The sequence below is a fragment of the Pseudomonas sp. MF4836 genome (assembly GCF_002018875.1).
In the GTDB taxonomy this organism is placed as follows: Bacteria; Pseudomonadota; Gammaproteobacteria; order Pseudomonadales; family Pseudomonadaceae; genus Aquipseudomonas.
The window spans coordinates 226995-342337 of the sequence record NZ_MVOL01000006.1 but is presented as its reverse complement, the minus strand read 5'-3'; the positions used below and the strand labels follow the sequence as shown (position 1 = coordinate 342337).

103 protein-coding genes and 1 tRNA gene (1 of these 104 only partly in view) are annotated in these 115343 nt (G+C 62.0%); 37 read left to right on the top strand and 67 right to left on the bottom strand.

Features of this window, described 5'->3' with window-relative positions:
* The 4 genes from ligA to MF4836_RS16650 form a co-directional block, all read right to left on the bottom strand.
* On the bottom strand, positions 1-1158 hold the start of the coding sequence (gene ligA, locus MF4836_RS16665; protein ID WP_078471167.1) for an NAD-dependent DNA ligase LigA. The gene continues 1209 nt to the left of window position 1, outside the view; 1158 of the gene's 2367 nt are visible here — the first part of the coding sequence; the start codon lies at positions 1156-1158; its stop codon lies beyond the left edge, outside the window.
* Positions 1159-1298: 140 nt separating this feature from the next.
* Complete coding sequence (gene zipA, locus MF4836_RS16660) at positions 1299-2141, bottom strand: cell division protein ZipA (RefSeq protein ID WP_020300378.1); 843 nt, start codon at positions 2139-2141, stop codon at positions 1299-1301.
* Positions 2142-2399: 258 nt separating this feature from the next.
* Positions 2400-5888 carry a chromosome segregation protein SMC gene (gene smc / locus MF4836_RS16655; RefSeq protein ID WP_078471166.1) on the bottom strand — a complete coding sequence of 1163 codons (3489 nt, stop codon included), beginning with the start codon at positions 5886-5888 and terminating at the stop codon, positions 2400-2402.
* A 2-nt stretch (positions 5889-5890) separates the two neighbouring features.
* Positions 5891-6550, bottom strand: coding sequence for a GntR family transcriptional regulator (locus MF4836_RS16650; protein WP_078471165.1), 660 nt, complete (start codon positions 6548-6550; stop codon positions 5891-5893).
* Positions 6551-6919: 369 nt separating this feature from the next.
* Here MF4836_RS16650 and xdhA point away from each other — a divergent pair, with 369 nt between their 5' ends.
* From xdhA to guaD, 4 genes are read left to right on the top strand one after another with little or no spacing between them, the layout of a single operon-like run.
* A complete protein-coding gene (gene xdhA, locus MF4836_RS16645; protein WP_078471164.1) occupies positions 6920-8374 on the top strand; it encodes a xanthine dehydrogenase small subunit in 1455 nt (484 codons plus the stop codon).
* Positions 8367-10766, top strand: a complete 2400-nt coding sequence (gene xdhB / locus MF4836_RS16640; protein ID WP_078471163.1) for a xanthine dehydrogenase molybdopterin binding subunit — start codon at positions 8367-8369, stop codon at positions 10764-10766. The genes xdhA and xdhB overlap by 8 nt, the downstream gene beginning before the upstream one ends.
* 7 nt (positions 10767-10773) lie before the next feature.
* Positions 10774-11616 carry a xanthine dehydrogenase accessory protein XdhC gene (xdhC, locus tag MF4836_RS16635; protein WP_078471162.1) on the top strand — a complete coding sequence of 281 codons (843 nt, stop codon included), beginning with the start codon at positions 10774-10776 and terminating at the stop codon, positions 11614-11616.
* A 24-nt stretch (positions 11617-11640) separates the two neighbouring features.
* Complete coding sequence (guaD, locus tag MF4836_RS16630) at positions 11641-12945, top strand: guanine deaminase (protein ID WP_078471161.1); 1305 nt, start codon at positions 11641-11643, stop codon at positions 12943-12945.
* A gap of 95 nt (positions 12946-13040) precedes the next feature.
* On the opposite strand, the gene MF4836_RS16625 is transcribed toward guaD, so the two are convergent.
* Positions 13041-13874: a nucleoside-binding protein gene (locus MF4836_RS16625; RefSeq protein ID WP_078471160.1), complete on the bottom strand. Its 834-nt coding sequence runs from the start codon at positions 13872-13874 to the stop codon at positions 13041-13043.
* A 346-nt stretch (positions 13875-14220) separates the two neighbouring features.
* A complete protein-coding gene (locus MF4836_RS16620) occupies positions 14221-14985 on the bottom strand; it encodes a GntR family transcriptional regulator (RefSeq protein ID WP_020300370.1) in 765 nt (254 codons plus the stop codon).
* 320 nt (positions 14986-15305) lie between these two features.
* On the opposite strand from MF4836_RS16620, the gene MF4836_RS16615 reads away from it, so the two are divergent.
* Positions 15306-16496: a benzoate/H(+) symporter BenE family transporter gene (locus tag MF4836_RS16615; RefSeq protein ID WP_078471159.1), complete on the top strand. Its 1191-nt coding sequence runs from the start codon at positions 15306-15308 to the stop codon at positions 16494-16496.
* 174 nt (positions 16497-16670) lie between these two features.
* Here MF4836_RS16615 and MF4836_RS16610 read toward each other — a convergent pair whose 3' ends face one another.
* The gene (locus MF4836_RS16610) at positions 16671-17015 is read right to left on the bottom strand and encodes a YggL family protein (RefSeq protein ID WP_020300368.1); all 345 of its coding nucleotides are present in this window, start codon (positions 17013-17015) and stop codon (positions 16671-16673) included.
* Positions 17016-17248: 233 nt separating this feature from the next.
* Here MF4836_RS16610 and dacB point away from each other — a divergent pair, with 233 nt between their 5' ends.
* Positions 17249-18709 carry a D-alanyl-D-alanine carboxypeptidase/D-alanyl-D-alanine endopeptidase gene (gene dacB, locus MF4836_RS16605; protein ID WP_078471158.1) on the top strand — a complete coding sequence of 487 codons (1461 nt, stop codon included), beginning with the start codon at positions 17249-17251 and terminating at the stop codon, positions 18707-18709.
* Between the two features lie 45 nt (positions 18710-18754).
* Here dacB and MF4836_RS16600 read toward each other — a convergent pair whose 3' ends face one another.
* Both MF4836_RS16600 and rlmKL read right to left on the bottom strand, forming a co-directional pair.
* Entirely contained in the window at positions 18755-21154 is a 2400-nt protein-coding gene (locus MF4836_RS16600; protein ID WP_078471157.1) for a sensor domain-containing diguanylate cyclase, read from the bottom strand.
* Positions 21155-21291: 137 nt separating this feature from the next.
* Positions 21292-23562 carry a bifunctional 23S rRNA (guanine(2069)-N(7))-methyltransferase RlmK/23S rRNA (guanine(2445)-N(2))-methyltransferase RlmL gene (rlmKL, locus tag MF4836_RS16595; protein ID WP_078471156.1) on the bottom strand — a complete coding sequence of 757 codons (2271 nt, stop codon included), beginning with the start codon at positions 23560-23562 and terminating at the stop codon, positions 21292-21294.
* Positions 23563-24107: 545 nt separating this feature from the next.
* Between rlmKL and rmf the strand changes: the two genes are divergently transcribed.
* Complete coding sequence (rmf, locus tag MF4836_RS16585) at positions 24108-24323, top strand: ribosome modulation factor (protein WP_020300364.1); 216 nt, start codon at positions 24108-24110, stop codon at positions 24321-24323.
* A 190-nt stretch (positions 24324-24513) separates the two neighbouring features.
* Here rmf and MF4836_RS16580 read toward each other — a convergent pair whose 3' ends face one another.
* A complete protein-coding gene (locus tag MF4836_RS16580; protein ID WP_078471155.1) occupies positions 24514-25545 on the bottom strand; it encodes a quinone-dependent dihydroorotate dehydrogenase in 1032 nt (343 codons plus the stop codon).
* Positions 25546-25786: 241 nt separating this feature from the next.
* On the opposite strand from MF4836_RS16580, the gene MF4836_RS16575 reads away from it, so the two are divergent.
* The 8 genes from MF4836_RS16575 (at position 25787) to cobA (ending at position 37262) form a co-directional block, all read left to right on the top strand.
* Entirely contained in the window at positions 25787-26998 is a 1212-nt protein-coding gene (locus tag MF4836_RS16575) for a CmpA/NrtA family ABC transporter substrate-binding protein (protein WP_078471154.1), read from the top strand.
* A gap of 14 nt (positions 26999-27012) precedes the next feature.
* Positions 27013-27588 (top strand): ANTAR domain-containing response regulator, encoded by a 576-nt coding sequence (locus tag MF4836_RS16570; protein ID WP_020300361.1) that lies wholly within the window; start codon positions 27013-27015, stop codon positions 27586-27588.
* Positions 27589-27820: 232 nt separating this feature from the next.
* Positions 27821-29032, top strand: coding sequence for a nitrate/nitrite transporter (locus MF4836_RS16565; RefSeq protein ID WP_078471153.1), 1212 nt, complete (start codon positions 27821-27823; stop codon positions 29030-29032).
* Positions 29033-29039: 7 nt separating this feature from the next.
* A complete protein-coding gene (locus MF4836_RS16560; protein WP_078471152.1) occupies positions 29040-30707 on the top strand; it encodes a bifunctional protein-serine/threonine kinase/phosphatase in 1668 nt (555 codons plus the stop codon).
* A gap of 307 nt (positions 30708-31014) precedes the next feature.
* The gene (gene nirB / locus MF4836_RS16555; protein WP_078471151.1) at positions 31015-33468 is read left to right on the top strand and encodes a nitrite reductase large subunit NirB; all 2454 of its coding nucleotides are present in this window, start codon (positions 31015-31017) and stop codon (positions 33466-33468) included.
* Positions 33465-33782, top strand: a complete 318-nt coding sequence (nirD, locus tag MF4836_RS16550) for a nitrite reductase small subunit NirD (protein WP_078471150.1) — start codon at positions 33465-33467, stop codon at positions 33780-33782. The genes nirB and nirD overlap by 4 nt, the downstream gene beginning before the upstream one ends.
* Positions 33782-36499: a nitrate reductase gene (locus tag MF4836_RS16545; protein ID WP_078471149.1), complete on the top strand. Its 2718-nt coding sequence runs from the start codon at positions 33782-33784 to the stop codon at positions 36497-36499. Before nirD ends, MF4836_RS16545 begins: the two co-directional genes overlap by 1 nt.
* Positions 36500-36509: 10 nt before the next feature.
* On the top strand, positions 36510-37262 hold the full coding sequence (gene cobA, locus MF4836_RS16540) for a uroporphyrinogen-III C-methyltransferase (protein WP_078471148.1): 753 nt from the start codon (positions 36510-36512) through the stop codon (positions 37260-37262).
* Between the two features lie 97 nt (positions 37263-37359).
* On the opposite strand, the gene MF4836_RS16535 is transcribed toward cobA, so the two are convergent.
* From MF4836_RS16535 to ppsA, 8 genes are all read right to left on the bottom strand, one after another.
* Positions 37360-38340 (bottom strand): OmpA family protein, encoded by a 981-nt coding sequence (locus tag MF4836_RS16535; protein WP_078471147.1) that lies wholly within the window; start codon positions 38338-38340, stop codon positions 37360-37362.
* Positions 38341-38447: 107 nt separating this feature from the next.
* The gene (gene sigX / locus MF4836_RS16530; RefSeq protein ID WP_102047916.1) at positions 38448-39038 is read right to left on the bottom strand and encodes an RNA polymerase sigma factor SigX; all 591 of its coding nucleotides are present in this window, start codon (positions 39036-39038) and stop codon (positions 38448-38450) included.
* An 87-nt stretch (positions 39039-39125) separates the two neighbouring features.
* A complete protein-coding gene (locus tag MF4836_RS16525) occupies positions 39126-39950 on the bottom strand; it encodes a mechanosensitive ion channel family protein (protein ID WP_016964357.1) in 825 nt (274 codons plus the stop codon).
* Positions 39951-39952: 2 nt separating this feature from the next.
* Entirely contained in the window at positions 39953-40198 is a 246-nt protein-coding gene (locus MF4836_RS16520) for a hypothetical protein (protein ID WP_020300352.1), read from the bottom strand.
* 64 nt (positions 40199-40262) lie between these two features.
* Positions 40263-41258: a zinc transporter ZntB gene (locus tag MF4836_RS16515; protein WP_020300351.1), complete on the bottom strand. Its 996-nt coding sequence runs from the start codon at positions 41256-41258 to the stop codon at positions 40263-40265.
* A 25-nt stretch (positions 41259-41283) separates the two neighbouring features.
* Positions 41284-41775, bottom strand: coding sequence for a ribonuclease E activity regulator RraA (gene rraA, locus MF4836_RS16510; protein ID WP_078471146.1), 492 nt, complete (start codon positions 41773-41775; stop codon positions 41284-41286).
* A gap of 264 nt (positions 41776-42039) precedes the next feature.
* The gene (locus MF4836_RS16505; protein WP_078471145.1) at positions 42040-43029 is read right to left on the bottom strand and encodes an alpha/beta fold hydrolase; all 990 of its coding nucleotides are present in this window, start codon (positions 43027-43029) and stop codon (positions 42040-42042) included.
* Positions 43030-43130: 101 nt separating this feature from the next.
* Positions 43131-45506 carry a phosphoenolpyruvate synthase gene (ppsA, locus tag MF4836_RS16500; protein ID WP_020300348.1) on the bottom strand — a complete coding sequence of 792 codons (2376 nt, stop codon included), beginning with the start codon at positions 45504-45506 and terminating at the stop codon, positions 43131-43133.
* Positions 45507-45680: 174 nt separating this feature from the next.
* Here ppsA and ppsR point away from each other — a divergent pair, with 174 nt between their 5' ends.
* Positions 45681-46499, top strand: coding sequence for a posphoenolpyruvate synthetase regulatory kinase/phosphorylase PpsR (gene ppsR, locus MF4836_RS16495; protein WP_020300346.1), 819 nt, complete (start codon positions 45681-45683; stop codon positions 46497-46499).
* A 45-nt stretch (positions 46500-46544) separates the two neighbouring features.
* Here the strand turns inward: ppsR and MF4836_RS16490 are convergent, their stop codons facing one another.
* The gene (locus MF4836_RS16490) at positions 46545-47969 is read right to left on the bottom strand and encodes an aminotransferase-like domain-containing protein (RefSeq protein WP_078471278.1); all 1425 of its coding nucleotides are present in this window, start codon (positions 47967-47969) and stop codon (positions 46545-46547) included.
* 144 nt (positions 47970-48113) lie between these two features.
* Here MF4836_RS16490 and MF4836_RS16485 point away from each other — a divergent pair, with 144 nt between their 5' ends.
* On the top strand, positions 48114-49016 hold the full coding sequence (locus tag MF4836_RS16485) for a DMT family transporter (RefSeq protein WP_161955748.1): 903 nt from the start codon (positions 48114-48116) through the stop codon (positions 49014-49016).
* 138 nt (positions 49017-49154) lie between these two features.
* Here MF4836_RS16485 and prpD read toward each other — a convergent pair whose 3' ends face one another.
* The 6 genes from prpD to MF4836_RS16455 form a co-directional block, all read right to left on the bottom strand.
* Entirely contained in the window at positions 49155-50639 is a 1485-nt protein-coding gene (gene prpD, locus MF4836_RS16480) for a 2-methylcitrate dehydratase (RefSeq protein ID WP_078471143.1), read from the bottom strand.
* Between the two features lie 288 nt (positions 50640-50927).
* A complete protein-coding gene (gene prpF / locus MF4836_RS16475) occupies positions 50928-52118 on the bottom strand; it encodes a 2-methylaconitate cis-trans isomerase PrpF (RefSeq protein ID WP_078471142.1) in 1191 nt (396 codons plus the stop codon).
* 61 nt (positions 52119-52179) lie between these two features.
* A complete protein-coding gene (gene acnD / locus MF4836_RS16470; protein WP_078471141.1) occupies positions 52180-54771 on the bottom strand; it encodes a Fe/S-dependent 2-methylisocitrate dehydratase AcnD in 2592 nt (863 codons plus the stop codon).
* A gap of 113 nt (positions 54772-54884) precedes the next feature.
* Complete coding sequence (prpC, locus tag MF4836_RS16465; protein WP_078471140.1) at positions 54885-56012, bottom strand: bifunctional 2-methylcitrate synthase/citrate synthase; 1128 nt, start codon at positions 56010-56012, stop codon at positions 54885-54887.
* Between the two features lie 69 nt (positions 56013-56081).
* On the bottom strand, positions 56082-56978 hold the full coding sequence (gene prpB / locus MF4836_RS16460; RefSeq protein WP_078471139.1) for a methylisocitrate lyase: 897 nt from the start codon (positions 56976-56978) through the stop codon (positions 56082-56084).
* 11 nt (positions 56979-56989) lie between these two features.
* Positions 56990-57685 (bottom strand): GntR family transcriptional regulator, encoded by a 696-nt coding sequence (locus MF4836_RS16455; RefSeq protein ID WP_078471138.1) that lies wholly within the window; start codon positions 57683-57685, stop codon positions 56990-56992.
* A gap of 270 nt (positions 57686-57955) precedes the next feature.
* On the opposite strand from MF4836_RS16455, the gene rloA reads away from it, so the two are divergent.
* The 4 genes from rloA to pabB all read left to right on the top strand — a co-directional run bounded on the left by rloA (position 57956) and on the right by pabB (position 62577).
* Positions 57956-58492 carry a retropepsin-like aspartic peptidase RloA gene (gene rloA, locus MF4836_RS16450; RefSeq protein ID WP_020300337.1) on the top strand — a complete coding sequence of 179 codons (537 nt, stop codon included), beginning with the start codon at positions 57956-57958 and terminating at the stop codon, positions 58490-58492.
* A gap of 5 nt (positions 58493-58497) precedes the next feature.
* Complete coding sequence (gene rloB / locus MF4836_RS16445; protein ID WP_020300336.1) at positions 58498-60030, top strand: osmotic stress tolerance membrane protein RloB; 1533 nt, start codon at positions 58498-58500, stop codon at positions 60028-60030.
* Positions 60030-61016, top strand: a complete 987-nt coding sequence (locus tag MF4836_RS16440) for an alpha-L-glutamate ligase-like protein (RefSeq protein WP_020300335.1) — start codon at positions 60030-60032, stop codon at positions 61014-61016. Before rloB ends, MF4836_RS16440 begins: the two co-directional genes overlap by 1 nt.
* A 217-nt stretch (positions 61017-61233) precedes the next feature.
* Positions 61234-62577: an aminodeoxychorismate synthase component I gene (gene pabB / locus MF4836_RS16435; protein ID WP_078471137.1), complete on the top strand. Its 1344-nt coding sequence runs from the start codon at positions 61234-61236 to the stop codon at positions 62575-62577.
* Positions 62578-62722: 145 nt separating this feature from the next.
* On the opposite strand, the gene thrH is transcribed toward pabB, so the two are convergent.
* On the bottom strand, positions 62723-63340 hold the full coding sequence (gene thrH, locus MF4836_RS16430; RefSeq protein ID WP_020300333.1) for a bifunctional phosphoserine phosphatase/homoserine phosphotransferase ThrH: 618 nt from the start codon (positions 63338-63340) through the stop codon (positions 62723-62725).
* A gap of 174 nt (positions 63341-63514) precedes the next feature.
* On the opposite strand from thrH, the gene MF4836_RS16425 reads away from it, so the two are divergent.
* From MF4836_RS16425 to MF4836_RS16415, 3 genes are all read left to right on the top strand, one after another.
* Positions 63515-64249, top strand: a complete 735-nt coding sequence (locus MF4836_RS16425) for a phosphoadenylyl-sulfate reductase (protein ID WP_020300332.1) — start codon at positions 63515-63517, stop codon at positions 64247-64249.
* Between the two features lie 577 nt (positions 64250-64826).
* On the top strand, positions 64827-66362 hold the full coding sequence (locus MF4836_RS16420; RefSeq protein WP_078471136.1) for an NCS1 family nucleobase:cation symporter-1: 1536 nt from the start codon (positions 64827-64829) through the stop codon (positions 66360-66362).
* Between the two features lie 54 nt (positions 66363-66416).
* Positions 66417-67145 carry an aspartate/glutamate racemase family protein gene (locus MF4836_RS16415; RefSeq protein ID WP_078471135.1) on the top strand — a complete coding sequence of 243 codons (729 nt, stop codon included), beginning with the start codon at positions 66417-66419 and terminating at the stop codon, positions 67143-67145.
* A gap of 42 nt (positions 67146-67187) precedes the next feature.
* Here the strand turns inward: MF4836_RS16415 and MF4836_RS16410 are convergent, their stop codons facing one another.
* Positions 67188-68111, bottom strand: coding sequence for a LysR family transcriptional regulator (locus tag MF4836_RS16410; protein WP_078471134.1), 924 nt, complete (start codon positions 68109-68111; stop codon positions 67188-67190).
* 125 nt (positions 68112-68236) lie between these two features.
* Between MF4836_RS16410 and MF4836_RS16405 the strand changes: the two genes are divergently transcribed.
* Positions 68237-68983: a 3-oxoacyl-ACP reductase family protein gene (locus MF4836_RS16405; RefSeq protein WP_078471133.1), complete on the top strand. Its 747-nt coding sequence runs from the start codon at positions 68237-68239 to the stop codon at positions 68981-68983.
* 88 nt (positions 68984-69071) lie between these two features.
* Here MF4836_RS16405 and MF4836_RS16400 read toward each other — a convergent pair whose 3' ends face one another.
* The 6 genes from MF4836_RS16400 to MF4836_RS16380 form a co-directional block, all read right to left on the bottom strand.
* A complete protein-coding gene (locus tag MF4836_RS16400) occupies positions 69072-69767 on the bottom strand; it encodes an HAD-IA family hydrolase (RefSeq protein ID WP_078471132.1) in 696 nt (231 codons plus the stop codon).
* 192 nt (positions 69768-69959) lie between these two features.
* Positions 69960-70133, bottom strand: a complete 174-nt coding sequence (locus MF4836_RS35540) for a hypothetical protein (protein ID WP_178102954.1) — start codon at positions 70131-70133, stop codon at positions 69960-69962.
* Between the two features lie 110 nt (positions 70134-70243).
* Positions 70244-70621 carry a hypothetical protein gene (locus MF4836_RS16395; protein WP_043230875.1) on the bottom strand — a complete coding sequence of 126 codons (378 nt, stop codon included), beginning with the start codon at positions 70619-70621 and terminating at the stop codon, positions 70244-70246.
* Positions 70622-70942: 321 nt separating this feature from the next.
* A complete protein-coding gene (locus tag MF4836_RS16390) occupies positions 70943-71137 on the bottom strand; it encodes a hypothetical protein (protein WP_078471131.1) in 195 nt (64 codons plus the stop codon).
* A gap of 161 nt (positions 71138-71298) precedes the next feature.
* Positions 71299-71838 carry an adenylate kinase gene (locus tag MF4836_RS16385; RefSeq protein WP_078471277.1) on the bottom strand — a complete coding sequence of 180 codons (540 nt, stop codon included), beginning with the start codon at positions 71836-71838 and terminating at the stop codon, positions 71299-71301.
* Positions 71839-71978: 140 nt separating this feature from the next.
* A tRNA-Ser gene (locus MF4836_RS16380) sits at positions 71979-72068 on the bottom strand.
* Positions 72069-72387: 319 nt separating this feature from the next.
* Between MF4836_RS16380 and MF4836_RS16375 the strand changes: the two genes are divergently transcribed.
* The 3 genes from MF4836_RS16375 to MF4836_RS16365 all read left to right on the top strand — a co-directional run bounded on the left by MF4836_RS16375 (position 72388) and on the right by MF4836_RS16365 (position 75143).
* Positions 72388-73077: a crotonase/enoyl-CoA hydratase family protein gene (locus MF4836_RS16375; protein WP_078471130.1), complete on the top strand. Its 690-nt coding sequence runs from the start codon at positions 72388-72390 to the stop codon at positions 73075-73077.
* A 214-nt stretch (positions 73078-73291) separates the two neighbouring features.
* Positions 73292-74014, top strand: coding sequence for a 1-acylglycerol-3-phosphate O-acyltransferase (locus MF4836_RS16370; protein ID WP_078471129.1), 723 nt, complete (start codon positions 73292-73294; stop codon positions 74012-74014).
* 157 nt (positions 74015-74171) lie between these two features.
* Positions 74172-75143, top strand: coding sequence for a magnesium and cobalt transport protein CorA (locus MF4836_RS16365; RefSeq protein ID WP_020300321.1), 972 nt, complete (start codon positions 74172-74174; stop codon positions 75141-75143).
* Between the two features lie 36 nt (positions 75144-75179).
* On the opposite strand, the gene MF4836_RS16360 is transcribed toward MF4836_RS16365, so the two are convergent.
* From MF4836_RS16360 to MF4836_RS16350, 3 genes are all read right to left on the bottom strand, one after another.
* On the bottom strand, positions 75180-75908 hold the full coding sequence (locus MF4836_RS16360) for an amidotransferase (protein ID WP_078471128.1): 729 nt from the start codon (positions 75906-75908) through the stop codon (positions 75180-75182).
* Between the two features lie 105 nt (positions 75909-76013).
* Positions 76014-78158, bottom strand: a complete 2145-nt coding sequence (locus tag MF4836_RS16355) for a 3-hydroxyacyl-CoA dehydrogenase NAD-binding domain-containing protein (RefSeq protein WP_078471127.1) — start codon at positions 78156-78158, stop codon at positions 76014-76016.
* Positions 78159-78183: 25 nt separating this feature from the next.
* On the bottom strand, positions 78184-79389 hold the full coding sequence (locus MF4836_RS16350; RefSeq protein WP_078471126.1) for an acetyl-CoA C-acetyltransferase: 1206 nt from the start codon (positions 79387-79389) through the stop codon (positions 78184-78186).
* 694 nt (positions 79390-80083) lie between these two features.
* Here MF4836_RS16350 and MF4836_RS16345 point away from each other — a divergent pair.
* Positions 80084-80890: a c-type cytochrome gene (locus tag MF4836_RS16345; protein WP_078471125.1), complete on the top strand. Its 807-nt coding sequence runs from the start codon at positions 80084-80086 to the stop codon at positions 80888-80890.
* 55 nt (positions 80891-80945) lie between these two features.
* On the opposite strand, the gene MF4836_RS16340 is transcribed toward MF4836_RS16345, so the two are convergent.
* The 15 genes from MF4836_RS16340 to MF4836_RS35535 form a co-directional block, all read right to left on the bottom strand.
* Entirely contained in the window at positions 80946-81752 is an 807-nt protein-coding gene (locus MF4836_RS16340) for a transglutaminase family protein (RefSeq protein ID WP_078471124.1), read from the bottom strand.
* The gene (locus MF4836_RS16335) at positions 81749-82699 is read right to left on the bottom strand and encodes an alpha-E domain-containing protein (RefSeq protein ID WP_078471123.1); all 951 of its coding nucleotides are present in this window, start codon (positions 82697-82699) and stop codon (positions 81749-81751) included. Before MF4836_RS16335 ends, MF4836_RS16340 begins: the two co-directional genes overlap by 4 nt.
* Before the next feature lie 11 nt (positions 82700-82710).
* Positions 82711-84120 carry a circularly permuted type 2 ATP-grasp protein gene (locus MF4836_RS16330; protein WP_078471122.1) on the bottom strand — a complete coding sequence of 470 codons (1410 nt, stop codon included), beginning with the start codon at positions 84118-84120 and terminating at the stop codon, positions 82711-82713.
* Positions 84121-84561: 441 nt separating this feature from the next.
* Positions 84562-84903: a ribonuclease E inhibitor RraB gene (locus tag MF4836_RS16325; RefSeq protein ID WP_020300312.1), complete on the bottom strand. Its 342-nt coding sequence runs from the start codon at positions 84901-84903 to the stop codon at positions 84562-84564.
* Between the two features lie 210 nt (positions 84904-85113).
* Complete coding sequence (locus MF4836_RS16320; RefSeq protein WP_078471121.1) at positions 85114-85347, bottom strand: hypothetical protein; 234 nt, start codon at positions 85345-85347, stop codon at positions 85114-85116.
* A gap of 132 nt (positions 85348-85479) precedes the next feature.
* Entirely contained in the window at positions 85480-86088 is a 609-nt protein-coding gene (locus MF4836_RS16315; protein WP_078471120.1) for an START domain-containing protein, read from the bottom strand.
* Between the two features lie 42 nt (positions 86089-86130).
* Positions 86131-86385 carry a YkgJ family cysteine cluster protein gene (locus tag MF4836_RS16310; RefSeq protein ID WP_020300309.1) on the bottom strand — a complete coding sequence of 85 codons (255 nt, stop codon included), beginning with the start codon at positions 86383-86385 and terminating at the stop codon, positions 86131-86133.
* Between the two features lie 170 nt (positions 86386-86555).
* Positions 86556-87068, bottom strand: a complete 513-nt coding sequence (locus MF4836_RS16305; RefSeq protein ID WP_078471119.1) for a translation initiation factor 2 — start codon at positions 87066-87068, stop codon at positions 86556-86558.
* 79 nt (positions 87069-87147) lie between these two features.
* Positions 87148-88587 carry an aminotransferase-like domain-containing protein gene (locus MF4836_RS16300; protein ID WP_020300307.1) on the bottom strand — a complete coding sequence of 480 codons (1440 nt, stop codon included), beginning with the start codon at positions 88585-88587 and terminating at the stop codon, positions 87148-87150.
* A gap of 202 nt (positions 88588-88789) precedes the next feature.
* Positions 88790-89602 carry an OmpA family protein gene (locus MF4836_RS16295; protein ID WP_078471118.1) on the bottom strand — a complete coding sequence of 271 codons (813 nt, stop codon included), beginning with the start codon at positions 89600-89602 and terminating at the stop codon, positions 88790-88792.
* The gene (locus tag MF4836_RS16290) at positions 89599-89955 is read right to left on the bottom strand and encodes a DUF4398 domain-containing protein (RefSeq protein ID WP_078471117.1); all 357 of its coding nucleotides are present in this window, start codon (positions 89953-89955) and stop codon (positions 89599-89601) included. Before MF4836_RS16290 ends, MF4836_RS16295 begins: the two co-directional genes overlap by 4 nt.
* Positions 89956-89964: 9 nt before the next feature.
* Entirely contained in the window at positions 89965-90789 is an 825-nt protein-coding gene (locus MF4836_RS16285) for a substrate-binding periplasmic protein (protein ID WP_078471116.1), read from the bottom strand.
* 81 nt (positions 90790-90870) lie between these two features.
* Positions 90871-91800 carry an electron transfer flavoprotein subunit alpha/FixB family protein gene (locus MF4836_RS16280; RefSeq protein WP_020300302.1) on the bottom strand — a complete coding sequence of 310 codons (930 nt, stop codon included), beginning with the start codon at positions 91798-91800 and terminating at the stop codon, positions 90871-90873.
* Positions 91801-91802: 2 nt separating this feature from the next.
* A complete protein-coding gene (locus MF4836_RS16275) occupies positions 91803-92552 on the bottom strand; it encodes an electron transfer flavoprotein subunit beta/FixA family protein (protein ID WP_020300301.1) in 750 nt (249 codons plus the stop codon).
* Positions 92553-92808: 256 nt separating this feature from the next.
* Entirely contained in the window at positions 92809-93000 is a 192-nt protein-coding gene (locus tag MF4836_RS35535) for a hypothetical protein (RefSeq protein WP_102047915.1), read from the bottom strand.
* 98 nt (positions 93001-93098) lie between these two features.
* Here MF4836_RS35535 and MF4836_RS16270 point away from each other — a divergent pair, with 98 nt between their 5' ends.
* Positions 93099-94763, top strand: coding sequence for an electron transfer flavoprotein-ubiquinone oxidoreductase (locus MF4836_RS16270; RefSeq protein ID WP_078471115.1), 1665 nt, complete (start codon positions 93099-93101; stop codon positions 94761-94763).
* An 82-nt stretch (positions 94764-94845) separates the two neighbouring features.
* Here MF4836_RS16270 and MF4836_RS16265 read toward each other — a convergent pair whose 3' ends face one another.
* The gene (locus MF4836_RS16265; protein WP_078471114.1) at positions 94846-95736 is read right to left on the bottom strand and encodes an AraC family transcriptional regulator; all 891 of its coding nucleotides are present in this window, start codon (positions 95734-95736) and stop codon (positions 94846-94848) included.
* Positions 95737-95957: 221 nt separating this feature from the next.
* Between MF4836_RS16265 and MF4836_RS16260 the strand changes: the two genes are divergently transcribed.
* Positions 95958-97010, top strand: a complete 1053-nt coding sequence (locus tag MF4836_RS16260; RefSeq protein WP_078471113.1) for an NAD(P)-dependent alcohol dehydrogenase — start codon at positions 95958-95960, stop codon at positions 97008-97010.
* 1 nt (position 97011) lies between these two features.
* Here MF4836_RS16260 and MF4836_RS16255 read toward each other — a convergent pair whose 3' ends face one another.
* The 4 genes from MF4836_RS16255 to MF4836_RS16240 all read right to left on the bottom strand — a co-directional run bounded on the left by MF4836_RS16255 (position 97012) and on the right by MF4836_RS16240 (position 100747).
* Positions 97012-97815 (bottom strand): IclR family transcriptional regulator, encoded by an 804-nt coding sequence (locus MF4836_RS16255; RefSeq protein ID WP_078471112.1) that lies wholly within the window; start codon positions 97813-97815, stop codon positions 97012-97014.
* A gap of 112 nt (positions 97816-97927) precedes the next feature.
* Complete coding sequence (dgoD, locus tag MF4836_RS16250) at positions 97928-99076, bottom strand: galactonate dehydratase (RefSeq protein ID WP_078471111.1); 1149 nt, start codon at positions 99074-99076, stop codon at positions 97928-97930.
* Positions 99077-99124: 48 nt separating this feature from the next.
* Positions 99125-99745 (bottom strand): 2-dehydro-3-deoxy-6-phosphogalactonate aldolase, encoded by a 621-nt coding sequence (locus tag MF4836_RS16245; RefSeq protein WP_078471110.1) that lies wholly within the window; start codon positions 99743-99745, stop codon positions 99125-99127.
* Positions 99746-99757: 12 nt separating this feature from the next.
* Positions 99758-100747 (bottom strand): 2-dehydro-3-deoxygalactonokinase, encoded by a 990-nt coding sequence (locus tag MF4836_RS16240; protein ID WP_078471109.1) that lies wholly within the window; start codon positions 100745-100747, stop codon positions 99758-99760.
* 190 nt (positions 100748-100937) lie between these two features.
* On the opposite strand from MF4836_RS16240, the gene MF4836_RS16235 reads away from it, so the two are divergent.
* Positions 100938-101381, top strand: a complete 444-nt coding sequence (locus MF4836_RS16235; protein ID WP_078471108.1) for a hypothetical protein — start codon at positions 100938-100940, stop codon at positions 101379-101381.
* Positions 101382-101630: 249 nt separating this feature from the next.
* Here MF4836_RS16235 and MF4836_RS16230 read toward each other — a convergent pair whose 3' ends face one another.
* Positions 101631-102110 (bottom strand): GNAT family N-acetyltransferase, encoded by a 480-nt coding sequence (locus MF4836_RS16230; protein WP_078471107.1) that lies wholly within the window; start codon positions 102108-102110, stop codon positions 101631-101633.
* A 149-nt stretch (positions 102111-102259) separates the two neighbouring features.
* Between MF4836_RS16230 and MF4836_RS16225 the strand changes: the two genes are divergently transcribed.
* The 5 genes from MF4836_RS16225 to MF4836_RS16205 all read left to right on the top strand — a co-directional run bounded on the left by MF4836_RS16225 (position 102260) and on the right by MF4836_RS16205 (position 105405).
* Positions 102260-102910 (top strand): HD domain-containing protein, encoded by a 651-nt coding sequence (locus MF4836_RS16225; RefSeq protein WP_078471106.1) that lies wholly within the window; start codon positions 102260-102262, stop codon positions 102908-102910.
* 142 nt (positions 102911-103052) lie between these two features.
* Positions 103053-104243, top strand: coding sequence for an MFS transporter (locus tag MF4836_RS16220; protein ID WP_178102953.1), 1191 nt, complete (start codon positions 103053-103055; stop codon positions 104241-104243).
* Between the two features lie 86 nt (positions 104244-104329).
* The gene (locus MF4836_RS16215; protein WP_078471104.1) at positions 104330-104656 is read left to right on the top strand and encodes a hypothetical protein; all 327 of its coding nucleotides are present in this window, start codon (positions 104330-104332) and stop codon (positions 104654-104656) included.
* A 47-nt stretch (positions 104657-104703) separates the two neighbouring features.
* Positions 104704-104970 (top strand): hypothetical protein, encoded by a 267-nt coding sequence (locus MF4836_RS16210; RefSeq protein ID WP_078471103.1) that lies wholly within the window; start codon positions 104704-104706, stop codon positions 104968-104970.
* A gap of 54 nt (positions 104971-105024) precedes the next feature.
* Positions 105025-105405: a Rho termination factor N-terminal domain-containing protein gene (locus tag MF4836_RS16205; protein ID WP_078471102.1), complete on the top strand. Its 381-nt coding sequence runs from the start codon at positions 105025-105027 to the stop codon at positions 105403-105405.
* Positions 105406-105471: 66 nt separating this feature from the next.
* On the opposite strand, the gene araH is transcribed toward MF4836_RS16205, so the two are convergent.
* The 10 genes from araH to MF4836_RS16155 form a co-directional block, all read right to left on the bottom strand.
* Positions 105472-106440, bottom strand: coding sequence for an L-arabinose ABC transporter permease AraH (araH, locus tag MF4836_RS16200; protein WP_078471101.1), 969 nt, complete (start codon positions 106438-106440; stop codon positions 105472-105474).
* Complete coding sequence (araG, locus tag MF4836_RS16195) at positions 106437-107996, bottom strand: L-arabinose ABC transporter ATP-binding protein AraG (RefSeq protein ID WP_078471100.1); 1560 nt, start codon at positions 107994-107996, stop codon at positions 106437-106439. The genes araH and araG overlap by 4 nt, the downstream gene beginning before the upstream one ends.
* Positions 107997-108092: 96 nt before the next feature.
* Positions 108093-109097, bottom strand: a complete 1005-nt coding sequence (locus tag MF4836_RS16190) for a substrate-binding domain-containing protein (protein ID WP_078471099.1) — start codon at positions 109095-109097, stop codon at positions 108093-108095.
* A 170-nt stretch (positions 109098-109267) separates the two neighbouring features.
* Positions 109268-110086 carry an SDR family oxidoreductase gene (locus MF4836_RS16185; RefSeq protein ID WP_078471276.1) on the bottom strand — a complete coding sequence of 273 codons (819 nt, stop codon included), beginning with the start codon at positions 110084-110086 and terminating at the stop codon, positions 109268-109270.
* A gap of 272 nt (positions 110087-110358) precedes the next feature.
* Positions 110359-111234 carry an SMP-30/gluconolactonase/LRE family protein gene (locus MF4836_RS16180; RefSeq protein WP_078471098.1) on the bottom strand — a complete coding sequence of 292 codons (876 nt, stop codon included), beginning with the start codon at positions 111232-111234 and terminating at the stop codon, positions 110359-110361.
* A gap of 33 nt (positions 111235-111267) precedes the next feature.
* Entirely contained in the window at positions 111268-111996 is a 729-nt protein-coding gene (locus MF4836_RS16175) for a FadR/GntR family transcriptional regulator (protein WP_078471097.1), read from the bottom strand.
* Positions 111997-112144: 148 nt separating this feature from the next.
* Positions 112145-112708, bottom strand: coding sequence for a DUF1285 domain-containing protein (locus tag MF4836_RS16170; RefSeq protein WP_078471096.1), 564 nt, complete (start codon positions 112706-112708; stop codon positions 112145-112147).
* Positions 112709-112730: 22 nt separating this feature from the next.
* A complete protein-coding gene (locus tag MF4836_RS16165; RefSeq protein WP_020300280.1) occupies positions 112731-113333 on the bottom strand; it encodes a DUF4823 domain-containing protein in 603 nt (200 codons plus the stop codon).
* A gap of 100 nt (positions 113334-113433) precedes the next feature.
* Positions 113434-114402, bottom strand: coding sequence for a GTP 3',8-cyclase MoaA (locus tag MF4836_RS16160; protein ID WP_078471095.1), 969 nt, complete (start codon positions 114400-114402; stop codon positions 113434-113436).
* 139 nt (positions 114403-114541) lie between these two features.
* Positions 114542-115180, bottom strand: a complete 639-nt coding sequence (locus MF4836_RS16155; RefSeq protein WP_020300278.1) for a TetR/AcrR family transcriptional regulator — start codon at positions 115178-115180, stop codon at positions 114542-114544.
* Positions 115181-115343 lie beyond the last annotated feature (163 nt).

The following is a 115343-nucleotide window of genomic DNA, read 5'->3' as shown; positions in this document are numbered from 1 at the left end:
CCGACGAATGATCACGGTATCGCCGATCATCAGCCCCAGGCGCGCCACTTCGTCCATGTTGTGCAAGGTGGCGTTGGACACGGTGACTCCGGCGACCTTGACCGGCTTCAAACGCGCCACCGGCGTGACTGCCCCGGTACGGCCGACCTGGAATTCCACATCGAGCAGTTCGGTGAGCTCTTCCATGGCAGGGAATTTATGGGCAATCGCCCAGCGCGGCTCGCGGGTTCGGAAACCCAACTCGCGCTGCGCGGCAATGCTGTTGACCTTGAACACCACGCCATCGATCTCATAGGGCAACGCGTTGCGGCGCTCACCGATATCGCGGTAGTAGTCCAGGCACTCGTCGATGCCCTTGGCCAGTTTCAGCTCGCGGCTGATCGGCATGCCCCACTGCTTCAGTTGCTGCAGGTTGCCGATATGGCTGTCGGCAATGTCGGCCGTGACCTGGCCGATACCGTAGCAGCAGAACTCCAGCGGGCGGCTGGCGGTGATTTTCGAATCCAGCTGACGCAAGCTGCCTGCCGCCGCGTTACGCGGGTTGGCGAAGGTCTTGCCGCCGATTTCCAACTGCGTGGCATTCAGGCGCTCGAAGCCGGCCTTGGACATAAAGACCTCACCGCGCACCTCCAGGGTCGGCGGCCAGCCACTGCCCTGCAACTTGAGCGGGATATTGCGCACCGTGCGCACATTGACGCTGATGTCTTCGCCGGTGGTGCCGTCGCCGCGTGTCGCGCCGCGTACCAGCACGCCATCCTGATACAGCAGGCTGACCGCCAGGCCATCGAGTTTGGGCTCACAGCTGTACTCAACCGCCGCCCCGGCGCCGAACAGATCGCCTACCGGCAGATCCAGGCCTTCGGTGACCCGACGATCGAACTCGCGCATGTCGACTTCTTCGAAGGCGTTGCCGAGGCTGAGCATGGGGATTTCATGGCGCACCTGGGTGAACGCCGAGAGCGCCGCGCTGCCGACACGCTGGGTCGGTGAATCGCTGGTCACCAGTTCAGGATGCTCGGCTTCCAGGGCCTTGAGCTCGTGGAACAACCGATCGTACTCAGCGTCCGGGATGCTCGGCTCGTCGAGTACGTGGTAGCGATAATTGTGCTGATCCAGCTCAGCGCGCAGCTCAAGAATGCGGGTTTCGGCGGCGGTCATGATGTTCTCTCACAAAGCAAAAGAGCAGCCTAGGCTGCTCGATCTGAAGATGGTTCCAGAAGCATCGCCGGGCAACCGGTGCCTGCGCGATCCTGATCGATCGGCGGCAACCGGCAGGCCGGCGAGCAAGCGCTTAGCGCTTAGCGCTTTTGAGTCAGGGCGCGACGTTCGAATTCGACGATGCGTTGACGGTAGTGTTCGATCGTCTGGGCGGTCAGCACGCTGCGCTGGTCGTCCTTGAGTTCGCCATTGAGTTCCTGGGACAGCTTGCGCGCCGCCGCCACCATCACGTCGAAGGCTTGCTTCGGGTGACGCGGGCCTGGCAAACCGAGGAAGAAACTCACGGCCGGCGTACTGAAGTGGTCGATATCGTCGAGATCGAATACACCAGGCTTGACCGCGTTGGCCATGGAGAACAGTACTTCGCCGTTACCGGCCATGCTTTCGTGGCGGTGGAAAATATCCATCTCGCCAAAGCGCAGGCCACTTTCCAGAATGTTCTGCAACAGGGCCGGCCCCTTGAAGCCCACGGAGTCGCGGCAGATCACACTGATCACCAGTACTTCTTCGGCCTGTGGCTGGTCCTTGTCGACGTGGCTGGAAACTTTGTTTTCGTCCGGGAAATCATCGTCACGGCTGCTGAAGCTCGGACCGCTGTCCAGGTCCAGGTTGAGGTCACCCTGATGCGGCTCGTTGCCACGCTTGCCGCGCTTGGAACCCGACTCGCGGGGCTCACGGGCAGGCATGCTCACCGACGGCAAGTCATGCTCGTCGAGTTGCGGTTCCTTATGGGTATCCAGCACCCGTGGCGGGCCCAACAGTTCGGCACTGGTGTCCTCGTCCGGCAGGTTGGACAGGCTTCGATCCAGACGGAACTTCAACTTTCCCTTGCCGCCGCGCATACGGCGCCAGCCATCGAAAAGAATACCGGCAATGACAATAATGCCGATGACGATCAGCCACTCGCGCAGACCGATTTCCATGTAATCCCGTGCCTCTATAAAAAATGCTGAAAAATAAGGGGTTTAGCAAACTGCAAACCGCTTTAAAACGTGGCGCCAACTCTATGTTCTGAATGGCGTTTTGCCCACGCATACGAAAAATTGACATTAAACTAGCACGACCAAAGATAACTTTACACCGTCTGTCGCAATGGCTAGCGCCATTATGTTGATTGGCCAGCAGTATGAGTGGCTAAAACGCTGTTACTTGCAGCCCCAACTGCCCGGGTCAATCACGACTCAGGCGTCCACCATCGCCATCGCCTCCTCGACATCCACTGCTACCAGGCGCGAACAACCGGGCTCGTGCATCGTTACCCCCATTAATTGATCGGCCATTTCCATGGCGATCTTATTGTGGGTGATATAGATGAATTGCACCGTCTGCGACATCTCCTTGACCAAGCGTGCATAGCGTCCAACGTTAGCGTCATCCAGCGGCGCGTCAACTTCGTCGAGCATGCAGAACGGCGCCGGATTCAACTTGAAGATGGCAAATACGAGGGCCAGTGCGGTCAACGCCTTTTCACCACCGGAGAGCAAATGAATGGTGCTGTTCTTCTTGCCCGGCGGACGCGCCATGATCGTTACCCCTGTATCGAGTAGATCTTCGCCCGTCAGTTCCAAATATGCGCTGCCACCGCCGAAAACTTTTGGAAAGAGTGCCTGTAAACCCGAGTTAATCTGATCAAAGGTATCTTTGAAGCGGTTACGGGTTTCTTTGTCGATCTTGCGAATCACGTTTTCCAGAGTGTCGAGCGCTTCCACCAGATCGGCGTTCTGGGCATCCAGATAACGTTTACGCTCGGACTGTTGCTGGTATTCATCAATGGCCGCGAGGTTGATGGCGCCCAGGCGCTGGATCCGCGCGGCAATGCGTTCAAGTTCTTCTTCGGCGTCTTTCTCGTTGGCCTCACCGGTCAGGGTGGCCAACACGCCTTGCAGGTCGTAGCCATCTTCCAGCAACTGGTCCTGCAGTGTCTTGCGGCGCACGGTCAGGGCTTGCCATTCCATGCGCTGCTGTTCGAGCTGCCCGCGGATCAACTGGGATTGCTGTTCGGCCTGGGTGCGGCGCTTCTCGGCGTCACGCAGCTCGCGATCGGCGTCTTCCAGGGCGATCTGCGCGGTCTTGAGCTCGACGTCCACCGTCATGCGCTTTTCCAGCAACTCTTCGAGTTTCAGGCGCAGCTCTTCCAGTGGCGCTTCGCCCTCTTCCAGGTTGAGGTTCAGTTGCTCGCGCTTTTCGGTGAGGCGCTCGGATTGCAGCTCCAGGCGCTCCAACGCCTGGCGCGTGGAGTCGTGCTGGGCCTTGAGCGAGCCCAGGCGCACTGCCAGTTGATGGGCGTGATCCTTATGTTGACGGGCCTCCTGGCGCACCCGATCGAGGCGCTCGCGCAAGCTGTCACGCTGGGCCAGCAGCAGTTCACGCTGCTCGGTATCCAGGGCCATGCTGTCGAGGGCTTCCTGCAATTGCAGGCGGGCCTCGCCCACTTGTTCGTGCTCCAGGGCGCGCTGCTCGCCCAGCTCGCTCACTTCCTCGTCGAGGCGGGTGCGGCGCAGGGCCAACTGTTCGACCTTGGCCTTGCCGGCGGAGAGCTTGGCTTTCAACTCGCCCTGCTGGCGGGCTTCGTCCTGCAGCAAACGGCGCAGGTGCTCGCGGCCGTTTTCCTGCTGGCGTTGCTGGGCCCGCAAGTTCAATAACTGGCTTTCCAGGGCCTCGACCGCGGCTTCACGCTCATCGCGCTCAAGGCCCAACTGCTGGATTTCCTGGTTGCGCGCGAGCATCCCGCTTTCCGCTTCGCTGGCCCGGCGCACCCGTAAAAAGTGCCGCCCAACCCAGAAGCCATCGCGACTGATCAGGCTTTCTCCGGCTGCCAGCTGGCCACGCAAGGCCAGGGCCTGCTCCAGGCTTTCCACCGGCTTGACCTGCCCCAACCAGGGCGACAGATCGACCTGTGCCTCCACCTTGTCCAGCAGACTGCCGGCAATCCGCACACCATCGCCCGCCAGTTGCAGCAGGCGCAGATCGCCCTGATGAAAGCCCGCCAGATCGAAGCCGGCAAAGTCATCCACCAGCACCGCTTGCAGGTCAGCACCCAGCACGGTTTCCACCGCCAGCTCCCAACCTGGGTCGACCTTCAGGCCCTCGGCCAGGCGCGGGCGCTCGGCCAGGTTTTGCTCGCGCAGCCATTGCGCGGTGCCGGTGCCCGGATCCAGGGCGGCCTGTTGCAGCGCCTCCAGGGAAGCCAGACGACCGTTGAGACGCTGCAATTCACCCTGGGCCTGCTGCTGGGCCTGGGTCGCTTGCTGCAACTCCTGGCGTAACTGCTCCAGGCGCTCGACCTGGGACTCTTCGCTGGCCTGCAGGTCTTCCAGGGTCGCCTCGCTGGCGGCGAGTTCTTCATTCAATTCGAGGATCGCAGCGTCTTCCGGGTCGGCGGCGAGCAATGCCCGCTCCTCGACCAGACGCCGCTGCCGTTCGGCCAGGCGCTCCATGCTGCCTTCGAGCTGCTGGATACGCGATTGCTGAACCTCGGCCTGGCGCTGCGGCTCGGCAGAGCTCAGGTTGAAGCTGTCCCACTGCTCTTGCCAGCCGTGCATGGTGGTTTCGGCGTCTTCCAGGGCCGCGGCGGCTTCTTCGGCGGCGGCGCTGGTGACTTCCTGCTCGGGCTCGAGCATGTCCAGCTCTTCGCCCAACGTCGCGAGCAAGGTGCGGTCATGGCCAAGGTGCGATTCGGTTTCCAGGCGCGCGCGCTCGGCCTCGCGCAAATCATCCTGCAACTGGCGCAGCCGCTGCTGACCATGCTGGATGCTCTGCTCGACCCGGGCGATATCGCCGCCGACTGAATAGAAGCGCCCCTGCACCAGATTGAAGCGCTCGGATAGATCATGGTGCCCGTCGCGCAGGCGTTCGATGGCCGCATCGGCATTGCGCTGTTCCGCCACCAGGGCTTCGAAGCTGATTTCCTGGTTGCCGATGATCGACTCGCGCTGGGCCACCTGCTCATGCAAGGCCTGCCAGCGCAACGCCGAAAGCTGGGCCTTGAGCTGACGCTCCTCACCCTTGTATTCCTGGTACTTTTCCGCCGCCTGGGCCTGGCGATGCAAGCGTTCGAGCTGGCGTTCGAGCTCTTCGCGCAGGTCGGTCAGGCGCGCCAGGTTTTCGTGGGTGCGGCGGATGCGATTCTCGGTCTCGCGCCGGCGCTCCTTGTACTTGGAGATGCCGGCCGCTTCTTCGATAAAATTGCGCAGGTCCTCGGGCTTGGCTTCGATCAGCTTGGAGATCATGCCCTGCTCGATGATCGAGTAGCTGCGCGGCCCCAGGCCGGTGCCGAGGAAAATATCGGTGATGTCACGGCGCCGGCATTTGGTGCCGTTGAGGAAATAGCTGTTCTGGCTGTCGCGGGTCACTTTGCGACGAATGGAGATTTCCGCATAGGCCGCGTACTCGCCGACCAGGGTGCCGTCGGAGTTGTCGAACACCAGCTCGATACTCGCCTGGCTCACCGGTTTACGGCTGGTGGAGCCGTTGAAGATGACGTCGGTCATCGACTCGCCGCGCAAATTCTTGGCCGAGCTTTCGCCCATCACCCAGCGTACGGCGTCGATGATGTTCGACTTGCCGCAGCCATTGGGCCCGACTACCGCCGCCATGTTACTGGGGAAGTTGACGGTCGTCGGGTCGACGAAGGACTTGAACCCGGCCAGCTTGATGCACTTGAGCCGCACGTTTAGGCGACCGTCAACGCAGAAATCACCAGGTCGCAACTGCGCTGGGCGTAGGCCGTCAGCACCAGGCGGATTTGCGGCAGGTCACGGGCCATCACCGCCGCCAGCAGCTGCTCGAACAACGCCAGGAACTCGCTCATTTCCGCCTTGCGCTGCTCCAGCGCCAGGAAGTAGGCACGGCTCATGGCCGGCTGCAGGTTCTCGACGGTTTCCTGCAGGTACGGGTTGTTGGCAAAGGGATAGGCCGCGCGCATCACATTGAAGCTTTCTTCAACGAAGGTGCGGATGTCCTGGCGCTCGTAGGCGGCGATCAGGCGCTGCTGGATCTGCAGAAACGGCGCCATGTCAACCTGGACCGTCCAGCCGCTGGCCACCGAGTTGCCGAGCAGGATGTACAGCTCGCTCATCAGGGTGCACAGGCTCTGCACCTTGTGCGCGGTGAGTTCGGTGACATGGGCCCCACGTCGCGGCAGGATCGCGATCAGGTGACGACGTTCGAGGATCAGCAAGGCTTCGCGGACCGAACCGCGACTGACATTGAGTGCCAGCGTGACCTTCTGCTCCTGAATGCGCTCCCCAGGCTTGAGATCGCCGCGAATGATACGTTCGGCGAGGTGGTGAGCAATTTGCTCGGCGAGGCTGTCCGGCGCCTTGAACGTCATGGTTTTCCTTCAAAAATCTTCGATCAGTACAGGCGGCGCAGTGTAGCGCAATTGACACGTCATGGCGGAGTGCCCAAACAGCACAATTGGCATGAAATAAGCACATTTACTCATTCAAGCCACCCCGATCGGGGCGATTGCCTGATGCCGCGAGCCACTGCGAAGGATTGATGGCAAGCGCATGCACAGCGCGCCTTTGAGCAGCGCTGACCGCTCTGCAAGGCGGCCTCGGGGATCTTGGCCATACTTGAATTGTTGATCGCTTAAAATTCCTGACCCACAGGTCAGAAATTCATTGACCGAAAAGTCAGATCTGACTAAATTCGGCCCACAGCGATTAACAACAATAATGAGTCTGCGAGGCCTTCCGTGATCCAGTTTTTACTTAACCAGGAACTGTGCAGTGAGCACGTCCTGGACCCGAACCTGACCGTGCTCAATTACCTGCGCGAACACTTGGGTAAACCCGGCACCAAAGAAGGCTGCGCCAGTGGCGACTGCGGCGCCTGCACCGTGGTGGTCGGCGAATTGCAGACGGACGCCACAGGCGTCGAGCGAATCCGCTATCGCAGCCTCAACTCGTGCCTGACCTTTGTCTCGTCGCTGCATGGCAAACAATTGATCAGCGTTGAAGACCTCAAGCATCAAGGCCAGTTGCACAGCGTGCAGAAGGCCATGGTCGAGTGCCATGGCTCGCAGTGTGGCTTCTGCACCCCGGGCTTTGTCATGTCGCTGTTTGCCCTGCAAAAGAACAGCGACCAGCCAGACGCCCACAAGGCCCACGAAGCCCTGGCCGGCAACCTGTGCCGCTGCACCGGCTATCGGCCGATCCTGGCCGCTGCCGCGCAAGCCTGCTGCGGCGAGCAGCCGGACCAGTTCGACGCTCGCGAAAGCGAGACCATTGCCCGCCTCAAGGCCATTGCCCCCAGTGACACCGGCGAACTCAACAGTGGCGACAAACGCTGCCTGGTGCCGCTGACCGTCGCCGACCTGGCCGACCTCTACGATGCCTACCCCCAGGCCCGGTTGCTGGCCGGAGGCACCGACCTGGCGCTGGAGGTCACCCAGTTCCACCGCACCTTGCCGGTGATGATCTATGTCGGCAACGTCGCAGAAATGAAGCGCATCGAACACTTCGACGACCGCCTGGAAATCGGCGCCGCCACCGCCCTCACCGACTGCTACGAGGCGCTGAACGCCGAGTACCCGGACTTCGGCGAACTGCTGCAGCGCTTCGCGTCCCTGCAGATCCGCAACCAGGGCACCCTGGGCGGCAACATCGGCAACGCCTCGCCCATTGGTGACTCGCCGCCGCTGCTGATCGCCCTCGGTGCGCAGATCGTGCTGTGCAAAGGCAACACCCGCCGCACCCTGGCCCTGGAGGACTATTTCATCGATTACCGGGTGACCGCGCGCCAGGAAAGCGAGTTCATCGAGAAGATCATCGTGCCCCGCGCCAGCGCCGAGCAGCTGTTTCGCGCATACAAGGTCTCCAAGCGCCTGGATGACGATATTTCCGCGGTCTGCGCGGCCTTCAACTTGCGCCTGGAAAACGGCACGGTGGTCGACGCCCGCGTGGCCTTCGGCGGCATGGCCGCCATCCCCAAGCGCGCCAAGCACTGCGAAGCCGTGCTGCGCGGCGCACCCTGGAACAATCACACCGTGGAGCGCGCCTGCGCGGCCCTGGCCGAAGACTTCACCCCGCTCTCGGACTTTCGCGCCAGCAAGGAATACCGCCTGCTCAGCGCCCAGAACCTGCTGCGCAAATACTTTATCGAGCTGCAAACACCGCACATCGAGACTCGGGTGACCGCTTATGTCTAATCATCACAAGGTCGAGAAGACCCAAGCCGAACTCGCCGCCCTGTTCCAGCAGGACCTCACCACCGGCGTCGGGCGTAGCGTCAAGCACGACAGCGCCGACAAGCACGTGTCCGGCGAAGCGCAGTACATCGACGACCGGCTGGAGTTTCCCAACCAACTGCATGTGTACGCCCGGCTCTCGGACCGCGCCCACGCGAAAATCCTCAGCATCGACACCGCTCCCTGCTACGCCTTTGCCGGTGTACGTATTGTCATCACCCATCAGGACATTCCCGGGCTCAAGGACATCGGCCCGCTGCTCCCGGGCGATCCGCTGCTGGCCATCGATGATGTGCAGTTCGTCGGCCAGCCGGTGCTGGCCGTCGCCGCCAGGGACCTGGACACCGCACGCCAGGCCGCCATGGCCGCGATCATCGAATACCAGGACCTGGAACCGGTGCTGGACGTGGTCGAGGCCCTGCGCAAGCGCCACTTCGTGCTCGACAGCCACACCCACCAGCGCGGCGACTCGGCCAACGCGCTGGCAACCGCCGAACACCGGATCCAGGGTTCGCTGCACATCGGCGGCCAGGAGCATTTCTACCTCGAGACCCAGATTTCCTCGGTGATGCCCACCGAAGACGGCGGGATGATCGTCTACTGCTCCACGCAAAACCCCACCGAAGTGCAGAAACTGGTGGCCGAAGTGCTGGACGTGTCGATGAACAAGATCGTGGTCGACATGCGGCGCATGGGCGGCGGTTTCGGCGGCAAGGAAACCCAGGCCGCCAGCCCGGCCTGCCTGTGCGCGGTGATTGCGCACCTCACCGGCCAGCCGACCAAGATGCGCCTGCCGCGGGTCGAAGACATGCTGATGACCGGCAAGCGCCACCCGTTCTACATCGAGTACGACGTCGGCTTCGACAGCAACGGCCGGCTGCACGGGATCCAGCTGGAACTGGCTGGCAACTGCGGCTGTTCGCCGGACCTCTCGGCGTCGATTGTCGACCGCGCCATGTTCCATGCCGACAACTCGTACTACCTGGGCGATGCCACCATCAACGGCCATCGCTGCAAGACCAACACCGCGTCCAACACCGCCTACCGGGGCTTCGGCGGCCCGCAAGGCATGGTCGCCATCGAAGAAGTCATGGATGCCATCGCCCGCCACCTGGCGCTGGACCCGCTGGCGGTGCGCAAGGCGAACTACTACGGCAAGACCGAGCGCAACGTCACCCACTACTACCAGACCGTCGAGCACAACATGCTCGAGGAAATGACCGCAGACCTGGAAGCCAGCAGCCAGTATGCCGAGCGCCGTGAAGCGATCCGCCGCTACAACGCCAACAGCCCGATCCTGAAAAAAGGCCTGGCGCTGACCCCGGTCAAATTCGGCATCTCCTTTACCGCCAGCTTCCTCAACCAGGCCGGCGCGCTGATCCACATCTACACCGACGGCAGCATTCACCTGAACCACGGCGGCACCGAAATGGGCCAAGGCCTGAACACCAAGGTCGCGCAGGTGGTGTCGGAAGTGTTCCAGGTGGAAATGGACCGGGTGCAGATCACCGCCACCAACACTGACAAGGTGCCCAACACCTCGCCGACCGCCGCCTCCAGCGGTGCCGACCTGAACGGCAAGGCGGCGCAGAACGCGGCCGAGATCATCAAGCAGCGCCTGGTGGAGTTTGCCGCGCGGCAGTACAAGGTCAGCGAAGAAGACGTGGAGTTCCACAATGGCCACGTGCGGGTGCGCGACCACATCCTGACCTTTGAAGCCCTGATCCAGCAGGCGTATTTCAATCAGGTCTCGTTGTCGAGCACGGGCTTCTACAAGACCCCGAAAATCTATTACGACCGCAGCCAGGCCCGCGGCCGGCCATTCTATTACTTTGCCTTCGGCGCGGCCTGCGCCGAGGTGATCGTCGACACCCTGACCGGCGAATACAAAATGCTGCGCACCGACATCCTGCACGACGTCGGCGCCTCCCTGAACCCGGCCATCGATATCGGCCAGGTCGAGGGCGGGTTTATCCAGGGCATGGGCTGGCTGACCATGGAAGAGCTGGTGTGGAACGCCAAGGGCAAGCTGATGACCAATGGCCCTGCCAGCTACAAGATCCCGGCCGTGGCCGACATGCCCCTGGACCTGCGGGTCAAGCTGGTGGAAAACCGCAAGAACCCGGAAGACACGGTGTTCCATTCCAAGGCCGTGGGCGAGCCACCGTTCATGCTGGGCATCGCCGCCTGGTGTGCGATCAAGGATGCCGTGGCCAGCCTCGGCGACTACCGCCATCAGCCGAAGATTGACGCCCCGGCGACGCCGGAGCGGGTGTTGTGGGGCTGCGAGCAGATGCGCCAACTGAACGCTGCAAAAGCGCTGGTACCCGAAACCGAGCTGGCTTCGCTCTGAGGTGATTATGAACAACTGGATCAGCGCCCTCGCCGACCTGCAGAACCAGGGAGAACCCTGCGTGCTGGTGACCATCATCGAAGATCTCGGCTCCACGCCGCGCAATGCCGGCTCGAAGATGGTCATCAGCGCGGCGCATAGCTTCGACACCATCGGCGGCGGCCACCTGGAATACAAAGCCATGCAGATCGCCCGGGACATGCTCCTGCGCGGCCAGCAGAACACTCACCTGGAGCGCTTCAGCCTCGGCGCCAGCCTTGGCCAGTGCTGTGGTGGCGTTACCGTGCTGCTGTTCGAGCCCATGGGCCAGGTGCAGGCGCAGATCGCGGTGTTCGGCGCCGGCCACGTCGGCCGCGCCCTGGTGCCGCTGCTGGCGAGCCTGCCATGCCGGGTGCGCTGGATCGACTCAAGGGAGCAGGAGTTCCCGCAACAGATCCCCCACGGCGTGCGCAAAATCGTCAGCGAAGAGCCCGTTGACGAAATTGCCGAGTTACCGATGGGCAGCTATTGCATCGTCATGACTCATAATCACCAGCTCGACCTGGAACTGACCGCCGCGATCCTCAAGCGCAACGACTTTGCCTACTTCGGCCTGATCGGTTCGAAGACCAAACGCGTCAAGTTCGAACACCGCCTGCGCGACCGCGGTTTCGACAGCGGCGTGCTGCAACGCATGCGCTGCCCGATGGGCCTGGGCGAGGTCAAAGGCAAGTTGCCGGTGGAGATTGCCATCTCCATCGCCGGCGAAATCATCGCCACCTATAACGCCAATTTCGGCCAGCACAGCGCCAGCGCCGAACCCATTGCCAAACTGCTGCCGGCTTCGCGCCGCAGCCAGGCTTCAAACTGAAAAACCACTGATTGAGAAATCTCCATGCCTCTGACACGTAAAGCCTACCGGGCCGCCATCCTGCACAGCATTGCCGATCCCGCCGTGGTCGGTATCGAAGCCTCGTACGAGTACTTCGAAGACGGTCTGCTGGTGGTCGAAAACGGCCAGATCAGCGCCCTGGGCCACGCCAGCGAACTGCTCGCCAGCCTGCCTGCCGATATCGAAATCAACCACTATCAGGATGCCCTGATCACCCCGGGTTTTATCGACACCCATATCCACCTGCCGCAAACCGGCATGGTCGGTGCGTACGGCGAGCAACTGCTGGACTGGCTCAACACCTACACTTTCCCCTGCGAAAGCCAGTTCGCCGACCAGGCCCATGCCGATGAAGTGGCCGATATTTTCATCAAGGAACTGCTGCGCAACGGCACCACCACGGCCCTGGTATTCGGCAGCGTGCACCCGCAGTCGGTGAATGCTTTCTTTGAGGCGGCGCACAAGCTCGACCTGCGGATGATCGCCGGCAAGGTGATGATGGACCGCAACGCCCCGGACTACCTGACCGACACTGCCGAATCCGGTTACCAGGAAAGCAAGACGCTGATCGAACGCTGGCACGGCAAGGGCCGCCTGCACTATGCGGTGACCCCACGCTTCGCCCCCACCAGCACCCCGGAACAACTGACCCTGGCCGGCCAGTTGCTGACCGAGTATCCCGACCTCTACATGCAGACCCACATCAGTGAAAACCTGCAGGAGATCGAGTGGGTCAAGGAGCTGTTTCCGGAGCGCAAGGGCTACCTGGACGTGTACGACCATTACCAACTGCTCGGCGAGCGCTCGGTGTTCGCCCACGGCGTGCACCTGTGCGACGACGAATGCGCACGCCTGGCTGAAACCGGCTCGGCCGTGGCCTTTTGCCCGACCTCGAACTTCTTCCTCGGCAGCGGCCTGTTCAACCTGCCGATGGCGGAAAAACACAACCTCAATGTCGGCCTGGGCACCGACGTCGGTGGCGGCACCAGCTTCTCGCTTCTGCAAACCCTCAACGAAGCCTACAAGGTCATGCAACTGCAAGGCGCGCGCCTGAGCCCCTTCAAGTCGCTGTACCTGGCCACCCTCGGCGGCGCCCGGGCGTTGCGCCTGGAAGACCGGATCGGCACCTTGCAACCGGGCACCGATGCCGACTTCCTGGTGCTCGACTACCACGCCACACCGCTGCTCAGCTATCGCCTGAAGCAGGCCAGGAGCATCGCCGAAACCCTGTTCGTGCTGATGACCCTGGGCGATGACCGCACCGTGTCCCAGACCTACGCCGCCGGCCAGTTGGTCCACCAGCGCTAGGGGCAAACGCAAAATCCCCCGTCCGGGATCAACCGGGCGGGGGATTTTTTTTCATGCCTGCTCAGAGGCGCAGGGCGACCTGTGCGGGCAGTGGATCAGAAGGTCACTTCCAGGTTCAGGGTCGGGGTCGAGGTGCGGGTTCCGCGTCCGCCGTCGACACCAAACTTGTTGTGCCAATACTCGTAGCCCACGCCCAGGTAGAGGTTGGGCTTGACGTTTTTACCCGGCAACACCGCCACCATCAGCGCCGTGCGTACCAGGGTTTCCGGCGCGGTGTCGCGGTAGTTGTAATCGTGGCCCTTCTCCCCGGTGTAGTTGATGAAACCCTGGAACTTGGCGCCATGGCTGCCCAGCTCGAACGGGCGCATCCAGGCCAGGTTCAGCAAGTAGGTGTCATCAAAGGTGTGATCCGGATCCTTGGCCCCGGGGATCCCGGAATGGTTGTTTTCCTTGTAGTACAACAGGCTCAGGTCAAGCACACCGACGGTGTTGAACTTCAGGGTCGGGCCGAACACCAGGGCGCGTTTTTTCGCCGAACCCAGGTTGTTGTTGCGGCTGGCGTCAAAGCCCAGGGTCAGCGCGTAATCCTTGATCGCGCCAGTGCCCAATGGCGTATCGAAGACCCGTGAAGCGAAGAGCTGGTGCCGATAGACGCCATAGACTTCGCTGCTGCCTTCGCGAGTGCCCTTGCGTGGGTCGTCATTGTCGGAAAGCAGCACGTCCAGGTGCAGGTAATTGCTGCCGTACTGGTAGCCGCTGGCGTGGGTGAAGCTGTAGATGCGCTTGCTGATGTAGTGCGGGTTGTTGGGGTTGGTGAACTCTTTGCCGTAACGAAACCCGACGCTGTTGTTCATCCATTCCACAGCCACCGCTTCCCCGGCGCCAATGATGCTCATCAGCAGGGTTGCGCCTTGAAGTGCCTTTCTCATTTTTATTATGTCCTGTGCCTGATACAGGCCCGGCCGGCTGCCGGGCAGTGCATATCGAGCCCTGAACCTCCAGGAAATAGAGGCGCGGCACCTTGGCCCTGCCGCTACCGCCTGATCGGGACTCGACGCAAAAACTGTATACAAACAGTGACAAAATTGCACAAACAATTGATCACAACATTTCAAATAGTTTGCTGGCCGCGTTGAGATCCGTGGCTGACCGTAATTAAAACAAGGCGTTGAACGCAGCCGTCACTGCTGCAAAAACGTGCACAGTGCTTTTCACCCGGCCAAAAAAATCCCCCGTCCCGGGGAACCCGGGCGGGGGATGTTCATTTCAGGTCAATCAGAGCTTGGCAGCAGCTCGACCCGGCTTTTTGGTTTGCAGCAGGTGCGAGAACACTGCGTGCAGGTCGTCCGAAGCGCTTTCTTCGTCGAGGTTGAGTTTGCTGTCGATGTGATCCATGTGATGCATCATCAGGTTCACCGCCAACTCGCCGTCACGGGCTTCGATGGCATCGATCAACTGGGTGTGCTCATCGTAGGAACAGTGGGAACGGTTGCCACTTTCATACTGGGCGATGATCAGCGAAGTCTGGGACACCAGACTACGTTGGAAGCTGATGAGCGGTGCATTTTTGGCCGCTTCCGCCAACTTCAAGTGGAACTCGCCGGAAAGACGAATACCGGCGCCGCGATCACCGCGCGAGAAGCTGTCACGCTCGTCGTTGACCATCTGCCGCAACTCGGCCAACTGCTCGGCCGTGGCATGCTCCACCGCCAACTCGGTAATCGCTCGCTCCACCAGGCGCCGTGCAAGAAACACCTGCCGCGCTTCCTCGACACTGGGGCTCGCCACCACCGCGCCACGGTTGGGGCGCAGCAGCACCACGCCTTCATGGGCCAGGCGCGATAAGGCGCGACGAATGATGGTCCGACTGACTCCGAAAATTTCCCCCAGCGCTTCTTCGCTCAACTTGGTACCGGGCGCCAGGCGCTGTTCGAGGATGGCCTCGAAGATATGTGCGTAGACAATATCGTCCTGGGTTCCGCTGCGACCGGCCTTGCCGGCTCGCGGTTGTTTCTTGAGGGGTTGCAACTGTTCGTTCATGGGCACTCGGGTCGGAAGGACTGCGGCGATTTGACGGTGACTGTAATACGGCACAGTGGGTCGCTGGCAAGTATCGCGTTAAAACAATGGCACATTGTACACAACCCATGGGGATCATTCGCAATAAGAGTTAAAAGCCGACCGCCAGGGCCTGACTGTACGGCTGTTTACGGTCGCGGCTGTATTGCAATGTCCGGTTACTTTTAAGTTTAGGCTTGAACTTCGGGTACCGGAACAGTGTTGTTGGTACTTCCGGCACCCTGGCTGCAACGGCCCGTTGTCTGCTTCTGCTCTTATCAAGAACAAGGAATTGCACCCCCATGTCCGACGCCTCCACCGCGCCCTTGCGCCCGCTGGCCGACACTTCGCCTTCGGCCATCGTCGCCGGCTTCATCGCCATGATGACCGGCTATACCAGCTCCCTGGTGCTGATGTTCCAGGCCGGCCAGGCCGCCGGCCTGAGCAGCGGGCAGATTTCCTCGTGGATTTGGGCCATCTCCATCGGCATGGCGGTGTGCAGCATTGGCCTGTCGTTGCGCTATCGCACGCCCGTCACCATCGCCTGGTCGACCCCGGGTGCGGCGTTGCTGATCACCAGCTTGTCCGGGGTGACCTACGGCGAGGCCATCGGCGCGTACATCACCTGCGCGGTACTGGTGACCATTTGCGGACTGACCGGCAGCTTCGAGCGCCTGGTCAAGCGCATTCCGGCGTCCCTGGCGGCGGCGTTGCTGGCGGGAATCCTGTTCAAGATCGGCAGCGAAATCTTCGTCGCCGCCCAGCACCGGACCGGCCTGGTGCTGGGGATGTTCTTCACCTATCTGGTGGTCAAGCGCCTGTCGCCACGCTATGCCGTGCTCGCGGCGCTGCTGCTCGGCACCCTGCTCTCGGGCCTGATGGGCTTGCTGGACTTCAGCGGCTTCCACCTGGAAGTGGCGACCCCGGTCTGGACCACACCGCACTTCTCCCTGGCGGCGACCATCAGCATCGGCATCCCGCTGTTCGTGGTGGCCATGACCTCGCAGAACATGCCGGGCATCGCCGTCCTGCGCGCCGACGGCTACAACGTACCGGCCTCGCCGCTGATTACCGCCACCGGCATCGCCTCGTTGCTGCTGGCACCGTTCGGCTCCCACGGCATCAACCTGGCCGCCATCAGCGCGGCCATCTGCACCGGCCCCCACGCCCACGAAGACCGCAACAAACGCTACACCGCAGCGGTCTGGTGCGGGATCTTCTACGGCATCGCCGGGGTCTTCGGCGCCACCCTCGCGGCCTTGTTCGCCGCGCTGCCCAAGGAACTGGTGCTGTCGATTGCCGCCCTGGCGCTGTTCGGCTCGATCATCAACGGCCTGAGCATCGCCATGAGTGAAGTCAAGGAGCGCGAAGCGGCGCTGATCACCTTTATGGTCACCGCTTCGGGGCTGACGCTGTTCTCCATCGGTTCGGCTTTCTGGGGGATTGTCGCCGGGGTCCTGACCCTGGCGATCCTCAACTGGCGCAAGGCCTGAGGCACTGGCGCACGCGGCGGTCCAACCCAATCCGGGCCGCCATGACCTTGATCAACGCCCACGGCACATCCCGGGATACAGGCCCGAGGCATTGACAGGATCAGTGGGGAAATCGAGACGCCGCCCAGGGGCAGCAACGAGTCAGCGGCCCGGACGGGCCGCCGACTCATGACATCAGGCTACCGGATTGATTGGCTTTTCCGGGTACCAGACGTCCAACAGCGGGCTGACTTCAACGCTGGTCAGCTCGGTGCGGGCCTTGAGCCAGGCTTCAACCTTGGCGCGTTGCTCTTCGCTGACCGAACCGCGTTTACTCAGGCAAACCAGGCCGAAGTCATCACCACCAACGTAGCCGAGGCCGTTGGCTTCCATCGCTTCTTTCAGAAAGGCTTCGAGGAAAGCGTCGATAGCCTCTTCACCCAGATCTTCTTTGAAATCCAGGTTCAGTTCGAAACCCAGCTCTTGAAATTCATCGACGCACAGTTTTTTGCGCAGACGCTGGGAACGGTTAGTAGCCATGGAACAATCCTCTTAAGTAATAACGGGCGGCACTTTAGCAGTTTAAGCAAGTGATTGCCTGACTCTATAGACGTGCGAGCGGGCCATTGGGAAAAAAATAGCGGATTAGCCGCCCGCCGCACGGCACAAGGCGCTATACCTTGGGGCATAATGCCGACACTTTCATGACCACCGAGGGAAGTTATCTTCATGCCCTCTTCTTTTTCCCCCTCGCCTGCAGGGTTTTATTTCAGATGATCAAATCTTTGCGTCCATTGCTTCTCGCCAGTTTTATCTTGCCCCTGGCCTTCACCGTCTCCGCAGCTCCCGTCAACACCACTCTGTCCCCCAAGGTTCAACAAGCCCTCAAAGCCAGCAAGCTGCAGGACAACGCCCTGTCGCTGGTGATGATCCCGCTCAACGGCCCCGGCACCCCGACTGTTTTCAACGCCGACGTCTCGGTCAACCCGGCCTCGACCATGAAGCTGGTCACCACCTACGCTGCGCTGGAAATGCTCGGCCCCAACCATCAGTGGAAGACCGAGTTCTACACCGATGGCACCCTCAGCGGCGGCATCCTCAACGGCAACCTGTACCTCAAGGGCGGTGGCGACCCGAAGCTGAACATGGAGAAACTCTGGCTGCTGATGCGTGACCTGCGAGCCAACGGCGTGCAGCAAGTCACCGGCGACCTGGTGCTGGACCGCAACTTCTTCGTGCAACCGCAACTGCCGGAATTCAATGACGACGGCAATGACGAAAACAAGCCGTTCCTGGTCAAGCCCGACTCGCTGATGGTCAACCTCAAGGCCCTGCGTTTTGTCGCACGCAACGACTCGGGCAGGGTGCTGGTGTCGGTTGAACCGCCGATCGCCAAGATCCGCATCGACAACCAGGTCAAGGCCGCGCCCGGCAAGCAATGCACCGGCGATGTGCGCTACAACCCGGTCGCCCAGGCGGACGGCAGCGTCACAGTCACCGTCAACGGCCAGTTGGGCGATGGCTGCAGCTCCCAGACCTACTTGTCGCTGCTCGACCATGCCACCTACACCGCCGGCGCCGTACGGGCGATCTGGCAGGAACTGGGTGGCAGCATCCAGGGCAAAGACCGCCTGGCCGCGGTGCCCAAAGACGCCAAGGTCCTGGCCCGGGCCTTCTCCCCGGACCTGGCGGAGATCATCCGCGACATCAATAAATACAGTAACAACACCATGGCCCAGCAGCTGTTCCTGAGCCTGGGCGCGCAATACCGCAACGACGCCGATGGCGACGATGCCAAGGCCGCGCAGCGCGTGGTGCGCCAGTGGCTGGCGAAGAAAGGCATCACCGCGCCGCACCTGGTGATGGAAAACGGCTCCGGCCTGTCCCGCGCCGAGCGGGTCAGCGCACGGGAAATGGCCGGCCTGCTGCAAGCCGCCTGGAGAAGCCCGTACGCCGCCGAGTTCATCAGTTCGATGCCGATTGCCGGCATGGACGGCACCATGCGCAAGCGCCTGAAACGCACCGCCATGTCCGGCGAAGCGCACATCAAGACCGGCACCCTGAACACCGTGCGCGCCATCGCCGGCTACAGCCGTGACAGCAACGGCAATACCTGGGCGGTGGTGGCGATTCTCAACGATCCGAAACCTTTCGGCGCCTCGTCGGTGCTGGACCAGGTGCTACTGGACCTGTATCGCCAGCCAAAACTGGCCACTGCCGCTTCGGACCTGTAAGCCGCTGCACCTGATGGGCCGAGGCCAGCACTCAGCCCATCAGGTTCAGGGTATCTCGCGCTCGACCCTGTCGCGCCCGGCCTGCTTGGCCGCGTAGACCCCCGCGTCGGCACGCAGCAACAACGCATCGGCGCCCTCGCCCTCACGCCAGCTGGCAATGCCGAAACTGGCGGTAACCACACCCACGCTGTCGATCGGCGAGCTGCGCAGGCTCTGCCATAACTCCTGAGCCAGGGCATATGCCTTGCCCCCATCGGTGCCGGGGCACAGCACCATGAACTCTTCGCCACCCAGGCGGCAGAACACGTCACTGCGCCGCAGGCGATAGCGAATGCGCTCGCAGACGCACTTGAGTACCCGGTCACCGGCCCCGTGCCCAAATTGATCGTTGATGCGTTTGAAGTGGTCGATATCCAGCATGATCACCGCCAGATCACCCGCCCCCCGGGTGACCCGTTCCATTTCGGCCTGCAGGCGCTCGTGAAAGTACCGGCGATTGTGGATACCGGTCAGCGAGTCGGTGACCGACAGTGCCCGCAGCTCCTCCTCCACGCGTTTGAGATCGGAAATGTCCGAGATGTAGCCGTGCCATACCACGCCCCCGCCGGGCAGGTTCTCCGGGGTCGCCGCGCCGCGCACCCAGCGCAGGCCGCGCCGGGGCAGGAGCACGCGGTATTCCTCCTGCCAGGGGCTGAGGTCCGTGGCCGAGGCCCGGATCGAGGCCCGCACCCGCGCCAGATCCTCGGGGTGGATCCGATCGAACACCACGGCTGCATCCTGCTGCAGCAAATGGGGCTCGATCTCGTAGATCTCACGGATACCGTCACTGGCGTAGCTGAAGCTGGCGTGCCCCGCGACTTCCATCTTGAACTGGTAGATCCCGCCCGGGACGTGGGCCGTGAGCTTTTTCAGCAACTGATCGCGGGCGGCCAGTGCCTCGTGGACCCGCTTGCGTTCAGTGATATCAATGCAGATCGCCAGGTGACCGACCCACAGGCCATGCTCATCGAGCACCGGGGTGGCGAGCATGTTCACCGCCAGCTGGCTACCGTCACGCCGCACCAGCGTCCACTCGCGGGCGGCGTGGATACCCTCCTCCTCGGCACCGGCCAGCATCGCCTGAGCCAGCGAGATGTGCTTGCCGTAATGCCGGCTGAACTGGCGCGCGCGGTCTGCAAGCTCCGTGGGCAGGTGCAGGCTTTCCAGGGTCAGCTTGCCCAGCACCTCGGCGCTGTTGTAACCGAGCATCTGTTCGGCGCCGGCATTGAAGGTGCTGATGGTGCCATGCAGATCGGTAGCAATGATCGCCACCTGGGTCGCCGCATCCAGCACGCTGCGCAATTGGCCGTGGGTGCCACGCAACTCACGCTCACGGGTGCGCAGCTCCTCGGTGCGCTGCTCGACCAGGTGCAACGCACGCTGGCGCTGGCTGACCAGCACATAGAGCAAGGCACTGAGCAGGACACTGAGCAACCCGCCAAGGACCATCAGGCTGCCCGCCGATGAATGATTGGCCAGGAGAAACGCCGCACTGGGCCGGATATCCACCTGGTAATAGTGATCAGCCAGGCGCAGCAGCCGGGTTGCCAGGAGCGAGCTGTCGGCAGGGGCATTGCTCGACTCGTACAGGACCTCATGCCGGCCCTCGGTGGACAGGTCGAGTATCCGCACGGCCAGGTTGTCACTGGCAGGCTGCGGCAAGCCGTCGGCCACCAATTGCCGCATGCTGATGATCGCCAGGACGTAGCCGTAAGGCTCGGTGGTTGGCCTGCCACTGGTGGAAAGCCGGTTGACCGGCGCTACCAGCAATATGCCGTTGGCGTAGGCCGGATCGACGCTGACCAGGTGCAAGGGTTGGGACACCGCCATCCCGCCCTGGCTCCGGGCACGCTCCAGGGTGGCGCGACGCAGAGGCTGGGCCAGCAGGTCATAGCCCAAGGGCGAGCCAAGCCAGCTTTGGGTCTGGCTGTAGAGCACCGGCACATATTCATCGCGCTCGGCCGCAGGCTCCAGCTCGCCGGCGGCGTTCAACTGGCGAATGGAAAAATCGCTGATGCCCTGCTCGCGCACACTGCGCTCCAGCAACGGACGCTCGGCACGACTGACCCTGGGAGCCCAGGCATAGGCTTGAGTGCGGAGCAACAACGGCGCGGCGTAGCCATCGAAGTCCTGACGGGTGACCGCGTCGGAATTGGAGAAGAAGCGCCGCAGTCCTTCGAGCCGCTGCTCCTGATCCTGAAAGCGCTCTTCAATCCGGCTGAAGCGCTCCCCAGCCAGCAAGTGGAAGCGCTGGCGCAACTGTTGCTGGTACAGGTTGAGCGTCGACCAGGCCAATAGTCCGGTCAATACACTTCCCGCCAGCAACGCCACGCCCGCGACCAGCCAGGCCGAAACGTCTTCGCTGATGAAACCGAGAATTCTGGGGCGTACCACGCGTAACCGCATAAGCAGACTCACAACGCCGGAGGGGGCTTGGGGACCAAGCTGGCTGCGAGTCACTTATAGCTATTGGCCATTAATTTGACCAGCGCAAAAATAGCCAAGAGCCTTGAATATCAAGGCTCCGTGCATTCAAGTGCCGATCAGCGCGCGGTGATTTTCCAGGCGCGGTGGATCTTGCCGTTACGAGCGAAGTCCGGATCGATGGTCTTGGCGCTGATTTCCTCGACCGCATAGCGCGATTCAAGGTGTTCATCGAGCTGGAACTTGCGGAAGTTGTTGGAGAAATACAGCACGCCGCCCGGTGCCAGGCGGGCCATGGCCAAGTCGAGCAACTGCACGTGATCGCGCTGTACGTCGAACACCCCTTCCATGCGCTTGGAGTTGGAGAAGGTCGGCGGATCAATGAAGATCAGGTCGAACTCATCGCGGCAGGCGTCCAGCCAGGTCATCACGTCGCCCTGCTCGAGGCGGTTCTTGTCGGAGAAACCGTTGAGCGAGAAGTTGCGACGCGCCCAGTCCAGGTAAGTCTTGGACAGGTCGACGCTGGTAGTGCTGCGCGCCCCACCCTTGGCCGCATGCACACTGGCCGTCGCGGTGTAGCAATACAAGTTGAGGAAGCGCTTGCCGGCGGCCTCTTTCTGAATCCGCATGCGCATCGGCCGGTGATCGAGGAACAACCCGGTGTCGAGGTAATCGGTCAGGTTGACCAGCAGCTTGACTCCACCCTCGGTGACTTCGGTGAACTTGCCCTGGGTGCTCTGGCGCTCGTACTGCTTGGTGCCGCTCTGGCGCTCGCGACGCTTGATCACTACCCGGCTCTTGTCGACGTTCAACGCCTGGGGGATGGCGGCCAAAGCGTCGAACAGACGGGCCTGGGCCTTCTCCGGGTCGATGGATTTCGGCGCGGCGTATTCCTGAACGTGGACCCAGTCGTGATACAGGTCGATGGCCAGAGAGTACTCCGGCATGTCCGCATCGTAGACCCGGTAGCACTCGATGCCCTCACGCTTGGCCCATTTTCCCAGCAGTTTGAGGTTCTTTTGCAGGCGATTGGCGAACATCTGCCCGCCTTCGCTCAAGCGCGCCTGCTCGACCACTGGAGCCGGCGCCGGTACGGGCTTGATCGGGTTGCCATTCTTGTTGTACTGGCGCTCTTGCGGCTCAAGCGGGGCCTTGTCGGCCTCGGCCTGCTCACGTTCGGCCAGGCGCTGCTCCGGGGTACGGCGCTCACCCGTGACGAACTGGTCCGGCAGGACCTTGATCAGCAGCAGCTTGCACGGCAAGGCGCCGTTCCAGAACGAGTACTGTTTGTGGCTGCGAATGCCCATGCGCTTGCCCAGGTCCGGGGCACCGGTAAACACCGCCGCCTCCCAGTTCAGGCAGGCCTGGCGCAGACGCTCGCCGAGGTTCTGGTAGAGGTACAACAGGCTGGCTTCGTCACCCAGACGCTCGCCGTAGGGAGGGTTGCAGATCACCAGGCCTTTCTGATTCTGGTCCGGGCGCGGCTCGAAGGTGGCCACCTCGCCCTGGTAGATTTTGATCCACTCGCTCAAGCCGGCGCGCTCGACGTTATTGCGCCCGGGCTGGATCAGTCGTGGGTCGGCCTCGTAACCGCGGATCCACAACGGCGGCTTGGCCAGGCCGGCCTGGGCCCGAGCCTGGGCTTCGTCATGCAGCTTGCGCCACAGCGCCGGGACGTGGCCCAGCCAGGCGGTGAAGCCCCACAGCTCGCGCTTCAGGTTGGGGGCGATGTCGGCAGCGATCATCGCCGCTTCCACCAGGAAGGTACCCACGCCGCACATCGGGTCAGCCAGCGCCCCGCCATCGGCGGCAATGCGTGGCCAGCCGGCACGGATCAGGATCGCGGCGGCCAGGTTTTCCTTCAGCGGCGCAGCGCCTTGCTGCAGGCGATAACCGCGCTGGTGCAGGCTGTGACCGGACAGGTCGAGGGAAAGGATGGCTTCGCCACGGTCCAGGCGCAGGTGAATGCGCAGGTCCGGGTTCAGCTTGTCGATCGAAGGGCGCTCGCCGGTCGGGGTACGCAGCTTGTCGACGATGGCGTCCTTGACCTTCAGGGCGCCGAAGTGGGTGTTGTCGATGCCCGAACCGTGGCCACTGAACTCCACCGCCAGGGTGCCGTCAGCGAGCATGTGGTCTTGCCAGTCGATATCCAGCACACCGTGGTAGAGGTCTTCGGCGTCCTTCATCGGGAAGCGCTTGAGCACCAGCAACACCCGGTTGGCCAGGCGCGACCAGAGACACAGCCGATAAGCGGTCTCCATGTCGGCCATGCCGCGCACGGCAGAGGTGTGCTCGCGCGCTTCCTCAAGGCCAAGCCCGACGGCTTCCTCGATCAGCAGGCCTTCGAGGCCTTTAGGGCAAGTGAGGAAGAGTTCATAACGATCCGACATGGGAGTTCCAGGGCCTTTGGCATAAGTGAACGGACAACGCATTGTCCGCCCGGTTTTCAATCAAGCGCTTTTCTTGAAGAGCGCTCGCGTGGCACGAAAGTGTGCCGTCCCACCCCTGCCGACCAGCTCACCACAGGGGTAGAAAAAGCTTAGATGGCAGAGGCAGATAAAAAGTCGAGCAACAAAATGTCATAAGTCGACCCTTCGTCGAATAATACCCGACTGCAACAGGTCGACATTCTTACTAAAGCATTAACACCGTCATCTAACCAAAGGCTCATCACAGCAGGCTTTGCCCAATAAAAACGGTTCGCATCCAGCCGTTCTTATGGCCTTACCCGCATTATCGTTACATCCTTATGACAAAACGATCATTCCCACCGTGTGACCTATTGGTTAGAACTCAACACAGGTTGACGCCGCAATGACGTCAACAATCAAGCTCGCCACGCCGGCAGCGAGCACCAACGGCAGAAGCATTCTGCCCGACCTCAGGTAGAGGTCGATAGGACATAAGTACAGTCAACAAGTGAGGGAAACACCCTATGAGAAGACTTAAGCGTGATCCGTTGGAAAAAGCATTTGTACGCGGATATCACTATGGCGTTAACGGCAAATCCCGTGAGCTTTGCCCATTTACTCTACCGTCGGTACGTCAAGCCTGGATTAACGGCTGGCGCGAAGGACGCGGCGACAATTGGGACGGTATGACAGGCACTGCGGGCATCCACAGACTCAACGAACTTCACGCTGTCGGCTAAATAAGGGCACCATTCCGACACTAAAACTTGAATAGCTTGTGACTTAACCACGCACGTCCCATCCGGACGGCGGGCTTCGGCCCAAGGGCTCCTTGAAGGAGCCCTTTTTATTGGCCGCGATTCATGGCGACAGACTGCTCCCCGCCACCAGGCCAAACAGGCCTGGGCGCGCCGCTCTTAAGCCTGAGGGTTACGACTGCCGTGCAGCCAATGCCGCAATGGCATCCACCGACTGGCGAATCAACGCCGGTCCTTTGTAAATGAACCCCGAATACAACTGCACCAGACTGGCACCGGCAGCGATTTTTTCAGCCGCGTGCTGGCCTTCGGTAATACCACCAACCGCAATAATCGGCAGGCGCCCGGCCAATTCGGCCGCCAGCACCTTGACCGTGTGCGTGCTCTTGTCGCGCACCGGGGCACCGGACAGGCCGCCCGCCTCTTCACCGTGCTCCAGCCCTTCGACGCCTGCGCGGCTCAGGGTGGTGTTGGTGGCAATCACCGCGTCCATGCCGGTTTCGATCAAGGCCTGGGCCACGTCCACGGTTTCTTCATCGGTCATGTCCGGAGCGATCTTGATCGCCAATGGCACATGCTTGCCGTGACGCAGCGCCAACTCCTTCTGCCGCTCGCTCAAGGCGCCGAGCAATTGCTTGAGCGACTCGCCGAACTGCAGGCTGCGCAGGCCCGGAGTGTTGGGCGAACTGACGTTGACCGTGACGTAACTGGCGTGGGCATACACCTTGTCCAGGCAGATCAGGTAGTCATCCACCGCGCGCTCGACCGGGGTGTCGAAGTTCTTGCCGATGTTGATCCCCAACACACCCTGATACTTGGCTGCAGCCACCCGCGCCAACAAGTGATCGACGCCCAGGTTGTTGAAGCCCATGCGGTTGATGATCGCTTCAGCTTGGGGCAGACGGAAGATCCGTGGCTTGGGGTTGCCGGGCTGTGCACGCGGGGTGATGGTGCCGATCTCGACAAAACCAAACCCCAGCTGGGCAAAACCATCGATGGCCGCACCGTTCTTGTCCAGACCGGCAGCCAGGCCAACCGGGTTCGGAAAGTCCAGCCCCATGACCCGCACCGGCATCTGCGCCGGCGCCTTGCACAACAGCCCATTGAGGCCCAAACGCCCACCCGCGCCGATCAGGTCCAGGGACAGATCATGGGAGGTTTCCGGGGAGAGTTTGAACAACAGCTGGCGGGCCAGGGTATACATGGGCGGGCTTGACTCGGTGGCGGCGAATAAGGCGGCGATTATAGCCGGGCCCGGGGCCTGCACGCGAGGCGCACAGTGAAATCAGCGGTGAATGGCATATGCCTTGCACCAAGGTGTACATCAGTACTTCTGCCAACGGCGGCAGGGTGCCCCTATCGATACGGACAAAGGCGTCGTCACCCGTCCTGGCTCTGCCAGGCGCTCGGGTACGGCGCTTTTTCATTGCAAGGTGGTCAGGCTCATGAATGAACTCGCAATCGGCCCGCTGGCCTGGGTCAACGGCAGCGACGCCCCGGAGAAGAGCGCCATCGACCTGGGGTTCATGGCACTGACCGACTGCGCCTCGGTGGTGGTTGCTGCAACCCAGGGCTTCGCCCAGCCCTATGGCTTGACCCTGAACCTCAAGCGCCAGGCATCGTGGGCCAGCCTGCGGGACAAACTGGTCAGCGGCGAACTGGATGCCGCCCACAGCCTGTACGGCCTGATTTATGCCGTACACCTGGGCATCGGCGGCGTTAATGCCAGCGACATGGCGGTGTTGATGGGGCTGAACCAGAACGGCCAGAGCATCAACCTGTCGCGAGAGCTGCAAGGGCTGCAGGTGACCAGTCCTGAAGCGCTTTACCAGCACGTGCACCAACGTCGTGCAAAGCTGACCTTTGCCCAGACCTTTCCCACCGGCACCCACGCCATGTGGCTGTACTACTGGCTCGCCAGCCAGGGCATCCACCCGTTGCAGGATGTCGACAGCGTGGTGGTGCCGCCGCCGCAAATGGTGGCGCACCTGCAAGCCGGGCGCATCGACGGCTTTTGCGTCGGCGAGCCCTGGAGCGCCAGCGCGGTGCGCCAGGACCAAGGCTTTACCCTGGCCACCACCCAGGCCATCTGGCCCGACCACCCGGAAAAAGTCCTGGGCTGCACCCGCGCCTTTGTCGAGCAGTACCCCAACACCGCCCGTGCTCTGGTGATGGCGGTCCTCGAGGCCAGCCGCTTTATCGAACAAAGCCGTGAAAACCGTGAAAGTACCGCGCAGTTGCTCAGCGCCGGTGCCTACCTCGACGCCCCGCTCGACTGCATCCAGCCGCGGCTGCTGGGGGACTATGCCGACGGCCTCGGCAACCAGTGGCAAGACCCCCATGCCCTGCGCTTTCACAATGCCGGCGCGGTCAACCTGCCGTACCTGTCCGATGGCATGTGGTTCATGACCCAGTTCCGCCGCTGGGGCCTGCTGCGCGAAGACCCGGACTACCTCGACGTCGCCCGCCAGGTGCAACAGCTTGGGTTGTACCGCGAGGCGGCCACGGCGGTGGGCGTTGCGTCCTGGGGCCAGGACATGCGCAGCAGCCAACTGATCGACGGCAAAATCTGGGATGGCACAGACCCGGGCGGCTATGCACGCAGTTTCAAATTGCACGCCATGAGCGACAGCTCACCCCTTCTCGCCAGCCGCTGACAGGAGCCTTGAGTATGTTGCGAATCCTGTTGATCAATGACACCGCAAAAAAAGTCGGCCGGCTCAAGGCGGCACTGATCGAGGCCGGCTTCGAAGTGATCGACGAGTCCGGCTTGACCATCGACCTGCCGGCCAGGGTCGAAACGGTGCGTCCGGACGTGATCCTGATCGATACCGAGTCACCCAGCCGCGATGTACTGGAGCAAGTGGTGCTGGTCAGCCGCGATCAACCGCGGCCGATCGTGATGTTCACCGACGAGCACGACCCTGGAGTGATGCGCCAGGCGATCAAGTCCGGTGTCAGCGCCTACATAGTCGAGGGCATCCAGACCCAACGCCTGCAACCGATCCTCGATGTGGCCATGGCTCGCTTTGAAAGTGACCAGGCGCTGCGTGCCCAGTTGCATGCGCGGGACCAGCAGTTGGCCGAGCGCAAGCGCATCGAATTAGCCAAGGGCTTGCTGATGAAAATGAAGCACTGCCAGGAGGAAGAGGCCTACACCCTGATGCGCCGCCAAGCCATGAGCCGTCAGCAGAAACTGATCCAGGTAGCCGAGCAGATTATCGCCATGAGTGAACTGCTCGGCTGAGCCCCATCGCCTCAGCCGGATTGGCTCAGCTCTTGCTATGGAAACTCCGCAGGTAACCAACGGCGGTTGCCCCACCTACGACAAAGACGTCGCACACCCTTCGCTCAGGCAGACAGGGTTGCGGCGTTTTTTCGTTTTGGCCCCACAGCCCGGGGCCGGTGGTGCGGCCGTGACGGTGCACCACCTGAAGGCTCATGACTCCTTTCGAGACTCTTTTCAGCTGAGGTGCGCGATGAATTCAAGCTTCTGGAAATCCGGCCACACCCCGACCCTGTTCGCGGCCTTTCTCTATTTCGACCTGAGCTTCATGGTCTGGTACCTGCTCGGCCCCCTGGCAGTGCAGATAGCCGCCGACCTGCACTTGACCACCCAGCAGCGCGGCCTGATGGTCGCCACACCGATCCTGGCCGGAGCCCTGCTGCGCTTTGCCATGGGCCTGCTGGCTGATCGCCTGTCGCCAAAAACCGCCGGGCTGATCGGCCAGGTGATCGTGATCTGCGCCCTGTTCGGCGCCTGGAAACTGGGTATCCACAGTTATGAACAGGCCCTGCTGCTGGGGGTGTTTCTGGGCATGGCCGGGGCTTCGTTCGCCGTGGCGTTGCCCCTGGCTTCGCAGTGGTACCCGCCGCAGCACCAGGGCAAGGCCATGGGGATTGCCGGTGCCGGCAACTCGGGGACGGTATTTGCGGCCCTGCTTGCGCCAGTACTGGCGGCGGCTTTTGGCTGGAGCAATGTGTTCGGCTTCGCCTTGATCCCGCTGATTCTGACCCTGGCGATTTTCGCCTGGCTGGCCAAGAACGCGCCGGAACGGCCCAAGGCCAAGTCCATGGCGGACTATTTCAAAGCCCTGGGCGACCGTGACAGCTGGTGGTTCATGTTTTTCTACAGCGTGACCTTTGGCGGCTTTATCGGCCTGGCCAGCGCTCTGCCCGGCTACTTCAACGACCAGTACGGCCTGAGCCCGGTCACCGCCGGCTACTACACCGCAGCCTGTGTCTTCGGCGGCAGCCTGATGCGCCCCTTGGGCGGCGCCCTGGCGGATCGCTTCGGCGGCATCCGGACCTTGCTCGGCATGTACGGCGTAGCGGTGCTGTGCATTGCCGCAGTCGGCTTCAACCTGCCCAGTTCCTACGCGGCGCTGGCGCTGTTTGTCTGCACCATGCTCGGCCTGGGTGCCGGCAACGGTGCGGTGTTCCAACTGGTACCACAACGCTTTCGTCGCGAGATCGGCGTGATGACCGGGCTGATCGGCATGGCCGGCGGCATCGGCGGCTTTGCCCTGGCGGCGGGCATGGGAGCGATCAAGCAAAGCACCGGCAGCTATCAACTGGCACTGTGGCTGTTTGCCGGCCTTGGCATCCTGGCCTGGTTCGGCCTGCATGGAGTGAAACGTCGCTGGCGCACCACCTGGGGCTCCGCCGCCGTCACCGCGGCGCGGGTCTGAGCCGCCCATGAGCCTGCAACTGAGTCACGCTCAGGCCAGCGCCATCGGTCCTCGGTCTGAAAACCAGGACGCGCTGCGCCTGGTAACACCGGCACCGGCGCTGGCGGCCAGCAAAGGGCTGCTATTCGCCATCGCCGACGGCGTCAGCCAATGCGCCGATGGAGGCCTGGCGGCGCGTTCGACCTTGCAGGCGTTGGCACTGGACTACTACGCCACCCCGCAAACCTGGCCCGTGGCCCAGGCTCTGGAGCGTCTGTTGCTGGCGCAGAATCGCTGGCTGCAAGCCAACGGGGGTGGCCAGCCGTTGCTGACCACCGTCAGCGCGCTGGTGCTGCGTGGCCGGCGATTCACCCTGGCCCACGTTGGCGACTGCCGGGTCTATCGCTGGCACGCCGGGCATCTGCAGCGCATCAGCGAGGATCACGTCTGGGAGCAACCCGGCATGCAGCACGTGCTCAAGCGCGCGCTAGGCCTGGATCAACACCTGGTGGTGGACTTCCTCGACGATGAGCTGCGCCAGGGTGAATGTTTGCTCATGCTCAGCGACGGGGTTTGGGCGACCCTCGGCGACACGGCCATTGCCGCGATCCTGCATGATCAGCCCGACCTCGACAGCGCCGTGCAGACCCTGGTCGCTGCCGCGCATCTGGCGGGCAGCCAGGACAATGCCAGCGCACTGCTGATACGGGTCGACACCCTGGGCGAACACTCGATCGGCGATGCCCTGATCCACCTGCAGCAATGGCCCCTGCCGCCGCCACTCAAGCCCGGCCAGGCGTTCGAGGGCTGGCAGGTCGAGGCCGTGCTCGGGCAAAGCCAGCAGTCATTGCGCTATCGGGTACGCGATGCCCAGTTGCAGCCCTGGCTGTTGAAAACCCTGCCGACTCAACTGGACAACGATCACCGGGCCGGACAAGCCCTGCTGGCTGAGGAATGGCTGCTGCGTCGGGTAGCCGGGCGCTACTTTCCGGAGGTCCACGCCAGCACCTCACGCCAGCATCTGTATTACGTAATGCGCGAATACCCGGGCAGCACCCTGGCCGAACTGTTCGCCAAAAACGGCCCGCTGCCCCTGGCGCAATGGCAGACGCTGGCCCAGCGCCTGCTGCGCGTGGTGGGCTTGCTGCACCGGCGACAGATCCTGCATCGCGACATCAAGCCCGAGAACCTGTTGCTCAGCGATGACGGCGAGTTGCGCCTGCTGGACTTCGGCCTCGCCTACTGCCCCGGCCTGTGCGAGGACCCGGCCAACCTGCTGCCGGGCACCCCCAGCTACATTGCCCCGGAGGCCTTCAGCGGTGCTGCGCCGAATGCGCAGCAGGACCTGTATGCCGTGGGCGTGACCTTGTACGTGCTGCTGACCGGGCACTACCCCCATGGCGAGATCGAAGCCTTCCAGCGCCCGCGCTTCGGCCTCCCGACCAGCGCCAGCCGCTATCGCCCGGATCTGCCGGACTGGTTGGCACACAACCTGGAGCGCGGGGTAAATGCCGACCCCGGCCAACGCTTCGAGACCGCCGAGGAATGGCTACTGGCCCTGGAACACGGTGAGCGCGGCAGCCTGAGCGTACGCCCGCGCGCCCTGCTCGAACGCGAGCCGCTGAAAGTCTGGCGCAGCGTGGCCCTGGCCGCCCTGCTGCTCAATCTGGTGCTGCTATTTCTGCTCCTGCACTGAAACCCCAAATCCTCCCGTAGCCGCTGCCGCGCTGAAAGAGGGCGCCGCGCCTTGATTCGGTGCATGAACAGGCGCCAGTGCGCGGAGCAACCCCGGCAAAACCCTGCCTGTGGCGACTTGGCACAAGCGCTGCATTAGTTCTACGCAACAGACATACAGCCCGACCTTCAACGACGAAGGGCAGGCTTCCCGAGAGAACGGGACCGGACAAAGGCGTCCTCGCTAGGCAACTAGCGGGACGCCTTTTTTGTTGTGCGATTTTTGTCGAGCCAGGCCCCACCCACCGCCTGAGCTCCCGGAGAACCTGATGAAAAAACTCAAACTGGTGATGATCGGCAACGGCATGGCCGGGGTCCGGACCCTGGAAGAACTGCTCAAGCTGAGCAACGAGCTGTACGACATCACGGTCTTCGGCGCCGAGCCCCACACCAACTACAACCGCATCCTGCTCTCGCCGGTCCTGGCCGGTGAGCAGACGTTCGACGAGATCGTGCTCAACGACCTGGACTGGTACCTGGATAACCAGATCAAGTTGCTGCTCAACCGCAAGGTGGTGCAGATCGACCGGGCCAGGCGCCGCGTGATGGCCGAGGATGGCACCGAGGCCGAGTACGATCGCCTGCTGATCGCGACCGGCTCGACGCCGTTTATCCTGCCCATCCCCGGCAACACCCTGCAGGGGGTCATCGGTTACCGCGACATCGCCGATACTCAAACGATGATCGACACCGCCAAGACCCACAAACACGCGGTGGTGATCGGTGGCGGCCTGCTCGGCCTGGAAGCGGCCAACGGCCTGATGCTGCGTGGCATGCACGTCACCGTGGTGCACATCGGCGAATGGCTGCTGGAGCGGCAACTGGACCAGACCAGTGGCCAACTGCTGCAAACCGCCCTCGAAGCCCGAGGCCTGCACTTTCGCCTGAGCGAGCAAACCCAGGCCCTGCATGATGCCGGCAATGGCCGGGTGGGCTCGGTGCAGTTCAAGAACGGCGACATCATCCCCGCCGACCTGGTGGTGATGGCCGCCGGCATCCGCCCCAACACCGAGCTGGCGGAAAAAGCCGGGATCCCGTGCAATCGCGGGATCCTGGTCAACGACACCCTGCAGACCTACGACCCGCGTATCTACGCCATCGGCGAATGCGCCAGCCATCGCGGCATCGCCTACGGCCTGGTGGCGCCGCTGTTCGAACAGGCCAAGGTCTGCGCCAACCATCTGGCACAACTGGGCTTCGCGCGCTACCAGGGCTCGGTGACCTCAACCAAATTGAAAGTCACCGGCATCGACCTGTTTTCCGCCGGCGACTTCATGGGCGCAGAAGGGACCGAAACCATCACCCTCTCCGACCCCATCGGCGGCGTGTACAAAAAGCTGGTGATCAAGGATGACGTGCTGGTCGGCGCCTGCCTGTATGGAGACACCGCGGACGGCGGTTGGTACTTCCGGCAGATCCGCGAGAACCATGGGATTGGCGAGATCCGCGACCACCTGATGTTCGGCGAAAACGCGCTGGGCGATGTCGGCCATCAAGGTCAGGACAAAGCCATGGGCATGGCCGACAACGCCGAAGTCTGCGGCTGCAATGGAGTGTGCAAGGGCACCATCGTCAAGGCGATCCAGGAGCACGGGCTGTTCAGCGTCGACGAGGTCAAGAAACACACCAAGGCCGCCAGCTCCTGCGGTTCCTGCGCCGGCCTGGTGGAGCAGATCCTGATCAACACCGTCGGCGGCGCAGCGGACGTCAAGCCGAAAAGCGAAAAAGCCATCTGCGGCTGCAGCGACCTCAACCACGGGCAGATCCGCCAGGCCATCCGCGAACAGCACCTGCTGACCATCGCCGACACCATGAGCTACCTCAACTGGCGTACGCCCAATGGCTGCGCCACCTGCCGCCCGGCGCTGAACTACTACCTGATTTCCACCTGGCCGGGTGAAGCCAGGGACGATCCACAGTCGCGGCTGATCAACGAACGGGCCCACGCCAACATCCAGAAAGACGGCACCTATTCGGTGGTGCCTCGAATGTGGGGGGGCGTGACCAACCCGTCTGAGTTGCGGCGCATTGCCGATGTCGCGGACAAGTACCAGGTGCCCATGGTGAAAGTCACCGGCGGCCAGCGCATCGACCTCCTAGGGATCAAGAAGCAGGACCTCCCTGGCGTGTGGAAAGACCTCGACATGCCCTCGGGCCACGCCTATGGCAAGTCCATCCGCACCGTGAAAACCTGCGTCGGCAGCGAGTTTTGCCGCTTCGGCACGCAAAACTCGACGCAACTGGGGATCGAGCTGGAACACGACCTGTTCAATATGTGGTCCCCGCACAAGGTCAAGCTCGCAGTCTCCGGCTGCCCGCGCAACTGCTCGGAGGCCGGGATCAAGGACGTGGGGATTATCGGTGTCGACTCCGGCTGGGAGCTGTACATCGGCGGCAACGGCGGGATCAAGACCGAGGTCGCGCAGTTCTTGATCAAGCTCAAGACCGCCGAGGAAGTCCGCGAGTACAACGGTGCCTTCCTGCAGCTGTACCGCGAAGAAGCCTTCTACCTGGAGCGCACCGTGCACTACCTGCAACGGGTCGGCATGGACCACATCAAACGCGCGGTCGTGGAAGACCCGCAGCGGCGCAAGGCACTCAACGAACGCCTGCAATTCTCCCTGTCGTTCGAGCAGGACCCGTGGAAAGAGCGCCTGCAGCAGCCGTTGCTGAAGAAAGAATTCGACCTGATCCCCCTGAACAACCTGGAGGTGCCGGCATGAACTGGCAGGATATCTGCGCCCTGGAAGACATCAACGCCCTCGGCGCGCGCATCGTCGACGGGCCCAAGGGCGCCATCGCCATTTTTCGCACCAGCGACGACCAGGTCTTTGCCCTCGATGACCGCTGCCCGCACAAGGGCGGCCCGTTGTCCCAGGGGCTGATCTACGGCAAGAAAGTCGCCTGCCCGTTGCATAACTGGCAGATCGACCTCGAATCCGGCCAAGCCCAGGCCCCCGATACAGGCTGTGCACACCAGCATGCTGCCCGGGTGGAAAATGGCCGGGTCCTGCTGGCGCTGCGGGATGCAGGCTGATGAGCCGCCAGACGACCGCTTCGACCTGTTGTTACTGCGGGGTCGGCTGCGGCGTGCTGATCGAGCATGACGGCCAGCAGATCCTGGGCGTCAGCGGCGACCCGGCGCACCCGGCCAACTTCGGCAAACTGTGCAGCAAGGGAGCCTGCCTGCACCTGACCGGCGACCTCGCGGCACGTGCGCTGTACCCGCAATTGCGCCTGGGCAAACGCCTGCCCCGCAGCCGCACCGACTGGGACAGTGCGTTGCAGCATGCGGCCAACGTGTTTGCCGCCACTATCGCCGAACACGGCCCGGACAGCGTGGCCTTCTACCTGTCCGGGCAATTGCTGACCGAGGACTACTACGTCTTCAACAAGCTGGCCCGAGCGCTGGTCGGCACCAACAATATCGACAGCAACTCAAGGCTGTGCATGTCTTCGGCAGTGGTCGGCTACAAACGCAGCCTGGGCGCCGACGCCCCACCCTGCAGCTACGAAGACCTGGAACAGAGTGATTGCGTGATGATAGTCGGCAGTAACATGGCCTACGCCCATCCAGTACTGTTTCGCCGCCTGGAACAAGCCAAGCGCCTGCGACCACAGATGAAAGTCATCGTCATCGACCCGCGTCGTACCGATACCTGCGACCTCGCCGACCTGCACCTGGCCATCCTGCCGGGCACCGATGTCGCATTGTTCCACGGCATCCTGCACCTGCTGCTGTGGGAAGGCTGGGTGGACCGCGCCTTTATCGAGGCCCACACCGAAGGCCTGGCGCCGTTGAAAACCCTGGTGCGCGACTACACCCCGCACATGGTGGCCCAGCTCTGCGGGATCAATGTCGAGCAGCTACAGGCGTGCGCGCAGTGGATCGGGACTGCGCCGAGCTTCCTTTCCCTGTGGTGCATGGGGCTGAACCAGTCCACCTCGGGCAGCGCGAAAAACAGTGCCCTGATCAATCTGCACCTGGCCACCGGCCAGATCGGCCGACCCGGTGCCGGCCCCTTCTCTCTGACCGGTCAGCCGAACGCCATGGGCGGTCGCGAAACCGGCAGCCTGTCCAACCTGCTGCCCGGACACCGCGAAGCGGCCAACCCCGAGCATCGCGCGCAAGTCGCCCACTACTGGGGGGTCGAGCAGTTGCCCGAGCGCACCGGGCTTACCGCCATCGAGCTGTTCGAGCAGGTGAAAAGCGGCCGCATCAAGGCGCTGTGGATCGCCTGTACCAACCCGGCGCAATCGCTGCCCGACCAGCAATCAGTTCGTGCAGCCCTCGAGGCTTGCCCATTCGTGGTGTTGCAGGAAGCGTTTCGCACCACCGAAACCGCGCCGTTCGCCGACCTGCTGCTGCCCGCCGCCAGTTGGGGTGAAAAAGACGGCACGGTGACCAACTCCGAACGCCGCATCTCCCACGTCCGCCGGGCGATCAAGGCCCCGGGCGAAGCACGCCCGGATTGGGCCATCACCGTGGACTTCGCCCAGCGCCTGGAACAGCAACTGCGTCCCGGTAAGCCAAGCTTGTTCACGTTCACCGAGCCGGCCCAGGTATTCGACGAATACAAACACCTGACCCAAGGCCGCGACCTGGACCTATGCGGAATCAGCCATGCCCTGCTCGACCGCCTCGGGCCGCAGCAATGGCCGTTTCCATCGGGCGTCGAACACGGCACCGCGCGCCTTTATGGCGATGGCGTGTTCCCGACAGCCAATGGCCGCGCCCAGTTTGTCTGCGACCCCTACCAGGCGGCAAAGGAACAACGTGATGCGCGGTTCCCGCTGACCCTGATTACCGGTCGCCTGCGCGACCAGTGGCACGGCATGAGCCGCACCGGCACCGCCGCGCAGTTGTTCGGCCATGTCAGCGAAGCCGTACTGAGCCTGCACCCGGACGAGCTGCGGCGACATCGCCTGCAAAATGGCGATCTGGTCAGCCTCAAAAGCCGCCGCGGCAGCGTGATCGTCGCCGTGGGCAGCGACGACGGCATACGCCCTGGCCAGGCTTTTTTACCAATGCACTGGGGCGATCGTTTTCTCAAGGGCGGCATCAACGCCGTCACCCAATCGGCGTTTGACCCATTGTCCAAGCAGCCGGAACTCAAGCACAGCGGTGTGCGCCTGGAGCCGGTGCACCTGCCATGGCATCTGTTCGCCCTGATCGAGGGCAATGTGCAGCAACATTTCGAGGCGTTGCGGCCACTGTGCGACAGCTTTTCCTACCTGAGCCTGAGCCTCACCGGCCGTGAACGGCCTGCCCTGTTGATTCGCGCGGCGCATGCCCAGGCACCAGACTCGTTGCTGCTCAAGGACATCGATCATTTACTGGGTTTGAGCCACGGCCCTGTCCTGGCTTACGACGATCCGCGACGCGCCATCGGCAAACGGGTGCGAATCGAACAGGGGCGAATCATCGCCATCCGCCTGGCCGGTGAAACTCTGGCCCAGCACTGGTTGCACAACCTGTGGTTGGAAGGCCGCGCCGATGAACAACTGCGCCGCTGGCTGTTGGCGCCCATGAGCACCCCACCTGGGGCCGCCGGCCTGTCCTCGCCCAACAACAAGACCTTGTGCAACTGCAAGAACGTCAGCCTCAACGCGGTTTGTGCCGGCATCGAACGTGGCCTGGACCTCGACGGCCTGAAACAGCAACTGGGCTGCGGCACCCAATGCGGGTCATGCATCCCGGAAATCAAACGTCTGCTGGCTGCCTCGGCGCAGCCGATCGCCATCACCTTGTGAGGAAAAATACATGAGCACAAAAGTCTGGCTGGTAGGTGCCGGCCCCGGCGACCCCGAATTGCTGACCCTCAAGGCCGTCCGCGCCCTGGGCGAAGCCGAGGTGGTACTGATCGACGACCTGGTCAACCACGCGCTACTGGAGCACTGCCCCCGAGCACGGGTTGTCCATGTCGGCAAGCGCGGTGGCTGTCGCTCCACACCTCAGGACTTCATTCACCGCCTGATGCTGCGCTACAGCCGCCAGGGCAAATGCGTGGTGCGCCTCAAGGGTGGCGACCCGTGCATTTTCGGACGCGGCGGCGAAGAGGCGCAGTGGCTCAGGGCACGCGGCGTGGAAGTGGAATTGGTCAATGGCATCACCGCCGGCCTTGCCGGGGCGACGCGCTGCGATATCCCTCTGACCCTGCGCGGCGTCGCCCGTGGCGTCACGCTGGTGACGGCCCATACCCAGGATGGCAGCAGCCTGAATTGGCAAGCCCTGGCGCAAAGTGGCACGACGCTGGTGATCTATATGGGGGTGGCGAAACTCGCGGACATTCGTGAGCAACTGCTCAAAGGGGGGCTTGCTGCAACGACACCGGTGGCAATGATTGAAAACGCCTCGCTGCCAGAACAGCGGGAATGCCGCTGCACCCTGGAGGCAATGCACGACGCGGCACTGCATTTCCAGCTACAGAGCCCGGCAATCCTGGTGATAGGCAAGGTTGCAGCCGCTGCAAGCATCGAGGACGCGCCCGACAGCCTGCTTGTCCAGCTTGCGTAGCGCCTGGCGAATGGCTGGCGGCGCAAGGGACCGGGGCTCAAATCGCGGACAAAGAAAAACCCGGCCTAGGCCGGGTTTTTCTGAGCTACAGAGCTAATTACTTAGCTTGTGCTTCTACCGACGCTTCTACGCGACGGTTAACAGCGCGGCCAGCTTCAGTTGCGTTGTCAGCAACTGGGCGGGACTCACCGTAACCAACGGATTGAACGCGGTTCGACTCAACACCGTACTGGTTGGTCAGAACTTGCTTAACAGCGTTTGCACGACGCTCAGACAGTTTCTGGTTGTAAGCGTCAGGACCGACGGAGTCAGTGTGACCTTCAACAACGGTGGTGGTTTGTGGGTACTGCTTCATGAAGTCAGCGAGGTTTTTGATGTCGCCGTAGCTGTTGGTTTTAACCACAGCCTTGTCGAAGTCAAACTTCACGTCCAGCTCAACACGAACAACTTCAGCAACCGGAGCTTCTGGCTCTGGCTCAGCTACTGGAGCTGGTGCTGGAGCAGGTGCTGGAGCAACTTTGCCGCCGCTGCCACCGAAGTTCACGCCCAGACCAACGGTAGGAGCGTAGTCCCACTTGCCGTTGTCCAGTTTGTAGTCGGCTTCAACGCCGGCACGTGCAAACAGGTTGTCGGTGAAGTAGTACTTAACACCAGCGCCAGCAGTCAGGAAAGTCGACTGATCGCGACCGTTGTGGCCGTCGACCTCAACGTTGGTCATGCTCTTGTGAGCAACACCGCCGGAAACGTATGGACGCAGAGCGTCACCCACGGTACCAAAGTGGTACTGAGCGTTCAGGCCGAAGTTGTCGCCCTTGATTTTCTGGTTACCAGTGCCGTCGTTAGAACGGGTGTGGTTGGTCTTGTCGTAGGTAGCGTTCAACGACAGGTCGTCGGTCAGGAAGTAACCGATCGATGCGCCTGGGTTGAAGCCGTCTTCAACGTGATTAACGCTGTCGTTGTACTGTTTTTTGTAAAACAGTTCACCCTCGACCGCGCCTTGGCCTTGCGCCAGAACGCCGAACGAAGTCACGGCAACAATAGAACCAATGGCAATGCCCAAGGTGTTTTTCAGTTTCATCCGTTAAATCCCCATCTGGTGATTGTAAAGCAGTCCCACATACCGGGGGACAACTCGGCGGTAAGTCTATCAGAACTCACCTAGACGTAAGAGATATTTGCGCCGAACTAAGTTTCAGCAATGCCTGCAAATTTCTCACGCAATTTATCAAGAGCTCGTTTGTACCGCATTTTTGTAGCACTCAAACCCATATGCATGATATCCGCGATCTCCTGAAACTCCAGTTCTGCGACAAATCGTAGCACCAGAATTTCTCGGTCAATCGGATTCACATGCACCAACCAGCGGTCAAGTCCGGCCTTTTCCTCAGGTTTCGGCGCCTTCTCTTCAGACGCCTCCTCGAGGGGGTCAAGACTCAAAGCGTCCATCAATCGACGCTTTCTCCGCTCCTTTCGATACTGTGTGATGCACTCGTTGTACGTAATGCTATATAGCCATGTCTTGAACTTTGATTTGCCCTCGAAGTTCTTCAGGCCATACAGCACCTTCAGCATCACCTCCTGACAGACATCGTCCGCGTCGCGATCGTTCCCTAAATAACGTGCACAGACATTAAATAAGGTTCGCTGGTAGCGCCGCATCAACTCTTCATAGGCGCGCGTTACGTGAAACAGCTCCGCATGCGAACGCGCAACCAACTCCTCATCGGAGAGCTCGCGGGGATCGTAGCGCATGGATAACGATTGGGCTTTATTCAAAACGAGTCGGGCCGACAGTCAGGTCAATGTCCGCCGCATCCCGGACAGGGCATTTTGCGGCGGCATACATTAGCAGGGTTTGCCGGGTTAGCGGCTACTTACGTGCTGCTCCAACAGGATCCGATTGGAAAGAGAGACTAGCTCACCCTCCTCGGTCAGCAGTGTAGTTTTAACCGTGCCGATCTCTTCGATCTGACCTTCGACCTCGCCCACGCGTACTTGTTGCCCAACCTGATACAGCTCACGCACGTAGATTCCCGCAAGAATCTGCCCGGCAATTTCCCGGCTTCCCAATCCCATGGCCAAGGCAACTGCCAGACCAACGGTAATCAATACAATCACGATCACATGGTTGAGCAGGTCGGTTTTGACCTCCAACTGGCTGATCGCGACCGAAATACTGATGATAATTACCAGGCCCTGGGCAATCCGCCCCAAGCCGCTGGCGTAATCCAGACCCACACCTTCTGCAGCACCGCGCACCAGGCCGTTGGCCAGTTGCGCCAGTAAAACCCCCACCAGCAGTACCAGCGCAGCACCAAAGACCTTGGGCAAATACAGCGCCAGCATGTCGAGCGTAGCTGAAACTCGCTCAAGGCCAAGGGATTCGGCAGCAGAAACCAGGAATATCAACAACACAAACCAATACACGATCTTGCCGATCAAGGTCGAGATCGGCACCTGCAACCCGGCGCGGGACAGCAGCTTGGTCAAGCCGGTGCCGCCCATCAGGCGATCCAGGCCCAGCTTGGCCAGTAATTTGGAGAGCAGCGTGTCCAGCAACTTGGCCACGACAAAACCCAGCAACAGCACCACCAGGGCGCCGAACAGGTTAGGAATGAAATTCGCTACCTTGGTCCACAACGCAGTCATCGCGGTGACGAGGCTCTGAGTCCAGAGATCAAGTTCCATATTCAATCAGCCTTATCAGCAGTGCGAGCAGTAGGTTTACGACGGGACACCGGCGCGACGTGGGCCGATCCGTTATTCAAGGCGATCATCAACGCTGGCAGCCAACGGCCCAGCAGGCTGAACAGATCACCGGCACCGACCTGGCGGTTGGCGGTTTTCAGTACGCGGCCCAGGCAAGCGTCGTCGTCACGGCTGGACGGCGTCGCTTTCAGCATGTCACGCAAAGACTGTTCAAACGGATCGTGCATACGCACCTCTCGTGATGTCTGTGAAAGACGCGATCAAATTTCTTCGGGTCACATGACTCATTCGTCAGACCCAGCGCAAACGTCGGAATAACCACCACTGGCCCAGCGCCACGCTGGCCAACAGCAGGCACGCCACGAGGAAGCCATAGGGGCTGGCGGAAAGCGGAATACCGCCGACGTTGATGCCCAGCAAGCCGGTAAGAAAACTCATCGGCAGGAAAATCCCGGTGATGATCCCGAAGCGGTACATGGTGCGATTCATGCGCACGCTCAAGCGCCGGTCTTCGGCCTCCAGCACAAGCCCCACGCGCTCCCGGGTCAATTCCAGCTCTTCCAGGTAACGGGTCAGACTGTTGTTCAATTCGTTCCAGTAGTCGCCGTCGTCATTGGCAAACCAGGGCAATTTGATGCGGCTGAGCTGGCCGAAAATATCCCGCTGCGGCGCGAGAAAACGCTTGAGCCCGGCCGCTCGCCGACGGATCTGCAAAATGCTGCCATGCTCCGGCGTATACCGTTCGTCGGCATCCAGTTTTTCTTCTTCGCCATCGACCACTTCAGAGAGGTCGCTGACCAGATCCTGAACCTTGTGGGTCAGGTATTGCGCCATATAAAGGATGAGCTCCGAGGCGGTTTTCGGGCCCTTGCCATCGGCCAGTTGCACCAGCAACTCGTCAGTGGCTCGCAGCGGACGCAAACGCAGGGAAATCACCCGCTGGGCCGAGGCGAAGATGCGCACCGAGACCATGTCTTCCGGCTCGGCCCCGGGATTGAGGTTGATACCGCGCAAAAACAGCAGCAACTCGGAGTCCGGCAATGCCAGCAGGCGCGGCCGGGTGTTCTCCTCGAGCAGCAGGTCACAGCTGAACTCGCTCAGGCCGCTGGAGCGGCGCAGCCAGGTCTGAGTCTGTGGATGACTGCGATCCCAGTGCAGCCAAAGGCTTTCATGGGGCTGCAGTTGCAACTCGTCGAGCTCAGTCCGGGCAATCGAACGCGCACCGCCTTTACCATCCAGAATCAGGGCATGTACCAGGCCCCATTGCGCGTTTTCTTCCTCGAACATCCTCATCCCTTGCTAGGTCGACTGGTTATTCAGGCATTTTCAGCGGGCTGGGCGAAACGATCACACCATTATTGTCGGCATAGATATATTCACCCGGGCGGAATGTCACGCCGGCAAAGGTCACGGCCACATTGAGATCGCCAATGCCGCGCTTGTCGGTCTTCATCGGATGGCTGGCCAGCGCCTGGACGCCGAGGTCGGTCTGCGCAATGACGTCGACATCGCGAATGCAGCCGTAGATCACCAGGCCTTCCCAACCGTTTTTCGCCGCTTTCTCGGCCAGCATGTCGCCCAACAGGGCACGACGCAGCGAACCGCCGCCGTCGACCACCAGTACTTTGCCATCGCCCTTGAGATCGACCTGCTCTTTGACCAGCGAGTTGTCTTCGAAGCATTTGATGGTCACGATTTCGCCGCCGAATGAATCTCGGCCACCAAAATTGCTGAACATCGGTTCAACCACCTGCACCAGGTCCGGATAGGCGTCGCACAGGTCGGGAGTGAGGTAATGATTCATCGAGAAACTCCTGTAACAGAAAGACCACGATTGAAGATGCCGCAAACCCGGGCACTGTATTAATGAAACGAGCCCAGACCGCGCAGGTTTAATGCTGCGGTGGGAATCATGCGACATCAGGCTCGGCCATCAGTGGCCGACGCCCGAAGCAAACAACACGAACACAATTCCCACTTCGTAACTGAATATGACCAAAACAGCTCAATGCGTCATATCTTAGCCGCAACCCAGGCTGAGCGAAATGCTCTTGTCAGCGCCCCGGCATCAAACCACGGCGGCCAGATCAGGTGCCGGCGTCAGCAGCGGTGTCTGCTGGTCGGTCAACCAGCGGGCAACCAACGGCCAGACTTCAACCTGCGCAGCTTTGCTCACCAGCATTTCGACATGCCCGAAATTACCGCTGAAACCCTGCTCGCGCCCCAGGCAGACAAATTGTTTGTGCTCGGAACCTAGCTGCTCATAAAGCTTGCGACAGGCCCAGGTCGGGTCCTGATGATCGCCCGCAGCGCTGACGGCCAGCACCGGCATCTGGACCTCGGCCAGGCCGGCCCACCAATCCTTGTCCCTGTCGCCGAAACGTCCGAACAGGCCGTACCAGCGCATGCTTTCCAACGCCAGGCCGATCGGCTCGTCTTCCGGACCACGCTTGAGCCGCGACCCCGAGAGCTGGGCAAAACGCTTGAGAACAAAACGACCGCCCCACTCCACCGGTGGAATCTTCAATGGCCAGTACGTGCGGCTGACCTGGCTGCCAAAAAAGGCCGCCGAGGCCACTGCCGGCTCGCCCAGGTACTGTCCGCCCAAGGCCGCGGCCAGGGTAATACCCCCCAGGGAATGGCCGATCCAGTGCGGGACCTGCCCACTCTGCTCGCGCACGAAGGCGCCAATGGCCGGCAGGTCGTAACGCGCATAGTCGGCGACACGATTCTTGCGATAGCCAGCGTTGCGTTGCGACAGGCCATGGCCACGCATCTCAGGGATCCACACATCAAAACCGGCACGGGCCAGGTATGCGCCCAGCCCCAGGCCCTTGGGGGAAAACCAGAAGCGGCGGTTGGAAAAACTGCCGTGAAGCAAGATCACCGGAACACCACGAGCCTCAGGCTCATCAGCCAGGCCCAAACGGGTAACGGCGATCTCCACCGTGCTGTCCGGGCTGTTGCCCGGCTTCAGGCGGTACACGTCTTCACTCAGGTCGCCTCGACGTTCAGCACTGATCAAGGCGACGGGAAATAGGTTGCTGCTGCTTTGCATAATGCTCTTGCACAAAAAAGGGCGGCATCCAGATGGAGCCCGCCCTACTTGAATCTCAAAGGCCCGGCCGACACGTGGCCGGCCGGGCCTTCATTCACCGATCAGACCGCAGCCTGACCTTCAGCCAGGAAGAACCAGGTTTCCAGTACGGAGTCGGGGTTCAGCGAGACGCTCTCGATACCCTGCTCCATCAGCCATTTGGCCAGGTCTGGGTGGTCCGAAGGGCCCTGGCCGCAGATGCCGATGTACTTGCCGGCCTTGTTGCAGGCGGCAATGGCGTTGGCCAGCAGCTTCTTGACCGCCGGATTACGCTCATCGAACAAGTGCGCGATGATCCCGGAGTCACGGTCCAGGCCCAGGGTCAGCTGGGTCAGGTCGTTGGAGCCGATGGAGAAACCGTCGAAGAATTCGAGGAACTCTTCCGCCAGGATCGCGTTGGAAGGCAGCTCGCACATCATGATGATGCGCAGGCCGTTCTCGCCCCGCTTCAGGCCATTTTCAGCCAGCAGGTCGATCACTTGGCTGGCTTCGCCCAGGGTACGGACAAACGGCACCATGATCTCGACGTTGGTCAGGCCCATCTCGTTGCGCACGCGCTTGAGGGCACGGCACTCGAGCTCGAAGCAGTCACGGAAGGATTCGCTGATGTAGCGCGAGGCACCACGGAAGCCCAGCATCGGGTTTTCTTCTTCCGGCTCGTACAGCTTGCCGCCGATCAGGTTGGCGTATTCGTTGGACTTGAAGTCCGACAGGCGCACGATGACCTTTTTCGGCGTGAACGCAGCGGCCAGGGTGCTGATGCCTTCCACCAGCTTCTCGACGTAAAAGCCGACTGGGTCGTCATAGCCAGCGATGCGTTTGTCGACGCTGTCCTTGATTTCCTGCGGCAGGCCGGCGTAGTTCAGCAGCGCCTTGGGGTGCACGCCGATCATACGGTTGATGATGAACTCCAGCCGGGCCAGGCCGACACCGGCGTTGGGCAACTGGGCGAAGTCGAAGGCGCGATCCGGGTTGCCGACGTTCATCATGATTTTGAATGGCAGGTCAGGCATGGCATCGACCGAGTTCTTCTTGACGTCGAAGCCCAGCTCGCCTTCAAAGATGTAGCCGGTGTCGCCTTCGGCGCAGGATACGGTGACGCCCTGGCCTTCCTTCAGCAGTTGGGTGGCGTTGCCGCAACCAACGACCGCCGGGATCCCCAACTCGCGAGCGATGATCGCCGCGTGGCAGGTACGGCCGCCACGGTTGGTGACGATGGCGCTGGCGCGCTTCATCACCGGCTCCCAGTCCGGGTCGGTCATGTCGGACACCAGGACGTCGCCGGGCTGGACTTTGTCCATCTCGGAAACGTCTTTGATGATCCGCACCTTGCCGGCACCGATGCGCTGGCCGATGGCACGGCCTTCCACCAGCACAGTGCCGGTTTCCTTGAGCAGGTAACGCTCCATGACGTTGGCCTGGGTGCGGCTTTTCACGGTTTCAGGACGGGCCTGAACGATGTACAGCTTGCCGTCGTCGCCATCTTTGGCCCATTCGATGTCCATCGGGCACTTGTAGTGCTTCTCGATGATCATCGCCTGCTTGGCCAGCTCGCTGACCTCCGCATCGCTGAGGCAGAAACGGGCGCGTTCGGCCTTGTCGACATCGACGGTTTTCACCGAACGGCCGGCCTTGGCTTCGTCGCCGTAGATCATCTTGATGGCCTTGCTGCCCAGGTTGCGGCGCAGGATGGCCGGGCGACCGGCTTCAAGGGTGTTTTTGTGGACGTAGAATTCGTCGGGGTTGACCGCACCCTGGACCACGGTTTCGCCCAGGCCGTAGGCGCCGGTGATAAACACCACGTCACGGAAGCCCGACTCGGTGTCGAGGGTGAACATCACGCCGGCAGTGCCGGTTTCCGAACGCACCATGCGCTGCACGCCGGCAGACAGGGCGACCAGTTTGTGGTCGAAGCCCTGGTGCACGCGGTAGGAAATGGCGCGGTCGTTGAACAACGAGGCAAACACTTCCTTGGCGGCGCGAATCACGTTCTCGACGCCACGGATGTTGAGGAAGGTTTCCTGCTGGCCGGCGAAGGAGGCGTCCGGCAAGTCTTCGGCCGTCGCAGAGGAGCGTACGGCTACGGCAATATCGGGGTTGCCGGCCGACAGCGCGGCGAAGGCGGTGCGGATCTCGGCGTTAAGTTTCTCGGGGAATTCGGCTTCCATGATCCATTGACGGATCTGTGCGCCGGTCTTGGCCAGGGCGTTGACATCATCGACGTCCAGGGCATCGAGTGCCGCATGGATCTGGTCGTTGAGACCGCTGAGTTCAAGAAAATCACGGTAGGCCTGAGCCGTCGTGGCGAAGCCGCCGGGGACCGATACACCGGCGCCCGCGAGGTTGCTGATCATCTCGCCCAGGGATGCGTTCTTGCCCCCCACATGCTCTACATCATGGACGCCGAGCTTATCGAGGGAAACTACGTACTCTACCAAGGTGATCTCTCCACTAACTGTGTTGGAAAAGCTCAGAAGCCGGCTGCTCGAAGGAGCAATTGCCCGCTATATGGCCTGGACCTGGAAAATAAGTGAGAATGCGGGCCATTCCAGGCCGGCAAATCGCGCCTATCATATCCAAGATTCGTCACTAGCTTAAGGCCCAAGGTGCAAATGAAACGATCTGCTTTCTTTATTTCCGACGGCACCGGCATTACGGCCGAAACCCTCGGCCAAAGCCTGTTGGCGCAGTTCGAAAACATCACCTTCAGCAAATTCACGCGGCCGTACATCGACAGCGTGGAAAAAGCGCGGGCCATGGTACAACAAATCAACATCGCCGCCGAAAAGGACGGATTTCGCCCGATCATCTTCGACACCATCGTCAATCAGGACATTCGTGAGATCCTCGCGACCTCCAATGGTTTCATGATCGATATTTTCTCGACCTTCCTCGCCCCACTGGAGCAGGAGTTGAGCGAGCACTCGTCGTACTCGGTCGGCAAGTCCCATTCCATTGGCCACAACTCCAATTACATGGAGCGCATCGAGGCGGTGAACTTCGCCCTCGACAACGACGACGGCGCCCGCACCCACTACTACGACAAGGCCGACCTGATCCTGGTGGGCGTTTCGCGCTGCGGCAAAACCCCGACTTGCCTGTACATGGCCATGCAATTCGGCATTCGCGCGGCCAACTACCCGCTGACCGAGGACGACATGGAGCGCCTGCAACTGCCAAACGCGCTGCGCGCGCACCAGCACAAGCTGTTCGGCCTGACCATCGACCCCGACCGCCTGACCGCGATCCGCAACGAGCGCAAACCCAACAGCCGCTATTCAAGCTACGCCCAGTGCGAGTTCGAGGTGCGCGAGGTGGAAAACCTGTTCCGTCGCGAAAACATCCCCCACATCAACTCCACGCATTTTTCGGTGGAGGAGATCTCGGCAAAAATCCTCGTCGAAAAAGGCGTGGAACGCCGCTTCAAGTAAGCCCCTCCCCCGTGGCGAAGGCGTTTGCGCCTTAGCCACGGCGATTTACCAGGCGCTCGCCCCGTCGCCCTGCCCCAGCGCCCGGGCCAAGGCGCCAAACCCCGCCACCAACAACCGATCATCGTCCGAGGTGTTGCAGACGCTGGCGCGAATGTATTGCGGCACGGCCGCCTGCCCCACGGCAAACGCTTCGGCGGTGGCGATCAGGTAGTGGTTGCGCTTGAGTTCAGCCTCGATTTCCGAGGCGCGCCATGGCTCGGGGACCTTGATCCAGAAATGCGGACTACCGGGTGGACTGCGCCACTCCAGCCCCGCCAACAGGCCTTCGACCAAGGCCTTGCGCCGGCGGATTTCAGCGATCTGCTGTTGCCGCAAGGCCTCGCCCACCGGGCTTTCGATCCAGGCACAAGCCAGCTCAAGGGTCAACGGCGTGGCCATCCAGCAGGTCGCGCGAACCGCCGCCGCCAAACGGTCCACCAGCGCCACCGGCGCATGCACGAACCCTACCCGCAACCCGGCCGCCAGCGCCTTGCTCAGGCTGCCAATCAACACCGTGCGCTCGGGGGCGAAATGACTCAGGGGCGCCGGGCGCTGGTCCATCAGCACCGCATGGGCCTCATCTTCGATCAGCAGCAGATTGTGCTGGCGACCCAGTTCGGCGATGGCCTGGCGCCGGGCTGGCGACTGCACCGCGGTGGTCGGGTTCTGCAAGCTCGGGGTGCAATACAGAGCCACCACCCGATGGTTGCGGCAGGCCTCATCCAGGGCCTGCGGGAGCAGGCCCTGCGCGTCCATCTCCAGGCCGATCAGCTTGATCCCGAGCATGCGCGCGGTGCTGATCAGGCCAGGGTAGGTCAATTGTTCGGTGACCAGAGTGTCCCCGGGCTTGAGCAGTGCCATCAACGTAATGTGCAGCCCGTGCTGGGCGCCATTGACGCAAATGACCTGCTCGGCCTGCGCAGTGAAATCCTCCTGCGACAGCCAGCGCGCGCCCGCTGCTCGGTGACGCGCCAGGCCGGCCTCGGCGCTGTAGCGGCTGAGGTCATGCAAAGTCGCAAGGTCCTGGGCCAAGGCGTGCAGCCCCTGCGCCATGAGAGCAATTTCCGGCCCGGGGATATGGGTGTTGCGGCTCATGTCGAAGCTGGCCGGCGGTTCATCGCTGACGTTGCGAAAGCCCGCATCACGCTGGCGCTCCATGCCCTGCTGGCGCACGTAGGTGCCATCGCCGACCCGCGCCACCACCCGCCCCAGACGCTCCAACTCGCCGTAGGCGCGGCTGATGGTGCCAATGGTCACTCCCAGGCTGTCCGCCAGCAGGCGATGGGGCGGCAATTTGCTGCCCGGGGCAATGGCCCCCTGGGCAATGCCGTCATCTATAGCGCCGGCCAGGCGTTGGTACTTGGGGCCGACCTCCGACTCGAGTGCGGATCGGATCATTGACACCATGTCAATACTTACTTTGACAGCCATCATTTTCCCTAATAGCGTGCTTTACAGGTTCAATTACCGGAACAGACCCGCTCAATATAGAGGTCAATTCCGCTTCATGAAAGGAATCCCAGGTTGACTACCTCAACAGCCATACACAGCAACACCCGAGTCTCGAAGCCCTGGCTGGCCGGTCTGATCACCAGCGTGCTGTTTCTGATCGTCTGCCTGAGCTGGGGCACCACCTGGCTCGGCATCAAGATCGCCGTGGAAAGTGTGCCGCCCCTGACCGCCGCCGGCCTGCGGTTTCTGATCGCCTTTCCGCTGTTTCTCGGCTTCGCCCTGGTACGCCGCGAGCCGATCCTGTTTCCCCGCTCCAAGCGCTGGTTCTTCGTGTTCGTCACCCTGTGCTATTTCAGCCTGCCCTACTACCTGCTGAACTACGGCGAGATGCACGTTTCTTCCGGGCTCACGGCCTTGCTGTTCAGTTGCATGCCGGTGTTTATCCTGATTTTTTCCGCGATCTTCCTGCGGGAGAAAATCTACACCTCGCAGGTGGTCGGGATCGCCATCGGCTTTGCCAGCCTGTACATGATCATCCGCAGTCAGGGCCTGCACCTGGACCACGCCGAGCTGTTTGGCGTGGTGGCGATTCTTACCGCCGCAGTGCTGCACGCCTTGTGCTACGTCATCACCAAGCAGCAAGGCAGCGCCATCAGCGTTATCACCTACAACACCCTGCCGATCGGCATTGCCGGGCTGATGCTGTTTGTGATCGGGCTGTGTGTCGAGAGCCCGAGTTTCGGCGCGATCAGCCCGCGCTCCTGGGGCGCGCTGCTGTACCTGGGGCTGGTGGCATCGGTGGGCGGTTTTATCGTGTATTTCCTGCTGCTCAAGCGCCTGAGCCCGATCATTCTGTCGTTCGTGTTTATCATCTTCCCGGTGTTCGCGGTGATGATCGGCGCCTGGTACGAAGGGCAAAGCCTGTCGCGGGAATTGCTGATGTACTCGGCGGTGTTATTGACCGGGTTTGCCATCACCAAATTGCCGGTGGAGAAGTGGTTGTTTAAGGCCAAAGCGCCTCTGTAGCCACCGCCAAGAGGCTCGGGCCGCGTTCGGACGCTGGCCATCTTCAACGCCGTGGGTACACCAGACACGCCACGGCGTTAGGTCGGGCCAGCGCAGCCTCGCAGGCTAGGCATCAACTACAGGGTGGATGGGCGCAGGTCAGATCACGAACAGGTCGACGAAGCGCTGCACCGGTGTGGCTTCGAGCTGTGCCTGGTCCTTGCACAGGGCGAAGATCTGCGCCGAGCGCTGAGCGGTGAAGCGGGTGGCGAGGTTGACCTTGAACTTGTCCTCCAGCAGCGGGATGCCTTCGGCGCGGCGCCGACGATGGCCGATCGGGTATTCCACCACCACCTGCTCGGTGCTGGAACCGTCCCTGAAAAACACCTGCAAGGCATTGGCAATCGAGCGCTTGTCGGCCTCCAGGTATTCGCGGGTGTAGCGCGGCTCTTCGACCACCTGCATTTTCTCGCGCAACTGATCGATGATCGGGTGCGCGGCGTGGAATTCATCTTCGTACTGCTCGGCCACCAGGTTGCCAAACGCCAAAGGTACGGCGGTCATGTACTGGATGCAGTGGTCGCGATCCGCGGCATTGGCCAGCGGCCCGACCTTGGAAATGATGCGGATGGCCGATTCGTGGGTGGTGATCACAATGCGCTCGATCTCGTGCAGGCGATTGCGCACCAGCGGGTGCAGGGTCACCGCCGCCTCACAGGCGGTCTGGGCATGGAACTCGGCCGGGAAGCTTATTTTGAACAGCACGTTTTCCATCACATAGCTGGCGTATTTCTGCGACAGGCTGAACCGGCGCTGGCCCTCGGGCTTGAGCGCCAGGTCCTTGTTGGTATGGCTGAACAGCACGTCATAGAACCCCCACTGCGGCGCGCTCAGCACCCCGGGAATCCCCATCTCGCCACGCAGGGCGATATCTGCCAGGCGCACGCCACGGCTGGAAGCATCCCCCGCAGCCCAGGATTTGCGCGAACCGGCATTCGGCGCATGGCGGTAAGTGCGCAGTGCCTGGCCGTCGACGAAGGCGTGGGACAACGCCGCCAGCAACTGCTCGCGATTGGCACCCATCAACTTGGCACTCACCGCAGTGGAGGCCACTTTGACCAGCAGCACATGGTCCAGACCCACCCGGTTGAAGGAGTTTTCCAAAGCGATCACGCCCTGGATTTCATGAGCCATGATCATCGCCTCCAGCACCGCCCGCACGGTCAGTGGCGCCTCGCCATTGGCCACGCGCTTTTGCGACAGGTGATCGGCCACGGCGAGGATGCCACCGAGGTTGTCCGACGGGTGCCCCCACTCCGCTGCCAGCCAGGTGTCGTTGTAGTCGAGCCAGCGCACGATGCAGCCGATGTCCCAGGCCGCCTTGACCGGGTCCAGGCGATAACTGGTGCCCGGCACCCGTGCGCCGAAGGGCACCACGGTGCCTTCGACGATCGGCCCCAGGTGCTTGGTGCACTCCGGAAAACGCAGGGCCAGCAGGCCGCAGCCCAAGGTGTCCATCAGGCAATTGCGGGCGGTGTCGAGGGCTTCGGGCGAGTCGACGCGGTAGGTCAGGACGTAGTCGGCAATGTCCTGCAGGACCTGGTCGTAGTCGGGACGGTTGTTGAGGTCAACGTTGGCGCTCATGAGCGATTCACTCCAGTTACAGGGTCGAATGTAGGGTCGATTCCTCAGGCACAGGTCAGGTCAATAACGGCATCGCAGGTCTGCGCCTGCTCAGCTACTCGATAACAACATCACTATCAGCAATCGTGGCGAGGGAGCTTGCTCCCGCTGGGTGGCGTAGCCGCCCGTAAGGCGGCCCATGCGTTGCAGCAGGTAAATCGCGTGCTCAGGTTTTACGACCGCTGCGCGGCCGAGCGGGAGCAAGCTCCCTCGCCACGGCAAGCTTCCCCCATCCAAACTCCTCTGCTCTTAGAAACTGTCGCCCGGCACCCGCACCCAGCCTTCCATCAGCACCCGGGCGCTGCGGCTCATGATGGCCTTGACCACCGTCCACTCGCCATTGGCCTGGCTGGCTTCGGCGCCGACCCGCAGGGTGCCCGAGGGGTGGCCGAAACGCACCGCGCTGCGCGCACCGCCACCGGCCGCGAGATTGACCAGGGTGCCGGGGATCGCTGCCGCCGTGCCAATGGCCACTGCCGCAGTGCCCATCATCGCGTGGTGCAGCTTGCCCATGGACAACGCCCGCACGAGCAGGTCGACATCACCGACTTTGACCGCCTTGCCGCTGGACGCGGTGTAGTCGGCCGGCGGCGCGACAAAGGCCACCTTGGGTGTGTGCTGGCGCGTAGCGGCTTGATCCAGGTGCTGGATCAGCCCCATGCGCAGGGCGCCGTGGGCGCGGATGGTCTCGAACATCGCCAGCGCCTTGGGATCGCCGTTGATCTGGCCCTGCAGTTCGGTGCCCTGGTAACCCAGGTCTTGCGCATTGATAAAGATGGTCGGGATCCCGGCGTTGATCATGGTCGCCTTGAACGTGCCGACACCCGGCACTTCGAGGTCGTCAACCAGGTTGCCGGTGGGGAACATCGAACCGCCCGCGCCCTCTTCCTCGGCCGCCGGGTCCATGAACTCCAATTGCACTTCGGCGGCGGGAAAGGTCACGCCGTCGAGTTCAAAATCACCGGTTTCCTGTACCGCACCGTCGGTGATCGGCACGTGGGCGATGATGGTCTTGCCGATGTTGGCCTGCCAGATACGCACCACGGCCACGCCGTTTTGCGGCAGCCGGGCGGCGTCCACCAGCCCGCTGCTGATGGCGAAGGAACCGACCGCCGCCGACAGGTTGCCGCAGTTGCCGCTCCAGTCGACGAAGGGCTTGTCGATGGCGACCTGGCCAAACAGGTAATCGACGTCGTGATCGGCCTTGATGCTTTTCGACAGAATCACCGTCTTGCTGGTGCTGGAAGTCGCCGCGCCCATGCCGTCGATCTGCTTGTCGTACGGGTCGGGGCTGCCGATCACCCGCAGCAGCAACGCATCACGGGCCGCGCCGGGCAACTGCGCCGCTTCGGGCAGGTCCTGCAGGTTGAAGAACACACCTTTGCTGGTGCCGCCGCGCATGTAGGTGGCGGGAATCTTGATTTGCGGTACGAAAGCCATGGAAATCTGGTCCTGATAAGGCCGGGGGCGCGACCTTGCAGTCGGCCCCCCGGCGCGCCACTTAGGCCGTAGCCGATTCGAGGAAATCCTGGGCAAAGCGCTGCAACACGCCGCCCGCCTCATAGATCGATACTTCTTCTGCAGTGTCGAGGCGGCAGGTAACCGGAACTTCCAGTCGCTCGCCGTCACGCCGGTTGATCACCAGGGTCAGGGTCGCGCGCGGCGTGCGCTCGCCGATCACGTCGAAGGTCTCGGTGCCGTCGATGCCCAGGGTCTTGCGGTTGGTGCCCGGCAGGAACTCCAGCGGCAACACCCCCATACCCACCAGGTTGGTGCGGTGGATACGCTCGAAACCTTCGGCGGCAATCGCCTCGACCCCCGCCAGGCGCACGCCCTTGGCCGCCCAGTCGCGGGACGAACCCTGGCCGTAGTCGGCGCCGGCGATGATGATCAGCGGCTGCTTGCGCTGCATGTAGGTTTCAATGGCTTCCCACATCCGCGTGACCTGGCCTTCGGGCTCGATCCGCGCCAGGGAACCCTGCTTGACCTTGCCGTTTTCCTGGACCATTTCATTGAACAGTTTGGGGTTGGCAAAGGTCGCGCGCTGGGCGGTCAGGTGGTCGCCACGGTGGGTGGCGTAGGAGTTGAAGTCCTCTTCCGGCAGGCCCATTTTCGCCAGGTACTCGCCAGCGGCGCTGTCGAGCATGATGGCGTTAGAGGGCGACAGGTGGTCGGTGGTGATGTTGTCCGGCAGCACCGCCAACGGGCGCATGCCGCTCAGGCTGCGCGCGCCGGCCAGGGCCCCTTCCCAATACGGCGGGCGCCGAATGTAAGTGCTCATCTCGCGCCAGTCGTACAGCGGCTCGACCTTGGGCCCGGTGTCTTCGTGGATGGCGAACATCGGGATGTACACCTGGCGGAACTGCTCCGGCTTGACCGAGGCCTTGACCACCGCGTCGATCTCTTCATCGCTGGGCCAGATGTCCTTGAGCCGCACTTCGTTGCCCTGGGTGTCCAGGCCCAGCACGTCCTTCTCGATATCGAAACGGATGGTGCCGGCAATCGCATAGGCCACCACCAGCGGCGGCGAGGCGAGGAATGCCTGCTTGGCGTACGGGTGGATACGCCCGTCGAAGTTGCGGTTGCCCGAGAGCACTGCCGTGGCATACAGGTCGCGGTCGATGATCTCTTGCTGGATCACCGGGTCCAGGGCCCCGGACATGCCGTTGCAGGTGGTGCAGGCAAAGGCCACCACGCCGAATCCCAACTGCTCCAGTTCCTTGGTCAGGCCGGCTTCGTCCAGGTACAGGGCCACGGTTTTCGAGCCCGGCGCCAGGGACGACTTGACCCAGGGCTTGCGGGTCAGGCCCAGCTTGTTGGCGTTGCGCGCGATCAGGCCGGCGGCGATCACGTTGCGCGGGTTGCTGGTGTTGGTGCAACTGGTGATGGCGGCGATGATCACCGCGCCGTCGGGCATCTGCCCCGGCACGTCATCCCACTGGCCGGCAATGCCCTTGGCTGCCAGGTCGCTGGTGGCCACCCGTGCATGGGGGTTGCTGGGCCCGGCCATGTTGCGCACCACCGAAGACAGGTCGAACTGCAGGCCACGCTCGTAGCGCGCGGTCTTCAGGCTCTCGGCCCAGAGGCCGGTGTGCCTGGCGTAGCTTTCCACCAGTTGCACCTGCTGCTCTTCGCGGCCGGTGAGTTTCAGGTAGTCGATAGTTTGCTGGTCGATGTAGAACATCGCTGCAGTGGCGCCGTATTCCGGGGCCATGTTGGAGATGGTCGCGCGGTCGCCCAGGGTCAGGGCCGACGCACCTTCACCAAAGAATTCGAGCCAGGCGCCCACCACCTTCTGCTGCCGCAGGAACTCGGTCAGCGCCAGCACCATGTCGGTGGCGGTGATGCCTGGTTGCAGCTTGCCGGTCAGCTCGACGCCGATGATTTCCGGCAGGCGCATCCACGACGCTCGCCCAAGCATCACGCTCTCGGCTTCCAGGCCGCCAACGCCAATCGCGATCACCCCCAGGGCATCCACGTGAGGGGTATGGCTGTCGGTGCCGACGCAGGTATCAGGGAAGGCCACGCCATCGCGCACCTGGATCACCGGGGACATTTTCTCCAGGTTGATCTGGTGCATGATGCCGTTGCCCGGCGGGATCACGTCGACGTTCTTGAACGCCTTCTTGGTCCAGTTGATGAAGTGGAAACGGTCTTCGTTGCGCCGGTCTTCGATGGCGCGGTTCTTCTCGAACGCCTCGGGATCGAAGCCGCCGCGCTCGACCGCCAGGGAATGGTCGACGATCAACTGGGTCGGCACCACCGGGTTGACCAGCGCCGGGTCACCGCCCTGGTCGGCGATCGCGTCGCGCAGGCCGGCCAGGTCCACCAGCGCGGTCTGGCCGAGAATGTCGTGGCACACCACCCGCGCGGGGTACCAGGGGAAGTCGAGGTCGCTCTTGCGTTCGATCAGTTGGCGCAGCGAGGCGCTCAAGGTTGCCGGATCACAGCGGCGTACCAGGTTTTCCGCCAGCACCCGCGAGGTGTACGGCAGGCTGTCGTAGGCGCCGGGGGCGATCTGATCGACCGCCGCGCGGGTGTCGAAATAATCCAGGCGGCTGCCGGGCAGCGTTTTGCGAAATTCAGTGTTCATCGTCAGGACTCGGTCACGGTAGTTTCAAAGGAAGCGTGCGGCGCTGCATGGAATGGAAGCCTGTCCCCACGGGACTCCCGGCTCATTCAATATCAGCGCCGACACGCTGCCGGTCAGCGACGCTCGATTGGCACGAACTTGCGCTGTTCAACGCCGATGTATTCGGCGCTTGGACGGATGATGCGGTTGTTGGCCCGCTGCTCGAACACGTGGGCGGCCCAGCCGGTCAGGCGCGAGCAGACAAAGATCGGCGTGAACAGCTTGGTCGGGATGCCCATGAAGTGGTACGCCGAGGCATGGTAGAAGTCGGCGTTGGGGAACAGCTTCTTCTGCTCCCACATGGTCTTGTCGATGGCTTCGGAGACCGGGAACAGCACCTTGTCGCCTACTTCGTCGGCGAGCTTTTTCGACCAGCCCTTGATCACCTCGTTGCGTGGATCGTTGTCCTTATAGATCGCGTGACCGAAGCCCATGATCTTGTCCTTGCGCTCGAGCATGCCGAGGGTGCCCTCGACCGCGGCCTGTGGCGAACTGAAGCGTTCGATCATCTCCATCGCCGCTTCGTTGGCGCCGCCGTGCAGCGGGCCACGCAGCGAGCCGATGGCCGCGGTGACGCAGGAATACAGGTCGGACAGGGTCGAGGCGCAGACCCGGGCGGTAAAGGTCGAGGCGTTGAATTCGTGCTCGGCGTAGAGGATCAGCGACACGTTCATGACCTTGACGTGCAACTCGCTAGGCTTCTTGCCATGCAGCAGGTGCAGGAAGTGGCCGCCGATGGAGGGCTCGTCACTCACGCAATCGATGCGTTTTGCATCGTGGCTGAAGCGGTACCAGTAGCACATGATCGCCGGGAATGCGGCCAGCAGGCGGTCGGTGACATCGTGCTGTGCGCTGAAGTCCTTCTCAGGCTCGATATTGCCCAGGAACGAGCAGCCGGTACGCATCACGTCCATCGGGTGGGCGTCGGCCGGGATCCGCTCCAGCACTTCCTTCAGCGCCTGGGGCAGGTCGCGCAGCTTGCCCAGCTTGGCCTGGTAATCCGCCAGTTGGGCCTTGGTGGGCAGTTCGCCGTACAGCAACAGGTAGGCCACTTCTTCGAACTGGGCATCCGCCGCCAGTTCACGCACGTCATAGCCGCGATAGGTCAGGCCGGCGCCCGCCTGGCCCACGGTGGATAGTGCGGTCTGCCCGGCAACCTGGCCACGCAGGCCCGCGCCACTCAATACTTTTGCTTCGGCCATTGCTCTCTCCAATCTTGAATTTGTTAGGGACTTGGCAACTTCATCAACGGTTTGTTCGTGGTTGGCTAATCAACCTTTCTTCTGTGCAAACAGCGCATCGAGTTTTTGCTCGAAGACGTGGTAGTCGATGCGGTCGTACAGCTCCATGCGGGTTTGCATGGTGTCGATCACGTTCTGCTGGGTGCCATCGCGACGGATCGCGGTGAAGACGTTTTCCGCCGCCTTGTTCATGGCGCGGAACGCCGACAGCGGGTACAGCACCAGAGACACGCCCACGGAGCCGAGCTGCTCGGTGGTGTAGAGCGGGGTCGCGCCGAATTCGGTGATATTGGCCAGGATCGGCGCCTTCACCCGATCGGCAAAAATCCGGTACATCTCGAGTTCGGTGATGGCTTCCGGAAACACCATGTCGGCGCCGGCTTCGATGCAGGCGGCGGCGCGATCCAGGGCCGATTCCAGGCCTTCGACCGCCAGGGCGTCGGTGCGCGCCATGATCACGAAGCTGTCATCGGTGCGCGCATCGACGGCGGCCTTGATGCGGTCGACCATTTCCTGCTGCGAGACAATTTCCTTGTTTGGGCGATGGCCGCAGCGCTTGGCGCCAACCTGGTCTTCGATATGGATCGCCGCCGCGCCGAACTTGACCATCGACTTGACGGTGCGCGCCACGTTGAACGCCGAGGAACCGAAGCCGGTGTCCACGTCCACCAGCAATGGCAGGTCGCAGACGTCGGTGATGCGGCGCACGTCGGTCAACACATCATCCAGGCCGGTGATGCCCAGGTCCGGCACGCCCAGGGAGCCGGCAGCCACCCCGCCACCCGATAGGTAGATGGCCTTGAAACCGGCGCGCTGGGCCAGCAGGGCGTGGTTGGCGTTGATGGTGCCGACCACTTGCAAGGGGTGCTCGCTGGCGACCGCCTCACGGAAACGCTGGCCTGGAGTGCTTTTGTTAGTGGAGCTCATGACTCACCTCTCTAGGGCGCGGACTCTGGAAAGTGACGCGCAATGTTGCGTTTGGAGGCGCCGATATGTCGGCGCATCAGTAACTCGGCCAATTCACCGTCGCGGTCGGCGATGGCATCGAGAATCCGGTGGTGCTCGGCGAACGCCTGGCGCGGCCGATTGGGCGTGGCGGAAAACTGGATGCGGTACATCCGCACCAGTTGATACAGCTCGCCACAGAGCATTTGCGTGAGGGTGCGGTTGCCGGCGCCCTGGATGATCCGATAGTGGAAGTCGAAATCCCCTTCCTGCTGGTAGTAGCCGACGCCGGCCTGGAAAGCCGCATCGCGCTCGTGGGTGTCGAGCACCCGGCGCAGCTCGTCGATTTCCTCGGTGGTCATGCGCTCCGCCGCCAGGCGGCAGGCCATGCCTTCCAGGGATTCACGGATTTCGTAGAGTTCGATCAGCTCGGCGTGGCTCAGGGACACCACACGCGCGCCGACGTGGGGCACCCGTACCAGCAGGCGCTGCCCTTCGAGGCGATGGATGGCTTCGCGCAACGGGCCGCGGCTGATGCCGTAGGTGCGCGCCAGCTCGGGTTCGGAGATCTTGCTGCCGGGGGCAATCTCGCCCTTGACGATCGCCGCCTGGATGCGCCGGAAAACGTTCTCGGACAAGGTCTCGGAATCGTCCTGAAGCAGAACCGGGGGATCGAGTTGATCCAGCATATTGTCGACACCTTTGAAATCAATGTGACAAAAACTAGCCAATTACCCCATTACAGTCAAAGGAAAAATAGACATTGTCGACAATCGTCTAATAACCCTTTGCACCAAAACAACTCAAATGGCCCGCCCCCGGCGCTGGCGCCATAAAACCAGCGTGCTAGAATGCCGCCCGCATTTGCCTGTCATCTTTATATGGCAGGCACACGAGGGAGTTTGCGCAGCAATGCCAGTCGCCTTGAACTGAAGAACCCATGCGACACATCAGGATTTATGAGACTCAAGGCCTTTTCCCTATTGCTCTGCCTCTTGTGCCTGCCCGGCGTGAGCGCTGCCGCCGAAAAGACCGTATACGGTCTCAATGAATACGCAAGGCTGGCCGGTATCGACCTGGAAGTCGCGGCCAAGCTCGACACCGGGGCCAAGACCGCCTCCCTCAGCGCCCGCGACATCAAACGCTTCAAGCGTAATGGCGAGTCCTGGGTGCGTTTCTACCTGGCCATCGATGCCGCCCATTCCCACCCGATCGAACGGCCGCTGGCCCGGGTCAGCAAGATCAAGCGCCGCGCCGGCGACATCGATCCCGAAGACGACAAGAAATACACCTCGCGCCCGGTCATTACCCTTGATGTGTGCATGGGCACGGCCCTGCGCAGCATAGAAGTGAACTTGACCGACCGCAGTGCATTCCAATACCCGCTGCTGATCGGCTCCGAAGCCCTGAAACGCTTCGACGCGCTGGTCGACCCCAGTCTTAAATACGCTGCTGGCAAACCCGCCTGCGCCATCGACGTTCAAACCGCAGAGTAATTCCAATGCGCTCTCTTACCCTTCATCTGAAAGTCCTGATCGCCATCCTGGTGGTGTTGGGTATCTCGATCACGGCCTACCAGATTTTCGTGCTCGGTATTCCGGTGACCGAAGACGCCACCGACGACCTGTGGAACATCGACGCCAAGGTCGAGTTTGTCGCCAACGCCAAGGACCCGATCAAGATCCAGATGTTCGTGCCGCCCCTGAGCCGCGATTACGTCAGCCTCAACGAAAGCTTTATCTCCAACAACTACGGGGTCGCGGTGAACCGCGTCGATGGCAACCGCAAGGTCACCTGGTCGGCGCGCCGGGCCAAGGGCAACCAGACCCTGTACTACCGCCTGGTGCTGACCAAGCGCTACACCGGCGAGAAAGCCAAGGTCAAAGGCCCCACCTTCCGTGACAGCATTGCCGTCGAAGGCCCAGAAAAGATCGCTGCCGAAGCCCTGCTCGCACCTATTCGCCAGCACTCGGCCGACGTCGAGACCTTCATCGGCGAAGCCATCAAGCGGGTCAACAACCTCAACGACGACAACGTGAAACTGCTGCTGGCCGGCGACCCGTCCACCCCGCACAAGGCCAAGATCGTCGAACTGCTGCTGTCCATCGCCCACGTACCGATCGAAAAGGTGCACACCATCCGCCTGGTGGCCGACCAGCCGCAAACTCCGGAGCTGTGGCTGCGCAGCTTCAATGGCAACGATTGGCTGTACTTCAACCCGGAAACCGGTGAACAAGGCCTGCCCACCGACCGCCTGCTGTGGTGGACCGGCGACGACAACCTGATCACCGTCGATGGCGGCAAGAAAGCCAACGTCACCTTCAGCCTCAACAACAGCGAAATGAACGCCATTCGCCTGGCCAAGCTGACCGACGAGAACACCGACGCCAACTTCCTCGAGTATTCGCTGTACGGCCTGCCGCTGCAGACCCAGCAGACCTTCATGATCATGGTGATGATCCCGATTGGCGTGCTGGTGATCCTCATCCTGCGCAACCTGATCGGCCTGCAGACCTTGGGCACCTTCACTCCGGTGCTGATCGCCCTGGCCTTCCGCGAGACCCAGTTGGGCTTTGGCATCGTGCTGTTTACGGTGATTACGGCGCTCGGGCTGTCACTGCGCTCCTACCTCGAACACCTGAAGTTGCAGATGCTGCCGCGGCTGTCGGTGGTGCTGACGTTCGTGGTGGTGCTGATTGCCGCCATCAGCCTGTTCAGCCACAAGCTGGGCCTGGAACGCGGGCTGTCGGTGGCGCTGTTCCCGATGGTGATCCTGACCATGACCATCGAGCGCCTGTCGATCACCTGGGAAGAACGCGGTGGCGGCCATGCCATGAAAGTGGCGATCGGCACGCTGTTCGCAGCCTCCCTGGCGCACTTGATCATGAGCGTGCCGGAGCTTACGTACTTCGTCTTCACCTTCCCGGCGATCCTGCTGATCCTGGTGGGCTTCATGCTGGCCATGGGTCGCTATCGCGGCTACCGCCTGACCGAGCTCGTACGCTTCAAAGCCTTCGTCAAGGCTGACTCCTGATGTTCGGCCTGTGGAAGACCTGGAAAGCCCTGGAAGCGCGGGGAATCATGGGCATCAATCGGCGTAACGCCGATTACGTGCTCAAGTACAACAAGCGCAGCCTGTACCCGATCGTGGATGACAAGATCATCACCAAGGAACGGGCGATCAAGGCCGGCATCCATGTGCCGGAGCTGTACGGGGTGATCTCCACCGAGAAGGAAATCGACAAGCTCGACGAAATCATCGCCGGGCGCAGCGACTTCGTGATCAAGCCGGCCCAGGGCGCCGGCGGTGACGGCATCATCGTGATTGCCGACCGTTTCGAGGGCCGTTATCGCACGGTGTCGGGCAAGATCATCAGCCACGAGGAGATCGAGCACCATATCTCCAGCATTCTCACCGGTTTGTATTCCCTGGGCGGCCACCGCGATCGTGCACTGATCGAATACCGGGTGACCCCGGACCAGATATTCAAGAGCATCAGCTACGAGGGTGTGCCGGACATCCGCATCATCGTGCTCATGGGCTACCCGGTAATGGCCATGCTGCGCCTGCCGACCCGCCAGTCCGGGGGCAAGGCCAACCTGCACCAGGGCGCCATCGGCGTCGGTGTCGACCTGGCCACCGGCCTGACCCTGCGCGGCACCTGGCTGAACAACATCATTACCAAGCACCCGGACACCACCAACGCGGTGGACGGCGTGCAACTGCCCTACTGGGACGGTTTCATGAAGCTCGCGGCGGGCTGCTACGAGCTGTGCGGCCTGGGTTACATCGGCGTGGACATGGTCCTGGACCAGGAAAAAGGCCCGCTGATCCTCGAACTCAACGCCCGCCCCGGCCTCAACATCCAGATCGCCAACGACTGTGGCCTGACCTTGCGCACCCATGCGGTCGAGGCGCGCCTGGAAGAGCTGAAGGCACGCGGCATCGAAGAAAGCGTCGAAGACCGGGTGAAATTCGCCCAGGAACTGTTCGGCCATATTCCGCCGGTCGAAGGCTAGGCCTGTCGGCGCGGCTACCGCTCTCTGTAGCCGCAGCCAAAGGCTCGGGTCGCGTTCGGACGCCGGCCGGCAAAGGCAGCGTAAGAATGTCATCCCCTCCTTAAACCACCGCACGCCGAATACGCCACGAACGCCGCAATCGCCGACATCCCTCTAGGAGCAACCCTGGCAGAGGACTACAATCGCCAGCCGCGCTTCGATGACTGATCTGCCCCGCATGCCAACCTGTTCCGTACACCCACTGCCCTACCGCGCCGACCCTGCCGCCTACTTTGCAGCGATTCAGCATGCCCCGGGGGCCGTGCTGCTCGACAGCGGCCGCCCGAGTGCCGAGCGCGGTCGCTACGACCTGCTCAGCGCCTGGCCCCTGGCTGAATTGACGGTGCAGGCCGGTGAAAGCGGGGCCGAGTTCCTGCAACGCCTGCGCAGCAGTCTCCAGCAACTGGGCCCGGCCGACCTTCCTGCCCCCTGCCAACTGCCCTTTGCCGGTGGCTTGATCGGCTACCTCAGCTACGACTTCGGCCGGCGCCTGGAGCGCCTGCCCAGCCAGGCCGCGGACGACCTGCATCTGCCGGACGCACGCCTTGGCCTGTACTCTTGGGCCCTGATCAGCGACCACCAGCAAGCCAGCAGCCAACTGGTGTTCCACCCCAGCCTCGGCGACGACCAGCGACAACGCTTGATCGACCTGTTCAGCCAAGCGCCGGCCCCTACCGTGGACCGCTTCACCCTGACCGGCACCATGACCGCCGACCTCAGCGCCGAGGACTACCGCCAGGCGTTCCAGCGTATCCAGCAGTACATCCAGGCCGGCGATTGTTACCAGGTCAACTTTGCCCAACGCTTTCGCGCCGGATGCCAGGGCGACCCCTGGAGCGCTTACCGCGCACTGCGCCTGGCCTGCCCGACGCCGTTCTCGGGTTTTCAGCGTCTGCCTGATGGCGGCGCGGTGCTCAGCCTGTCGCCGGAGCGCTTTGTCAAAGTCAGCCAAGGCCAAGTCGAGACCCGCCCGATCAAAGGCACCCGACCCCGCAGCCAGGACGCCAGCGAAGACGCGGCCAACGCCGCCGAACTGCTGGCCAGTCCCAAGGACCGTGCGGAAAACCTGATGATCGTCGACCTGCTGCGCAATGACCTGGGGCGCACCTGCCGGCTCGGCTCGGTGCGCGTTCCGGAGCTGTTCAGCCTCGAGAGCTACCCCAATGTGCATCACCTGGTGAGCAGCGTTACCGGTGAGCTGGCCACGGGCAAAGATGCCCTGGACCTGATTGCCGGCAGCTTCCCGGGCGGCTCGATCACCGGCGCGCCGAAGATCCGCTCGATGCAGATCATCGACGAGCTGGAGCCGACCCGGCGCGGCCTGTATTGCGGTTCATTGCTGTACCTGGACGTACGCGGGGAAATGGACAGCTCGATCGCCATCCGCAGCCTGCTGGTCAAGGACGGGCAGGTGTGCTGCTGGGGCGGCGGCGGAATAGTCGCCGATTCGGATTGCGAGGAGGAATACCAGGAGTCCATCACCAAGGTCCGAGTCCTGCTGGAAACCCTGCAAAACCTTTGAATTCGGCAGCCGCTAAACGCCGTGGGGTGTCAGGTGGATAAATATTGCCAGAGATCACCAGCGTCGCCTTCGGCAGCAGCTACACCGTTGTAGCCGCTGCCGAAGGCGACGCTGGCCGGGACAGACGCCGGAATTCCCTCGGCGATTACAGACTCAGCGCCCGATTCGAAGCCTTGATGAACTCCTGCTTCAACTCGGCAAAAGTGTGCACGGCCGGGAATTGCGGGAACTCGCGGATCACATTGTCCGGTGCATGGAACAGAATCCCCGCATCCGCCTCGCCCAGCATGGTGGTGTCGTTGTACGAATCCCCCGCGGCAATCACCCGGTAGTACAGGCTCTTGAACGCCAGCACCGATTGGCGCTTGGGGTCTTTCTGGCGCAGTTGATAGCTGCTGACCCGCCCTGTGTCATCCGTGATCAGACGGTGGCAGAGCAGCGTCGGGAAGCCCAGTTGGCGCATCAACGGCTGCGAGAACTCGTAAAAAGTGTCAGAGAGAATCACCACCTGAAACCGCTCGCGCAGCCAGTTGACGAACTCCACTGCGCCGTCGAGCGGCTTGAGGGTGGCGATCACTTCCTGGATGTCGGACAGCTTCAGGCCGTGCTCGTCGAGAATCCGCAGGCGCTGCTTCATCAACACGTCGTAATCGGGAATATCCCGCGTGGTTGCCTTGAGGGATTCAATCCCGGTTTTTTCGGCAAAGGCGATCCAGATTTCCGGGACCAGCACACCTTCCAGATCGAGACAGGCAATTTCCACAAGACACTCCCATTTGTATTGGTTATTGAGTTGAGCGAGCAAAAGGACTGGCGAACTCTAGCGATTCGCCCTGAGAGGTGCAACGCAGAGGAGCGCGCCAGGGCCGGCCGGTTTTTGTTAAGATCGCCCCCCTATAGAGCGCACAGCGCCACCGACCTGTAGGAAAACGCCCTGATGAGCCAACCGTTCGACGTCGCTGAACTCGCCGCGACCTATGCCAACAAGTCCCCCCAGGACATCCTCAAGCTGGCATTTGCCCATTTCGGCGATGACCTGTGGATCTCCTTCAGCGGCGCCGAAGACGTGGTGCTGGTGGACATGGCCTGGAAACTCAACAAGAACGTCAAAGTCTTCAGCCTCGACACCGGGCGCCTGCACCCGGAGACCTATCGCTTCATCGATCAGGTGCGTGAGCACTACAAGATCGAGATCGAACTGATTTCGCCGGACCACAGCAAGCTCGAACCCTTCGTCAAGGAAAAGGGCCTGTTCAGCTTCTACAAGGACGGTCACGGCGAATGCTGCGGCATCCGCAAGATCGAGCCCCTGCGGCGCAAACTGTCCACCGTCAGCGCCTGGGCCACAGGCCAGCGCCGCGACCAGAGCCCGGGTACCCGCAGCCAGGTGGCGGCACTGGAACTCGACGGCGCGTTCTCGACCCCGGAGCGCCCGCTGTACAAGTTCAACCCGCTGGCCCAGATGAGCAGTGAAGAAGTCTGGGGTTACATCCGCATGCTCGAACTGCCCTACAACAGCCTGCACGAGCGCGGCTTCATCAGCATCGGCTGTGAACCCTGCACCCGCCCGGTACTGCCTAACCAGCACGAGCGCGAAGGCCGCTGGTGGTGGGAAGAAGCCACGCAAAAAGAGTGCGGCCTGCACGCCGGCAATATCATCAGCAAGGCCTGATTCACACGGCGTCGCCGGCCCTGAAAAGAGCCGGCGACCCAGGCCGGCGAGAGCGCCGCCCGCCCCCTCCGCAACGTCCCCTCTCCCCCTGGCCGCCGCGACCGCGCTAAATACCGGCCATGTTGCGGAGCGCCCACGGCCAAAATCCTGTACACACTCGATGTCACCATCGGTGTCATTCCTGTATGCACTTCATAATCAACCGCCCATAAAAGTTACATCCAACGCTTTATTAAAAATAAGGCTGAGGACTGTATGACGACTTATAAAAATAAATAGCTGTTCAATTGGTCAACTTATAACTGTTCAAATTCATAAAGTTATAAATAGAACAGATAAAAAGGAAATTAAAACCAGGCGATATAGATAAATATCTGGCACAGAAGTGGCTTAAGTGAATTCGTGTTTTGTATACAATTATTACAAAACATACATACACTTTATATCCGCAAGCCTGTCCAGCGAGCCAGGCTGCAGATGCCCCGAACCCAGTGACTTACGGGGCCTTGCGACGAAGATTGTCGAGCATGAGCTCAAGCACAGTCATCGCGGGCCACGCAGTCAGGAGCCTGCCGGAATGCGTACACATACCTCTAACAACATCGCACTCGAACTGCCCTCCTCGCGCCCCTCGACCTATCCTGCCCCGTCCCCTGGAGCATTGCCGGCCCTGAGCCCGCGCCTGCACAACAAAGACCTGGCGCCCACCAGAATCGAAGGCCGGCGTTGGGGTCGCTACAGCATCTTTGCCCTGTGGACCAACGATGTGCACAACATCGCCAACTACTCCTTCGCCATCGGGCTCTACGCCCTGGGCCTGGGCGGCTGGCAGATCCTGCTGTCGCTGGGGATCGGCGCGGCGCTGGTGTACTTCTTCATGAACCTCTCCGGCTACATGGGGCAAAAGACCGGTGTGCCCTTCCCGGTGATCAGCCGCATCAGTTTCGGTATCCACGGCGCGCAGATTCCGGCGCTGATCCGAGCGGTCATCGCCATTGCCTGGTTCGGCATCCAGACCTACCTGGCGTCGGTGGTCTTTCGCGTGTTGCTGATCGCCATCCACCCGGGGTTTGCCGAGTATGACCAACAGCTGATCCTCGGCCTGTCGGGCCTGGGTTGGGCCTGCTTCGTGGTGATCTGGCTGGTGCAGTTGGTGATTCTGGCCTACGGCATGGAAATGGTCCGGCGCTATGAAGGGTTTGCCGGGCCGGTGATTCTGCTGACCGTCGCCGCCCTGGCCCTCTGGATGTACACCCAGGCCGACGCGCGCATTGCCTGGTCGATCCGCGAGCCCCTGAGCGGCGGCGAGATGTGGCGCCAGATCTTTGCCGGTGGCGCGTTGTGGCTGGCAATCTACGGCACCCTGATTCTCAACTTCTGCGACTTCGCCCGCTCGTCGCCCTGCCGCAGGACCATCCTGGTGGGCAACTTCTGGGGCCTGCCGGTGAACATCCTGGTGTTTGCCGTCATTACCGTGGTGCTCTGCGGCGCGCAGTTCCAGATCAACGGACGGGTGATTGAAAGCCCCACCGAAATCATTGCCTCGATTCCCAACACCGGGTTCCTGGTCCTGGGTTGCCTAGCCTTCCTGATTGTCACCGTGGCGGTGAACATCATGGCCAACTTCGTCGCCCCGGCTTTCGTCCTCAGCAACCTGGCGCCCAAGTACCTGACCTTCCGCCGCGCCGGGCTGATCAGCGCCGCCATCGCGGTCCTGATCCTGCCGTGGAACCTCTACAACAGCCCGCTGGTGATCGTGTACTTCCTGTCCGGGCTCGGCGCCCTGCTGGGGCCGCTGTACGGCGTGATCATGGTCGACTACTGGCTGGTGCGCAAAGGCCGGATCAACGTGCCCGAGCTCTACAGCGAAGACCCGCAAGGCGCGTACTTCTATAGCCGCGGGGTCAACCTGAGGGCCGTGGCGGCCTTCGTTCCCGCCGCGCTGATCGCCATTGTCCTGGCGCTGGTGCCGGGGTTTGCCAGCGTCTCGCCCTTCTCCTGGCTGTTTGGCGCCGGGATCGCCGCCCTGCTGTACCTGCTGATCGCCCGGCGCGAGGCCTTTTACGCCGACATCAGCGGCGAATCCATCGCGGTCGACAACGTCAGCCACTGACCGCTAGCCGGCCGTCACAACGGCCCCCTTGAAGCAAACGTGCAAGGAATGTTCATGCGTATTCTCGTGATCAACGTCAACACCACCGACTCCATCACCCAGGCCATCGCCCGCCAGGCCCAAAGCGTGGCGGCCCCCGGCACCGAGATCGTCGGCCTGACTCCGTACTTCGGCGCCGAATCGGTCGAAGGCAATTTCGAAAGCTACCTGGCTGCCATCGCGGTGATGGACCGGGTACTGGCCTACGACCAGCCCTATGACGCGGTGATCCAGGCCGGCTATGGCGAACACGGCCGCGAAGGCCTGCAGGAACTGCTCAATGTGCCAGTGGTGGACATCACCGACGCCGCCGCCAGTACAGCGATGTTCCTGGGCCACGCCTACTCGGTGGTGACCACCCTGGACCGCACCGTGCCGCTGATCGAAGACCGGCTCAAGCTCTCCGGCCTCTACGACCGTTGCGCCTCGGTACGGGCCAGCGGCCTGGCGGTACTGGAGCTGGAACAGGACCCACAGCGCGCGGTGCAGGCCATCGTGCGCCAGGCGGAGCTGGCGGTCAGCGAAGACAAGGCCGAGGTCATCTGTCTGGGTTGCGGCGGCATGGCCGGTCTCGACGAGCAGATTCGCCAGCGCACCGGCGTGCCCGTGGTGGATGGGGTAACGGCGGCGGTGACCATTGCCGAGTCCCTGGTGCGGCTCGGGCTGTCCACCTCCAAGGTGCGCACCTACGCCACGCCGCGCCCCAAGACCATTGTCGGCTGGCCGCTGCGCTTCGGGCGCTGAGTGGCATGACGCTTGGGCCGCCCCCGGCTTCGGGGCCGGCCATCACACCGCGCTGAATGCCTGCGCCAACCCCTGCTCGGCGAACTGCTCAAGCACAAAGTCGACAAAGGCCCGGGTCTTGCCCGGCAGCAGCTTGTGCTCGGCGTAATAGATCGAGGTAAAGCCGTCATCCACGTACCAGTCCGGCAACACCCGCTGCAAGGCACCGGAACGCAGGTAGTTGACGGCAAACGGCATGCTGACCAGCGCCACCCCCAAACCCTGAGCGGCCGCAATGCACGCCGCCTGGGAGTCGCTCATGGTCATGCCGGCCTTGAGCTCCAGAGGCTGCATGGCCCCGGCACGCCCGGTCAGTTGCCAGGTGCGGATTCGTCCGGTCTGTGGCGAGCGAATCAGGATCCCCCGGCAATGGTGCAGGTCCTCGGGCTGGTCAATGGCTGCGCAGCCTTGCAGGTAACCCGCACTGGCCACCAGCACGCGATGGGCCGGTGACAATTTGCGCGCGACGACCCCCTGGGGCAACTCGAAGCCACCGCCGATGGCCGCATCGAAGCCCTGGCCGATCAGATCCACCTGCCGGTTGTCAAAATGCCAGTCCGGGTGGATTTCCGGGTAACGCTGCAGAAACTCCCCCAGCATCGGCACGATGTACAGACAGCCAAAGACCGTGCCCACACTGACCTTGAGCGTGCCGGCCGGACGCCCCTGGGCATTGGCCAAGGTACTCACGGCATTCTGGATGGTCTGCAGGCTGTCGCTGACTTCAGCAAGAAACAGGCGCCCGGCTTCGGTCAGCGTCAGGCGCCGGGTGCTGCGCTGGAACAATCTGACCCCAAGCCGGGCTTCCAGCTTGGCTACACTCTTGCCGACCGCGGCGGGGGTCAGGCCCAGCCGCCGTGCAGCTTCGGCAAAACTCCCGACTTCGGCACTGCGGACAAAACATTCGATGCTGCTGAAGGCTTCCATTAGCGGCGACTCTAAACTTTTGGTTTACACAGAGTATAGGGATTACCCGCTACACAGCTGCTAATCAGCGGTCGATACTCGGCTCCATTCACAAGGCAACCCGCCTTGAACTTCAGGAGAACGACATGAACACCTCATCCCTCAACGGCAAAGTGGCCCTGATCCAGGGCGGTTCCCGCGGCATCGGCGCCGCCATCGTCAAACGCCTGGCCGCCGAAGGCGCAGTGGTTGCCTTCACCTACGTCAGCTCGACCGCCAAGGCTGAAGAGCTGAAGAACGCGATCATTGCCAGTGGCGGCAAGGCCCTGGCGATCAAGGCCGACAGCGCCGATGCAGCCGCCATTCGCCAGGCTGTCAACCACACCGTCGAGACCTTTGGCCGCCTGGACATCCTGGTCAACAACGCCGGCGTGCTGGCCGTAGCACCTCTGGAGGATTTCAAACTCGAAGATTTCGACCAGACCCTGGCCATCAACGTGCGCAGCGTGTTTATCGCCACCCAGGAAGCCGCCCGCCACATGGGCCAGGGCGGACGCATCATCAACATCGGCAGCACCAATGCCGATCGCATGCCCTTCGCCGGCGGCGGCCCGTATGCCATGAGCAAGGCTGCGCTGGTGGGCCTGACCAAAGGCCTGGCCCGCGACTTGGGTCCGCAAGGCATCACCATCAATAACGTGCAACCCGGCCCGGTAGACACCGACATGAACCCGGCCGACAGCGATTTCGCCGAATCCCTGATGGGCTACATGGCGGTCGGCCGCTACGGCAAGGTTGAAGAGATCGCCAGTTTCGTCGCCTACCTGGCCGGCCCTGAAGCGGCCTACATCACCGGGGCCAGCCTGACCATCGACGGTGGTTTCGGCGCCTGATCCGCCAGCCACACAAAAACGCCGGGCAACCCTGTCATCAGGTTGCCAGGCGTTTTGCTGTCACGCGGTCACGCGGCGTTGATCGGTGTCACGCCCATTGCAGCGAAGGCAAGCCGCAGGCGCCGGGCTGGAACGCTTTCAGCGAACGGATAATGGCATCGGCATGGGCATAGCGCTCATCAGCCATGGCCGGGTCCGGTACCGCAATCGCGGTCATGCCGGCGGCCTTGGCGGCGGTCACGCCAAACGGCGAATCCTCGAACACCAGGCAATCTTGCGGCGCCACCCCCAGTCGCCGAGCGGCGGTGAGGAAGATATCCGGCGCCGGCTTGGCCGCGCCAACCTCGGGGTCATCGGCAGTGACCACGGTGTCGAACAGGGCGAACCAGTCCGTATGCAGCGTGGTTTTCTGGCCGAAGGACTGGCGTGACGAACTGGTGCCCACGGCAATCGGGACCTTATGCGCCTTCAGATGCTGCACCAACTCCCGGGCGCCCGGCATGGCCAGGGCACGGGGGAAACGCTCGCGCATCAGCGGTTCGCGGATGACCAGGAACTCCTCGGCGCTGATCGGCAGCTCCAGCGCTTCGACCACATAGCGCGCCAGGTCACCGGCGCCACGGCCAATGATGTTCTGTTTGATGCTCCAGTCGAACGTGCGACCGTAGCGATCGGCAATCAGCTGGGTGACCTCGGTATAGATGCCCTCGGTGTCCAGCAGCAACCCATCCATATCGAAAATAACGGCCTTGATCGGGCCCAATTCATTCAACCGTGCATTCATCGCGTCTGCTCCGTTAACAAAAAACATCCGGGGAGCGGCTCAGGTACGCCCAGTTTTTTGCTCGATTAATGGGTTCAGCAGCATAGCGGCGTGCACGGGCCAGGGGCAACGGGCAGTGATTCTCGGGCGCGGTGAAAAGCGCCACGGAGGGCGGCGCGACGGGCGACTCAACGCCAAGGGCGGGGGCGAATCTCAGTAACTGTCGTCGGGATCCGGCTCGTCGTCTTCATCCAGCGCTTCGTCGGCGTCGTTGAGTGGCACCTGCGCATCATCCATCAGCGAACCCGGATCTTCGTTGCCCGGATCGTTGATAAAGGGCAGTCCGCTTGGGCCTTTCTCTTCATTGCCTGCAGTTTCGGGGGTCATGGCAGTCTCGATTTTCGCGGGGGAGGTAAAATTTCGAATCGAAAAACCGCAAAACGTTCAACCCTAAAAAAGCCCGGCAAATTGCCGGGCTTTTCAACGACCGCTGATGCTCAACGATGTTTGTGCTTGTGACCCTTGTTACCCATGCTGCTGCCCAGCGCGCCACCGGCTGCGCCACCCAGGCCGGCACCGATATTTGAACCGGTGCTGCCGCCCAGCTTGCTGCCGATGACCGAACCGCCCGCCGATCCGATACCGCCGCCTACCGCAGCCTGGACCCGGCTACCCTTGCGCGCGCCCACGGCACTGCCGGCCGCACCCGCTACACCGGCGCCGATCGCCGCGCCAGTGCTGCCACCCATCTGCTGGCCGACCACATTACCCAAGACGCCACCCAGGCCGCCGCCAATCGCCGCAGTGCCGTCGCCAGCCATCGCACCTTGAGCGACCAGAAGCCCTACAACCAGAGCAGGCAGTGTTAAACGCATGACATAAACCTCAAAAAAAGAAGATCGAAGACCCACGTGCAGATCGGAATGGGGCGCACGACAGAGCGCCCCACACCTGATATCGCGTGAGTTGGACAGCTTATACACAAAGAGTTTTAAGACAGGCAAAAAAAAGCCCGCTGGGGTAACGGGCCAATGGATTGCTTTCTAACGGATGAGCTGAGCCTACTGCCCCGGATGTGAAGATTATGTGAAAAAAACGCCGCCGCCCTATCCCACACGATTCAACCCGCCGCAGCCCCTCCCCAACCCGCCCAATAAAAAGCCCCGCTGGCTGGCGGGGCTCAATCAACACTCGAGTCATTTGCGCAACGGCAGCGCCTTGGGGAAAAACTTCGCTCCACCGACCTTCAACGGAGCACGCGACGGGCTCCTGCCCGCCACAACCTTGGCCAGGGATTCACCCGCGTCCACATCAAACGCTGCCTGACCGCAGCGCACCAGATTGTTGATGGGGAACTCATCCCCGTTGTCCTCGATATAAGGAACACTCATAAGCCCAGCTCCTATCAACAACCAGCCAGCACCGGCAAGCACCTGATTGCCTTGGAAATACTGACCATCACGGCGCTTCAGACTAGTTGGTCATTTACAGACCTGCCCGTTCAGAGGCACAAGGCACCGACGAACGGCCGCGGGCTTTTGTCGCAGGCCACTCAACCAGCAATCGCTGACAGGACCCGCTGCAACAACAACTCGGTCGGCAGCGCACCGTCGACCCGCAGCCAGGGCAGCGGCAACTGATCGAGCCAGCGCTCATGCCGCGGTCGATTGCGCCCGGCCCGGCTGCCCGACTCATAGCTTTCGGCCCAGGCGAGGAACGCCAGGTGATTCTCATGCATGTCCCCGCCCGGAAGAATGCGCTCACCGTGACACTGCAATTCCCGCGCCTTGATCCGCTCAATACGCAGCGCCGTCGGCGTGTCGACAAACACCACCCAGTCAACGCCTTGAATCACCTCGTCGCCCCAGCCATCCAGGGAACCGGAAAGCACCCAGTCACCCTCAGCCAGAACCCCACGAAGCAGACTCACACGCTCCAACACAGGGCGCGCCTGCACAAAGGGTGGCTCAGTCGGGTACCAGTAGTAATCATCGACATCCACATGCGCCACCCCAAGCCTCGCCGCCAACGCGGCACCCAGGGTGCTGACGCCGGCACCGGATGCGCCGCTGATGTAAATCCGCCTCCCCATCTTCAGGACTCCCTTGCCCATTCCGACATTCGCCCAGCCACCGAGGTCATCAATGCCGCAGGCGGGTGAATTTTCAAATGCCAGAAACCACAAAACCCCTGGCTTCTCAAGGAAACCAGGGGTTTTGTGTACATCGAATATGGCGGTTGAGGAGGGATTCGAACCCTCGATACAGTTTCCTGTATACACACTTTCCAGGCGTGCTCCTTAAGCCTCTCGGACACCCAACCGTGTCTCGTCAAACTGATTCAGTCTGTCGAGGCGCGCTAATGTAGTCGAAAGCTTTTCCGATGGCAAAGGTTTTTTTGAGAATTTTCATGCGCTTAAGGCATTTCTGCAGATTGCCGGGCTCAGGACTGGGATTGGGCCATGGCAAACCGGCCAATCTCTGGCCTGGCGCCCTTCTATATAGAAGGGGTGATGCACGGTCTGTGTGGCCGGCTAGGCTTGTCGAGCGCCGAAAGGCTGACTCATCAGTCAGTCACAGCGCTTTACCTGACCTACGGTGGTGGGTAACGTCTGCCCCACTTCAATACAAGGAATTGCGTCATGAGTGAATTGATTTCTTACCATCTCGAAGACGGTATCGCGACCCTGACCTTGAGCAATGGCAAGGTCAATGCCATTTCCCCGGACGTGATTGTCGCCTTCAATGCCGCGCTGGACCGTGCGGTCGCCGACCGTGCCGTAGTGATCATCACCGGTCAGCCGGGCATTCTGTCAGGCGGCTATGACCTGAAGGTCATGACTGCCGGCCCCAAGGAGGCCGTGAGCCTGGTGACTTCGGGTTCGACCCTGGCGCGTCGCCTGCTGTCGCACCCGTTTCCGGTGATCGTTGCCTGCCCTGGGCACGCAGTGGCCAAGGGCGCATTCATCCTGTTGTCGGCCGACTACCGGATTGGCGTCGACGGCCCGTTCAGCATCGGCCTCAACGAGGTGCAGATCGGCATGACCATGCACCACGCCGGGATCGAACTGGCCCGTGATCGCCTGCGCCGGTCGGCGTTCCATCGCTCAGTGATCAACGGCGAGATGTTCAACCCGCAAAGCGCGGTGGACGCAGGCTTCCTCGACAAGGTGGTAAGCCCCGATGAGCTGACCAGCGCCGCGCTGGAAGTTGCACGTCAGTTGAAGAAGATCAACATGACCGCTCACAAGAACACCAAGCTGAAGGTGCGCAAGGCACTGCTGGACACCCTGGACAACGCCATCATTCAGGATCAGGAGCACTTGGGCTAACACCCCGGAATTTGCTCGGCAAAAGCCCGACCTCAGCGTCGGGCTTTTTCTTGCCCGAGCCCGGTCACTTACGGCAACCGCTCTAAACCGCAGCTGAGCCCTTCTGCTGGAAACATGCGCTTAAACATCGGCCATCTCCAGTGAATGGCAGCAATTGCCGAAACCAGTGCACATCCGTACACTGCGCCACCTTTTGTCCCAGGTGGGCCCGTAGATGCTGTATTTGTTTCGTATGTTGTTGATGGGGCTGCACTTTATGGCTGCGGGGGTGCTTGGCGTGCTGATTGGCCTATGCCGCCCGTTCAACCCGGACAACAGCCGCCTCTGCGCGCGCCTCTATGCGTGGCCGGCGATGTGCATCCTGCGCCTGCGGGTCAAGGCTGACGTTGGCTCGCTGATGGACAAGCCACAGAGCTGCGTGATCATTGCCAACCACCAATCCAACTACGACCTGTTTGTGTTTGGCAACGTGGTGCCGCGCCGCACCGTGTGCATCGGCAAGAAGAGCCTGAAGTGGGTGCCTTTGTTCGGCCAACTGTTCTGGCTGGCGGGCAATGTGCTGATTGACCGTGGCAACGCACAAAAGGCCCGGCGCTCGATGCTGACCACCACCCACACCTTGCAGCACGAGGACACCTCGATCTGGGTGTTCCCCGAGGGCACGCGCAACTTCGGTGAAGACCTGCTGCCATTCAAGAAAGGCGCGTTCCAGATGGCGATAGCGGCCGGCGTGCCCATCGTGCCCGTGTGTGTCAGCAGCTATATCAAACAGATGAATCTGAGTCGCTGGCGCAGCGGCAAGATCCTGATCCGCTCGCTGCCGGCCATTCCCACTGCCGGTTTGAGCATGGATGACATGCCGCTGTTGATTGCCCAGTGCCGTGAACAGATGCGCGAATGCATCGCCTCGATGGATCGCCAGCTGCAACCGGGCTGATGCTGGCGCCCCCTCTTTTGCCCCGAATGGCCCGCCTTGTGCGGGCTTTTTATTAACGGCGAACTCCGCCGATTCTGCTGACTCTGATCAGGTATTGCAGGCTAAGCTGGTGCAGGTCTGTCTCGATCATGTTGATAAGAAGAAGCGAACAAGAACTATGGGTAGAGTTGTTGCTGCTGCCGTTTACAGCGCCGGTAAGAAAGTCACTGATATCACCCTCGACGAAGGGGCCGCCTGGGCGGCCAAACCCGGTCACTTTGTCTGGATCGGCCTGGAAGAACCCAATGCTCACGAACTGGCCAACCTGCAACGCCAGTTCAACCTGCATGAACTGGCCATTGAGGACGCCCTGGAAAAACACAGCCGGCCGAAGCTGGAAACCTTCGGCGACGCGCTGTTTATCGTCACTTATTCCCCGGTGCGCGAGGCCGGCAAGCTGGAGTTCATCGAAACCCACATCTTTGCCGGCAACGGCTACATCATCACCGCCCGCAACGGCCACTCCAAATCCTACGGCTACGTGCGCCAGCGCTGCGAAGCGCGGCCACTGCTGCTGGAGCATGGCGAAGACTTCGTGCTCTACGCCCTGCTGGATTTCGTCACCGAGAACTACCAGCCGGTCAGTGAGGCGATCCACGCCGAGATCGACGAACTGGAACGCAATGTCCTGTGCGACTCATTGAACGAGCGCGACATCCAGAACCTTCACGGCCTGCGTCGTGACGTCCTGCGTCTGCGGCGACACGTGGCGCCGATGGTGGAGATCAGTGAGGAGCTGCAAAAGCTCAGCTTCCCGTTTATCGACAAGAACATGCGGCCGTACTTTCGTGACGTGCAAATTCACGTCACGCGGCAAATGGAAGACTTGTCGACCCTGCGCGACATCGCCAGTCAGACCATCGAAATCGGTGTGCTGCTGGAGGCCTCGCGGCAAAGCGTGGTGCAACGCAAGTTCGCGGCCTGGGCGGCGATCCTGGCGTTTCCGACAGCGGTGGCGGGGATCTACGGCATGAACTTCCAGAACATGCCGGAGCTGAGCTGGCATTACGGCTACTTCGGCGTACTGGGGTTCATCAGTGTCGGCTGCGTCAGCCTGTGGGCCAGCTTCAAGCGTTCAGGATGGTTGTAGGCCCGGCCCCTGTTGCAGGAACCGGGCTGCGCCGCTTCAGGCCGACTTGACCTCAGGGGTGTGGGCCACAAAGCGCATCATCCATTCCGCGACCGTGGCGCCATGGTGGGCGTGATCGAGGCTGGCCACGCCTTTCTGGTAGATCTGCTCGCCCAGGTGTTGCTGGCGAATCTCCAGCAGCGCTCGGGAATAGTCGTGGATGAACTCCGGGTGCCCCTGGAAGCACAGCACCTGGTCATTGATGTGATAGGCGGCGAACGGACAGAAGTCGCTGGAGGCGATCACCGTGGCGTTTTCCGGCAAGGCGGTGACCTGGTCCTGGTGGCTGATCAGCAGAGTCAGCTCTTCCACCAGCGGGCTCATCCAGGGGGCCTTGGCGGCCAGTTTGTAGTTGTGGGTGCCCACGCCCCAGCCCTGACTCGCCCTTTCGCTCTTGCCGCCCAGCAGCAGCGCCAGCAATTGATGGCCGAAGCAGATGCCCAGCAGCTTGTCGCCGCGCTCGTAGCGCGCCAACAGGTAAGTCTTGAGGGTTTGAATCCAGGGATCGGTGCCGAAGGAATCGGCCTTGCTACCGGTGACCAGGTACGCATCGAAGCTCAGATCATCACTCGGGTAATCGCCCTGCATCACGTTATAGACGGTGAATTCGGCGGCGATCGGTTGCTGTGAAAACAGGCGCTGAAACATCTGCCCGTAACCCTGATATTGATCGACCAGTTCGGGACGCAGGATGTCGGTTTCCAGAATGCAGATGCGTAGCGACATAAAAAATACCTGACACGATGATGGGAATAATGAACAGCCCAGAGCCTGCCTTGAAACACTGGGTCAAGGCAAGCCCCGGAAAGGTTCACTGCACGCCGTTCAGCATCAGAAGCATTGGCCCTGGGCGGCCTTTTCCAGAAGCAGGGCCGGTGGTGCGAAACGCTGGCCGTATTGCTCCGCCAGGTAGTGGCTGCGGGCGATGAAATCCCGTAAGCCGTACTGGTTGATGAACTGCAGGGCACCGCCGGTCCAGGCGGCGAAACCGATGCCGAAAATCGAACCGACGTTGGCATCCGCCGTCGAGTGCAGCACGCCCTCTTCCAGGCAACGCACGGTCTCGATGGCCTGGATGAACAGCAACCGGTCGCGCACGTCCTGCGCTGAAATCTGCCCCTCGGCTTTTTCCAGGCGCACCTTGAGCTCCGGCCACAGGTGCTTCGGCGCCCCCGCCGGGTAATCGTAGAAACCGCCGCCCGCCGCCTTGCCAGGGCGCTTGTATTCGTTGAGCAGCAGATCGATCACGGCAAAGGCCGGGTGCTCGATGGGCGGCTTGCCTTCGGCCTGCAGGTCCTTGGCGGTCTGCTGGCGAATATGGCTCATCAGGCTCAGCGATACTTCGTCGGAGATCGCCAACGGGCCAATGGGCATGCCGGCCTTGCGCGCCTCGGTTTCGATCATCGCTGCGGCGACACCTTCGCCCAGCATGGCGATGCCTTCATTGGTGAAGGTACCGAATACCCGCGAAGTAAAAAATCCGCGACTGTCGTTGACCACTATCGGGGTTTTCTTGATTTGCAGTACGAAATCAAAACCTCGGGCCAAAGTTTCGTCGCTGGTGCGAGCCCCCTTGATGATTTCCACCAAGGGCATTTTGTCCACCGGGCTGAAGAAGTGCAGGCCGATGAACTTGTCCGGATTCGGCACCGCGCTGGCCAGGCCGCTGATGGGCAAGGTGGATGTGTTGGAGGCGATCACCGCCTCCGCGCCGACCACCCGCTGCGCCGCCGAGGACACCTTGGCCTTGAGCTCGCGGTCCTCGAAGACCGCTTCGATGATCAGGTCGCAGCCCGCCAGATCGGCGTCCTGCCCAGTGGGGCTGATTCGCGCCAGTACCGCATCACGCTGCAACCCACTGAGTTGCCCGCGAGCGACCTTTTTCTCGAGCAGGGTCGCCGAGTGCGCCTTGCCCTTCTCGGCCGCCGCCAGGTCGATGTCCTTGAGCACCACCTGGATACCCGCCAGGGCGCTGACGTAGGCGATTCCCGCGCCCATCATCCCGGCGCCCAGCACCCCGACCTTGTGCGTCACCTGGGGCGCAATGCCTTGCGGGCGCGAACCGCCGGCGTTGATCTGATTAAGCCCGAACCAGAAGGTGCCAATCATGTTCTTCGCCACCTGGCCGGTGGTCAGTTCAGTAAAATAGCGGGTCTCGATCAAGTGCGCGGTGTCGAAATCGACCTGGGCGCCCTCCACCGCTGCGCACAGGATCTTCTCCGGCGCCGGCATGCAGCCATGGGTCTTGCTGCGCAAAATCGAGGGGGCAATGGCCAGCATCTGCGCGACCTTGGGGTTCGATGGCGTGCCTCCGGGGATCTGGTAACCCGCCACATCCCAGCGCTGTTTGACCGAGGGGTTGGCCAGGATCCAGGCCCGGGCCTTGGCCAACATCTGCTCACGGTCGCTCGCCAGCTCGTCGACCAGCCCGGCCTGCAACGCTTGTTGCGGCCGTACTTTCTTGCCCTCAAGCAGGTAGGGCAAGGCCTTTTCCAGGCCCAGCATGCGGACCATGCGCACCACGCCGCCACCGCCCGGCAACAGGCCGAGGGTCACTTCCGGCAGGCCAATCTGCAGCGTCTGATCATCCAGTGCAATGCGATGGTGGCAGGCCAGGCAAATCTCCCAGCCGCCGCCCAGGGCCGCGCCGTTGATCGCAGCAACCACAGGCTTGCCCAGGGTTTCCAGGGCGCGCAGCTGCGCCTTGAGGCTCAGCACCATGTCGTAGAAAGCCTTGGCCTCGGGCTTGCCCACCTTGATCAGTTCGTTGAGATCACCGCCGGCAAAGAAGGTCTTTTTCGCCGAGGTAATGATCACCCCGGCCAGGCTGGCGTCCTCGGCCTGCAGGCGCGCGACGCTGGCGGCCATGGCTTCGCGGTACTGCGCGTTCATGGTGTTGGCGCTCTGGCCCGGCATATCGATGGTCAGCACCACAATCTGGTCCTGGCCTTTTTCGTAACGGATGGCATCGGTCATGACGAGGTTTCCTTGAAGTCGGGGCTCAGAGGCGTTCGATGATGGTGGCGATACCCATGCCGCCGCCGACGCACAGCGTCGCCAGGCCGTAACGCTGGTGCCGGGCCTCCAGCTCATCGAGCAGGGTGCCGAGGATCGCGCAACCGGTGGCGCCCAGTGGGTGGCCCATGGCGATCGAACCGCCGTTGACGTTGACCTTGGCCGGGTCGATGGCCATGTCCTTGATGAATTTCAACACCACCGAGGCAAACGCTTCGTTGACTTCGAACAGGTCGATGTCCTCGATGCGCAAACCCGCCTTGGCCAAGGCTTTGCGAGTGGCCGGGGCCGGCCCGGTGAGCATGATGGTCGGATCGGTGCTGGTGACCGCAGTGGCAACGATCCGCGCCCGAGGCGTCAGCCCCAGGTCCCGGCCCTTGGCTTCGGAGCCGATCAGCATCAACGCCGCGCCATCGACGATCCCCGAACTGTTGCCCGGCGTGTGCACATGGTTAATGCGCTCGACATGGCTGTAGACGCGCAAGGCAGTGGCGTCAAAACCCATTTGCCCCATCATCTCGAAGCTCGGCTTGAGCTTGCCCAGGCCTTCGAGGGTCGAGTCGCCACGGATGAACTCATCCTGCTCCAGCAGAAGGATGCCGTTCTGGTCCCGGACCGGCACCAGGGACTTGTCGAAGGCCCCATCCGCCCTCGCCCGCGCGGCCTTTTGCTGGGACTGCAGGGCGAAGGTATCGACGTCTTGCCGGCTGAAGCCTTCCAGGGTCGCGATCAGGTCGGCGCCGATACCCTGCGGGGTGAAATGACTGTGCAGGTTGGTCTGCGGATCCAGGACCCAGGCCCCGCCGTCGCTGCCCATGGGTACCCGGGACATGGACTCGACCCCGCCGACCACCACCAGGTCCTCGAAACCGGAACGCACCTTCATCGCTCCCAGGTTGACCGCCTCCAGGCCCGACGCGCAAAACCGGTTGATCTGCACCCCAGCCACGCTGATGTCCCAATCCGCCACCAGGGCTGCGGTCTTGGCAATGTCGGCGCCCTGGTCGCCCACCGGCGTGACACAGCCGAGGACGATGTCATCCACCTGGCTGGTATCGAGCTCGGTGCGCCGTTGCAGCGCATTGAGCAACCCGGCCAGCAGGTTCACCGGCTTGACGCTGTACAAGGCGCCATCGGCCTTGCCTTTGCCACGGGGCGTGCGTAACGCGTCGAATATCAAAGCTTCAGTCATGACGTCCTCGAACCGCTGTACGGGAGAGAAAAAGGCAGAGCGCTCACCTTAGGCCGGGCGGCGCCGGATTCAATGACCGATGCGCTCAGCGGCCTTGACCCACGCGCTCAGACGAACGGTAGCGAGCTAATAGATGTCGCCAACAACGACGGGGAACTGTCTAGCCAACGGGCGCCGACGCAGCTGGCAATAAGCCTCATAACCGTTGACAAGCTTTACATGACAACTTGATATGAATTGGATCTAAGCCAAGTGTTACAAGGCCCCTAAGGTAGAAACAGCAGGCAGTAAATCGTTGCAGCCGGGGATTTCCCGGGCACGTGTAAGAAAAGGGACACATGGTCGGGTCATCGTGAAGTCGACAGACGCATGCATCAGATGTTCAGGAATAACAACAAAAGGCACACAGCCATGTTCAAGCATTCGAAAGTACGTCAAGCCGGGCTCATTCTTTTCGCTACCACCTTGCTCTTGATCTTGCCCAACCTCACCAAAGTGATCGGCTAGTCAGCGTGGCTGTTCCACCGCCACGCAGCACATTGCGCGCCGATGCGCTTTCGGCGTGCGAAGTTGTGTGCCAACCTTCCTGACGCAGCGCCGCTGAGCCAGCCTATGGCCGCGCCGCTGCCCATCATCAGGCAGGCTTCTTGCGGAGCGCCCGGGCACTCATTTTCAGCAATAGAACGGCGATCAATTGAAACTTCTTATCCTCTGGAGCGCCCTGCTCCTGTGTACGCCATTGCAGGCAGCGCAACTGGTCCTGGAGCTGGGCGCAGGCAGCCGCACCTGGCAGACCGAGGAGTTGCTGGCACACCCTGAAGTGCAGACCATCACCATCAGCGACGACGTCTCCTACAAACGCGACATGATTTATCGCGCCGTGCCACTTGAGGCGCTGCTGGAAGGGGTCAAGGCCGACGATCACTTGCAGGCAGTGGCCCTGGACGGGTTTGCCGCCGAACTCTCCGCCGCGCCCCTGCTCAATCGCAACGGCGCCCGGGCCTGGCTGGCCATCGAGGACCCGTCAAGGCCCTGGCCGAAACTGGCTCAGGGCAAACCCAGTGCTGGGCCGTTCTACCTGGTCTGGACCAACCCCCAGGCCGGGCACATCAGCCCGGAGCAATGGCCGTTCGAGCTGGCCAGCATCAAGCGCCTGGCGCCGGTTGCCGAGCGTTTCCCAGCCTTGCGGCCAGATCCGGCCCTGGCGAGCGACGACCCGGTGAACCAGGGGTTTGCGTTATTCCAGAAGAACTGCCTGGCCTGCCATCGCCTGAATGCTGCGGGCGACTCGCAGTTCGGCCCTGACCTGAACATCCCCTACAGCCCGACCGAGTACTTCGGTGAAGCCTTTCTCAAGCGCTATATCCGCGATCCGCAAAGCTTGCGCCGCTGGCCCCAGGCGAAGATGCCGGGGTTCTCCAGCAGCGTCCTGCCGGACACGGAGCTGGAGTTGCTGCTCGGCTATCTGAAACATATGGCGGGGCGTAAACAGCAGCCTTGAAGACTGCTGCCAGATAAACGCCTGACAGGCCGCCCCTGGGCCCGCGGCGTACAACCTACTGCTGCTGTACCAGGATCACCGGCGGGGTCGGTGCAACCAGCACTTTGGCGTGCATCTGTTCGCCACCACCGCCGCGCCGCATGCCACGCACCGGGCAGGCATCCAGGTAGTCCAGGCCCACTGCCAGTTTCAGGTGGCGCTCGGGGCGCGCCAGCTCGTTGGTCACGTCAAAGCTGTACCAGGCGTCATCCAGCCAGGCTTCGGCCCAGGCATGGCTGGCCAGGTGCTCGCTGTTCTCACTGTACAGGTAACCCGATACGTACCGCGCCGGCACCCCGAGACTGCGAGCGCAGGCAAGAAAGGCGTGGGTGTGGTCCTGGCAGACGCCGGAGCGCCCGGCAAAGGCCTGAGCCGCACTGGTGTCCACTGCAGTAGAACCCGGCGCATAGGTCATGTACTGGTTCAGCGCGTGCATCAGGTCGATCAGCCCGCTGCGATCACGACGCTTGCGGCATTGTTTGTCGGCAAAGGCACGCAGGGCTTGGTCGGCCTCGGTGAGCCGGGTAAAGCGCAGGAACGGTAGCGGCGACTGGCTCTCATGCTCGGCCTCGCGCAACTCGTCGATATCCACCTGCCCGCGCGCGCCGATGATGATCGCCTCGTGAGGCTCGTCCAGGGTCAGCACGTGCAGAATGTTGCCGAAGGGATCCAGCTGCGCGCGCACCGGACGCGGCAGATCAAGCTGCCAACTGAGCACGTGCTGGCGCTCGCTGTCGTGGGGCGTCAGGCGCAGGTACTGGATGCTGGCTCGCACCTGGTTTTCATAGTGATAGGCGGTTTCGTGACTGATGGAGAGTCTCATACAGCCTCCAGGTAGGAACTGTGAATGGCGTTGCCCAGCTGGCGCACCAGCGGGATGAACTCGGTCAGCCAGGCGTGCAGGCCTTCTTCGAGGATTTCGTTGATGCCGGTGTAGCGCAGGCGCGCATCCATTTCGGCCGCCAGGCGCTGCGCCGGCCGGCCGTTGGTTCCCGGCAGGCTGGCGAGGATCTGGTCGATCTCTTCGGTGCAGGCGCGCAGGGAGCGCGGCACGTCGGCGCGCAACAGCAGCAGCTCGGCCACATGCCTGGCGCCCGGTGCGTCGCGGTAGATCTCGGTGTAGGCCTCGAACGACGACAAGGCGCGCAGCAAGGCGCTCCACTGGTAATAGGCATGGGCCGTGCCGTCGCTGACGGCGTCGGCCTGATCGCCGGCCATCTCGTAGCGCGCGTCAAGCAGGCGCAAGGTGTTGTCGGCGCGCTCGATAAAGGTGCCCAGGCGAATGAAGCGAAAGGCGTCGTTGCGCATGATGGTGCCGTAGGTAGCGCCTCGAAACAGGTGTGAGCGCTCCTTGATCCACTCGCAGAACCGGCTCATGCCGTAACGGCTCAGGCCCTGTTCGGCAATGCCGCGAATCTCCAGCCAGGTGGCGTTGATGTTTTCCCACATATCGGCGGTGATCCGCCCACGCACCGCGTGGGCACTGGCACGTGCCGAGCCCAGGCAGCTGTAGATACTGGCCGGGTTGGCGGCGTCCAGGGCGAAGAAATGCAACAGGCGCTCGGCGTGCAGTTCGCCGTGGCGCTCCAGGTAGTCATCCAGGGTGCCGGTAATCAGCAGCGGCATGGCCAGTTCGTGCAAGCCATCGCCGCGACCGTCCTGGGGCATCAATGACAGTGAATAACTGACGTCGAGCATCCGCGCGAGGTTTTCCGCCCGCTCCAGATAACGCGACATCCAATACAGGTCCGAGGCGGTTCTACTCAACATGGCAAGCTTCCTTAATCCTCGACCACCCAGGTGTCCTTGGTTCCACCACCCTGGGAGGAGTTCACCACCAGGGAGCCTTCACGCAGCGCCACACGGGTAAGACCACCGGGCACGACACGGGTTTCACGGCCAGACAGGACAAACGGACGCAGGTCGATGTGCCGCGGAGCGATGCCGTTTTCGACAAAGGTCGGGCACGTGGACAGCGACAAGGTGGGTTGCGCGATATAGGCGTGGGGCTTGGCCTTGATCCGCGCGCGGAAGGTCTCGATTTCCGCTGCGGTAGCCGCCGGTCCCACCAGCATGCCGTAGCCCCCGGAACCCTGGGTTTCCTTGACCACCAGTTCCGGCAGATGAGCCAGCACATGGGACAATTCGTCGGGCTTGCGGCACTGCCAGGTCGGCACGTTCTTCAGGATCGGCTCTTCATCCAGATAGAACCGGATCATGTCGGTGACAAAGGGATAAACCGACTTATCGTCGGCTACGCCGGTGCCGATGGCGTTGGCCAGCACGACATTGCCCGAACGATAGGCAGACAGCAGGCCCGGCACGCCGAGCATGGAGTCCGGGTTGAAGGCCAGCGGGTCGAGGAAGGCGTCATCCAGGCGGCGGTAGATCACATCCACCGCTTTGGGGCCATCGGTGGTGCGCATGAAGACCCGATCGTCACGCACGAACAGGTCTGCGCCTTCCACCAGTTCCACGCCCATTTCCCGCGCCAGGAACGCATGTTCGAAGAACGCGCTGTTGAAACGCCCCGGTGTCAACACCACGACACTCGGGTCATCCAGCGCGCTGGAGCTTTTCAGGGTATCGAGCAACAGGTTCGGGTAATGGTCGATTGGCGCGATGCGCTGGGCGGCGAACAGCTCGGGGAACAGACGCATCATCATCTTGCGGTCTTCGAGCATGTAGCTCACGCCGCTGGGGGTCCGCAAGTTGTCTTCGAGTACGTAATAGGTGCCGTCGCCGTCGCGCACCAGATCGACTCCGGAAATATGCGAGTAGATATCGCGGTGCAGATCCAACCCCTGCATCGCCAACTGGTATTGCTCGTTGGCCAGCACCTGTTCGGCAGGAATGATCCCGGCTTTGATGATCCGCTGGTCGTGGTAAAGATCGGCCAGGAACATGTTCAGTGCCTTGACCCGCTGGATGCAGCCGCGCTCGACGATCCGCCACTCACTGGCCGGAATGCTGCGGGGAATGGTGTCGAACGGAATCAGGCGCTCGGTGCCCTGCTCGTCGCCATACAGGGTGAAGGTGATGCCGGCGCGGTGAAACAGCAGGTCGGCCTCGCGTCGCCGCTGCGCCAGAAGCTCGTCAGGGGTTTCGGCAAGCCAACGGGCAAACTCCCGGTAATGCGGGCGAACCTGGCCGCCAGCATCGTACATTTCATCAAAATAGGTGCGGATCATGCCGTACTCCTTGTCACCCGGACATCTAGGCATCGCAAGGCCCGTGCCACTGGCATAAACGCTTTGATTTCAATTAGTTGGATCAACTTCTCGTTCACGCCGCACCATTGCCGTGCAGCAAACGCCCCAACTTGATTGCCCCCGCTCCAATGCGAGGCAATGGCTGTGGCTATCACCAGCATAGTCAGAGTTGATTTCACTGCCCGGGCGAGGCGCTGGATAATCCGCCCATCGCGCAAAACTTCGTAACCCGGCGTGACGAAGTCGATGCCTTAAGCTTCAGGGCGTCGCCGCTGATGGGTGCTTACCACCCCGACGGCATTCCCTAATACCGCTCTTCCCTTTTGGCCACCCCTTGCAGGTGGCCTTTTTTTGCCTTGCGGAAACCAAATCGGCCAACCCGAGGGTCAGCCGATGCTGTCTTGACGCTATTCATATGCGCTATACGAGTAACCCTCGAACCTCCTGCTTCACGCCCCAACCTTCGATGATGCCGCCCAGAGGCTCGACCACCGCCTCAAAGTCCTGCTCGAAGTCGCCGATGCCGCCGTAGGTGGCGTACATCACCTTGCTTAGCTCCAGATACCACGCGCCATCGTCGCGCACGCTGATCTGGGCATTCAAGGATTCACCGCGGAAATGTCCTGCCGCCCTGCGCGCCCGCTCCTCATCCGGGAAAATGGCGTAGAACTCGATGGGATGGAATCGTGAAAAGTCGAAGCCGCCCTCTTTCATGCGGCGCAACACGCTGGTGCTGATGTCTTCTTGATAGGCTGTGCTCATGAAACGTCCTCCTGGAACCAATGGATAGACTTTCCGTACTCCCTGTCTGCACCTCGAGGCTGCAAACGTTGCGGCAAACAGCACCGCCAGGACACAAGCATGTAGCTGACAAGACCAGACCTTAGCGATTCATTCGCTGATCTCCTTTGCAGAGTAGCGCCAAGAACCGGGCGCTGCCAAGGTCTGGTTGAGGATCAAGCGGGCGGGTGACTAAATTGCAGTAATGCCGAGGATTTGAATGCTGTTCTGTTCTTTCAGACTTTTGACTGTCGGGTCGTCGGTACGCCCCTCCAGGTCATTGAGATCCAGTTCGGCCGAAACCGGCAACAGCTTTGCGCGAATCATTCGTGCCGCCTGCTCCATGCTGGGCTGCTGTTCACAGTCGAACTGCTCCACTGACTGGACACCATGATCGTCAACGAAAGTGATTTGCCACTTTTGCATCAGTGCCTCCTCGATAAAGCCCGTGGGTGGGCCTACAACATCTCGACCCTGAGGCCCGGGAAATCGTTCCACCGCTGTTGCGCATAAAAAAGACCGCCCGAAGGCGGCCTTTGGCGTGAGGCCTGGTGATGATCAAGGCTTCTCAGCGCGCTCTTTCAGCGCCTTGAGGGTATTGAACGGTGCATCGACCACGAACTTGTTGGCCAGCCAGGACGGCACGCTGCCGCCAGGCTCGGTGTGCACCTGGTAGGTCACTTCAATCTGGTCGGCACCTTTGGGCACCATTTTCCAGAAGCCTTCGACCTGGGCCACACGAACAAACCCCTTCTCTTCGGGAATGTAGGTCGGCACGCCTTCAAGCTTGCGCGTCAGGCTACCGTCAGCGCCTTCGGTGGTGGTGATATGCAGCACCGAATCACGAGCCGTGACCGGCCACGGCGTGTTGAACTGGGTGTAGGTCCAGCTCTGGTTACCTTCGTGCTTGAGCAGCTTTTGCGACTTGCACTCGTGGATCCAGCTGCAGGCGCCCGCTACGTCTTCCTGCAGGCTTTGCAGTTTGGCCATCGAGGTTTTGATCACGGTAACGCCGCGGTAAGCCTTGTATTTGGAACCCGCCACTTCGCTCAGGGAGACCTTGATCCCGTCCTGATCCTTGGCCGTTTGCCAATCTTCGGCCTGAGCCGTTGCTGCCAGTAACACTGTCAAACCACAGAGCGCAGCCATTCGTTGCAGCGAACCCATTGTCTTATTCCTTATTGTTGAAGTTCCGTTCATTGAAAACACTCAAGCCGCCGTCATTTGTTCCCACCAGCCAATCAACTTGATGGCTTGCTCACGGCTGTCGCCACAGACTTCGATATCCGCATGAAACGCCCCACACACGGCCGGACGCTCGGGCAGGCCGAACAACGCACACAAATGTTCGACCGACAGATGCACGCAACGTTCTCCGGCAGGCTTGCCCTGGGGCATGCCCGGAATCGGCGTGCTGATGGAAGGGGCAATGCAGCAAGCGCCACATCCTTCACGGCAGTTCATGGGGAAACGCTCCTCGCGACGAGCAAAGTATTGAAAATGACGCACAGCAAGAGTAACCGCTAAAACAGCCGTTTAAAATTACTCTAAGAACGGTTTTTGCACTGAAAGCTGTGTGACTGACCAGTCTCCGACAAAGTGTCGTTGTCAGGGGTCACACACGGGGAAGGAATTTATTGCTTGAACTCGAAATCCAGGGCCGCGCCCTCGACGTCACGCCGCTCTTCATTGCGCAACTGCAACTGCATTTCGTTGCTCAACAAACGGCCGTTGAGCTGAAACGGGCTGCTTTCCTTGGGCTTCTCACCAAACATCTGCGGCAGCAAGGGTTCGCGCTTGGGCATGGCCACCGTGCCGATGGGCTGCAGGTGCTTGACCATTTCCGGTGGCAGGCTCAGGTCGAGCTTGGCGGGCGGCAACGGGGTCTTGGCAATCTCACGCGCTGACTTGGATTTGGAAGCAATAGGCGCACGTTTTTTGGTCTTGGCCGCTTTTTTGGGATTGGCTGCGGGTTTGGCGGCCGCAGGTTTTTTGCTCGCAGAAGGCGTATTCGCGGCCGGTTTTTTTGACCCGGAAGCCGCGCTCCGGGCACTTTCGTCCTGCGTCGGTGCCGCCAGCAGCGGGCCGGCGCCCAAGGCCGTCGACAGGCAGATCAACAGGCAGACAGCAGGATAAAAAGCTTTCATAGACAAAAAAGGGCGCAGTGAAAGGTGCCATATGCTCGCTTGTCGACAGCTTCATGACAAGCGTTGCAACCGGCTTCCCTCAAAAACCGCCAGCGGTCTCCTGACATAATTGACTGGCCAACATACCCAGCGTCATTAACGCTCGCTCGGCCTCGCGATTCCATGGCGTACCGCAATTAAGGCGGATGCAGTGGTTGAATTGCTCGGTATTACTGAAGATCAGCCCTGGCGCAATGCTGATTCCCTGCTGCAACGCACGCACGTGCAATTCTTGCGTGTTGACTCGCCCCGGCAGGCTGACCCAGAGAATGAAACCGCCAGTTGGCCGGGTAATCTGCGTGCCCTCGGGGAAATACTGCTGCACCGCCAACTGGAAGGCACTGAGATTCTTGCGGTACTCCTGACGGATATAACGCAGATGGCGATCATAACCACCGTTCTCCAGGTACGCCGCCACCCCCATCTGCGTCACGCTGCACGCCGAATGGGTGCTGAACGTCTGCAGCCGCTGGATCTCCTGCTGGTACTTGCCCGCGATCATCCAGCCGATGCGCACCCCCGGTGACAGGGTCTTGGAGAAGCTCGAGCAGTAGATCACCCGGTCCAGGCGGTCATAGGCCTTGAGGGCCTTGGTACGCCCTACTTCGAACATCAGTTCGCCGTAGATATCGTCCTCGACCACCTGAATGTCAAAATCCGACGCCAGGCGCAGCAACTGTTTCTGCCGCTCTTCAGGCATGGTCCCACCCAGCGGGTTACTCAGGCGCGTCGTCAGCACCAGGGCCTTGATCGACCACTGGTTGGCCGCCAGCTGCAAGGCCTCCAGGCTCATGCCCGTCGCCGGGTCACTGGGGATCTCGATAACCTTGAGCCCCAGCAGATCGGCCAGTTGCAACAGGCCGTAGTAGGTGGGCGACTCCGCGGCAATCAGGTCGCCGGGCCGGGTCAGCACCCGCAACGACATCTGCAAGGCATCGACACAACCGTGGGTGATCACCACTTCGGAAGGGTCCACCACCACACCGGCATCGCGCATGCGAATGGCCACCTGGCGGCGCAGCGGTTCGAAACCCGGGCTGAACATGTAGCTGAACGCCCGTGGGCTATGAAATCGGGTGACCTTGGCCAACTGCTGATGCAGGGCGCGCACCGGCAGGTAATCGACACTGGGCACCGCTGCGCCGAGCGGGAACACCCCTTCGCGGCGCGACTCCACCAACACCTGTTGAATAATGCTGCTGCGGGTGACCAGTCCCGGGCGCTCGACCCGGGCAATGTCCGGGGTCGGCGCGGTCAGGGCCGGAGTCTGGTGCACGTAATAACCGGACTGCGGCCGGGCGCGGATCAGCCCCTGATCCTCGAGATTGGCATACGCCTGCAACACCGTGGCGTGGCTGACATTGAGCTGCGAGCTCATCTTGCGCACCGAGGGTACGCGCTCACCGGGCTGGTACACACCCCGACGAATATCCTCAGCCAGTTGCTGAGCGATACGTTGATACAGCAAGAGATTGGTCATGACGCAGCACTCGATTTCACGGGCATTTTATTCTTGTGTGAAACACTACCGGAACAGTTTGGAAGTGTACGGGGACAGTTGTCACAATAGTCGACGATACACCGCAGTGTCAGCAAAAACTGTACGGTTTTTTGTGAGCCTATCGGCAGGTATAAAAAAACCCGGCACCTTGAGGTAACCGGGTTCGGGTGTTGCTCAGACCTTAGCGGGCGGCGCCGAGCTGGCCTTTCTCGTCGGAAAACACAATTTCCACTCGACGGTTCTGCGCGCGTCCGCGTTCAGAAGCATTGGCCTCTACCGGGTAATCGTCGCCATAACCTTCGACCTTGATGCGTTTTTCGTCGATGCCCAGGTCTACCAGCATATCGGCCACGGCTTGTGCCCGGTCGCGGGACAATTGCAGGTTGCTTTGCTTGTCGCCGGTGTTGTCGGTGTAGCCCTCGATCCGCACTACCCGCTTGGGGTTGAGCTGAAGGAACTGCACCACTTTGAGCACCGTACGATTGGCCGAGCTTTTCAGCTCCGCCTCACCGGTATCGAACAACACATCGCCCAGGGTCATGACCAGACCACGGTCGGTCTGGGTCGTGGCCAGGCTGATAATCTGTTCTTCCAGCCACTTGCCCTGCTGCTGCACGCTGAGCAACTTGGCCTCACGCAGGGCCAATTGCAGGCGCTGGCGCTCCAGTTCGAGCTTGGCTACGCGCTCTTCATTCAACACTTGCTCGGTGTGCTCGCGGGCGATTTCGCTGTAGCGCCGGCTGAGGTAAGCGTAATGCACCACGTCAGAGCCGCTGCCCCAGTAGCTGGACAAGCGATCGGCACGCGCCAGGGACTCGCCGGCCCGAATCACGTCCTTGGGCGCGATGCGCAGCACATTGGAGTCTTCCTTGACCTTCTGGAAGTCGTTACCAGCCTGTTGCAAGACCTCTTCGCTTTGCTGACCGGCACAGCCATACAAGCCCGCACAGGCCAGCAACAGGGCACCGCTGAATACTCGGGTGATCAGGTTCATTGGGCATCCCCCAGTTGCTTGCGCAGGCGAGTGATGCGGCTCTGCAGTACGTTCAACTGTTCCTGGCTTTTCAGGGTCAGGACCCGCGCCTCGGCCAGGCGCGCGTCCAGTTCGGCCTGTTCGGCGCGCATGCGTGCATGCTTGTAGGACTCATCCTGCATATTGCCCTGGGCTCGCTTGAATTTGTCTTCGGCGAGTTTCAGTTCCGGCACATCTTCTACCGTGGCCCCAACGGCCTTGGCCTGTTCCAGGGCCTGTTCAGTCAGGCGCATCTGTTCAATGGGCGCCGGATCGGTTGCACAACCCGCCAGGGCCACAATGGCCACGGCGGCGAAAAGAGGTCGAATACTCACACAAAATCCCTACTGTTTTGAGGTGCCGGCGGGTTGCTGTAACTGGGCTTTCCAGCGCTCAAGATTGCGCTGCAGCAAGGCCTCGGTCAGGCCGGACGCGGGCAATTCTGTCATCTTTTTCGCCAACTGTCCGCGCAACCATGGGTCATTGCAGGCCGAGTCATGGGAGACCGCCAGGAATAGCCCCGGCCGGTCGACCGGCTGCGCAGCGGCCACCAGGTCATTGGCCATGCCCAGGGACTGCGCCAGCGCCATCCCGGCATAACGCCCGGCCAATACATATTCGACGTCACCCAGCAGCAGTTTCTGCAAGGCTTCGGTGAGGTTGCTCGTGCGCCGCAGGGTCAACTGATCCTTGGCAAAGGCTTCGAACGGCTGGGTCAGGCGAGCCTTTTCCGAAACAGCGCCACGGTGCCCATGCAAATCAGCCAACTGGTTGTAGATCAGCGTTGACCCCTTGCGCGTCCACACCAGGTAATCGTTCTGCACCAGGGGTGGGTGGATGTAGTCCAGCGACTCCAGCTCGCTCAGGGTCAGCGGCGCATCGGCCAGCATATCCATGCGTCCGCTGCGTACTTCGGCCAGGGCTTCGGAGCGCTTGCCGGCATAGAGCAATTCGACCTTGAGCCCCAGCTCCCCCGCCACCTGCTGCAGCAGGTCGGCGCTGGCACCTATGAGGTGTTTCGGATCCTGCGGGTCCCGCCACAGATAAGGCGGCGCATCGGGGCTGCCAGTGACTACCAGGCGCTCGCACTTGCCGGCGGCCAGCACCCAACCAGGCGCCAGAACCATTCCCAGCAATACCGCGCATCCACTCAAGCGGCGCAGAACCATGGCGAAACTCTCCCGCAATTAATTCAGACAATAAAAAAGCCCGGCCAAAAGGCCGGGCTCTTTATAAGTGAAGCAGCCGGATTAGACCAGCTTCTCCAACTCGGGTACGGCTTCGAACAAGTCCGCCACCAGGCCGTAATCAGCCACCTGGAAGATCGGTGCTTCTTCGTCCTTGTTGATCGCAACGATCACTTTGGAGTCCTTCATGCCCGCCAGATGCTGGATCGCGCCGGAGATACCGACGGCGATGTACAGCTGTGGCGCAACGATTTTGCCGGTCTGGCCGACCTGCATGTCGTTGGGTACGAAACCTGCGTCGACCGCAGCGCGGGAAGCGCCGACAGCAGCGCCCAGCTTGTCGGCCAGGGCGTACAGGTGCTTGAAGTTGTCGCCGTTCTGCATGCCGCGGCCGCCGGAAACGACGATCTTGGCAGCGGTCAGTTCCGGACGATCGGACTTGGCCAGTTCTTCACCGACGAAGCTGGATTTGCCAGCGTCGTGAGCAGCAGCAACGGCTTCAACGGCAGCCGAACCACCTTCAGCGGCGACCGGGTCGAAACCGGTAGCACGCACAGTGATCACTTTGACCGCTGCGGTGGACTGCACGGTAGCGATCGCGTTACCGGCGTAGATCGGGCGCTTGAAGGTGTCAGCGCTTTCTACGGAGATGATCTCGGAGATCTGGTCAACGTCCAGCTGGGCGGCAACCCGCGGCAGAATGTTTTTGCCGTTGGAGGTAGCGGCAGCCAGGATGTGGCTGTAGCCAGCACCGAGTTCGGCGACCAGGGGCGCGACGTTTTCCGGCAGCTGGTGCGCGTAGGCGGCGTTGTCGGCCACCAGCACTTTAGCCACACCAGCGATTTTCGCAGCGGCTTCAGCCACGGCGCCTGCGCCCTGACCTGCAACCAGCACGTGAATATCACCACCAATTTTGGCGGCGGCAGCCACGGTGTTCAGTGTGGCCGGAGCCAGCACTTTGTTGTCGTGTTCGGCGATTACCAAGATAGTCATGATTAGATTACCTTCGCTTCGTTTTTCAGTTTCTCGACCAGTTCAGCCACCGACTTGACCTTGATACCTGCGCTGCGTGCAGCCGGCGCTTCGACTTTCAGGGTCTTGTTGGTAGAGGCGGTGGAAACGCCCAAAGCATCCGGAGTCAGCACTTCAAGCGGCTTCTTCTTGGCTTTCATGATGTTTGGCAGGGACGCATAACGCGGCTCGTTCAAACGCAGGTCGGTGGTGATGATGGCCGGCAGTTTCAGCGAAACAGTCTGCGCGCCGCCGTCGATTTCGCGAGTCACGGCAACGTTGTCGCCACTGACTTCTACTTTCGAGGCGAAGGTGCCCTGACCGTAGCCGCTCAATGCAGCGAGCATCTGGCCAGTCTGGTTGTTGTCGCTGTCGATGGCTTGTTTGCCGAGGATCACCAGCGATGGCTGTTCCTTGTCGACAACCGCCTTGAGCAGCTTGGCAACCGCCAGGGAAGTCAGGTCTTCGGCAGATTCGACGAGGATGGCACGGTCGGCACCCAGAGCCAGCGCAGTGCGCAGTTGCTCTTGAGCGGTGGACGGGCCGATGGAGACGACGACGATTTCAGTCGCAACACCTTTCTCTTTCAGGCGTACGGCTTCTTCCACTGCGATTTCGCAGAAAGGGTTCATCGACATCTTGACGTTAGCGAGGTCTACGCCGGAGTTGTCCGCTTTGACGCGAACCTTGACGTTATAGTCGACCACTCGTTTGACAGCTACAAGAACCTTCATGGATTCCTCGTTACTCTCCGGTGAAAAGAAAGTCGCCTAGGCGAGAACCTGGCGGTTGATGCTCATCGGCACAAGGGCACCTCTAAAAACGCTGGCATGGAACAGGCGACCTTGCTCACGGGGATGATGACCGTTCGTCAGTGGTGACCGACGAGTCATTCTTTATCGCGGCGTGTAAACTGCGCGCTTGCGCGGCGCACTGCGTCACCTTGTACAGCCTTCGCCCTGTCTTTAGAGGTGCTCTTGAAACCAACAGTCAGCCTACGGCGAGCGCAAAACCGACCGTATCTTGACCGGAACGCCTTTTCCGGTCAATACGGCAAAATGGCCAGTCATAAGCCGCGCTTCTTTGATTTACCTGGCTTCCAGCAAATTCAAACAAACGTTTGTATTGGACGCTGAGAGTGGTGTAGATATAATGCGCCGCCCAGAGAGAAAGGCGGGTCATCCATTGTCCCCTCCCCCCTGTTGAGGAGGAAATAATGGATGCAGCGCCAAACCTCCAATTAGAAAAAAACCGTTGAGCCTTGAGTAGGAGATAGCCTAGTGGAACGCGAATTTATGGAATTCGACGTGGTCATCGTCGGTGCCGGCCCCGCGGGCCTGTCCGCCGCCTGCCGATTGAAGCAGAAGGCCGCCGAAGCCGGTAAGGAAATTAGCGTCTGCGTGGTCGAAAAAGGCTCCGAGGTCGGTGCTCATATCCTGTCCGGCGCCGTATTCGAGCCGCGGGCCCTGAACGAATTGTTCCCGAACTGGAAAGAGCTCGGCGCACCGCTGAACACCCCGGTCAAACGCGATGACATTTATGTCCTCAAGAGCGCCGACAGCTCGATCAAGGTTCCAGACTTCTTTGTGCCCAAGACCATGCACAACGAAGGCAACTACATTATCTCCCTGGGCAACCTGTGCCGCTGGCTGGCCCAGCAGGCCGAGAACCTGGGCGTGGAAGTCTACCCAGGCTTCGCCGCCCAGGAAGCCCTGTTCGACGAGAACGGCGTGGTCCGCGGGATCATCACTGGCGACCTCGGCGTCGACCGTGAAGGCCAGCCAAAAGAAGGCGTCTACACCCCGGGGATGGAACTGCGTGGCAAGTACACCTTGTTCGCTGAAGGGTGCCGCGGCCACATCGGCAAGCAATTGATCCAGCGCTTCAACCTGGACAGCGACGCCGACGCCCAGCACTACGGCATCGGCCTGAAAGAAATCTGGGAAATCGACCCGGCCAAGCATCAGCCAGGCCTGGTGGTGCACACCGCCGGTTGGCCGCTGGACATCATGAGCGCCGAGAACACCGGTGGCTCGTTCCTCTATCACCTGGAAAACAACCAGGTGGTGGTCGGCCTGATCGTCGACCTGTCCTACAGCAACACCTTCCTGTCGCCATTCGATGAGTTCCAGCGCCTCAAGCATCACCCGGTGCTGGCCCAGTACCTGGAAGGCGGCAAGCGCATCAGCTACGGCGCTCGCGCCATCTGCAAAGGTGGCCTGAACTCGCTGCCGAAGATGGTCTTCAAAGGCGGCGCGCTGATCGGCTGCGATCTGGGCACCCTGAACTTCGCCAAGATCAAAGGCAGCCACACCGCCATGAAGTCCGGCATGCTCGCCGCAGACGCCGTGGCTGATCGCCTGTTCGCCGAATCCGAAGGCGGTGATGAACTGACCGCCTACGTCGACAGTTTCAAGAACAGCTGGCTCTACGAAGAACTGTTCGCCTCCCGCAACTTCGGCCCGGCGATGCACAAGTTCGGCCCGATCATCGGCGCCGGCTTCAACTGGTTCGACCAGAACATCCTCGGCGGCAAAATGCCATTCACCCTGCACGACACCAAGCCGGACTACGCCTGCCTCAAGCTGGCCAAGGACTGCAAGAAGATCGACTACCCGAAACCCGACGGCAAACTCAGCTTCGACAAACTCAGCTCGGTGTTCATCTCTGGTACCAACCACGAAGAAGAACAGCCGTGCCACCTGAAGCTGAAAGACCCGAGCATCCCGATCGGCACCAACCTGCCGCTCTACGATGAACCCGCGCAGCGCTACTGCCCGGCTGGCGTGTATGAAGTGATCACCAAGGAAGACGGCGAGAAGCGCTTCCAGATCAACGCCCAGAACTGCGTGCACTGCAAGACCTGTGACATCAAGGACCCTTCGCAGAACATCACCTGGGTCACGCCGGAAGGCGCGGGCGGACCGACTTACCCGAACATGTAAGCCGGCCGCTTGAACATCAAGGCTCCCATCTGGGGGCCTTTTTGTTGCCCGAAAATCTAGCGTGCCCGCCCCCGCGGGGCGATCAGGCTGCCCGCTCCTCCCCCGGGCTGCGCTCGAAGTAGCGCTTGTACTCGCGGCTGAACTGCGACGTGCTCTGATAGCCCACGCTGTGCGCCGCCTGCGCCACCCCCATGCCCTCTACCAGCAGCAACTGCTGGGCCTTGAGCAGCCGCAGGCGCTTGAGGTACTGCACCGGCGAGAGCAAGGTGCAGCGCTTGAAGTGCTCATGAAAGGTCGAGGCACTCATGTGTGCATAACTGGCCAGGGTCTCGATATTCAGCGGCTCGGCGTAATGGGCGTGCAGATGACTCAACGAGGTCGCGACCCGGGAAAACTGCCCCTGCTGTTCCACCAGCGCCCGCAACACATCGGCCTGGGGCCCGCGCAAGGCCGTGAACAGTAACTCCCGGACCCGCGCCGGACCCAGGATTCGGCTCTCCAGCGGATCGTGCAGGCACTGCAACAGCCGCTCGACGCAGCCACGCATGGCGTCATCCAGTACCACCGAGCTCATCGACTCCAGGGTTTGCGCCGCCGGCGGTGGCCCGGACTGAATGCCCATCGCCATCACCAACTCCCCGAGCACCACCCGATCAATGCCGACGGTCACGCCGTACAAGGGTGCATCAGGCAGGGCAAAGGTCTCGCATTCGAACGGCACCGGCATCGCCTGGATCAGGTAATGCCCGGCGCCATATTCCAGGGTGCGCGGGCCCAGGTACGCGACCTTGCTGCCCTGGGCCACGATCATCAGGCTCGGCTCATAGATCTGCGGCCCACGCGCCACGTCGCAACTGGCGCGCAATACCTGCACACCGGGCAGGTGGGTCGGGGAAAAACCGTCGCTGGACGTCAGCCCCTCGATCAGGGAAACCAGTGTGGCGTTAGCGTCGAGATGGCGGGTCAGGAGCATTGGAGCACTTCTCGGAGTATGGAGAGCGGCAAGCTACAAGCGAAGAGTTGCAAGCGGCGAGCGTGGGCACACAGTTTATAGCCTGCAGCGCGTCGCTTGCCGCTTTCCACTGCTCCCCCGGAGCTTTAGGCATAAGACTCGGAGCAATCGCCATGGCCGCGCCCAGGCTCGATGGGGAGAATGGCCCGCCTCACCTGTTCCTGCTTTTGCGAGGTCTTTTTATGTACACCGCCATCGGTTATGCCGCCCAATCGGCCATCACTCCCCTCGCCCCCATGTCCTTCGAACGCCGCAGCCCGCGTGCCGATGACGTGGCGATTGAGATCCTCTACTGCGGCGTCTGCCACTCCGATATCCACCAGGCGCGCAACGAATGGGGCATTGCCGTGTACCCGCTGATGCCGGGCCACGAGATAGTCGGCAAAGTCACCGCCGTCGGCGCCAGCGTCACTGCGCACAAGGTCGGCGACCTGGTGGGCGTGGGCTGCATGGTCGACTCATGCCGCCATTGCGACGCCTGCAAATCGGACCTGGAGCAATACTGCCTCGAAGGCCCGACCATGACCTACGCCACCCCGGACCGGGTCGACGGCAGCAACACCATGGGCGGCTACTCCGACAGCATCGTGGTCAGCGAACACTTCGTGGTGAAGATTCCGGCCAAGCTCGATCTGGCCAGCGCCGCGCCGATCCTCTGCGCCGGCATCACCACCTATTCGCCCCTCAAGCACTACGGGGTCAAGGCCGGGGACAAGGTCGGGATTCTCGGCATGGGCGGCCTGGGCCATATGGGGATCAAGTTCGCCAAGGCCATGGGCGCCGAGGTCACGCTGTTCACCCGCTCCGCGAGCAAGGCCGAGGAAGGCCGGCGCCAGGGCGCCGATCATGTGATCGTCTCCACCGACGCCGAGCAGATGAAGGCCGCTGCCGGGCACTTCGACTTCCTGCTGGACACCATTCCGGTGCAGCACGATCTGAACCCCTATCTCGATACCCTGCGCTTTGACGGCGTGCACATCCTGGTCGGCCTGATCGAACCGGTCGACCCACCCGTCAACGCCGCCAAGCTGGTTCTGGGGCGTAAGGTACTGGCCGGCTCGCTGATCGGTGGCATTGCCGAAACCCAGGAAGTCCTGGATTTCTGCGCCGAACACGGCATCACCTGCGACATCGAAATGCTCGACATCCGCCAGATCAACGAGGCTTACACCCGAATGATCAAAGGCGATGTGAAGTACCGCTTCGTGATCGACATGGCCACCCTGAAGGCCTGATTCAGGCCTTCGCGCCCAACTCCGCGGAAAGCCGGGCGGCCGCCTGTTTCACCAGGGGGATCAGCTCGGCCATTTTTTCCAGCGGCATGTAGGGCACGGTACTGGCGACACTGATGCCGGCCACGATACGTGCGCTGGCATCCCGTACCGGCGCCGCGACGCAACGGATCGAGGGCTCGTTGTCTTCCAGGTCAAACGCATAACCGCCCTTCACATACTCCAGCATGCGCTGCTGGAACTGCTCCCAGGACGGCTCCTCGTGCTGCGGCCAGAGCACATTGCGCCCCCCCACCGGCAAACTGATCTGATACAACCGCTGCCAGTCCTGCTGGCTGTCGTCGAGCATCAGCGCCTTGCCGATCCCGGTACGGGCCAACGGCATCCGATGCCCAACCCGCGAACGCATCTCCGGGCCATTGCGCCCCGGGTTCTTGTGCAGGTACAGCACGTCATCGTCCTCGCGAATCGCCAGGTGAATGGTGTCGCCGGTCAGTGCCGACAACTCATCCAGGATCGGCGTGGCCAGGCTGACCAGCGGCAGCGCTTCGCGCGCCTGGAACCCCAGCTCGATCAACTTTGGTCCCAACAGATAACCCACTTGCGGTACCACGCGCAGGTAGCGCTCTTCCACCAGGCAACTGGCCAGGCGGTGGGTGGTGCTGCGGGTGGTGCCGATCAGCCGGGCGATTTCCTTGAGGTCGCGGGCACCGCTGGCCACGGCCTGGACCACGCCCAGGCCACGCAGCAGCGTCTGGGTGCCGGTCGGTGCGGCGTCCTTGGCGATCTTTGGCGCGTCTTCCTGCATATCCAGCCTTCCGAGGGAGAGAACGGGCGGCATTATGGTCGCCCATCCGCCTTGACCACAACTTGCTGCGCGCCACCTCGGCCACCCGCCACAGGAAGGCCCGGGCGCGCGCCTACCACTCGGCGAAACTGCCGTCGGCGTGGCGCCAGATCGGGTTGCGCCAGCGATGACCGACGGCCGCGCGCTCGACCACGTATTCCTCGTTGATCTCGATGCCCAGGCCCGGGCCGTTGGGGATCTTCACGTAGCCCTGGTCGTAGTCGAACACCTGCGGACGCTTGAGGTAATCCAGCAAGTCGTTGCTCTCGTTGTAATGGATACCCAGGCTCTGCTCCTGGATAAACGCGTTGTAGCAGACCGCGTCCAGTTGCAGGCACGCGGCCAGGGCAATCGGGCCCAACGGGCAATGCAACGCCAGGGCGACGTCGTAGGCTTCGGCCATGTTGGCGATCTTGCGGGTTTCGGTGATGCCACCGGCGTGGGAGGCATCCGGCTGGATGATGTCAACGTAACCTTCGCTCAGCACCCGCTTGAAATCCCAGCGCGAAAACAGGCGCTCGCCGAGGGCGATCGGGGTGCTGGTCAAGGGCGCCAGTTCCTTCAGCGCTTCGTAGTTTTCACTGAGCACCGGCTCTTCGATAAACATCAGTTTGTAGGGGTCGAGTTCCTTCATCAGCACCTTGGCCATGGGCTTGTGCACCCGACCATGGAAGTCGACGCCGATCCCGACATTGGGCCCGACCGCATCGCGCACGGCCGCGACGTTGGCCAGGGCCAGGTCAACCTTGTCGTGGGTGTCGAGAAATTGCAGCTCCTGGGTGCCGTTCATTTTCACGGCGGTAAAGCCCCGTGCTACCGCTTCCCTGGCCGCCTGCGCCGTGTCGGCCGGGCGGTCGCCGCCGATCCACGAATAGACGCGGATCTTGTCCCGCACCTGGCCGCCCAGCAGGTCACTGACCGAGACCCCGAGGTCTTTGCCCTTGATGTCCCACAGTGCCTGATCGATACCGGCCAGGGCGCTCATGTGCAGCGCTCCACCACGGTAGAAACCGCCGCGATAGAGTACGGTCCAGATGTCTTCGATATTGCGTGGGTCCTTGCCGATCAGGTAGTCCGAGAGTTCCTCGACCGCCGCTGCCACGGTGTGGGCCCGGCCCTCCACCACCGGCTCGCCCCAGCCGGTCACGCCCTGATCGGTCTCGACCTTGAGAAAGCACCAGCGCGGCGGAACGATGAAGGTGGTCAGTTTGGTGATTTTCATCTGCTTGTCTCTCTGGTTTGAGGCAGCGCGCGCGGCGCCGGAAAAAGCTTAAGCCAAGGCATGCCACGCGGCGACATAAGCCTTGGCCCGCAGGGCCACGTCAGTGCTGCTCAGCCCGGGCTTGAACAGCCCCGAGCCGAGGCCGAAGCCCTTGACCCCGGCCTCGACGAACACCCGCATGTTGTCCGGGGTAATGCCGCCCACGGGCAACAGCACAGTGCCGACCGGTAACACCGCGAGCCAGGCTTTCACCACCGCCGGGCCCATTTGCTCGGCGGGGAACATCTTCAATACATCCGCACCTTCAGCCAGCGCGGCAAAGGCCTCGGTCGGCGTGGCGACACCCGGCGCCAGGTACAGCCCGGCGGCCTTGGCTGCGCGCAGGACCTTGGGGTCGCTGTGGGGCATGACGATCACCTGTCCGCCTGCCGCCTGCACCTGGGCCACCTGCGCAGGCTCCAGCACAGTGCCGGCACCAATCAGGCAATCGGGCGGCAAATGGCTGCGCAGGCTGCGGATACTGTCAAAGGGCTGGGGCGAATTGAGCGGCACCTCGATCACCCGAAAACCCGCCTCGTACAGGGCCTCGCCGATGGCCAGGACCTCGTGCGGACGCACGCCCCGAAGGATCGCCACCAGGCCGTTTTGTGCCAGTGCTTGCTTGAGCATTGCAAACCTCTTCTATGGTTGAACGCCAGGGAGCAGCCCGGCCGCCTCGGCCAACAGCCACAAGCCGCGTTCGGTGGCCTGCTCGGCCAGGGTCACGCGGGCGAACCCACAGGCAGGAAGAGCCCGGCTGTAGCGGGCGCAGAGTTGGGAATTGCCGATCAACAGGATTGAAGGCAGGTGGGCGCTGTTGCGGCGGCGGTGCTGCACCTGGGCCAGGGCCGTCAATTCATGGCCGATCAGCAGCCCCGACAGATAATCGGGCTGGGCACTGGCGCCAAGTTCAGCCGTCAGGCCCAGGCTGCGGGCGCTGAACAGGGTCGACAGCGGGCCGATCTGCCCCTCCAGGGACTGCGCCACCTGAACCCCACGGTCGAAGGCCGCACCGTCGAACGCCGCACCGCGCTGTTGGGTGCGGCCAAGAATGCTGTGTTCGCAGAGGACGGCGAACAGTTCGCCGGTCATGAAGGTCTCGAAATGCACGATGCGGCCGTCGACCACCTCGACCCATTTCGAATGGCTGCCAGGCAGGCCGATCAGCAGGTTATCCGTGGCCTGCCGCGGCAGATTGTGCAGCGCCCCCAGCACTTGGGTTTCTTCGCCACGCATGACGTTTGGCAGGTGCGAACGCTGGATGACACCGGGCACGATGTGCACCTCGACCCCACGCACGTTGCGCACCGAGACCAGGGCGCGACCCAGTTGGGTAACGTCCGCCGGGGTTTCGCAGTAGCTCGCCTCACGCCAGCCTTGAGCGCTGCCGACCATGCCACAGGCGATCACCGGCAAGTGCGGCGCGCTATCGAGCCAGTCGCCGCAGGCTTCGTCGAAGGCCAGTTCAAAACCGTCGCTGCAGGCCTGGCCATCGATGATTCGAGCGGCCCTGGGCAGTTGCATGACTCCCGAGGTCAGCGCGCGCTGCTCCAGCACTTCGCCGCCTGTCGCGAGTTTGTAGGCACGCAGGGAAGTGGTTCCCCAATCGAGCCCGATCAGTTGCGCCTGCATCGCTTCACCTGTGAGTTGTTATTGGCAGTGAGTGCGTAAGAGCTGCTGGCGGCGACTATAAACCCCGCAGGAATAAAATCTCAATATATAAATTTACATCCCATATATAGGGAATACGTGGACTGCTCGCACCTGCCTTCCAATCCTTTAAAATGCCGCCCACCCGCCCCGCTCCTTTCAAGGAAGACCCATGCAACGCTTCAGAAACCTGCTGCTCATCGGCGGCCTTTTGTTAACCGGTAGCGCCCTCGGCGCGGCAGAGCCATTCACGGTTGGCGATATCTGGTCGTACCAGACACGGCCTGGCGAAAACGCCTCGACCCTGACCATTCTCAAAGTCGAGCAGTACCCGGACCTGGGCCAGGTGGTGCATATCCGGGTCGATGGCATTCACCTGATCAACCCGCTCAAGGGCAATCAGATCAGCGACATCCCGCACCTGCCGTTTCGCGCCGGCGCGTTGCAGCAGAGCGTGACCCAGCGCGTGGGGCACGCCGAGCAACTGGCCGATTTCAGCGAGGGTTACACGGTGTGGAAGACCGCCTACGACGCACACCAGGCCGGGGCATTCAAGACCTCGGTGGCCCAGACCCTGAATGACTTGCTGGGAGGCGACTGGGAAGAAAGCCGGTGATCACTCCAGGTCGAACACCCCGCCTTGCGGGTCGGTCGAGCCCGCCCGGTGGGTGTTGCCCTGAGCGTCGGTAACGCCGTCTTACTGGCGTCCGTCCTCGTGCAGGATCACCTAGGCCGGGTCGAGAATCGGCCGATGCACGCACGAGGCACACGCCAGCAACACGACCAGCTACAGAGGCCTGGCCATTTTCACCGCTGAACAACCTGGTTCAAATCCCTGACCCCCCCCCCCCCCGCCGGCACGCTCTCAGCCCCGGGCAAACGCCCGCAGCACGTCGCCATCCATGCGGTACTTGACCCATTCTTCCTGGGGCTGCGCGCCCAGGGATTTGTAGAACTGAATCGCCGGCTCAGTCCACTCCAGCACGCTCCACTCGAATCGCCCGCAATCATTGTCACAGGCGATCTTTGCCAGATGCCGCAACAACTGCTTGCCCGCTCCGCCACCACGCTGCTCGGGGGTGATGTAGAGGTCTTCCAGGTACAGGCTGTTGCTGCCCAGCCAGGTCGAGTAACTGAAGAAGAACACCGCAAACCCGATCGGTACGCCATCGCGCAGGCAGATCAGGCCGTGGGCTGTCGCGCCTTCGCTGAACAGGCTGCGCTGGATGTCGGTGACACTGGCGATCACTTCATGGCGGGCACGCTCGTAGTCGGCGAGTTCCGTGATGAACGCGAGGATTTGCGGAGCATCGCTGGGCACGGCGGGGCGGATATCGACGGACATCGGTGGCTCTCATGGCGGAATCAGGCGGCCATAGTAGATCGACAGGGGAAACACATGCACGGGCATTTATTGACGCCACGCGGTTTACCCACAACCCTGCGCCAGCGGCTACAGTGGCGGCCTTGCCCGATCACCTTCAGGTTGCACCGATGAACGCCCAGGCCTTTGCCCCCCTGCACACCCTCGCCGCCCAATTGCTGCCCCATGCCCTGGAACCTGCCGAAGACGGCGCCCACGACCTTTCGCATTTGCAGCGGGTGTGGAGCAATGTCCGGCGTATCGCCGAGCAGGAAGGCGGCGACCTGCACGTACTGCTGGCCGCGACCTTGTTGCACGACTGTGTCGCCGTGGAAAAGAACTCGCCACTGCGCTCCCAGGCCTCGCGCCTGGCGGCGGTGCAGGCGGGCAAAATCCTGGCCAGCCTGCACTGGGCCCAGGCGCCGATCGACGCAGTGGCCCACGCCATCGAGGCCCACAGTTTTTCTGCGGCGATCGAGCCGATTTCGCTTGAGGCCAAGATCCTGCAGGACGCCGATCGCCTCGACTCCCTCGGCGCCCTCGGCGTGGCTCGCACCTTCTACATTGCCGGGCGCATGGGCAGCGCCCTGTACGACCCGCTCGACCCACGCGCAGAGCATCGTGAATACGATGACAAACGCTTTTGCCTGGACCATTTCCAGACCAAGTTGCTGCACCTCGCCAGCGGCTTCCAGACCCCGGCCGGCACGCACCTGGCGCAGGTTCGGCATCAGCGCCTGCAACGCTTCATGGAGGAGTTGCTGGAGGAGATCGACGCCTGAGCCGCCCTGCTTACTCCGCTGTGGGCTAATCCTGAAACCAGCAGGTACACAACAAAAAACCGCCAGGCCCGTGGTAGAAAACCGCGCATAACTTCAACAAGGACGAGGCTCACTCATGCCTGCTCGCGGTACACGACAACCCATGGTTTCAGGCCCATTGTTCGGGCTGTTCTGTCTTGGCAGTTACCTGCTGTCGCTGTCTTATGGCTCGACCTTCCTGCTGTCGCTGCTGATCAGTGCCCGTGGCGGTAACGAGCACGACGCCGGCAGCGTGATTTCCGCTGCCATGCTCAGCACCTTTGTCGCGGTGATCTTCTCCGGACACCTCTCGGACTGGTTGGGCGCCGCGCGCTCGATCGCCCTGTTCGGCTGCCTGCTGGTGGTGGCCAGCCTGGGCTTCGCCCTGACCCCGGGCTTCGGCCATGCCTTGCTCCTGTTCGGCCTGATCCTGGGCTTGGGCTGGGGGGTGTTTTACACCCTGGGGCCGATCATCGTGGCGATGCTGGTGGAACCCGCCCAGCGCGCCAAATACTTCGCCCTGCTGTCGGGCAGCATGATGACCGGCATCGGCTCCGGGCCACTCCTGGGGCGGGCGGCCAGTGCCCTGGGCTGGCCATTGACGGCGGCCTTCCTGATCGCGGCTGCGGCCAGCCTGGCCGGGGTGATCATCTTCTGGTTCCTTGGCCGTCGCCTGCAGCAGCAGACCAACCACCTGGGCAGCGGCGCGGCAAAAATCAGCTGGGCCAGCAGTGCCCGGGTCCTGTCATCCAGGGCGCTGTTTCCGATTCTGATGGTGGGCCTGGGCGGCTGTGTATTTGGTGGTTTGTCGAGCTTTCAAACCAGCTATGCGGCGTCACGCTCCCTGGATTATTCGCTGTTCTTTCTCGGTTTCATGGGCGCTGCCATCAGCAGCCGCCTGCTGATCGCCGGCATCGTGGTCAAGCGCGACGCCTATCGCTCGGCCTGCCTGCTGTCCGGGCTGATGGTGCTCTCAGTACTGCTGCTGCAGTTCGTGGTCGACAGCAGCCTCAGCTACCTGTTGGCGGCCATGGTCCTGGGCGTCGGCTATGGCCTGACCTACTCGGTGATCAATGGCCTGGCCGCCAACGAAGCCCCGGCCGGCAGCACCTCCCAGGCGTTGCTGCTGTTCAGCCTCGCCTACTTTATCGGGGTCTTCGGGTTCCCCCTGCTGGCGGGCAAGATCATCGTTGAACAGGGCATGCCGACACTTCTGCTAACAGTTCTGGCGGTGGCCCTGCTGAACTGGCTGATCAGCGCCGGGCGCCTGCTCTGGCGCTGGGGGCAAGGCGAGAAAATCCCGCAAGACGCCTGAGACCGTTCGTCGATCATCAGGCACCAATGCAAATCAGCGGCTGACCAATATCAGGTAGCGACTCTGAAACGAATGGAGGCGACATCATGATCAAGGCTCAACTCACCGCTTTCGCCCTGGCCGGGCTGCTGTCTTCGGCAGCCTTCGCCGGCGCCACCGGTCCCACCAACCCGGTGGAAGGTCCCAAGTCCCCAGCCACCCAAAACACGCCCAGGATCAACATCAACCCACCGCCCATGGAGGAAGGCTCGCTGCCGCCCGCCACCGGCACCGACCCACGGGTCCAGGGCAGCGATACCGGGCGCCAGGGCGGCGTAGGCACCATGGATTCCAGCACGCCCGACAACGGCAAGACCGGCATCGGCTCGAAGAGCACCACCGGTGGCTCCGGCTCTGAAGGCAACAGCCAATAACCCTGCAAGACGACGCACACCTGTATTCAACCAACGAAGAGGTCAGCATGAACGTCGATAAAAACCTTGAGAAAGAAGTCCTCACCCGCCTGCTGCATGCCCACCCCAGTGGCCTGGGCAAGGAGGTGCTGGATAACTACCGAGGGGAAAAAGTCGTGGCCCAGGCCCTGGCCGCCCTGCAGGATCGCGGGCTGATCAAGGAAGGCCACGTCACCTGCAACACCGCCGGGGAACATGCCCTCAACCTGCCGATCAAGCTCACCGCGTCGGGCGTCGAGGCCGCGCAGAAGCTCGAGGGCAATACTTCGCACTGAGTATCAAACCCATCCAGAAAGGTCCTGGGCGCCAGGGCCTTGAGGAGTGATCCAATGATTCGCGCAAGCAAGAGCAAGTACAGCGCCGCGCAGAAGCGCAAAGCCGCTCATATCGAAGCCAGTTATGAAGCCAAGGGCTTACCTGAAGCCGAAGCCGAGGCCCGCGCCTGGGCCACTGTCAACAAACAGTCCGGCGGTGGTGAGCGGGCCGGCGGCTCCGGGCGCCACAAGCCGGAAAGCGCCAAGGCCAGCGATCGCCAGGCATCCGCGCGCCGCGCCGTCGCCACGCGCCAGGGCCATGCCCGCAACAGCGCCCCCTCGCTGGCCACCCAGAGTAAGGAGGCCCTGCTCAAGGAAGCCCGGGCCAGGAACATTCCCGGGCGCTCCACCATGCGTAAACAGGAGCTGATCGAGGCGCTGCGCAAAGCCGGTTGAAAACGACCTGCGCCCTGCCCCGCCAGCGCCTGCAACCCCCGCAGGCGCTGGCCCGGCTGTCTTGCCTTAACGCTGCTTCAAACGGTCGATAACCACCGCCAGCAGCAGGATCGAACCGCGAATCACGTACTGGTAAAACGTGTCGATGTTCTTCAGGTTCATGGCGTTCTCGATGATCGCCAGGATCAACACCCCGGCAATCACGTGGCGGATCATGCCGATCCCCCCGCTCAGGGACACCCCGCCCAGTACACAGGCAGAGATCACCGTCAGCTCGAACCCCTGGCCGATCATCGGCTGGCCCGAGGTCATGCGCGACGCCAGGATGACCCCGGCCAGGGCACCGATCAGGCCGTGCACGGCGAAGATGATGATCTTGGTGCGGTCGACGTTGACCCCGGCCAGCAACGCCGCTTCCTGATTGCCGCCGATAGCCATGGTGTTGCGCCCATAGGTGGTGTAGTTGAGCAGCCAACCGAAGAACAGGAAGCACACCAGGGTAATCAGGATTGGCACCGGCACCCCGAACAGTTGCCCGTTGCCAAATACGAAGAAGCTTTCCTGGGAGACCCCCACGGCCTTGCCGTCGGCAAAGATATAAGCCAGGCCCCGGACAATCTGCATGGTGGCCAAGGTGGTGATCAGGGCATTGACCCGCAGCTTGGCGATGACGATGCCGTTGATCAGCCCCACCACCAGGCCCATCAGTAGCGCCGCGCTGACGCCGAGAAACACGCTGTTGGTAGAGCGCATTACCACCGCCGCGACGACACCGGCGCAGGCGATGACCGAGCCGACCGAAAGGTCGAAGTGCCCCGACGCCAGGCAATAGAGCATGGTGCAGGCCGCGATCCCGGTGGTGGAAATCGCCAGCCCCAGGCCACGCATGTTCAAGGGCGAAAGAAAGTTGTCGATCAGCAAGGTACACAGGGCGAAGATCGCGATTGCCGCCAGCAGCATCACCCAGTCATCCAGGAAGCGGCGCAGGTCAGGGGCTTTGCGCGGTGCACTCAAGGTGGTGTTTTGCGTACTCATAGAGACCTCTCGGATGGGCCAGGGCCTTGGCTGCGCTGGCCTGGCAATGCCAGTTGCAACAGATTGGATTCATTGGCCCGGGCACGGGGCAATTGGCCGCGTACCGCGCCTTCGCAGAGCACCAGGATGCGGTCGGAAATGCCCATGACCTCCATCAGGTCGCTGGAGACCACTATCACCGCGATGCCACTGGCAGCCAGGTTGTGGATGATCTGGTAGATCTCGGCCTTGGCGCCGATATCGATGCCTCGGGTCGGTTCGTCCAGCAGCAGGACTTTCATCGGCATCGACAGCCAGCGGCCGAGAATGGCCTTCTGTTGATTGCCGCCGGACAGGTACATGATTTTTTGCCCGGGCGATGGGGTCTTTACCTTCAGCGCCTTGATCTGCCTGTCGGCATTGCCCCGCTCCCAGTCGCCGCGCAGCAGGCAGCCCAGGGTCGAGTGGGCGCCACGGGCGCTGATGTTGATATTTTCCGCGACGCTGGCCAGCGGCAGGATGCCCTCCTTCTTGCGGTCCTCGGGGCACAACAGCACCCCCGCCGCGATCGCATCCCGGGGCGAACGCAGGGTCAGGGGTCGCCCCGCCAGTTCCAGGCTGCCGGCACTCTTGCGCGCCAGGCCGCTGAGCAACCGCAGCAACTCGGTACGGCCAGCGCCCACCAACCCGAACAGGCCGAGGATCTCGCCCTCGCGCACGTCAAAACTCACCGGCTCACGCAAGCCCGGGCCGAGCAGACCCTCGACCTTGAGCGCCACCGCGCCCGGCTCCCGCGGGCGGTAATCGTAAATATCCTGAATGTCCCGACCCACCATGCAGGTCACCAACTGGTCGTGGCTCAGCTCGCTCATCTGCTCGAACGTGCGCACATAACGCCCGTCCTTGAACACCGTCACCGCGTTGCAGATGCGGAACACTTCTTCCATGCGATGGGACACGTAGAGCACCACTTTGCCCTCGTCCCGCAGGCGCGCAATGATCGTCATCAGGCGCTCGATTTCCCGGGAAGACAGGCTGCTGGTGGGCTCGTCGAAGGCAATCACATGGGCGCCACGGGACAGCGCCTTGGCGATTTCAATCAATTGCCGCTGGCCCAGGGATAGCCGGCCGACCTTGTCCTGGGGGTCGACCTCATCGGCCAGGCCCTTGAGCAATGCCTGGGCTTTGCGCCGCAACTCGGCGCCTTTGACCAAGCCGAAACGTGACGGCAGATGACCGAGAAACAGGTTCTCGGCCACGGTCATTTCCGGCACCAGATGCAGCTCCTGGTGAATCACCGCGACCCCACTGGCAATGCTCTGCGCCGTGGACTTGAAACTCAGCACCTGCTCGCCGATCTGCAAGTGGCCGCTGCTCGGCGCGTAGGCCCCGCCAAGGATTTTCAGCAACGTCGACTTGCCCGCGCCGTTCTCCCCCATCAGGGCGTGAACCGTTCCCGGGTGCGCCACGAAGCTGATATCCGCCAGTGCCTGGACCCCGGGGAAACGCTTGCCGATGCCCGTGAAGCGAAGGCTGCCGCCCACGTTCACGGCCGCTGTAGTTGTTTGCGCCTGCATAGCCCCTCCTCGATCCGACGAGTGCGGCAACTGCCGCCCTCGCCTACCACCCGTTCAAGCGCCCCGGACTCGGGCCGCCAGCGACTCGCCCAGCGCTCAGTTCCACAGGCCGATTTTTTCCAGCTCCTGCTTGAAGTTGTCCCGAGTGATCAGGGTCACGTCGTCCATGGCGGTGTATTTGGGGGGTTCTTTGCCGGTGGTGATCCACTCGAACATCATGCTCGCGGTGTTGTAGCCCTCGATGTGCGGGCTGGGCAGCATCGAGCCGAAGAAGCCGCTGTTGGCCTTTTTCAGCTCGCCAATGGCGTCGGTGCCGTTGATGCCGATGCCGATCACGTTGGCGGCGGCAAAGCCGGCGCTTTCCGTGGCCCGCACGCCCCCGAGCACGGTGTTGTCGTTCATGCCGCCGATGATCAGGTTCTTGGCCGCACCTGGCAGCTTGACCAGGGCCGAATTGGTGGCGTCCATGCTGCCTGGTACGTCGAGGGTCTTGAGTGCCGAGAAGATGATGTGATCCTCTGGCAGGCCGGCGTCCTTCAGGGATTTGACCGAGCCGTCAGTGCGCTTCTTGCCGGTGTCCAACTCGTTGAAGGTGTTAATCACCGCGTAGGTGTCTTTCCAGTCCCAGCCGCGCTTCTTGGCCTCGGCAGCCATGGCGTTGCCCTGTTTCTGCCCGACTTCGAAGGCCGCCATTCCCAGGTAGGGAACGTCCTCCATGAACTTGCCGTTGGCGTCGACGAAGCGGTCGTCCACCGCCATCACCTTGAGGTCGTTGAGCTTGGCCTTGGCCATGATGGCCGGGCCCAGGGACACATCCGGCGGGCAGATGACGAAACCCTTGGCGCCATTGGCCGCCAGGCTGTCGATGGCCGAAAGGGTTTTCTCGCCATCGGGCACGGCGATTTTGATCAGGGTAAAGCCCTTGTCCTTGGCGGCTTTTTCCGCGAAGGCCCATTCGGTCTGGAACCAGGGCTCTTCCGCCTGCTTGACCAGAAAGCCGATTTTTACCGCTTCGGCCGCCAGCAAGCTGCTGCTCAAGCTGACTGCGGTCACCGCCAGGGCGGCGCGACACAGGGAACGGAACCCACGACGACGATTCATAGCTCACTCCTTATTTTTATTGAAAGCCAACCGCCTCCAGGCACCACCTCCGATTGGGGGCTTTGCGCAGCCTGGCGGCGTATCTCGTTGCAGTCACAGCTTCAAGCGAATAGTCATATCATATGATCATTGCGCTTCAGGCGAAGTTCTCAGCCCGAAACACTCCACCGTCAGTCGTGATAGAGCACTGATCGCCCACCATCGATGGTGATGCACGACGCATTGATGAACGGCGCTTCATCGCTGGCCAGGAATACCGCGGTCATTGCCACCTCGATTGGCTGGCCGATGCGTCGCGGCGGGTGCAGGTCCAAGGCCCGCTGGCGCTCGGCATGGGGATCGGCAAAACCGTTCCAGTAATCGACGTTCAGTTGGGTCTCGATGTAACCCGGGGCGATGGCGTTGACCCGGATGCCCTTGGGCGCGTATTCGATGCCCAAGGCCCGGGTCAGCCCCAGCAGGCCGTGCTTGGCCACCGGGTACGGGAAGCAGCCGGGAATGATGTGGGTGGAGTGGGTCGAGGCGATGTTGATGATGCTGCCGACGCCCTGCTCGATCATCTGCGGCAGCACCGCCTTGCAGCCGTACCAGGCGCCGTCCAGGTCGATGGCGAAGCAGCGCCGCCAGTCGTCCTCGGTCATCTGCAACGGGTCGCGGAACACATTGACCCCGGCGCAGTTGACCAGTACGTCGATCCGGCCGTGCAGCTCGATGGCCTGCCGGGCCAGTACATCGAGGTCTGCCTGCCGCGACACATCGGCTCGCAGGGCCTGGACATCAGCGCCCTGCTCCCGCCAATGAGCCGCCACGCCCTCGACCTTTTCCGCCTGGATATCGCTGATCACCAGCTTTGCCTGCTGCGCGGCGAAGCAGGCAACAATCGCCTCACCGATTCCCTGGGCCGCGCCGGTCAGCAGCACCACCTTGTTTTTCAAGCGTTCGCCCCGGGGCGGTTCAGGCACCGGCGGCAAGGAAAGAGCATCAGCCATGAATCGGGACTCCTGTGGCAGGGCACGACGAACGCCGGGCATCCAGGGATGACCGGCCAGCATCGACAGGGGTAGGTATGAACCGCGCACCGGCAGGCGCCGGCCGGCCTTGATGGCCTGAAACATCGACTCCGCTAAGGAGTGCGTAGGAAGATCTCTGCATCGCGTCACCGGTATTATTTTTTTAGTGTGAGTGCGTGGAGCTGTGGCCGACTATAAACCCGGCCCTTACGAAATCTCAATATATAATTTTACATCCCATATATAGGGATTTAACCCACGAAACGCGTGCATACCGTGCCCGCCACCGAGACCCGAACTGCCAGCACTGCACCGTCCAGCCCATGCGCCTGCGGGCTGGCGGCACTGGTGACGTACAGGGTCTGCAAGTCCTCCCCACCAAACACACAACTGGTGGGCCGACTGACCGGCAGCTCGATGACCTGATCCACCTCGCCATCCGGGGTCAGGCGCAGCAGGCAACTGCCATCCCAACGGGCGTTCCACAGGCAACCTTCGGCATCCAGTGCCGAGCCATCCGGCCCTCCACGAGGATGCTGCCCCAGCCAGGCTTGTGCCGGCCCGAGGCTGCCGTCAGCCGCGACGGCATGGCGATTGAGGGTGCCGTCCAGGCTGTCGGCAAAATGCAGGGTGGCGCTCTGATCACTCCAGATCAGGGTATTGGGAATCCCCAGCCCCTGGAGCAGCGGCGTCACCTGCGCATTGGCGTCTACCCGGAACAGGCCGCCGCTGCGCTGCACCACGGGCAGGTCCTCACCGTGGGGTCCGATGTTGTTCTGCATGGTGCCGAGCCAGAGTCGCCCCTGCTCATCGCAACGCGCTTCGTTGGCCCGGTTACCGGGGTGCGGATCGGCGACGCATAACAATTGCAGCTGGGGCGCATCGGCCGGGGACTCCAGGTCGAGCCGATAGACCCCGCTGCTCAGGGTCACCAGGGCATCGCCACGCACCGTAGGAATGAAGGCGGACACGTGTTCCGGCAGGTGCCAGACCCGCAAGCCGCCTTCCTTGAAGCGCAGCGCCTGCTTTGCAGCAATGTCCACCCAGTACAGGGCCTGTTCGGCACCGTCCCAGAATGGTCCCTCGCCCAGCAGGGCCCGATGCGGGGTAACCGCCTTCCAGTCCATACAACCTCCCGCTCTTATGGTGGTCAGGTGATATCAGCGTCCGGCAGCGCTGGCGGCCTTGCCGGCCATCAGATCCGGGTAGTAGCGCTTGATCGCCAAGGCCGCGTTGTCGATCAGGGTCATGCAGGCCCAGACGCTGCGCCCGGTATCCCGGGCGGCAATGGCGTGGGCCAGGTCCTTATGAATGGGCAAGGTGCGCCGCAGTTCGTCGGGGTCGGCGGCCGAGACTTCGAAGCACACCGCGAGCAGGGCCCCCAGGGCCGGCACCATTTGCTCGATGAACTGGTTATGGCTGGCGGCAAGAATGCACTCGTGGAAATACTGATCGGCGAGGTTGTAATCCAGGCCGCTGTCGACCGCGCGCTCAAGGGCCTTGTAGGCCAGCGTTATGGCCTCGATCTGCTCCACCGACGCCCGCTCGCAAGCCCAGCGCACGGCCATGGGTTCGATAGTGCGACGCAGATCCAGCAAGTCGTCGACAAAGTTTTCCGGCAAGCCGTTGCGTGACAGCCAGCCCACCACCTGCGGATCGAACAGGTTCCAGCGCCGCACCGGCAATACCCGGGTGCCGACCTTGGGCCCGACTTCCAGCAAGCCTTTGGCAACCAGGGTCTTGATCGCTTCGCGGATCACCGTGCGACTGACCCCGAGCTGCAGGCCCAGGTCCGCCTCGACCTTGATCGCCTGCCCGGGCTGAACATGCCCGGCGGCAATCCAGGCGCCCAGCCAATCGACCGTCGACGCGTGAAAACTGTTGGACATGGACACCCTCGTGATGAAGAAAAACGGAGCCGTGCAGCATCGGCTCACGCTATTGATCACATGATTGGCTGTCAAAGGTTTTTCGACGGGCAGGCGACAACCTCAAGCAGCGTGATGCCGAGGTATCAACTGAGGGTAGCGCCTGGAGTCAGGGCTCAAGGCCGATAGGAAAGAACACACCGCCGCTCCAGACCCCGAGCCAGCGCTGGCCGTCGATTTCACGGGGCACTGCCAGCTCCACCAACTGGTAGAAGACGTTGCGATGAATCAGGGCTTCGAGGTTGCTGCGGATATGGACGTACGGCGCCGGTTCCTGGGTCTGGGGGTCGATGACCACGCGCAACGGATGCTCGGTACCGGCTTCGGCCTGCTCCTCGACGTTGGTGGTAAAGCGCAGCAGCTGGTGCTCGCCTTGGCCCTGCACGTCCAGGGTAACCGCGACAAATGGCGCGTCGTCGACCTTGATCCCGACCTTCTCCACCGGTGTGATCAGGAAATAATCGTCACCTTCGCGCAGCATGATGGTGGAGAACAGCTTGACCATCGGTTTGCGCCCGATCGGGGTACCCAGGTAGTACCAGGTGCCGTCGCGGGCGATCCGCATGTCGATATCGCCACAGAAATCGGGGTTCCACAGGTGGACCGGCGGCAAGCCTTTTTCAGACTTGGGAATTTGCGCCAACAGGTCGTTGGCTTTGCCTGGACCACTCATCGATGTACTCCTTGTGCGTTGCTCAGTCGCTCAATCCCAGCAAGCCACGGGCGTATTGCTGGAGCGGCGGACCGAGCAGGTCTTGCGGTTTGTTGTCGTGGAACGTCAGTAAACCGCCACGACTGCGAATCCGTGCAGTATCGATCAAATACTGGGTGCTGGTCTCGATCAGCATGATCTGGATGACGCCGGTGTCGACACCCAGGCGGTCCACAGCCTCTTGATCGAACCACTCATCGGAGTTGCCGATACGGTCGTCGGCCTTGGCAAAGCGAGCATAGAGCAGGTAGTGCGCACCGACTTCCCGGGCTTCTGCCATGGCCTGGTTGAGGCCTTCGGGCGCTCGGGCGCGGCGCACCATCGGGAAGTATTCGATAAAGCCGTTAAAGGCTTCTTCCGCCACGACGTTAGGTCGCGGATAGGCGCTGCCAGGCGGCACAAACGCGCCCTGGGCGATAAATATGAACGAGTCCGGCTGAATGCGGAACGAACTCGTGCGGCGCGTATCGCTGTGATCGAGCATGCCCGAGTCGCTCAAGTGATAACGCACGCCCTCGCCCATATCGCTGACATTCATGCAGCCGCCAAGCGCCAAAAAGGCCAGCAGCAAAACCAGGCTACGCATCCTACCCTCCAGAAGCCGGTGACGGAAAACCGGCGAATGGGCACGAGATGCAGCTTCCGCGCCAGCTTGCCCGACGGCCAGCAATGACCACGGCCAGCGATCAGCCACCGATGATTTTCATCACCGTTGCGCCACCGGAGAATGCAACCTCCTGCTTATCGCCCAGGGCCTTCATCAACAGCCCCTGCAGCGCCGGCAATGCCTGGTGCCGAGGCTTGTCCAGCAAGTCGCCGACGTAGTGCCGATTGCTCGACGACAGGCAGCCGTGCAGCCACCCCGTGGAGGACAACCGCAGGCGCGAGCAGGTCCGGCAAAACGGCACGCTTTCGTTGGCGATCACGCCAAAGTGCCCCCTTCCCGGAATCGCATAGCGCACCGCCGTCGCATCCACCGGCGCATCGGCCTGCTGATATTCATAACGCTCGCCGATCAGACTCAGCAGTTGCTGCAGGCTGACAAACTGTTGCAGGAAGGCATTCGAATCACTGGCCAGGTGGCCCATGCGCATCAATTCGATAAAACGCAGCTCGTAGCCCCGCTCCAGGCAGTAATCGAGCAGCGGCATGACCTGGTCCAGGTTCTGTCCACGCAGCGGCACCATATTGACCTTGATCTTCAACCCCGCTGCGCTGGCTTGATCCATGCCGTCCAGCACGGTGGCCAGGTCACCACCACGGGCAATGCCACGGAAGGCCGCAGCGTCCAGAGTGTCCAGGGAAACGTTGATCCGGCGGATACCGGCGTCTACCAGCAGCGGCAGTTTGCGCGCCAGCAACTGGCCATTGGTGGTCAGGCTGATATCGTCCAGGCCCATTTGTCCGACGGCGCCCATGAAGGCTTCCAGCTTCGGACTGACCAGCGGTTCGCCGCCCGTAATGCGCAGGCGCTCGATGCCCGCGGCTTCAATCAGGTAGGCCACGCCTCGCGCCATTGCCTCGGCCGACAGTTCATCCTGCGCAGCCACCAACCGCTTGCCATTGGGCACGCAGTAGGTACAGGCGTAGTTGCAGGCTGAGGTCAGGCTGATCCGCAGATTGCGAAAACGCCTGCCTTGACGATCAACGATCATGGGGTACTCCGGCGGAGGAAGTAGAGAACCGGCAAAACCTGACTTATAAATCAGGTTTTGGCAAGTCCCATGCCTGAGTATATTCCTGGGGCACTGCGCCATATAGGAGAATCACGGCGCAATCAGGCTGCTGAATGAATCAGCTGCTCGGGGTGTCGGTGTCGCGCTTGCGCTTGTTGCCCATGCGCACGCCAATATCCATCAGAAACTGGAAGAAGCCTTCCTGATCTTCCAGCACATTGCTCCAGAACGGCGAGTGATACAGCGCGACCGCGCCGTGCACCAGCGCCCAGGCCGCGCAGTAATGGAAGTAAGGCGGCACGTCTTCCAGCTTGCCTTCGCTGATGCGCCCCTTGATCAACAAGGTCAGGCGTTCGAAGTTGGAGGCACGGATCTTGTGCAACTCCTCGACCATCTCCGGCACCTGGTTGCCCTTGACCACTTTCTCTTCCAGGCGATCGAACAGCCGATAACGCTGCGGATCGCGCATGCGGAATTCAAAGTAGGCGCGGGACAGGGCTTCCTTGTCTTTGTCGACATCGGCCGAGTGCAGCAACTCGTTCAAATCGCGCTCGTAGTCGAGCATCAGGCGCAGATAAATCTCGGCCTTGGATTTGAAGTGTTTGTAGATGGTGCCTTTGCCGATACCCACGGCATCAGCAATCATCTCGACGGTGACGCTGTCTTCACCTTGGTCGAGGAACAGCTTGAGCGCGGTATCGAGAATTTCTTGCTCACGGCGACGAAACTCACGGACCTTACGAGGTTCTTTCTGCATAAGAAAAGGTCTGTCGGGGTCAAAATCGAAGCCGCGTATTATGCCTAACTTGCGCAAAAATGCACGGATCATCCGAAGATGACGATGTATCTGGATGATTTTGCATCGACTGCGGGTGCCAGCCATTTGCCCCGGGGGCTCCGGCCCTGCTCCTGCTTATCCA

Bases quoted from the DNA above. Each gene is read 5' to 3' on its own strand.
- zipA (WP_020300378.1), bottom strand. From the start codon at position 2,141: ATGGAAATCGGTCTGCGCGAGTGGCTGATCGTCATCGGCATTATTGTC.
- MF4836_RS16650 (WP_078471165.1), bottom strand. From the start codon at position 6,550: ATGACGTTCAAGGCGCCGGACAGCCTCGCCGAGCAAATTGCTCACCAC.
- xdhB (WP_078471163.1), top strand. From the start codon at position 8,367: ATGTCTAATCATCACAAGGTCGAGAAGACCCAAGCCGAACTCGCCGCC.
- xdhC (WP_078471162.1), top strand. From the start codon at position 10,774: ATGAACAACTGGATCAGCGCCCTCGCCGACCTGCAGAACCAGGGAGAA.
- guaD (WP_078471161.1), top strand. From the start codon at position 11,641: ATGCCTCTGACACGTAAAGCCTACCGGGCCGCCATCCTGCACAGCATT.
- MF4836_RS16625 (WP_078471160.1), bottom strand. From the start codon at position 13,874: ATGAGAAAGGCACTTCAAGGCGCAACCCTGCTGATGAGCATCATTGGC.
- MF4836_RS16620 (WP_020300370.1), bottom strand. From the start codon at position 14,985: ATGAACGAACAGTTGCAACCCCTCAAGAAACAACCGCGAGCCGGCAAG.
- MF4836_RS16615 (WP_078471159.1), top strand. From the start codon at position 15,306: ATGTCCGACGCCTCCACCGCGCCCTTGCGCCCGCTGGCCGACACTTCG.
- MF4836_RS16610 (WP_020300368.1), bottom strand. From the start codon at position 17,015: ATGGCTACTAACCGTTCCCAGCGTCTGCGCAAAAAACTGTGCGTCGAT.
- dacB (WP_078471158.1), top strand. From the start codon at position 17,249: ATGATCAAATCTTTGCGTCCATTGCTTCTCGCCAGTTTTATCTTGCCC.
- MF4836_RS16600 (WP_078471157.1), bottom strand. From the start codon at position 21,154: ATGCGGTTACGCGTGGTACGCCCCAGAATTCTCGGTTTCATCAGCGAA.
- rlmKL (WP_078471156.1), bottom strand. From the start codon at position 23,562: ATGTCGGATCGTTATGAACTCTTCCTCACTTGCCCTAAAGGCCTCGAA.
- rmf (WP_020300364.1), top strand. From the start codon at position 24,108: ATGAGAAGACTTAAGCGTGATCCGTTGGAAAAAGCATTTGTACGCGGA.
- MF4836_RS16580 (WP_078471155.1), bottom strand. From the start codon at position 25,545: ATGTATACCCTGGCCCGCCAGCTGTTGTTCAAACTCTCCCCGGAAACC.
- MF4836_RS16575 (WP_078471154.1), top strand. From the start codon at position 25,787: ATGAATGAACTCGCAATCGGCCCGCTGGCCTGGGTCAACGGCAGCGAC.
- MF4836_RS16570 (WP_020300361.1), top strand. From the start codon at position 27,013: ATGTTGCGAATCCTGTTGATCAATGACACCGCAAAAAAAGTCGGCCGG.
- MF4836_RS16565 (WP_078471153.1), top strand. From the start codon at position 27,821: ATGAATTCAAGCTTCTGGAAATCCGGCCACACCCCGACCCTGTTCGCG.
- MF4836_RS16560 (WP_078471152.1), top strand. From the start codon at position 29,040: ATGAGCCTGCAACTGAGTCACGCTCAGGCCAGCGCCATCGGTCCTCGG.
- nirB (WP_078471151.1), top strand. From the start codon at position 31,015: ATGAAAAAACTCAAACTGGTGATGATCGGCAACGGCATGGCCGGGGTC.
- nirD (WP_078471150.1), top strand. From the start codon at position 33,465: ATGAACTGGCAGGATATCTGCGCCCTGGAAGACATCAACGCCCTCGGC.
- MF4836_RS16545 (WP_078471149.1), top strand. From the start codon at position 33,782: ATGAGCCGCCAGACGACCGCTTCGACCTGTTGTTACTGCGGGGTCGGC.
- cobA (WP_078471148.1), top strand. From the start codon at position 36,510: ATGAGCACAAAAGTCTGGCTGGTAGGTGCCGGCCCCGGCGACCCCGAA.
- MF4836_RS16535 (WP_078471147.1), bottom strand. From the start codon at position 38,340: ATGAAACTGAAAAACACCTTGGGCATTGCCATTGGTTCTATTGTTGCC.
- MF4836_RS16525 (WP_016964357.1), bottom strand. From the start codon at position 39,950: ATGGAACTTGATCTCTGGACTCAGAGCCTCGTCACCGCGATGACTGCG.
- MF4836_RS16520 (WP_020300352.1), bottom strand. From the start codon at position 40,198: ATGCACGATCCGTTTGAACAGTCTTTGCGTGACATGCTGAAAGCGACG.
- MF4836_RS16515 (WP_020300351.1), bottom strand. From the start codon at position 41,258: ATGTTCGAGGAAGAAAACGCGCAATGGGGCCTGGTACATGCCCTGATT.
- rraA (WP_078471146.1), bottom strand. From the start codon at position 41,775: ATGAATCATTACCTCACTCCCGACCTGTGCGACGCCTATCCGGACCTG.
- MF4836_RS16505 (WP_078471145.1), bottom strand. From the start codon at position 43,029: ATGCAAAGCAGCAGCAACCTATTTCCCGTCGCCTTGATCAGTGCTGAA.
- ppsR (WP_020300346.1), top strand. From the start codon at position 45,681: ATGAAACGATCTGCTTTCTTTATTTCCGACGGCACCGGCATTACGGCC.
- MF4836_RS16490 (WP_078471278.1), bottom strand. From the start codon at position 47,969: ATGGCTGTCAAAGTAAGTATTGACATGGTGTCAATGATCCGATCCGCA.
- prpD (WP_078471143.1), bottom strand. From the start codon at position 50,639: ATGAGCGCCAACGTTGACCTCAACAACCGTCCCGACTACGACCAGGTC.
- prpF (WP_078471142.1), bottom strand. From the start codon at position 52,118: ATGGCTTTCGTACCGCAAATCAAGATTCCCGCCACCTACATGCGCGGC.
- acnD (WP_078471141.1), bottom strand. From the start codon at position 54,771: ATGAACACTGAATTTCGCAAAACGCTGCCCGGCAGCCGCCTGGATTAT.
- prpC (WP_078471140.1), bottom strand. From the start codon at position 56,012: ATGGCCGAAGCAAAAGTATTGAGTGGCGCGGGCCTGCGTGGCCAGGTT.
- prpB (WP_078471139.1), bottom strand. From the start codon at position 56,978: ATGAGCTCCACTAACAAAAGCACTCCAGGCCAGCGTTTCCGTGAGGCG.
- MF4836_RS16455 (WP_078471138.1), bottom strand. From the start codon at position 57,685: ATGCTGGATCAACTCGATCCCCCGGTTCTGCTTCAGGACGATTCCGAG.
- rloA (WP_020300337.1), top strand. From the start codon at position 57,956: ATGAGACTCAAGGCCTTTTCCCTATTGCTCTGCCTCTTGTGCCTGCCC.
- rloB (WP_020300336.1), top strand. From the start codon at position 58,498: ATGCGCTCTCTTACCCTTCATCTGAAAGTCCTGATCGCCATCCTGGTG.
- MF4836_RS16440 (WP_020300335.1), top strand. From the start codon at position 60,030: ATGTTCGGCCTGTGGAAGACCTGGAAAGCCCTGGAAGCGCGGGGAATC.
- pabB (WP_078471137.1), top strand. From the start codon at position 61,234: ATGCCAACCTGTTCCGTACACCCACTGCCCTACCGCGCCGACCCTGCC.
- MF4836_RS16425 (WP_020300332.1), top strand. From the start codon at position 63,515: ATGAGCCAACCGTTCGACGTCGCTGAACTCGCCGCGACCTATGCCAAC.
- MF4836_RS16420 (WP_078471136.1), top strand. From the start codon at position 64,827: ATGCGTACACATACCTCTAACAACATCGCACTCGAACTGCCCTCCTCG.
- MF4836_RS16415 (WP_078471135.1), top strand. From the start codon at position 66,417: ATGCGTATTCTCGTGATCAACGTCAACACCACCGACTCCATCACCCAG.
- MF4836_RS16410 (WP_078471134.1), bottom strand. From the start codon at position 68,111: ATGGAAGCCTTCAGCAGCATCGAATGTTTTGTCCGCAGTGCCGAAGTC.
- MF4836_RS16405 (WP_078471133.1), top strand. From the start codon at position 68,237: ATGAACACCTCATCCCTCAACGGCAAAGTGGCCCTGATCCAGGGCGGT.
- MF4836_RS16400 (WP_078471132.1), bottom strand. From the start codon at position 69,767: ATGAATGCACGGTTGAATGAATTGGGCCCGATCAAGGCCGTTATTTTC.
- MF4836_RS35540 (WP_178102954.1), bottom strand. From the start codon at position 70,133: ATGACCCCCGAAACTGCAGGCAATGAAGAGAAAGGCCCAAGCGGACTG.
- MF4836_RS16395 (WP_043230875.1), bottom strand. From the start codon at position 70,621: ATGCGTTTAACACTGCCTGCTCTGGTTGTAGGGCTTCTGGTCGCTCAA.
- MF4836_RS16390 (WP_078471131.1), bottom strand. From the start codon at position 71,137: ATGAGTGTTCCTTATATCGAGGACAACGGGGATGAGTTCCCCATCAAC.
- MF4836_RS16385 (WP_078471277.1), bottom strand. From the start codon at position 71,838: ATGGGGAGGCGGATTTACATCAGCGGCGCATCCGGTGCCGGCGTCAGC.
- MF4836_RS16375 (WP_078471130.1), top strand. From the start codon at position 72,388: ATGAGTGAATTGATTTCTTACCATCTCGAAGACGGTATCGCGACCCTG.
- MF4836_RS16370 (WP_078471129.1), top strand. From the start codon at position 73,292: ATGCTGTATTTGTTTCGTATGTTGTTGATGGGGCTGCACTTTATGGCT.
- MF4836_RS16365 (WP_020300321.1), top strand. From the start codon at position 74,172: ATGGGTAGAGTTGTTGCTGCTGCCGTTTACAGCGCCGGTAAGAAAGTC.
- MF4836_RS16360 (WP_078471128.1), bottom strand. From the start codon at position 75,908: ATGTCGCTACGCATCTGCATTCTGGAAACCGACATCCTGCGTCCCGAA.
- MF4836_RS16355 (WP_078471127.1), bottom strand. From the start codon at position 78,158: ATGACCGATGCCATCCGTTACGAAAAAGGCCAGGACCAGATTGTGGTG.
- MF4836_RS16350 (WP_078471126.1), bottom strand. From the start codon at position 79,389: ATGACTGAAGCTTTGATATTCGACGCGTTACGCACGCCCCGTGGCAAA.
- MF4836_RS16340 (WP_078471124.1), bottom strand. From the start codon at position 81,752: ATGAGACTCTCCATCAGTCACGAAACCGCCTATCACTATGAAAACCAG.
- MF4836_RS16335 (WP_078471123.1), bottom strand. From the start codon at position 82,699: ATGTTGAGTAGAACCGCCTCGGACCTGTATTGGATGTCGCGTTATCTG.
- MF4836_RS16330 (WP_078471122.1), bottom strand. From the start codon at position 84,120: ATGATCCGCACCTATTTTGATGAAATGTACGATGCTGGCGGCCAGGTT.
- MF4836_RS16325 (WP_020300312.1), bottom strand. From the start codon at position 84,903: ATGAGCACAGCCTATCAAGAAGACATCAGCACCAGCGTGTTGCGCCGC.
- MF4836_RS16320 (WP_078471121.1), bottom strand. From the start codon at position 85,347: ATGCAAAAGTGGCAAATCACTTTCGTTGACGATCATGGTGTCCAGTCA.
- MF4836_RS16315 (WP_078471120.1), bottom strand. From the start codon at position 86,088: ATGGGTTCGCTGCAACGAATGGCTGCGCTCTGTGGTTTGACAGTGTTA.
- MF4836_RS16310 (WP_020300309.1), bottom strand. From the start codon at position 86,385: ATGAACTGCCGTGAAGGATGTGGCGCTTGCTGCATTGCCCCTTCCATC.
- MF4836_RS16305 (WP_078471119.1), bottom strand. From the start codon at position 87,068: ATGAAAGCTTTTTATCCTGCTGTCTGCCTGTTGATCTGCCTGTCGACG.
- MF4836_RS16300 (WP_020300307.1), bottom strand. From the start codon at position 88,587: ATGACCAATCTCTTGCTGTATCAACGTATCGCTCAGCAACTGGCTGAG.
- MF4836_RS16295 (WP_078471118.1), bottom strand. From the start codon at position 89,602: ATGAACCTGATCACCCGAGTATTCAGCGGTGCCCTGTTGCTGGCCTGT.
- MF4836_RS16285 (WP_078471116.1), bottom strand. From the start codon at position 90,789: ATGGTTCTGCGCCGCTTGAGTGGATGCGCGGTATTGCTGGGAATGGTT.
- MF4836_RS16280 (WP_020300302.1), bottom strand. From the start codon at position 91,800: ATGACTATCTTGGTAATCGCCGAACACGACAACAAAGTGCTGGCTCCG.
- MF4836_RS16275 (WP_020300301.1), bottom strand. From the start codon at position 92,552: ATGAAGGTTCTTGTAGCTGTCAAACGAGTGGTCGACTATAACGTCAAG.
- MF4836_RS35535 (WP_102047915.1), bottom strand. From the start codon at position 93,000: ATGACCCGCCTTTCTCTCTGGGCGGCGCATTATATCTACACCACTCTC.
- MF4836_RS16265 (WP_078471114.1), bottom strand. From the start codon at position 95,736: ATGCTCCTGACCCGCCATCTCGACGCTAACGCCACACTGGTTTCCCTG.
- MF4836_RS16260 (WP_078471113.1), top strand. From the start codon at position 95,958: ATGTACACCGCCATCGGTTATGCCGCCCAATCGGCCATCACTCCCCTC.
- MF4836_RS16255 (WP_078471112.1), bottom strand. From the start codon at position 97,815: ATGCAGGAAGACGCGCCAAAGATCGCCAAGGACGCCGCACCGACCGGC.
- dgoD (WP_078471111.1), bottom strand. From the start codon at position 99,076: ATGAAAATCACCAAACTGACCACCTTCATCGTTCCGCCGCGCTGGTGC.
- MF4836_RS16245 (WP_078471110.1), bottom strand. From the start codon at position 99,745: ATGCTCAAGCAAGCACTGGCACAAAACGGCCTGGTGGCGATCCTTCGG.
- MF4836_RS16240 (WP_078471109.1), bottom strand. From the start codon at position 100,747: ATGCAGGCGCAACTGATCGGGCTCGATTGGGGAACCACTTCCCTGCGT.
- MF4836_RS16235 (WP_078471108.1), top strand. From the start codon at position 100,938: ATGCAACGCTTCAGAAACCTGCTGCTCATCGGCGGCCTTTTGTTAACC.
- MF4836_RS16230 (WP_078471107.1), bottom strand. From the start codon at position 102,110: ATGTCCGTCGATATCCGCCCCGCCGTGCCCAGCGATGCTCCGCAAATC.
- MF4836_RS16225 (WP_078471106.1), top strand. From the start codon at position 102,260: ATGAACGCCCAGGCCTTTGCCCCCCTGCACACCCTCGCCGCCCAATTG.
- MF4836_RS16220 (WP_178102953.1), top strand. From the start codon at position 103,053: ATGGTTTCAGGCCCATTGTTCGGGCTGTTCTGTCTTGGCAGTTACCTG.
- MF4836_RS16215 (WP_078471104.1), top strand. From the start codon at position 104,330: ATGATCAAGGCTCAACTCACCGCTTTCGCCCTGGCCGGGCTGCTGTCT.
- MF4836_RS16210 (WP_078471103.1), top strand. From the start codon at position 104,704: ATGAACGTCGATAAAAACCTTGAGAAAGAAGTCCTCACCCGCCTGCTG.
- MF4836_RS16205 (WP_078471102.1), top strand. From the start codon at position 105,025: ATGATTCGCGCAAGCAAGAGCAAGTACAGCGCCGCGCAGAAGCGCAAA.
- araH (WP_078471101.1), bottom strand. From the start codon at position 106,440: ATGAGTACGCAAAACACCACCTTGAGTGCACCGCGCAAAGCCCCTGAC.
- araG (WP_078471100.1), bottom strand. From the start codon at position 107,996: ATGCAGGCGCAAACAACTACAGCGGCCGTGAACGTGGGCGGCAGCCTT.
- MF4836_RS16190 (WP_078471099.1), bottom strand. From the start codon at position 109,097: ATGAATCGTCGTCGTGGGTTCCGTTCCCTGTGTCGCGCCGCCCTGGCG.
- MF4836_RS16185 (WP_078471276.1), bottom strand. From the start codon at position 110,086: ATGGCTGATGCTCTTTCCTTGCCGCCGGTGCCTGAACCGCCCCGGGGC.
- MF4836_RS16180 (WP_078471098.1), bottom strand. From the start codon at position 111,234: ATGGACTGGAAGGCGGTTACCCCGCATCGGGCCCTGCTGGGCGAGGGA.
- MF4836_RS16175 (WP_078471097.1), bottom strand. From the start codon at position 111,996: ATGTCCAACAGTTTTCACGCGTCGACGGTCGATTGGCTGGGCGCCTGG.
- MF4836_RS16170 (WP_078471096.1), bottom strand. From the start codon at position 112,708: ATGAGTGGTCCAGGCAAAGCCAACGACCTGTTGGCGCAAATTCCCAAG.
- MF4836_RS16165 (WP_020300280.1), bottom strand. From the start codon at position 113,333: ATGCGTAGCCTGGTTTTGCTGCTGGCCTTTTTGGCGCTTGGCGGCTGC.
- MF4836_RS16160 (WP_078471095.1), bottom strand. From the start codon at position 114,402: ATGATCGTTGATCGTCAAGGCAGGCGTTTTCGCAATCTGCGGATCAGC.
- MF4836_RS16155 (WP_020300278.1), bottom strand. From the start codon at position 115,180: ATGCAGAAAGAACCTCGTAAGGTCCGTGAGTTTCGTCGCCGTGAGCAA.